Below are 111,249 nucleotides of genomic sequence, written 5' to 3' on the forward strand. Positions count from 1 at the left end.
CGGCGCCGGGGCGGCGGCGCGCTGGGCTTCGGCCTGCTGCACCGACGGCAGCAGCGGAATGCGCCCCTGCTCGTCGTAATAGAGGCCAATCCCCAGGTTCACCTTCTGCTCGCGGGTGTCTTTGTGGAAGGTCTCGACTAGCGTCAGGATGGGGTCGCCAGCATAGGCATCGACGTGTTCAAACATGGGGGATCCTTGAAATTGACTGTCCAGTAAAACCGGCGGTCAGCCGGGCTGGACATCATGGCGCAAAGCTGGCGGTGGCTCAAGCCCGACGCTGGTCGAGTCTGAAGGGATGGCGCCGCCATCCTGCTTACTTCAAATAGGATCGCAGGACGCTGACCACTTGATCCAGCTCCTCCAATCGCTCGGAAGGGGTGGCATCGGGGGCGCCGAGATGCTCGCGCATATGCCCCTCCAGCACCTCCAGCATCAAGCCGTTGACGGCTCCGCGAATGGCGGCGATCTGCTGCAAGATAGCGGTGCAGTCGCTCTCCTGCTCCAGTGCACTCTCCAGCGCACCGGCCTGTCCCTTGATGCGGCGCACCCGTGCCAGCAGCTTCTTTTTGTCGTGAATGGTGTGGGACATGACGGATCCTCTCGATCAATAAAACTATACTGGGGTATAGTATATTGCATCATCGCTCTCAGGAGAAATCCATGTCATCCCTCGCTCAATCCCACTGCCATCAACCCGTCATCCACGAGGGCAATCCGCTGGCCGAACAGAAGACCCGCTGGGCCGTATTGCTGACCGTCATCATGATGGTGGCGGAGATTGGCGGCGGCTGGTTCTACAATTCCATGGCGCTGCTGGCCGATGGCTGGCACATGAGCTCCCACGCACTGGCGCTCGGCCTCTCGGTGCTGGCTTACCGCGCCGCCCGCCATTTCGCCCGTGACCACAGATTCAGCTTCGGCACCTGGAAGATCGAGGTGCTGGGTGGCTTCACCAGCGCCCTGTTGCTGGTGGGAGTGGCCGGGTTGATGCTGTTCGAGTCGGTGTTCCGGCTGCTCGATCCCAGCCCGATCCACTATCAACAGGCGATCGCTATCGCGCTGGTGGGGCTGCTGGTGAACCTCGCCTGTGCCTGGCTGCTGAAGGATGATCACGGCCACCATCATGAGCATCACGACCATCATCATGACCATGACGATCACCACGGCCATCAGGATCTCAACCTGCGCGCCGCCTATATCCACGTGCTGGCGGATGCGGCCACTTCCGTGCTGGCGATTCTGGCGCTGGTGGGGGGCATGCTGTGGGGGGCCGACTGGCTGGATCCGCTGATGGGCATAGTGGGTGCCGTGCTGGTCGCGGTGTGGGCCTGGGGGCTGTTGCGCGACTCCGGTCGGGTGCTGCTGGATGCCGAGATGGATACCCCGCTGGTGGCGGAGATCCGCGAGGTCATCGCCGAACTGCCGGGGACTGCTCTTCGCGATCTGCATGTCTGGCGGGTAGGGCAGCAGCAGTATGCCTGCGTGCTCTCTTTGCTGATGGTCAATCCGCTACCGGCGCAGCAGATCCGTGAGCGGCTGGCGATCCATGAAGAGCTGGTACATGTGACCATCGAGATCGCCAGCGAACAGGATAAATAACGGGGGCCGTTGGCCCCCCTGGTTTCAGTGCCGTTGGTTCCCTGATGTCAGTGCGGCTGCCCTGTGATCTCATCCTGGGGCTTGTGTTGCCACACAGCGCCGAGCAGCAGCTTGAGCAGTAGCCCGGGCGGGTTGTCCAGCAGCTTGCCGGACTCCAGCAGCAGCTGACCATCGGCGCGAAACCCGAGGCTGGCATCTATGGTGCCATCCTCCGAGACCACCTGGATCAGGCCATTGAGGGCGGAGCGTTCACCGGGCTGACAGCGCAGCCGCAGTTCGCGGGGTTCCCCCAGCAGGGTGAAGGCGCGGCTCAGCGGGGGCGAGTCTTCATAATCGGGCCAGTTGAAGAAGTGATACTGCTCGGCCAGGGTGCCAGCCTGCTGGCAAAACTGGTCGAACAGCTGCCCGATCGCCTGATACTCCTGATCGAGTCGTCTTGCCTGCTCTTCAATCCGTTTCATTGTTTACTCCTTGTCTATCCACTTGATCAGACATTGCTTTTCTGACCCCGTGACTGCCGTTTTCCAGATATGAGGCCAAATGGCCGCGAGGTCTGTGAGCCGGATCGAAGTTTCAGTCTGAAAACGTTATCTTGTTGAAACTGGATGGTTTTTTTGCCCTTCCGCTCACATTTGAATCGATTGCCGCTGATTAATATGGCACCGCCTGGCAATGACCGGGTGCTCGACTATCGAGACTAACTACAGCGGGAATTATAAAAATATGGATATGAAAAAGACCAAAGTGGCGCTGGTAACAGCCTCACTGCTCGCGCTTTTGTCTGGCTGTAATGACAACAGCACATCTACTTCTACACCTGAACCTTCTGATGGACCTGTCGCTCGCTTGCCCAAGATGGATCCCCCCAAGGAGCTGCTGCAAGCAGGCCCCAACGAGGTAGTCATTGCGCTGGTTGATACCCAGTCGGCAGCCAAAGGGGCCAAGGCACCGTTTGACAGCCACAGCCTGCACCTTTGGAACAACGACGCCTGCCAGGCAACGGCTGATAGTGGCCTGAACAGCGGGTGGGATGACAAGAGCAAGACACCTGCCACTGCCGACAGCTTTGGTCCGGCCTGGGTTGTTCCGCTCAAAAATGTGGAAGGGTGCATCAATTTTATCGCTCGCAACGGTGATCTGGCCAACCTGACCGGCAGCGATATGAAGGTGAGCTTCAGTGAGCACCCGGATCGCACCGTGGCCATCGTTGCGGGCAAGAAAGATCTGTTTGGCAGCCGTGCCGAAGCCTTTACCGCCGCCTTTGGCGTGGCGGGGGCCAGCGCTCATCTAATCGATGGCAATACCCTGATTTGGCAAGGGGGCAAAGACAAGCCCCACGTTCGCCTCTATTACACCGACTCGGGCACCATCAAGGCCAATGCCGATGGGGTGTTCGATTTCCCCTATATCAGCCTGATCGCGACCAGCCTCACTGCCGAGCAGCAGGCCAAATATCCGCATCTCAAGGATGCCGCCGCCTTTGCCCTGCCTGCCGGTAAAGATCTCAAGCCCCTGCTCAAGGGGGAACTGGTGGCTATCGGCACCGATGCCGACGGTATCCTGCAGGGGGCAACCCTGGTGCAGAGCGCCGGTGCTCTCGATGCCCTCTATGCGACAGAGGCGACCAAGCTGAGCTATGGCGCCGTGGTGGAGGGTAACCGGGTGACCTTCCGCCTCTGGGCGCCGACCGCCAAGTCGGTCAAGCTGGCCCTCTACAACGCCAGCCACCAGAAGAGTGGTGAAGTGGCCATGACCTTCGACAGCGCCAGCGGCAGCTGGAGCTACGAGGGGGGCAGCGAGCTGATCGGCCAGTTCTACCGCTACGACATGGAGGTCTACCATCCGCTGAGCCGCAAGGTCGAGCACTACGAGGTGACCGATCCCTACTCCTTGAGCCTCGCGATGAACTCCGAGTTCAGTCAGGTAGTGGATCTCGACGATCCGGCCCTGAAACCGGAAGGATGGGACAGCCTCAAGGCGCCCCACAGCCAGCAGAACCCCGCCGACATCACCATCTATGAGGCCCATATTCGCGACCTGACCGGTAACGATGCCTCCACCGATGAAGAGAAGCGCGGCAAATTTGTCGGCCTGACCCAGCCTGACTCTGTACCTGTCAACCATCTGAAAGCGCTGGCAAAAAGCGGCGTCAGCCACCTGCACCTGCTGCCGGTGTTCGATATCGCCACCGTCAACGAGGATCCGGCCAAGGTGGCCAATCTCGGCGATGACTTCAGCAAGCTCTGTCAGGTCAATCCGGATGTGAAAAACTCGAAGTTTGGCGGCTATTGCGGTGGCGGTCAGACCGTGGGAGATGTGCTGGCCGACCTGCAAGGGGGCGACAGCAAGGATAATCCGCAGGTGCAGGAGCTCTCCGGCTATCTGCGCGGCGTCGACTCCTTCAACTGGGGTTATGATCCCTACCACTACACCACGCCGGAAGGCTCCTACGCCACCAACGCCGAGGGGACCAAACGTATTCTGGAGTTCCGCGAGATGGTCAAGGCCATCAAGCAGAACATCGGCATGAACGTGGTGATGGACGTGGTCTACAACCACACCAACGAATCCGGGCTCGGCCCCAAGTCGGTGCTCGACAAGATAGTGCCCTGGTACTATCAGCGCCTCAATCCGGAGACCGGCTCGGTGGAGAACTCCACCTGCTGCTCCAACACGGCGCCGGAACACGTCATGTTCGCCAAGCTGATGGATGACTCTCTGGTCACCTGGGCGCGCGACTACAAGATCGACGCCTTCCGCTTCGACCTGATGGGCCACCATCCGAAAGATCAGATGGTGCAAGCGCTGGCCGCGGTGAAGAAGGTCAATCCCGAGATGTACTTCTACGGCGAGGGGTGGAACTTCGGCGAAGTGCAGGATGACAAGCGCTTCGTGCAGGCTACCCAGAAGCATCTGGGGGGTACCGGTATCGGCTCCTTCTCGGACCGCTTGCGCGATGCGGTGCGCGGCGGCAGTCCGTTCGACGGCGGCGATACCATTCGCAAGACCCAGGGCTTTGGCAACGGTGCTTTCGTCGATCCTAACGAAATGAGCAAGGTGGATCTGGCTACGGCCTTGCACCAGTCCGATCTGGTGCGGCTCGGCATGGCGGGCAACCTCAAGGAGTTCGTGCTGACCGACAAGGATGGCATGCCGAAGAAAGGCGCCGAGATCGACTACAACGGCCAGCCTGCCGGTTATGCCCAGGATCCGGTGGAGGTGCAGAACTATGTCGACAAGCACGACAACCAGACCCTGTTCGATAACCTGATCTACAAGGCCCCTGCCGGAGCCGATCTGGTGCGGATGCAGGGGGTCTCGCTGGCGACTGCCATGCTGGGTCAGGGCATTCCCTTCACCCACGCCGGTGTCGAGCTGCTGCGTTCCAAATCCATGGAGCGGGACAGTTATGACTCGGGCGACTGGTACAACAAGGTCGACTACACCCTGGGCGACAACAACTTCGACAAGGGGTTGCCGCGCAAGGACAAGGATGGCGACAACTATCCGCTGATCGAGCAGGTGCTCGGCAAGCATGCCAAGCCGGGCTCGGCCGAGATGGCGCAGATGGTGAGCTTCTATCAGGAGCTGGCGGAGCTGCGCAACTCCTCCCGCCTGCTGCGTCTGGGCAGTGGCGCCGAGGTGATCAAGCGGGTCGACTTCCGCAATACCGGCCCGGATCAGGTGCCCGGCCTTATCGTCATGACGGTGGATGATGGCGTCAGTGCCGGGGGTGATCTGGATCCGGCCATCGACGGTCTGGTGGTGATGATCAACGCCAGCAACCAGAGCCAGAGCATCGGCGACTTCCGTGACGGCAACGATCAGCCCATCGATCTGAGCGGTATGGTGCTTAGCAGCAAGCATCGCGCAGTCGACAGCATCGCCAGCGGCGCCGCCTATGATAATGGCCAGCTGACGCTGGGGGCCTGGTCTGCCGCCGTGTTCGTCAAGCCGCAGAATGGCGCCCAGGGAGCGGGTCTGCCGGTCAGCAAGAAGACCGACCTGAGCACGCTGCCACCGTTTGGCAACACCGATGTTTATCTGAAGGGGTTCCTCGATGAGTGGGGCAACACCAACCAGATGACCTTCAGCGGCAACTTTATGTACGAGTTCACTACCGAAGTGAGCACCGACAAGCTGGGTACCACCAACGTCAAGATCGCTGACGCCAGTTGGGGGCCGGTCAACTACGGCAGCTGCAACACCGGTGACAAGTTGGTGGTCGGCACTCCGCTGACCCTTTGCAAGGGGGGAGAAACCGGCAATATCGGTGTCGATCTGGCCAAGGCAGGCAGCTACAAGTTTGTCTTCACCGCCATGAACAAGGACAAACCGACCCTGAGCGTCAGCTTCACCGAGCCGGTGCAGAGCTGCAAGGTGCTGGAGACGGTGGCGGGCAATCCGCTCGGCTACAACCTGTTCGTCAAGGGTGAGCTTTCAGGCTGGAATGCCCAACCCCAGTACCAGCTGAGCTACAAGGGGATGGACGGCGATCTCGCCATCTATCAGGCGGCGTTCAACTATGCCGGTAGCACCGAGTTCAAGGTCGCCAACGAGGACTGGAGCAAGGAGTACCTGCTCAACGGTGGTGGCGCGGTGAACGCTGAAACCGGCTATTCGTTCGCCTTCTCCAAGGGGGGCAGTGCCAATAACAGCATCACCCTGCCGCAGGGGCTGTGGAGTGTGCTGGTGAAGGTTGACCCGGCTGGCGTCAAGGCGGGCACAGCCGTCATTCAGGAGTGCAGCGTCAAGTAAGCAAGCCATTGAGTCCGGGGGATGGCTCGGCGCCCCCGGGTTGAATTCCACCTCGCCAAGGGTGGGATAACTCCGAGAGAGTAAGCAAAGCGCGACTGCCGACCGGCAGGCGCGCTTTTTCTTTTACGGGGTGCCGTGAGAGGAATGGGAGGAAAAAGAAAAGCCGTCCCGGTTGGGGGACGGCTTTTGGCTGGGATGCCATTGGCTGGCTTAACGCTTGCGCAGCAGCCGCAAGGCGTTGGCGGTCACCAGCGCGGTGGCGCCGGTATCGGCCAGCACCGCAATCCACAGGCCGGTGATGCCGAGCAGGCTGGTGACCAGAAAGATGGCCTTCAGCCCCAGCGCCAGCGCAATATTCTGGTGAATATTGGCCAGTGCCGCCCGCGACAACCGGATCATCGCGGCGATGCCGCCGAGCTGGTTGTGGGTCAGCGCCGCATCGGCGGTCTCCAGCGCCACATCGGTGCCGCCCCCCATGGCGATGCCGATACTGGCCCGCTTCATGGCGGGGGCATCGTTGATGCCATCGCCGATCATGGCAACCTTCCGGGTGCTGGCCAGCTTGGCGATCTCTTCTACCTTGTTCTCCGGCAGCAGACCGGCGCGCCAGCCCATGCCCAGCTCGGTGGCGATCGCCTCGGCGGCACGGGGGTTATCGCCGGTCAACATGATGCTGTTGAGCCCGAGCCGGTTGAGCTCTTGCAGCGCAGCCGCCGCCTCCGGCCGGATCTGATCCCGCAGCGCCAGCAGGGCAACCGGCGACGCCTGAGCATCGCTGCTCTGGCAGAGCACGACCACCGTCTTGCCCTGCCGCTCCAGCGAAGCAATCCGGGTTTGCTGTTCCATATTCAGGGCCGCCACCCGGCTCGGTGCCAGCAGTTGCCACAGTTCACCGTTGATGCGTCCCTCAACCCCCATGCCTGGCAGTGCGCGCAGGTCGCGGGCCTCCGCCAGCGTCAGCCCCTGTTCGGTCGCGTTGGCGACCACGGCGCGGGCCAGCGGGTGGTGGGAGCCCTGCTCGATGGCAGCCGCCAGTGCCAGCAACTCGGTCTCCGGTTGGCCATTGAGGCTCACCAGCTCGGTCAGTTGCGGCTTGCCCAGCGTCAGGGTGCCAGTCTTGTCAAAGGCGACGGTGTCGATATGGGCCAGTCGCTCCAGCGCAGCACCACCCTTGATCAGAGCCCCCTGACGGGTGGCCGCGGCCAGTGCCGAGGTAACCGCTGCCGGGGTGGAGATGACCAGCGCGCAGGGGCAGCCGATCAGCAGCAGCGCCAGTCCGCGATAGATCCACTCATCCCAGCTCTGGCCGAAGGCGAGCGGTGGAATAATGACGACCAGCATGGCGATCAGCATCATGGCCGGGGTGTACCAGCGGCTGAAGCGGTCGATAAAGCGCTCGATGGGCGCGCGCTGGCTTTCGGCCTCCTCGATGAGGTGCAGAATGCGGTCGATGGCGTTGTTGCCGGGCTCGGAGACGACTTCAAGGCGCAGCACTCGATCGGCAGCCAGACTGCCGGCCGGCACCTTGTCACCCTGACGACGCTCCACCGGAATGGATTCACCGGTCAGGGCGCTCTCGTCAAACGCGCCGAGGGCGTCGAGCAGACGAGCATCGGCCGGCAAGCGGGCACCCGGGGCGATTTCGATAATATCGCCGGGACGCAGCTCATCGGCGCCGACCTCTTCGCGCACCTCGCCCTCAGCAGTGGTACGGATCCGCAGCGCCTTGTCAGGCACCAGCGCCATCAGGGCTGTGACCCCGGCACGGGCGCGTCCGGCGGCGTAGGCCTCCAGATGTTCACCCAGCATAAAGAGCAGCAGCACCATGGCCGCTTCCGCGGTTTCGCCGAGGAACAGGGCCCCCACGGCGGCGACCGTCATCAGGGTCTCGATGGCGAAGGGGGAGCCGCTTTTGGTCAGCGCCCACGCCTTGCGGGAGATGGGCCACAGACCCCAGAGGGTCGCCAGGGTAAAGAGTGGCTGACCGAACTCTTTCGGCAGCAGGGCGGCGACCAACATCAGGCCGGCCAGTGACAGGGGCTGCCAATATTTGCCCAGGGTGGTCAGCAGCGGGCTTTGGCGTGTTGCTTCCTTTGTGATTGTGTGGGCTGTATTGGCCTGAGCACCCTTTAGCTGGAAACCGGCGGCCAGCACGGCGGCGGTGACGGGATCGGGGGAGAGACCGGGGGCCAGATCCACTACCAGCTTCTCGGTGGCAAACAGCACGCGGGCCTGCTGCACGCCGCTCACCCGGCTGACGGCGGTCTCGATCTTGCGGGCGCAGCTAGGGCAATCCATCCCCAACATCTGCCAGCTGTGGCGGCTGTTGCCTTGTTCCGGTGCAACCAGCGGGTCGGCAGGGGGCATATCGTGCTCGTGATCATGCTTATGATCGTGAGCCGGCGATAAGGGTGCACTGCAGCACGCTTTATCGTGGTAACTTCCTCGGGGAGGCTCTTCATCCCCGGGGGATTCATTGCCGTCACGGGATGCGTGTTCATGAGGCGTCGGGGTTGAACAGCAACTGACGGGCGTGGTGTTGTCGCAGCAGTGGCTATCGTGGTGATGCTCACTCTGGCCGGGGGCCGCCTTGCTGACGGCTTTGATGGGGGCGGCGTGCTGATGATTGCAGCAGGATTTGCTCATGATGAGTCCCTCTTGATGGATCCCGCCCCTGCGAGATCCCTGATTACCGAGAAGGAGTCTAAACCTTGGTGTTAAGTCCAAGGTCAACCCCTTTATATCCCTTGTCTTCGCGGGTGTTTGTCTGGTCTCGCCGCCCCTATACTGATCACTCGGATTTTTACTACACCAATAAAGGACATAACACATGAGCAACTCAGTCACTCTGCAAGGCAACCCGGTCTCCGTCGCTGGTCACTTCCCGGTCGCCGGTGAGCAAGCCAAGCCATTCTCCCTGGTGGCCAAGGATCTCTCCGACGTGACCCTGGCAAGCTTTGCCGGTCAGCGTAAAATCCTGAACATCTTCCCGAGCGTCGATACCCCGACCTGCGCGACCTCTGTGCGTAAGTTCAACGAGCAGGCCAGCGCGCTGGAGAATACTGTCGTGCTGTGCATCTCCGCCGATCTGCCGTTCGCCCAGTCCCGCTTCTGTGGCGCCGAAGGTCTGGACAAGGTAGTGACCCTCTCCACCCTGCGCGGTGCGGCCTTCATGGAAGATTACGGCGTTGCCTTCTCTTCCGGCCCGCTGGTCGGTCTGACCGCTCGCGCCATCGTGGTGCTGGATGGTGACAACAAGGTGCTGCACAGCGAGCTGGTCGCCGAAGTGGCCGACGAGCCGAACTACGCTGCGGCGTTGGCCGTGCTGTAAGGCTGCAAGCCATAAAAAATCCCGCTTCGGCGGGATTTTTTATGCGGGAATTGTCTGTTCAGGGGGTAGTAGGCGGGGTGGTTGCTGGTTCAACCTTGGCGGCTGGGGAGGGTTGCCACTCCACATAGGGGCGGTGGATCTTCTCGTAGATCTCGGCCAGTTTGCCGGTGGCGGCCAGCTGATCGATGGCTTGCCGGAGAAATTCGTCCATCTCATCACCAGCAGCCCCTTTCTGGATGATGAAGACATCCTCGAAATCCCCGAAAAATTCTCGCCTGATATTGGTCAGCCCCAGCTGCTTGAGCATCAGGTCGGCCTCCTCTTGTGCCCAGACAAAGGCGTCGATACGGCCGCGTGAGAGCTTGCGCAGTGACTGCTCGATACTCATCGAGCGCTGCACCGGGAAGGGCATATAGTCGGGTACGGCCTCGATCAGCAGATCCCGTTTGGTGGGCACTATGCCATAGGCCATATCCGTGGTGACTGGATAACTGGTATTGCTGTAAATCACATGGGCAACCTTGCCAAAACTGCGGGTGCTGAAGCGATAAGCCAGCATATCGATATCCTTGAGGTTGCGGATGGCGGGCAGCCCCAGATCAGCCTTGCCGGAGATCACCCCAGCCATGGCACGGGCGATGGGGTAGATGGTGATCTTGATGGTTACATCGGGGTAGAGGTCATCGATGGCGTGCACCAGGTCGACAAAGGGGCCTGTCTTGTCGGCATTGATCAGCCCCGGCAGCTCGCCAAGGTGGGCATTGAGGATGCGCGCCGGTTTCGGCGGCTCGGGGGCGGCGTCGTTCTCCGGAGTCTGCGACAGGCCGAGAGTCGCGCTGCCGAGCAGGGTGACCACGAGCAGCAGAAGGGGGATGTGTCTGGTCATGGCGGGTCTCTCTTGGTGATGGGTCAGCTAAAGTGTAGTCATCCGGTCGCCAGCCCCCCTCGGCCAGGCCATCATGGATAGGGTTTTACTTCTCGGCCCCCGCTCACTAGACTTCGCCTCCCACTTCTTTGTTGACGTAGCGCCATGACCTTTAGCGAACTTGCCCTTCATCCCGACTTGCTTGCCTCTTTGCCCGTCACCTTGCAGACGCCGACCCGCATCCAGCAGCTGGCCATTCCGGCGGCGCTGGCGGGGCAGGATCTGCTGGCGCTGGCCCAGACCGGCAGCGGCAAGACCCTGGCGTTTGGCTTGCCGCTGTTGCAACGGCTGGATCCCGCCTCCAGTCAGGTACAGGGTCTGGTGCTTGTGCCAACTCGCGAGCTGGCGATTCAGGTCACTGCCGCGCTAAAAGAGGGTGCCGAGGCGCTGGGGCTGCGTATCGTGACGCTGTGTGGGGGCGTTGCGCAGGAGCGGCAACAGGCCGAGCTGGCGCTGGGGCCACAGCTGCTGGTCGCCACGCCGGGGCGGCTGCGGGATCTGCTGACCCAGCAACTGTTGGGGCTGGATGGTTTGCAACTCTTGGTGCTGGATGAAGCGGATCGCCTGCTGGAGATGGGCTTTGCTCCCGACATCAAGGCACTGCTCGGCTTTATTCCGGCGGATCGCCAGACCCTGCTCTTCTCCGCCACCTTGCCTGCCGAGCTGGAGGCGCTGGCCAACGGCCTGCTGCGCGAGCCTACCCGTATCGAGGCCAACCCCCTTAACAGCGTGGTGAACGAGATCGAAGAGCGGCTCTATCTGGTCAACAAGAGCAGCAAGGTACCGGCGCTCATCAGCTTGCTCAAGGAGCAGGCGTGGCCGCAGGTGCTGGTCTTTATCAGTGCGCGGGATGATGCCGACGGGGTTGCCAGAAAGCTGGCCAAGGCGGGCATTGCGGTGGCAGCCCTCCATGGCGAGAAGGAGCAGGCGGTGCGCGAGCAGGCGCTCGGCGATTTCAAAGAGGGCAAAATTCGGGTGCTGGTGGCCACCGACCTGATGGCGCGCGGCATCCATGTGGAGGCGCTGCCGGTGGTGATCAATCTGGACTTGCCCGCCAGCGCACCTGTCTATGTACACCGCATCGGTCGTACCGCCCGGGCTGGCCGCGAGGGGCTGGCCATCTCGCTGGTTTGTCATGGCGAGAGTGACATGCTGCAAGCTATCCGCACCCTGACAGGCCGCGAGCTGCCGTTGGGCGATCTGGCTGGATTCCCGGTTACCGACCAGCCTGCCAGCGGGGAGGGCAAGCGCCCCCCGCGTGACAAGCAGGCCAATCGCCGTACTCAGGCCAAACGCAGCGTCAAGCAGTTCAAGGGCAAGCGCTGACCTCAGGGTTTGCCTTGCTCCCGCGCGAAGAAGTCACGACGCCACTGGCTCAACACCTCCTCCTTGTGTTGTTGCCACAGCGCAGGATCCATCTGCTGTTGGCTGGCCGCCAGTTGCTGCTCCAGCTCGGCCAGCTCTCGCTGGTAGCGGCTGCGTTGAGCGAGCTGCTGCTGGCGCGCCCCGGCAAACACCAGCGTGGCTTCGGCCTGCTCTGAGGGCAGGAAGTGGCGGGCCAGGGTAGCCAGCTCCTCATCTCCCCACAGCTGACGAGCTTGCTGCAGGCGGGCATCCGGGTTGAACAGATCCACCGCCAGATCCGGATGATCCGCTGCCCACCGGTCCTGCAAGCGGCTGAGGGCGTCCAGCCGCTCGGCCAGCGGCAACTGCTCGCTCTCTTGCGCCAACTGATCCAGCGCCAGGGCATAGCGCCCCTGTAGCCGGATCAGGCTCTCACCCTCGCTCAGCCACCCGGCCTCTGTTGCTTCCAGATTGCTCACACGCTGCGCCAGCGGCAACTCGCTGTCGCTGATCTCGCTGGCAAGCTGGTTGATCAGTTCATCCGGCATCGCCTGCCAGCTGCTGGGCACTTCTTTGCTTTTGCCATCCATCCCCTCAGCGTTTGGCATTCGGGGAGGCGGGCTCCCCGGTTCTGTTGGCAACTGCATATCGGCCAGAGAGGGCGTCGTCGACCGTTCTGGCGATATCGGAGACGGCTCTTCCTGCCAGCCCAGATTCACCAGCAAAAGGGTCAGGATAGCCAGCGCCAGTATCCCGTAACGGCGAGTCATCGGCTGATCTCTCCCTTGACCGGGAAGTGGTCTGAGAGGTTGCTGGCGGGCCAGAGGCTGCCATCGCTGCTGCGCGGGATCCAGACCGTGTTGAGGTTGTGGCTGGCGCTGCCGTATTCCCGGCTCACTACCAGATAGTCCAGATACTCTACGTTGGCGCCACCGGAGAGCGGGCCACCGGCATAGGGGTTGATCCTGGGGTCGAAGGTGGCTTCGGTATAGCCGCCATAGGCGGGTTCATGGGCGTTCAGATTGGCCAGCATGTTGGCGTAGTCATCGGCAAACTTGCGTTTGTTGACGTTGAAGTCACCGCCGTAGATGACGGTGTCGCTGGCGGGGATCTTGAGGCTGGCAGCCAGAGAGCGGATCTGACCGAACTGGATCTGCCGCAGCTTGCGCGCCTCGTCGGTGTCGAAGCTGGCGGTGTGGGTGGCGAACAGGTGCCACGCCTTGCCCCCCTTGATCACCTCGGCGTACATCACCCCCTTGTCGGCGAAGCAGTCGGTGCCGGTGCATTGGGGATAGACCAGCTGGGCCTCCCGCACTATGGGATAGCGGCTGACGCTCACCACGCCGCCGTCATGAATGTTGACCCCGGGCTTGTCGAGTACCTTGGTCTGGTAGGGGTACTCTTTCGCCAGCGCCTGTAAAAAGCCCTCGCGGCGGCCATCGAATACCTCTTGCAGCAGCAGGGCGTCGTAACCCTTGAGATAATCAGGCAGCAAGGTCAACCGCATCGCCGATGCTGGAGGCGATCACAGGCAGCGCCCAGACGTTGTAGCTGGCCACCTTGAGCCTATTTTCTGCCGGTTCCGGTTGCTCCCGTTTTTGGGGGGGCGTGATCATATAGTGCAGATCGTCGTAGCGGCCGGTGAACTTGGCGGCAAATGCCAGCTCTTGTGGCCCCGCAACGCGGTGGATCGCTCGATCGTTTTGCCAACCGGATGCGCCGGTCGGCGTTTCGCCACCGTGCTGCAAGGTGGTGTTCCACCAGGTTCCCTCCATCAGCTGGTTGAGCCGATAGACGTCGCCACCCGCTGTGGTCACACGGGTTTCGAACAGATAGCTCTTGCCCGCCTTGACCCCCTCATAGCGATTGAAGCTGAGTACCATGGCGCTCTCCCATGGGCCCAGCTCTGTGCGGTGCTGAAGCCACTGACTGCCGGGTTGCAGCTGGCCGCTGCCGCTTTGGCGGATGTCGATCTGAAGCGGTTCAGGACTGTTGTTGGTGAGATAGACATCGGTATCGGCCAGTGCCAGTTGCGGGAACTGGCTGACCAGCAGCAGGGCGGCATAACTGAGGGTTTTCTGCATCACAGGATCCTTTTGGTTGCAGGGCAATGGAAAGTGACTGTTATGGCGAATGCAGAGGTCAGTTTGTTTACATTTTGGTTACAAGTAAATGAATTGGTTTTGTTTGGAGCTTTGTGGAGGTGTAAAGCGAGCGAGGCAGCACGCTTAAAGAGAGGCAGCACGCTTAAAGAGAGAGGGAAGAGCGAGGGAAGGCGCCCGTGTCAGGCGCCTTCAGGAGTTAGCGGTGGGCCAGCGGGTAGGTGAAGAGCGCCAGATGGGCGAAGTTGAAGGCGAAGTGGATCAGGATGGCCACGGAGAGTCGCCCGCTGAGCTGGAATGCCAGGCCATAGCAGCAGCCTGCCAGGGTCGCAAACAGCGCCAGCAGTGGGCCACCGGGCAAGTGGATGGCTCCGAACAGTAGCGCGGCCACGACGATGCCAATCCAGGGGCGGTAACGTTCGGTCAGCCCCTGCTGGATCGCGCCGCGAAACAGCGCCTCTTCCGCCACGCAGGTGAACAGCAGATTGTTGAGTGCAAACAGCCACCACCAGTGGGGCAGACCCACTTCCGGTTTCAGTGCTCCCAATTGCCAGGCGATGACCAGCAGGGTACCCAGCGGCAGCAGTAACAGGGCCAGCGGGCGCCAGCGGATTGCGCCCCCCTTGCCCAGCAGCATCGGGCAGGCCAGCAGCAAGCCAAAGAGCAGCAGCGGTTTGTCGAGGTTCAGATACATGTTGAACGGCACGCTGGCGGGGCCTGCCAGCGCCTGATCCAGCACCTTGAGATTGTTGAAGCCGGGGATCAGGTGCAGGGTCAGCGCAATCGCCCAGAGGATCAGCACCACTCTGGCCGCTATCGCCCGGCGGGCGGGGAGGGCTGGCGTACGCCACGCCAGCAGTAATCCTGCGACCGAGATCAGCAGGGCGGGTAGCGTCATTCGGTCAAGCCACAGTGCCAGCAGCAGGGAGAGTCCCAGCAAGGCAAAGGCGGGAAGACGCTGGCGGAAGAGGGCAAGCAGCACGGCCAGTGCCAGCGCGCCCCAGATAAATGAGTCGGGAAGGGGTAACATTGGATCTCCTTGATCGAGGCAGGCGGCAACCTTAACAAGTGGACGTCAGCAGGACAACCGCGCAGGAGGTGGTCGGATCCCTTCTCTATACTCATCAACAGGGTAAAGGGAGAGCAGCTGATGAAGCACTGTCTGTGGTTGTTGTGTTGTTGGTGTGTCTGGCTGCAGGCGGCACCCTTGCTGCTGGTGACTGGTGAGTTCACCCCGTATACCGGCAAGGCACTGCCTGAAGGCGGCGAGAGCACCCGGCTGGTGACGACCCTGCTGCAAGAGGCAGGTTATCGGGAGATCCAGGTCGACTACCTGCCCTGGCCCCGCGGCTATCAGTTGACCCGCAATGGGTTGGTTGCGGCCACCTTCCCCTACGCCTGGACTGCCGAGCGGGCCAAGCTCTTCCACTACAGCGCTCCCATTCATATAGATCGCCTCTCCTGGTTCACCTATCGGGGGAGCGAGGCCATTCAGGCTGGCCGCTGGCAAGGGTTGCGTGTCTGTATTCCGCTGGGGTGGAGCACCAGCCATGCCGACGGGGTGATCAAGCGTTTCGGGCTGGATCTGCAGCGCCCCAAGACCCTGGCACAGTGTCTGCAACTGCTGGATCGCAAACGGATCGATCTGCTGCCGATGAACGAGACGGTGACCCGGGATGCCAGCCGCCAACTGTTTGGCGACCCCTGCCATCTGCAGGCATTGCCCCACTTTCGCCAGAGCGACACTTTTTATCTGATCATTTCACGGCAGTACCCGGAGGCCGCCAGCCTGCTTGAGCGCTTCAATCATGCCCTGGCTGCCGCCCGTGCCGATGGCCGCTATGACCAACTGATCTCCCGAGCCGGAAAGGGGATCGATTGCCGTTGAGAGTGCCTAGGCGGAAAACAAAAAGCCGGAGCAGTGGCTCCGGCTTTCTTTATGCCTTCAGGGACGCTTAGCGGCCTGATTCTGCGATCACGCGGGCGATGATATCGGCGCGCTTGCCGGCTTCCAGTTCGCCCAAGGCGATCAGGCCAGCCTTGAAGATGACGTTCTTCGGCAAGCTGACGTCGTCCAGCGTGGCGATCGCTTCAACGTGCATGCCGTTCAGACGGCTGGCATCGCGCGGGCTCAGGTTGACCTGAGTGTTCATCACCTGCTTGCCTTTCTTCTTGGGTTGGGCGGGTTTCTTCGGTTGATCCTGCTCGTCTTCCGGCAGCTCGTCATCAAAATCGTAAATAGACATAGTCAATCCTGTTGAGTTAGGCAAAAGGGCACATTTGCCCGACATTGGGTCAATCAGCCCATATCCTCGTTACGGATAAAGGCGCGCCAGGAGGTGAGCACCTGGGCAAAATCTTCCAGCCCACACATGGCCAGCTGTTCATCATCGTAGTAGGCGAGATCGTCAAGATCCTCACCCAGCTCGATATTGAGGGCGTTGGCTTTCACCTCCGCCTCTTCATGGGTCAGCAGCAGGGAGTAGTCACCGCCGTTGAGCCGGTATTCGACTCGGGTGCGGTTGGAGAGCTGATCAATGATGGAGAAGAGCTCGTCGAGCTTCTCCTCATCCTTGCCAACCTCGTCGATCAGCCACTGACCGATGGCTTCATGGCCCATGGAGAACCGGGCGCGATAGCCACCAAACGGGTCTCGGCGAAATTCATAATCCATAGCACAGTCCAGATCGGAGGGATGGGCCATCACGGGCAGGCGGGTGCAAGCACGCAATTCCTGCTCCATGGCGGGGCACACATCGGGTAAAGTGGCCTATTCTAGCGATCCCCCTCTCGCTTGTCTTGATGATGTGGCATCTTTGCGCCCATGTGCCCTGAATCGCCCCGTGGTGGTGCCGCCAGATCAGTTCCTTGTCCGGAGATGTTATGCAGCTAAACGATAATCTTGCCCGCCAGATCGTCGCACGGGCGATGAAGATCCTGTCGTTCTCGGTCAACGTGATGGACGAACATGGCCTCATCATTGCGTCCGGCAATCCGGAGCGGATTCATCAGCGCCACGAAGGGGCCGTGCTGGCGCTGACCGAAAACAGGGTGGTGGAGATCAGCGAAGCGACAGCCTTGCAGCTCAAAGGGGTGCGACCCGGCATCAATTTACCCATCTCCTATCAGGGGGAGCTGATCGGGGTGATCGGCATCTCCGGCGATCCGGAGGAAGTGCGTGCTTACGCCGAGCTGGTGCGAATGACCGCCGAGCTAATCCTGGAGCAGGCGGCGCTTACCGAGCAGTTGCAGTGGGACAAGCGCCACAAGGAGGAGCTGGTGTTGCAGCTCATTCGTGGTGAGGGGCGAGTCGATCAATTGCAGCAGGCGGCCCGCTTTCTCGGGCTGGAGTTGGCCCAGCCTCGGGTGGTAGCCGTGCTGGCGCTGGAGGAGGCGGATCCGGCGCGTCTGCGGGAGCTGGTCCATCAGCTGGAAAATCCGGAGCGGGACAATCTGGTCGCCATCAACGGGCTCGACGAGATAGTGGTGCTCAAACCGGCACAATTGAGTGATGGCGTCTGGCAATCGGCGCAGGAGCGCAGCCGGATCAAGCAGTTGCTGGCGCGCATTCCCCACTTCAAGGTGCATATCGCGGTGGGCGATTACTTCGCCGGGATCGACGGGCTGGCGCGCTCTTACCAGACGGCGCGAGATACCCTGCGCCGTGGCATGCGGCAGGCGCCGCGCAAGCAGGTCTACTTCTTTGAGGATTACCGTTTGCCAGTGCTGCTGGGCAGTCTGGCGGACTCCTGGCAGGCGGATCAGCTGCGCACACCGCTGCAGAAACTGGCCCGGGAAGATGGCAAGGGGGCGCTGCAGAAGACCCTGCGCCACTATTTCTTGCAGGATTGTGATCTGCATCGCTGTGCCGAAGCCCTGTTCATTCACCCCAATACCCTGCGCTATCGGCTGGGGCGGATAGAGCAGATAACCGGGTTGAATTTCAACAAGTTAGACGAAAAATTTTTGCTCTATCTCGGCCTTAATCTCGACTTGTGATTGTGAAGTTGGATAAAAAAACACGTTTTCATGACGCAATTTTTGGTTTGTAAGCCAAAGCATTCTGATTGCAGATCTCCATAATGGCGGCCATTCACTCCCATTGAAGGTGTCCGTCATGATCCCGGTTACAGCCCTTGGCGCCATCGCAGCGCTCTCCATCGCCATCATCCTCATTTTGAAGAAGGTGCCGCCCGCTTACGGCATGATCGTGGGGGCTTTGGCCGGTGGCCTGATTGGCGGTGCCGATCTGACCCAGACCGTCGCCCTGATGATCGGCGGTGCCCAGGGGATCACCACAGCTGTGATGCGGATCCTGGCGGCCGGTGTACTGGCGGGCGTGCTGATCGAATCGGGCGCCGCCACCACTATCGCCGAGACCATCGTCAAGAAGCTGGGTGAAACCCGCGCCCTGCTGGCGCTGGCGCTGGCAACCCTGATCCTGACTGCGGTCGGCGTGTTCGTGGATGTGGCCGTCATCACGGTGGCTCCCATTGCGCTGGCCATCGCCCGCCGTGCCGATCTCTCCAAGGCGGCCATCCTGCTGGCGATGATCGGCGGCGGCAAGGCGGGCAACGTGATGTCCCCCAACCCCAACGCCATTGCCGCGGCTGATGCCTTCCATCTGCCCCTCACCTCTGTGATGGCGGCGGGCATCATTCCGGGCCTGTTCGGTCTGGTGATGGCCTACTGGTTGGCCAAGCGTCTTAACAACAAGGGCAGCAAGGTTGCCGCCGACGAGGTGGTGAGCTTTGCCGGTGCCAAGTTGCCGGGCTTTGCCGCCGCCATCAGTGCACCGCTGGTCGCCATCCTGCTGCTGGCCCTGCGGCCGGTCGCCGGTATCGTGGTGGATCCGCTGATTGCGCTGCCGCTCGGTGGTCTGGTCGGTGCCCTGATGATGGGTAAATTTAGCAAGGTGAACCAGTTTGCGGTCTCCGGCCTCGCCCGCATGGCGCCGGTTGCCATCATGCTGCTGGGTACCGGTACCCTGGCGGGCATCATTGCCAACTCCGGCCTGAAAGATGTGCTGATCAGCGGCCTGACAGCCTCCGGTCTGCCTTCTTACCTGCTGGCGCCCATCTCCGGTGCCCTGATGTCACTGGCGACTGCCTCGACCACCGCCGGTACCGTGGTGGCCTCCAACGTATTCAGCTCCACCCTGATTGAACTGGGGATCAGCAGTCTGGCCGGGGCGGCGATGATCCATGCCGGTGCCACTGTGTTTGACCACATGCCCCACGGCTCTTTTTTCCATGCCACCGGTGGCAGCGTCCACATGGGGGTAGGTGAGCGCCTGAAACTTATCCCTTACGAAACTGCAGTCGGTCTGACCATTGCCACTGTCTCCACCCTGATGTTTGGCGTGTTTGGCCTCGCCTAAGGAATTGATATGAAAATTGTTATTGCCCCCGATTCATTCAAGGAGAGTCTGAGCGCCATGGTGGTGGCTGATGCCATCGAGGCTGGTTTCAAACAGGTGTTGCCAAACGCTACCTACGTCAAATTGCCGATGGCCGATGGCGGTGAAGGCACGGTGCAATCGCTGGTCGATGCCACCGGTGGCCGGATCCTGCCGGTCGAAGTGACCGCGCCCCTTGGCAACAAGGTGCAGGGCTTCGTCGGCCTGCTGGGTGATGGCGAGCGCGCCGTCATCGAGATGGCCGCCGCCTCCGGCATCCATCTGGTGGCGCCCGAGCAGCGCAATCCGCTGCTCACCTCCAGCTTCGGCACCGGCGAGCTGATCCTGGCCGCGCTGGAGATGGGGGTTAAGCACCTTATTCTCGGTATCGGCGGCAGCGCCACCAATGACGGCGGTGCCGGCATGATCCAGGCGCTCGGCGGCAAGCTGCTCAAAGCGGATGGTGCGCCTATTGCTCTGGGTGGCGCAGGTCTCAGTGAGCTCGCGACCATCGATCTGAGCAGTCTGGATCCGCGTCTGAGCGATCTGGTTATCGAGGTAGCGTGCGATGTGAACAACCCGCTCTGCGGCCCGAAAGGCGCCTCTGCGGTGTTTGGCCCGCAAAAGGGGGCGACCCCCGAGATGGTGGCGCAGCTCGATGCCAACCTCTCCCGTTATGCCGACTGCATTGAGCAGGCCCTTGGCAAGCAGGTGAAGGATATTCCGGGGGCGGGCGCTGCCGGTGGCATGGGGGCCGCGCTGGTCGGTCTGCTTGGTGCCGAACTCAAGCCTGGCATTCAGATCGTGATTGAAGCCCTGAAGCTGGCCGAGGAAGTGGCCGATGCGGACCTGGTTATCACCGGCGAAGGGCGCATCGACAGCCAGACCATCCATGGCAAGACGCCAATCGGTGTCGCACGTTGCGCCAAGCAGTTCGGCAAGCCGGTGATCGGCATCTCCGGTTGCCTGACCGACGATTGCGGCGTGGTGCACGAGCACGGGCTGGATGCAGTTTTCGCCGTGGTCAACCGTGCCATGTCTCTGCCGGAAGCGCTGGAGAGCGCCAGCACCAACATTCAACTCACTGCGCGCAACGTAGCAGCGCTCTATCAGCTCAAGGGCTGATCCGGTTCGGCCGATGCGCCCCATCGGCCACTCAATATCCCCGTTTGGGGCATCTCCCATCCCGCGAGATGTCTGACTGCCCTGGCACTTATTTGCCGATCCATAGTGATCGGCTCTTTTCTTTCTGCTCCTTTGTCTTGCCACACTTTTGACTCCATGGGTAAGCGCGGTTTTGATAGGCGCAAATCTCCCTTTACGGCATAGTGGTCGTACCAAGTACAAGGAGAGACTCATGTTCCTGCTGACCCTGGGGGTTGCGCTGTTTACCCTGATCCATCTCTACCCCTGTTTTGCAGTTGCCAATCGGGCGCGACTGCGCGAGCGGCTGGGTGAGAATCGCTACAAGGGGCTCTTCTCCCTGCTGGTGTTTGTCGCCATCGCCTGCATCATTGCCGGTTGGCGGTCGGCCAGCTCGCTGCCGCTCTACTTCCTGCCGGAGTGGGGGCCGATGACCATGACGGTGATGATGCCCTTTGTGCTGATCCTGTTCTTCTCCGGCCAGGGGTCCAACCATCTGCGCCGTTGGCTGGTGCATCCCCAACTGCTCGGTACCCTGCTCTGGGCGGTGGCCCATCTGCTGGTCAACAGCGAGGCGCGATCTTTGGTGCTGTTTGGCGGTATCGGGCTGTGGGCGCTGGTGAGCATGGTCTGGATTTCGGTGCGGGATTGGCAGCGATATCCCCGTCCTGCGGCCAACTGGACGGGCACCGGCATCAGCGTCGGGGCGGGCCTGGTTGCCACCGCGCTGCTGGTGTTCTGGGGCCACGGCTGGCTGACCGGCATTCCATTGCATTGAGAGTGAACTGCGGCTCTGGTAACCGCGTATGATGGACAAAACAAAAGGAGTCTTGGCGATGAAATGGTTCACTCTGTTGCTGTTATTGGGGGCCGGCGCGGCCTCTGCGGCGTGCCCCGATTATTTCAATGTGGAGATGCGGGAGCTCAACAATGCCCAGCGCCACAACCTCTGTCAGCTGACCGAGGGCAAGGTGGTACTGGTGGTCAATACCGCCTCCTACTGCGGCTACAGCGGTCAGTTTCGCGATCTGGAGAAGCTCTACCAGAGCTACAAGGATAAAGGGCTGATTATTCTGGGTTTCCCCTCCAACGATTTCTGGCAGGAGGCGGGCAACGAGACCAAGACCGCCGAGGTGTGTCGCCGCGACTATGGCGTCACCTTCCCGATGTTCAATCGGGTAGCGGTGCGGGGCTCCGATGCTGTGCCACTGTTCAAGGGGCTGGCGGCGGCCGCTGATGGGGATGAGCCGAACTGGAACTTCCACAAGTATCTGGTGGGGCGCGATGGCAGGCTGATCGCCAGCTACGGTGCCAACCAGAATCCGGCTGACGACCCCCTCAAACTGCAGATCACCCGGGCGCTGGGGCTCTGACCCTACCCCTTGGCGGGCGGCTCTGGAATAATGGGCTCCCGCCACTCAATCCGGTTATCTTGTGCTGCAACGTCTTCCTCAAATGGTGATCTTCGATGCGCTGGTGCGCGAGCAGGGGATCTCTGCCGCCGCCCGTCGTCTCGGGGTCTCCAAATCTCATATCAGCAAGCAGCTGGCGCTGCTGGAGACCACCCTTGGTGCCCAGCTGGTACAGCGTACCACCCGCCGCTTCGTCCTGACCGAGCTGGGTCAGGAGTATGCCCGTCACTGCCATGCGCTGGTGGCAGTGGCGCAGGAGGCGGACTCCATGATCGCCGAGCGGCGCGGCAAGGTGAGCGGTGTGCTCCATCTCGGGGTGGGACAATCCTTCGGCCGTCTGCACGTCATTCCCCATCTCAAGGCGTTTCAGGATCGCTATCCCGAGCTGGAGCTGGAAGTCTCGCTGTTCGACCACAGAACCAATCTGGTGGATGAAGGGCTGGATCTCTGGCTCACCACCTATGAGGACAAGCCGGAAGGGCTGGTGGGGCAGCGGCTGGCCGACATTGGCTTCGTGGTGGCGGCTTCGCCGGATTACCTGCTGAGCCACGGCACGCCGCTCCATCCCAAGGATCTGTCCCAGCACAACTGCATCACTTACCAGAGTCGGGAGCGGCGCTATCACCAGTGGTCGTTTCGCCAGGGCAAGGAGCGCCAGACGGTGCAGGTTGCGGGCAACTATCGGGTGGATATGGCGGAGGCGGTGCGGGATGCGGCACTGGCCGGGCTCGGTATCGCCTATATTGCCAACTACTTGCTGGACAAGGAGTTGCAGAGCGGCAAGCTGATCCCTGTGTTGCCAGGGTGGCGACCGAACCAGCAGATGGCGGTACACGCCGTTTATGCCCGTCGCGAACATCTGGATCCCAAGATCCGTCTCTTCATCGATTTCCTCAAGGCCCGCTTTGGCCCCGAACCCTATTGGGAGCAGCGACTGGCCCCCTGGCTCGGGGGTAAATTGTCCGGCGGTGAGGAATAATTGTTTCCATATAAGAACTCTCGATTTCTCCTGATACTAAAATCGAACCAAATCAGCCAGTTGGCGCAACCGATATCGTGCAAACGTTTTTTCTAACAGGGTTGTAACCAAGCGGACTTGCAGTGACGGGGGGAGAGGCGCAGAATCCGCGCCCATCTTTTGCCCCACCTGATGGAGTCCCTATGATTGCCCTGCTCGGCATCCTGAGTATCCTGGCGCTTGCCGTCATCTGCTCTGATAATCGTCGTCGTATCCCGTTGCGAACAGTTGGCCTTGCCCTCTGCCTGCAAATCATGTTTGCCGGTCTGGTGCTCTGGTTGCCTGCTGGTCAGCACGTGCTGAACGGGGTCAGCGAGAGCGTAAGTAGCGTGATCGGTTATGGTCAGGAGGGGATCGCCTTCCTGTTCGGTGATCTGGCCAAGTTCAAGCTGGGCTTCATCTTTGCCTTCAACGTGTTGCCGGTCATCATCTTCTTCTCCGCGGTGATCGCCATCCTCTACCACATCGGCATCATGCCTCGGGTGATCGCCCTGCTGGGTGGTGGCTTGCAGAAATTGCTGGGCACCGGCCGTGCCGAGAGTCTTTCCGCGACCGCCAACATCTTCGTTGGCATGGTAGAAGCACCGCTGGTGGTCAAACCCTACCTCTCCAAGATGTCCGATTCCCAGTTCTTCGCTGTGATGAGCTGTGGTCTCGCCTCCGTCGCCGGTGGCACCCTGGTGGGCTATGCCAGCCTCGGGGTTGAGCTGAAATACCTGATCGCGGCAGCCTTCATGTCGGCCCCTGCCGGTCTGGCGATGGCCAAAATCCTGGTGCCGCCGGGAGCTGAAGAGGTCGATCACCATCAGGATGTAGAGATCCCCCGCGCCACCAACGTGATTGAAGCGGCGGCCGATGGTGCCATGTCTGGCCTCAATATTGCGGTGGCGGTCGGTGCCACCCTGCTGGCCTTCGTTGGTGTGATCGCCATGCTCAATGGCCTGCTCGGCTGGGCTGGCGGTCTGGTAGGGCTGGATCTGAGCTTCCAGATCATTCTGGGCTGGCTGTTTGCCCCCGTCTCCTGGCTGATCGGGGTACCTTGGGATCAGGCGCAAGCTGCTGGCGCTCTGATCGGTACCAAGATCGTGGTCAACGAGTTCGTCGCCTTTATCGGTCTGGTGCAGGATCAGACCCTGAGCGAGTCGAGCAAGGCCATCGTGACCTTCGCCCTGTGCGGCTTTGCCAACATCTCCTCCATGGCGATCCTGATCGGCGGTCTGGGCTCCATGGTGCCGGAGCGCAAATCCTTCATCGCCCGTTACGGTATGCGCGCCATTCTCTCCGGCGTGCTGGCGAACCTGATGAGCGCCTGTCTGGCCGGTCTGTTCCTCGCCCTGTAACCGCTGCGGTACGGAATAGATGTAACAAGGGCGCCCTGATGGCGCCCTTGTCATATGGATAAAATGAAGCCCTGGCTTTGGTCGGGGCTTCTTGTTGGTGCTCAGTCGACGTAGAAGGTCTGCTGGAAGCTGAGGTTCTGTTGCTGCCCACCGCCCATGATCTTCAGGGTGAACTGATAGGTATCTTCGTTGCGGTAGGGGAGGGTCGCCAGATAGTAGATGGCGTCGCCCTCTTTTACCTCCTGAAAGTTCAGGGTGCGGATGGTGCCGGTCAGGTTCTTGGCCTCACCGGTGATCCCCACGGCTTGCGCCACTTTCTGCTTGTCCTGTACCGCGATATTGATGATGGCGTTGTAGCGGCTGCGCTCAAGTCCATACGCCTTGGCGACCTCCGGTGTGAGGAAGCTGGAGTTGAAGGCGTTGTAGTGCACCAACCAGGGCCCCAGCTCCTTCATCTGTTCTGCCTTGAGCGGCAGGGTCATCAGCAGTGCCAGCAGGCCACTCATCCAGGCTGTTTTCATCTGTCATCCCTCTCATATCTACGGTTGGCGCAGGCAGATTCATTCAGCCTTGCGTGTCATTCAGCAGCGCACACACTTCTTGCGGCAACAGTTTGGGGCTGTCGATGGCGACGGTTTTGTGCCGCCCCAGTTCGCCCCGTACTATGGTTACCTGGCCCTTGGCCACCTTGAACTGCTTGGCCAGAAACTTGATCAGATGGCTGTTGGCCTGGCCATCGACGGGCGGCGCCGTGATGGCCACTTTCAGCTCTTCACCATGCAATCCGATGATCTGATCCCGACTCGCCTTGGGCTGGATCACCAGATGCAGTACCAGTTCATCCCCTTGTTGCAGGACGGCTGGCATCAAATCATCCACCACAGCTGGCCGAACAGGTCACCCAGCAGGTAGTTGATGGCTTGCAGGCCGATAAAGGCGACCAGCACCGAGAGATCCAGTCCGCCCAGTGCCGGCAGTACGCGACGGATAGGGGCGAGGAACGGCTCGGTCAGCTGATGCATCACGTATTCGATGGGGTTGCGGCCCTGGCTGACCCAGCTCAGGATGGCGCGGATCAGCAGTACCCAGAAGATCATCGAGCCCGCTTTCTTCAGCACGGTCAGCGCGGCAAACAGGCTGATGCTGAGCCAGTCCGCCAGCAGTACGTTCATGCTCTTGAGTAGGGCCAGCTTGGCGAAGGCGATGGCCAGAGCCAGCACCACGGAGGCGAGATCGATGCCGCCCAAGCCCGGGATCACCCGGCGCAGCGGGATCACCAGCGGATTGGTCAGCTTGACCACCATCTGGCTCATCGGGTTGTAGAAGTCGGCGCGGGCCCACTGCAGCCAGACGCGCAGCAGGATCACCATCAGGTAGAGATCGAAAACGGTGTTAATCAGAAAGTAAGCAGTGTTCATCTGGGCTCCTGTTAGAAGAGGGTTTCCATTTCGGTGGCGCGAGCAACGGCCGCCTGCATGGCTTGCGCAGTCAGCGGCATCAGCCCCTGCTGCTGGAATGTCTTGATGGCTTCGGCTGTGGTGCCGCCCTTGCTGGTCACCTGCTCACGCAGGGTCTGCAGCGCCAGCTCCGGGTTTTGCTCCACCATGGCGGCTGCGCCCAGCGCGGTCTGCTGCACCAGCAGGCGTGCCTGATCGGGCGAGAAACCCATCGCCTCCGCCTCTTCGGCGATCGCCTGCATAAAGAGGAAGAAGTAGGCCGGAGCACTGCCCGCTGAGGCGATGACGCCGTTGATGCCAGACTCCTGCTCCACCCAGAGGGTCTTGCCGACCGCCTGCATCATCTGCTCGGCAAAGTCGCGATCCGCGGCGGCAATATGCACGGGCGCGTAGAGACCGGTCATGCCCAGACCCAGCAGGGCCGGGGTATTGGGCATGGTGCGGATGATGCGGTCGTGGCCACCGGCCATCTCGCCAAGGCGCGCAACCTTGATACCGGCCGCGATGGAGATGAGCAGCTTGCCTTCAAGGGAGCCCAGCTCTTCAACCAGTGCTGCCAGCATGCCGGCCATCAACTGCGGCTTGACCGCCAGCACGATCACTTCGGCGTCACGGGCCGCCTCGGCATTACTCTGGGTGATGCGAATGCCATGTTCGCTCGCCAGCGCCTCCAGCTTGGGCAGACTGGGGTTGGCAGCAGTGATCTGCCCGGCGGGATAACCCGCCTTGACCAGTCCGGCGATGATGCTGCGGCTCATGTTGCCCGCGCCGATAAAGGCCAGCGTTCTATGCTGCATCAGATGCTCCTGTAGCACATGGGGTCGCGGTGGGGTGGGTGCTGCCTGCACCACCTGACGCCAGAATTTGGTGTTCCATCAAACGCTCCTGTTGATGAAGTCGCGGCAAGAGGCGGACGTATGGGTTATCCGCTGGCCTTGCCTATGAGTACTCACGGGCGCCGAAGATGGCGGTGCCGACCCGCACCATGGTGCTACCGTGGGCTATCGCCAGTTCAAGATCCTCGGTCATCCCCATCGAGAGGGTATCCACCGTGGGGTATTGTCGCGCAAGCTCGGTGAACAGAGTCTGCATACGGGCCATTTGGGCGGCCAATATGGTCTCGTCACTGGTGTGTTCGGGAATGGCCATCAGCCCGCGCAGCACCAGCCGCTCACTGTGAGAAACCAGTTCGGCAAGGCGGAAAATCTCTTGTTCCGACGTTCCGGATTTGCTGCTCTCTCCGCTAATATTGATTTGCAGACAAACATTTAGCGGTGCCATGCTGGCGGGACGCTGGTTGTTGAGGCGGTCGATCAGCTTGTCCCGATCCACGCTCTGCACCCAGTCAAACCGTTCGGCGACCAGTTTGGATTTGTTCGATTGCAAAGGGCCGATAAAGTGCCACTCTATGTCGCTATATTCCGGCTGCTGGCGCAATGTATCGATCTTGGCCGCTGCTTCCTGAGCGTAGGATTCGCCAAAGCAGCGCTGACCTGCAGCATGGGCAGCCATGATGGCCTCGACCGGCTTGGTCTTGCTCACGGCCAGCAGGCGGATCTGCTGCAGGTTGCGGCTAGCCCGTTCGGCGGCCTGGGCAATACGTTCCTTTACCTGAAACAGGTGCTGGGCAATCTGGTTCATATTTCGTTAGTGATCTTGTGATGGGAGAATGACAAGTCTATGGATATCACAGAGTTATTGGCTTTCAGTGTAAAGCATAAAGCCTCGGATCTACACCTCTCGGCCGGGGTTCCCCCGATGATCAGGGTTGATGGTGAGGTTCGCAAGATCAATTTGCCCGCCCTGGAACACCGGGAAGTGCATGCCCTCATTTACGACATCATGAACGACCATCAGCGCAAGGAGCTGGAGGAGAACTTCGAGGTCGACTTCTCGTTCGAGGTGCCCAATCTGGCCCGTTTCCGGGTCAACGCCTTCCAGCAGGCGCGCGGTTCGGGCGCGGTATTTCGTACCATCCCCAGCACGGTGCTGAGCCTCGAGGATCTCGATGCGCCGGAGATCTTCCGCAAGATCGCCGAGTTCCCGCGGGGTCTGGTACTGGTGACCGGCCCGACCGGTTCCGGTAAGTCGACCACCCTGGCGGCCATGGTCAACTACATCAACGATAACTTCCATCACCACATTCTCACCATCGAAGACCCCATTGAATTCGTCCACGAGAACAAGCGCTGTCTGGTGAACCAGCGGGAAGTTCACCGGGATACCAAGAGCTTCAGCAACGCCCTGCGCTCGGCCCTGCGGGAAGACCCGGACATCATTCTGGTGGGCGAGATGCGCGACCTTGAGACCATTCGTCTGGCCATGACCGCCGCCGAAACCGGCCATCTGGTGTTTGGCACCTTGCACACCTCGTCGGCGGCCAAGACCATCGACCGTATCATCGACGTCTTCCCAGGTGCGGAGAAGGACATGGTGCGTTCCATGCTCTCCGAATCCCTGCGGGCGGTCATCTCCCAGACCCTGCTCAAGCGCATTGGCGGCGGCCGGGTGGCGGCCCACGAGATCATGATGGGCATTCCGGCGGTGCGTAACCTCATCCGGGAGGACAAGATCGCCCAGCTCTACTCGGTGATCCAGACCGGGATGACCCACGGCATGCAGACCATGGATCAGAGCCTCAAGCAGCTGGTGAGCCGCGGCGTGGTGGCATCCCTCGATGCCAAGGCCAAGGCCGTTGATCCCAACAGCATTTAAGCGACTCGCACCCAGGGAGGGATAGATGATGAATCTGGATGATCTGCTGAGCGAGCTGGTCGAGCGAAAGGGATCGGATCTGTTTGTGACGGTGGGCTCGCCGCCCACCCTCAAGGTGAATGGCCATCTGGTGTCGCTGGGGGGGGAGGCGCTCGACAAGAAGGGGGCGCTGACGCTGGTCAGGGATACCCTCAGCAGCGATCACTTCGAGCGCTATATCCGCACCAAGGAGGCCAACTACGCGATCTATCGCGAGGCGCTTGGCCGTTTTCGGGTCAGCGCCTTCTGGCAGCAGGAGCTGCCTGGCATGGTGGTGCGACGTATCGAGACCCGCATTCCCACCTTTGAAGAGCTGCAGCTACCCAAGATCCTGCAAGAGGTGGCGATGGCCAAGCGGGGACTGGTGCTGTTTGTCGGCGCCACCGGGGCGGGCAAATCGACCACCCAGGCGGCGATGATCGGCTATCGCAACCAGCATGCCGATGGTCACATTCTGACGGTGGAAGATCCGGTGGAGTTCGTCCATCAGCATGGTCGCAGTCTGGTGACCCAGCGAGAGGTGGGGATCGACACCGAGTCGTTCGATGTGGCGCTGAAAAGTTCGCTGCGTCAGGCGCCGGACGTGATCCTGATCGGCGAGATCCGAAGTCAGGAGACCATGGAGTTTGCCCTGCAGTTCGCCGAGACGGGACATCTTTGTCTCGCCACTTTGCATGCCAACAATGCCAACCAGGCGCTTGATCGCATCCTCCATCTGGTGTCGCAAGACAAACACCGCCAGTTCCTGTTCGATCTCTCTTTCAACCTCAAGGCCATCGTCGCCCAGCAGCTGGTGCCGAGTATGGATGGCAAGCGGCGCTGCGCCGCGTTCGAGATCCTGCTCAATACCCCGCTCATCACCGACATTATCCGCAAGGGAGAGATGCATCGCCTCAAGGAGGTGATGACCAAATCCACCGAGCTGGGTATGCAGACCTTCGATCAAGCGCTCTTCAGCCTGTTCTGCGCCGGCCAGATTGGCTACAGTGAGGCACTCGCCCACGCCGACTCGGCCAACGACCTGCGACTGCTGATCAAACTCTCCGGTCGCGAACGGCTCGGCACAGGCACGCTGGACAATGTGACGCTGGATGAATGAATCATGGGGCCGCTCTGCCGTTCGGCCCCTCGCCATAAAGGAACGTTATGCTGATTGTGGTTTCCCCGGCCAAGACGCTGGATTACGAGTCACCGCTGGTGACACCCCGTTTCACCCAACCCGAGCTGCTGGATCACTCCGCCGAACTCATTGGCCGGGCCCGCCAACTGAGCCCTGACCAGATCGCCACTCTGATGAAGATCAGCGACAAGCTGGCCGGTCTCAATGCCGCCCGGTTTGCCGAGTGGCAGCCAGATTTCACCCCCGCCAATGCCCGTCAGGCGCTGCTGGCCTTCAAGGGGGATGTCTACACCGGTTTGGCGGTAGAGGATTTCAGCGAGGCCGATTTTGACTTCGCTCAGGCACACCTGCGGATGCTCTCCGGCCTCTACGGCGTGCTTCGCCCCCTCGACCTGATGATGCCCTATCGGCTGGAGATGGGGACCAGGCTCGACAATAGTCGCGGCAAGGATCTTTACCAGTTCTGGGGGGAGGTGATCACTCACCATCTCAACGACGCGCTGGCAGCGCAGGGGGATGAAGTGCTGATCAATCTGGCCTCCGACGAGTACTTCAAGTCGGTACGGCCCAAGAGCCTGAAAGGGCGGATTGTCACACCGGTGTTCAAGGATGAGAAGAACGGCCAGTTCAAGATCATCAGTTTCTACGCCAAGAAGGCGCGCGGCATGATGGCTCGCCACATCATCAAGCACCGTCTGACCGAGGTTGAGCAGCTGACCGGTTTCAACGCCGAGGGCTACTACTTCGTACCGGAAGAGTCGGACGCCAATACCCTGATGTTTAAACGCGCCGAAAATTAATTACAAAAAGAGGGAACCAATCTTTCGACCCGCGGGTCTGAATATGTGAATCCTCTGTTGTAAGCACTTTTTATTCGCCGACGTTTGATACGTCGGCTTTTTTATTGCCGTTTTTATTGTCCATCGATTGCCTTCGCCGGGACTATGTGGTTCAGATAGACTCAAGACAGGGAGAGAGTCGTCGCGAGGTGAATATGGAACAGAAAAATGCCATTCGGCAGGTTGCCGTCCCTTGGGCTCCGTCCCGCCAGCTACCGCCCGGTCTGGTTGTGGCCGAGCTGCATCAGGATCTCTGGAGCGACTCCCTGACCATCATGCTGGGGCGGGCGCGCAGCATCGATCTGCCCCCGCAAATCCTCTGCCGGGTCTATTTTCGCCATATCTACGCCCTGCGGGTTATCGAAGATTGCGATCTGGCCGAGGGGAAGGATAGTCACGCCATCGAAGAGCAGATCCAGCTCATCACCCCATCCCGTTTTGCCAGCTGGTTCCATCAGGAGTCGGACGGTCTGCATCTGGATGAAGATCTGCAGCACTATCGCATCTCGACCTGGGATTATTGCGCCGATGTGCTGACCTCCTCGGCGCCGGAGCTGCAATTCCTGCCCCAGAGCGAGTAGCCAGCTGTTACGTCAGAGGCGAAGGATGATCCTTCGCCTCTTGGTTTTTGGGCGGGCGCAGATTTTGTGGCGTTCAGGCCACTCAAGCCGGGTGGTGGCCTGTTGTGTCGGCACAAAAAAAGCGCCTCAGAGGAGGCGCGGGGAAAAAGACAGATTGGAAGCGTCACATGGGTGCTACTTGAATCAGCGAATGAGCCGTGCCATTCAAGTATGGAGCCATCATGCCAAGCTCAATCTGAAGTAGTTCTGAGGCGATTCTTCATTTTCTGTTCATCTTGTCAGCAAAGCGTGGCCACTGGCTGAAAGCCTTTTCATTTTGGCCACGATATTGTCCCGTCCTTCTCCGGGGCGGTCATCGTCTCATGGGGCCAGTTCGAATGCTGTGCCTGTCTGTTCCAGTGCCAGCAACCAGCGCTTGATGGGAATGCCGCCAGCATAGCCGGTCAGCTCGCCGCTGCGTCCGATCACCCGATGGCAGGGCACTATGATGCTCAGCGGATTGCGCCCATTGGCAGCGCCCACAGCCCGCACCGCCTTGGGATTGCCTATCGCCTGGGCAATCTCGAGATAGCTCACGGTCTCGCCATAGGGGATATCGCACAAAGCGTTCCATACTGTTTGCTGAAACGGAGTGCCCTTCGCTGCCATGGGCAGATCGAACTGCTGCAACTTTCCGGCGAAATAGGCGGTGAACTGGGCAAGATAGGGGGCCAGCGCTTTGTCATCCCTTTGCCAGTTAGTTTGCGGCATGACGGGCCGCTCTCCGTGCATGAACTCCACGTGGCGCAGGCCATCCTGATCGATGGCGACCAGCAGCGGGCCGCGGGCGCTGTCGCAAAAACTGTATCTCATCGGCTGACATCCTTTGGGAGTTGGGGGTTGGCTCAGTCCAGAACCGGCTTGCCGCGGGCGGATTTGATATCCCCCTTGCGCTTTTTGGCATCGACCCGTTTGCGTTGGGAGCTGCGGGTCGGCTTGGTGGCATGGCGAGCCTTGGGGCGCCAGGCTGCTTTTTTCAGCAACTCCACCAGACGGCTCATCGCCTCCTTGCGGTTCATGTCCTGGCTGCGATGGCTCTCGACCCGGATCAGGACAAAGCCATCGTGTACCCGGCTGTCGCTCAGCTTGTCGAGACCCTCCTTGTAGAGGGGCGTCAGGCTGGGAGAGTTGCGGTAATCGAAGCGCAACCAGACGGCGGAGTCGGTCTTGTTGACGTGCTGTCCACCGTTGCCCTGTGCCCGCATGGTCTGAAATTGCAGCTCATGCCAGGGAATCGTGACGCTGTTGGAGATAACTAACATGCTGTTTTGCTCTTGTTTGGTGCATACCAGCTGACCGCTGCAGCATGGTGCCTCATTATGGGGCGTGCTGGCCGGTTATGGGGATGTGCCTGGCGAATGGCGCAGGCATTAAACTCTATCTATATGAAATAAAACAATAAAAATACTTGGCATAAGAATTGAAACCCGATTCATGACACACCATGGATTGGGAGCAACCAGATGAAGCTGATTAGTGCGATTATCAAACCGTTCAAGTTGGACGATGTCCGCGAGGCTATTGCCAACCTGGGGGTGGAAGGGCTGACCGTGTCCGAGGTCAAGGGATTTGGTCGCCAGAAGGGACACACCGAATTATACCGGGGAGCCGAGTATCAGGTCGACTTCCTGCCCAAGGTGAAGCTGGAGATTGCTACCGCCGATGATAACGTGGAAGGGGTGATCGAGGCGATCTGCAAGGCGGCCTATACCGGCAAGATCGGCGACGGCAAGATTTTTGTCTACGACTTGCTGCAAGCGGTGCGCATCCGCACCGGCGAGAGTGACGACGAGGCGCTGTGATGAACCGCATCAGTGACGTACAGATCTGTTGACCTCCCGATCTCGGGGAATCCCGATGGAGTGAGCGCTTATTGAAGCCTGATCAACATAACGTTTTGCTCAGAAGAGGCCGAATGGGATTCCATCCGGCCCTTTTCATTTATGGGCGATTAAATATGTGATGTGGCGACGGCGAGCTTTCTTGATCCGCTTATAAGATGTATGCAGAATGCAAACGGAAATCGTTATCACTCTGTATAGCTAATCAAGGAATGGATGATGAAAATGAAGATGTTGGCACTGGCTTTCTCTGCGTTGGCAGCTCAGTCGGCATTGGCGGCCGGGGAAGTGAATGTCTACTCCAACCGGCAGGATGAGCTGATCAAGCCCATCATCCAGCAGTTCGAGAAGGAATCTGGCATCAAGGTGAACGTGGTGTTCGCCAAAGAGGGATTGAACGAGCGTCTGGAGCGGGAAGGCAAGCTCTCTCCGGCCGATCTGATGCTGACCGTCGACATCAGCCGTCTGACCGATCTGGTGGACAAGGGGCTGGTGCAGCCGGTGGATAGCAAGATCCTGCAGGAGAATATCCCCGCCATCTATCGTGATCCGGAGAATCGCTGGTTCGCGCTGACTACCCGGGTTCGCGCCATCTACTCCAGCAAGGATCGCCTCGGCAAGCTCGATACCATCAGCTATGAAGATCTGGCCAAACCGGAATTCAAAGGGAAAATCTGCACCCGCAGCGGCAAGCATGAGTACAATGTGGCGCTGGTCTCCTCCATGATTGCCCATCACGGCATGGCCGAGACCAAAACCTGGCTGGAAGGGGTCAAGGCCAACTTGGCGCGCAAGCCGCAGGGCAACGACCGGGATCAGGTCAAGGCGATCAAGGATGGTATCTGTGACGTGTCACTCGGCAACAGCTACTATCTGGGCGCCATGTTGAAAGATCCTGCGCAGAAGTCTTGGGCGGATGCGGTCTATATCAACTTCCCGAACCAGGCTGACCGCGGTGCCCACGTCAACGTGAGCGGCGTGGCCATGACCAAATATGCCAAGAACAAGGCCGAGGCCCAGAAGCTGATGGAGTTTCTGGCTGGCGACACCGCCCAGCACATGTATGCGGACGTGAACGCCGAATATCCGGTCAAGGCCGGAGTCGAGCCTTCCGCCATGGTCAAGTCCTGGGGCAGTTTCAAGTCTGACGCACTACCGGTCAGCGATTACGCCAAGCACCGCAAGGACGCCTTGCAGTTGCTGGATGAAGTGAAGTTCGATTTGTAATCAGATGGGGCCAACGGCCCCATCAACATCTGTGGTCTCATGAAAAATTTTGGATGGATGACCGGCAGCTGGGCCATCGCCCTGCTGCTGGGTTTACCGGTTATAGCCCTGCTTTTCTCTGCCTTCTCGGCTGAGGGGGAGCTGTTTCGCCACCTCGCCGATACCGTGTTGCTCGATTATCTCGGTAATACCCTGGGGCTGGTGGTCGGCGTGGTGCTGCTCAGTCTGCTGTTTGGCGTGCCCACCGCCTGGCTGGTGGCCATGTGTCAGGTGCCGGGGCGGCGCGCTCTGCAATGGGCGCTGATGCTGCCGATGGCGATGCCCTCTTATATCGTCGCCTACGTCTATACCGATCTGCTCGACTACTCGGGCCCGCTACAGGCCGGGTTGCGCGCACTCTTTGGCTGGAACAGTCCGGCCGATTACTGGTTTCCGGCCATTCGCTCCCTTGGCGGCGCCGCCTGGGTGCTGGCGCTGGTGCTGTTCCCCTATGTCTATCTGCTGACCCGCGCCTCTTTTCTGGAGCAGTCGGTCAGCCTGATCCACTCCAGCCGCCTGCTCGGCTGTACGCCGTGGCAGAGCTTTCGTCGCCTCAGTTTGCCGTTGGCGCGCCCCGCTATCATGGTGGCGGTATCGCTGGTAGCCATGGAGACGCTGGCCGATTTCGCCACCGTCCACTTCTTTGCCATCAACACCCTGACCACCGCGGTCTACGACACCTGGCTCGGTTACGGCAGTCTGGCCACCGCGGCCAAACTCTCCTGCCTGATGTTGCTGGCTGTGGTGCTGCTGATCGCGCTGGAGCGCCGCTCGCGCAGTCGGCAGCAGGTGTTCCAGAAGTCCATGGGCCATGAGCAGCCGCTGCGCTATCCGCTCAAGGGGATTGGCCGTTGGTTGGCCGGTCTCTGGTGCTGGGGGCTGGTGCTGGCCGGTTTCGGCCTGCCATTCGTCATCCTGCTCGATTACGGGGTGCGCTACTTCGCGTTGTCGTGGACGCCGGAGTTTGTCCGCTTTGCGGGCAACAGTCTGCTCATCTCGGCGCTGACCGCCCTGCTGGCGATGGGGATTGCCCTGCTGCTCGGCTTCTTCCGCCGTCTCGATGGTGGGATCAAGAGCCTGCTGCCCCTGCGCATCGCCGCCATGGGCTACGCCATGCCGGGGACCGTGCTGGCTATCGGGGTGCTGGTGCCGCTCACCGCCCTCGATTTTGCCATCAATGATCTGGCCGAGTGGCTCGGGCGGCAGGGCCCGGGCTTGCTGCTGACCGGTACCATCACCGCCATCGTGTTCGGTTATCTGGTGCGCTTCGTGGCCATCGCCATCGGCTCGGTGGAGAGCAGCATGGGCAAGATCTCCCCCAGTCTCGACATGGCGGCCCGCTCCCTAGGGCAGGGGGATGGCGGCATGCTGCGCCGGGTCCATCTGCCGCTGGTGCGCCGTGGTCTGTTTGCCGGTGCCATGCTGGTATTCATCGAATCCATGAAGGAGCTGCCCGCCGCCCTGCTGCTGCGGCCGTTCAACTTCGATACCCTGGCGACCCACGTCTACCAGTTCGTCTCGGACGAGATGCTGGAGCGCGGTGCGCTGGGGGCTATCGTCATCGTGCTGGTGGGGCTGTTGCCGCTGATCTGGGTCAACCGCAGTCTGGATAGTCCGGGCCACTGAGTCGCCGCGTCGGTCAATGAAATTGCATGCGGTGTGCTGAACCGAAAGGCAGTGCGCCGCCAGAAACGAGAGGAAGTCAGCCTTGTCCTGTTTGCAGGTTGAAAATGTCAGCTGCCGTTACAACGGCCGCAATGTGCTGGAGCAGCTGTCCCTGACGGTGGCAGACAACGAGATCGTCTGCCTGCTGGGAGCCAGTGGCTGCGGCAAAACCACGCTGCTCAAGGCCATCGCAGGGCTGCTGCCGTTGGCAGAGGGCACGATTCGCCTCGGCGATACCCTGCTCGACGGGCCGGGTGCCAGCGTGCCGCCCGAGGCGCGCAATATCGGGATGATCTTTCAGGATTACGCCCTCTTTCCCCACCTGACGGTGGCCGACAACGTCGGTTTCGGGCTGACCAAACTCGACCGCGGTGCCCGCCAGCAGCAGGTGGACGAGGCGCTGGCGCTGGTCAATCTGCAGGGGCTGGGGGAGCGCTATCCGCACCAGCTCTCCGGCGGCCAGCAACAACGGGTGGCCATCGCCCGGGCGCTGGTGTGCAAGCCGCGGCTGATGCTGCTGGATGAGCCCTTCTCCAACATCGATACCCAGGTGCGGATGAAGCTGATCCTCGAGATCCGCACCCTGCTCAAGCAGCAGGGGATTGGCGCCATCTTCGTCAGCCATAGCAAGGAGGAGGCGTTCGCCTTCGCCGATCGGCTGGCGCTGTTTCGCGCCGGTCACATCGAGCAGGTGGGCCAGCCTGAGCAGCTCTATCGCCGCCCGCAAAACCGCTTCGTGGCGGAGTTTCTCGGCGGGGTCAACTATCTGGCTGCCGAGGTGGTGGACAGCCACTGCGTGCAGACGGCGCTCGGGGTCATTTGTGGCAGCGAGCCTCATGGCCGCGCGGTGGGCGAGCAGTTGCAGCTGATGCTCAGACCCCAGCAACTGCTGCTGGAGAACGCCGCAGATGGCGAGCTCAAGGTGGTGGAGCAGCAGTTCCTCGGCCACCACTGCCGGGTGCTGTTCGAGTGTGGCGATCTGCAGCTGGAGGCGAGCATTGGCGAGCCCCTTGATGGGATGCGGGCACGGATCAAGGTCGCCCCCCATGGGCTGGTGTTGTTTGACCCTTTGCCCTGAACGCGTGATATCGTCGTGAAATCAAAGAACTGGATCCACTCTGGTTTATAATCGCGCAACGCAAATAGCCCGTAACGCTAACGCCTACTCAGGGGAGAGATATATGAAAGCCCAAGCCGGGATCTGCGCAGAGCCGAATCTGCACGCCCTCTATCTGATGTTCAATCGCACAGGCGATGCCGCCGAGCTGGTCGGCCGTCTGGCCAAACTGCCCGCCTTGTGGCAGGCGGTCGCCGCCGATTTCCCTGATGCCGGTTTCAGCGGTCTGGTTGCTGTTGGCGCCGACGCCTGGGATGGTCTCTACCCTGCCGCCCGTCCGCCCCAGTTCCGCAGCTCTATGGCGCAATCCGCCAACGGTCAGGAAGCCCCCAACACCCCGTTTGATCTCTTTATTCAGCTGCGCGCCGATCGGGTGGATGTGCTGCATCACGCCGGTCACCGAGTGATGGCACTGCTGGCCGGACTGGTCGAGCTGGCCGAAGAGGTGCGCGGCTTCCGCAATCTGGATTGCCGCGACCTGACCGGTTTCGTCGATGGCACCGAGAACCCGCAGGATGAACACCGTGCCGAAGTGGCGTTGCTGGCCGATGGCGAGTTTGCCGGTGGCTCCTACATTCACGTCCAGCGCTGGGTACACGCCATGAGTGACTGGGAGAAGCTGGCGCAAAAAGAGCAGGAAGACATTATCGGTCGCACCAAGCCCGACAACATCGAGTATGAATCTGCCGCCAAGCCGCTGACCGCCCACATCAAGCGGGTCAACCTCAAGACCCCGAAAGGGGAGTCCATGGAGATCCTGCGCCAGAGCATGCCCTGGGGCACTATGACCGAGCAGGGACTCTACTTCATCTCCTGCTGCCGCACTCCGCAGCACTTCAACGCCATGCTGGCCAGCATGTACAAGGGGGAGAGCAGCCACTTCGATCACCTGTTGCGCTTTACCAAGGCAGTGACCGGCGCGGCTTTCTTCGCACCATCGGAAGGTTTTCTGATGGCGCAGGGTAAATAAGCCCGCCTGACGAAGCTGCAGAAAACAAAAATCCCGGCCTTGGCCGGGATTTTTCGTTCTGGCGTGACCGCTATGATGCGGTGACGGCCATTACGGCGTCTGTTCGAACAGCTCGAGTGCGGAGAGGTAGAGCTCTTCGATATCGGTGTCGCTGGTCGGGGTGATGAAGATAGTGTCATCACCGGCGATGGTGCCGAGGATCCCCTCTGCCTTGCCGAGGGAGTCGAGCAGGCGGGCGATCAGCTGGGCTGCACCCGGGCTGGTGTGGATCACCACCAGTGCGCCGTTGTGATCGACGTCCAGTACCAGATTCTTGAGCGGGCTGGAGGTGGTGGGCACGCCCAGTTCCACCGGCAGGCAGTAGACCATCTCCATCTTGGCATTGCGAGTGCGAACGGCGCCGAAGCGGCTCAGCATGCGCGATACCTTGGACTGGTTGATGTTCTCGAAGCCCAGCTCTTGCAGGGCGGTGACGATTTCTGCCTGGGAGCCAAAGCGCTCTTCTTTCAGCAAGGCTTTAAAGGCCTTGGCCAGTTTTTCTTGCTTGTCGTTGTGTTTCATCTTGGTCTCACGAATGAGGAGGTGTGGCGGCCTGTGCGATACAGGCGGCAGATACGAACAGCGGGGCCATTTTGCATTCATATGCCGTTTTTTGCAAGGAAGCGGCGCTTGTTCTGCATATTGATTCAAAAATGGCTTGCATCAACCTTTATTAGGGATAGAATCGGGATGAAATTTTGAAAACTTATTCAATTGGGCTGTATGGGTATTGAATTAATAGGTATCGAGAAGTCCTGGCACAAGGTGCCGGTTCTGCAACAGGTCAGCTTTCGGACATCCCCCGGTGAAACCTTGGTGTTGCTGGGCCCGAGCGGTGCTGGCAAGAGTTCCCTGCTACGGATGATGAACCTGCTGGATACCCCGGATGCGGGTGTTCTGCGGATTGGCGAAAGTGAATTTTCTTTCCCGAACTCTCTCTCTGCTGCCGAATTCAACCGCCAGTCCCAACTGCTGCGTCGCAAGGTGGGGATGGTGTTCCAGCAGTACAATCTCTGGCCACATCTCACTGTGATGGAGAATCTGATTGAAGCGCCGGTCAAGGTGCTCGGCATGAGCAAGGAGGCTGCCATCGAGAAGGGGGCCTACCTGCTGGCCCAGCTGCAACTGGCCGACAAACGCGATGCCTGGCCGGCACGTCTCTCCGGCGGTCAGCAGCAGCGGGTGGCCATTGCCCGTACCCTGATGATGGACCCGGAAGTGCTGCTGTTTGACGAGCCGACTGCTGCCCTCGATCCCGAGATCACCAAGGAGGTGGCCGAGATCATCCGCAACCTGAGCCAGACCGGCATTACCCAGGTGGTGGTGACCCACGAGGTCGACTTTGCCCGCAAGGTGGCCAGTCAGGTGATTTATCTGGAGAAGGGGCGGATCATCGAATCCGGCACCGCTGCCATTTTCCAATCCCCGCAAACCAGCCGGTTTGCCGAATTCTTGATGCATTGATATTGAATCGATAAGGAAGCTGTCATGAAAAAGAGTCTGTTGTTGGTTGCTGCCATGGGCCTGTTGAGTACCTCCGTCATGGCCAAAGAGATCAAGTTCGCCACCGAGGCCACCTACGCGCCGTTCGAATACCTGGATGACAAGAACGAGTTTCAGGGTTTTGACATCGATCTGGCGCGCGCCATCTGCGAGCAGGCCAAGCTGGAGTGCAGCTTCCACAACCAGGCCTTTGACAGCCTGATCCCCAGCCTCAAATTCCGTCGCTATGATGCCGCCATTGCCGCCATGGACGTGACCCCGGAGCGCTCCGCTCAGGTCGATTTCTCCGACATCTATTACGAGAACTCGGCAGTATTCGTCGCCAAGAAAGGGGCCTTCAAGGGGCCGGAAGAGATGGTCGACAAGACAGTCGGTGTGCAGAACGGTACCTCTCACCAGTCCTATCTGGTGGATAACTGGGTGAGCAAGGGTCTGCTGACCGTGCCGTACGCCAGCTACCAGAGCGCCTTCCTCGACATGATGAATGGCCGTACCGACGGTGTGTTTGCTGATACCGCTGTCGCAGCCGACTGGCTGAAGCAGCACAAGGAGTATGCGGTGGTGGGTGCACCGGTGACGGATGCCAAGTACTTCGGTACCGGCTTTGGCATCGCGGTCGCCAAGGGCAATCAGGAGCTGCTGACCCAGCTGAACAAGGGGCTGGCCGAGATCAAGGCCAACGGCACCTATCAGAAAATCTTCGACAAATACTTCGCGCAGTAAGCCATGTTGAGCCTGTTGTTGGATGCAGCCTGGATGACCCTCGGGCTGGCCCTGGCATCACTGGTCGGGGGCATGGTATTGGCACTGGCGTTCAGTGCCGCCGAGCTCAGCAAGCAGCGTGCGCTGGTGTGGCCGGTGGCCACCCTGACCACGCTGATCCGTGGCCTGCCCGAGTTGCTGGTGGTGCTGTTCATCTACTTCGGCTCGACCCAGGTGTTGTTCCTCATCACTGGCGAGTATGTGGAGTTCAGCCCGTTTGCCTGTGGCGTGCTGGCGCTCTCCCTGCTGTTCGCCAGCTATGCGACCCAGACCCTGCGGGCGGCGCTCAATGCGGTGCCTTCAGGTCAACGGCTGGCGGCTCTGGCGCTGGGGCTTGGCAAGAGCCACATCTTCTTTCGCATCGTGTTGCCGCAGGCGTGGCGCCACGCCTTGCCGGGCCTCGGCAACCAGTGGCTGGTGCTGCTGAAAGATACCGCGCTGGTGTCGCTTATCGGGGTGAACGAGATGATGCGTCAGGCGCAGATGGCCTCGGCCAGTACCTATGAGCCTTTCACCTGGTATGCCGCCGCCGCCCTCATCTATCTGGCCATCAGTCTGGTGAGTGAATATGGCCTCGGGCTGGCTGCCCGCTACACCCGCCGCTACGGAGGCTAACTGATGCAAGAGTATCTCGTTACGTTGCTGGGCGGTCTGGTCACCACGCTGGAGCTGACCCTGTTCAGCCTGCTGCTGGGGATTGTGTTGGCAGCCCTGATGACCTGGGTGTTGGAGCTGCGCCTGCCGGTGGCGACCCAGCTGGTGCAGCTGTGGGTGCTGCTCTTTACCGGCACGCCGCTGCTCATTCAGATCTTCCTGATTTACTACGGGCCGGGCCAGTTCGAGTGGCTGAAAGCCAGCCCGCTCTGGCCGCTGCTCAAGCAGCCCTGGTTCTGCGCCGTGCTGGCGCTGGGTCTCAACACGGCGGCCTACTCCACCCGGTTGTTCAAGGGGGCGCTCGATGCCATCCCGGCCGGTGAGGTGGAGGCGTGTCGTGCGCTTGGCTTTAACGGCCGCCAGACCTTGTGGATGAAGGTGCGCCATGCCGCCCGTCATCTGGTGCCTGCCTACTCCAACGAGGTGATCCTGGTGCTCAAGGGGAGCTCCCTCGCCAGTACCATCACCATCATGGACATCATGGGGCTGGCGCAGGGGTTGAATGCCCAGACCTACGATACCCTGGCGGTGTTCGGGGTGGCTGGCGGGCTTTATCTGGCGATGAACGGATTGTTAACAATTGGTTTTCGCTGGTGTGAAAAACGGGCGCTGGCATTTCAATCCTGAGACCTTCAGATCTACCTCTTTATGGTAAGGAGAAGTGCAGAAAAACTGTGCTTCTCCTCCAACTTTTTGTATTTCCCTCCAATTTTTGCTCCCGCATGTTTCGTGGCTCACAGAACCCGTGACTGCAACTGTTATCAGATTGTTTTTTATGGGGGGATCCATTAAGGTTGGGCGCACAACAACAAACAACCTTAAACCTACGCTTAAACATGGAGTTGATCATGAAAGTTGCCGTTCTGGGTGCCGCTGGTGGCATCGGTCAAGCCCTCGCTCTGCTGTTGAAAAACCGTCTGCCGGCTGGCTCCGAGCTGAGCCTGTATGACATCGCCCCGGTTACTCCGGGTGTGGCCGTTGACCTCAGTCATATTCCTACCGACGTCGCCATCAAGGGCTTCTGCGGTGAAGATCCGACTCCTGCGCTGGTTGGGGCCGATGTGGTGCTGATCTCCGCCGGTGTGGCACGCAAGCCGGGGATGGATCGCTCCGACCTGTTCAATATCAACGCCGGTATCGTCAAGAATCTGGTCGAGAAGTGCGCGGCCACTTGCCCGAAAGCACTGATCGGCATCATCACCAACCCGGTCAACACCACTGTGGCCATCGCCGCCGAAGTGCTGAAGAAAGCCGGTGTCTATGACAAGCGTCGCCTGTTCGGTGTCACCACTCTGGACGTGATCCGCGCCGAGACCTTCGTGGCCGCCGCCAAAGGGTTGAACATCGACAAGGTTCGCGTCAATGTGATCGGTGGTCACAGTGGCGTTACCATTCTGCCGCTGCTCTCCCAGATTGAAGGCGCCTCCTTCACTGCTGAAGAAGTGGCTGCCATGACCAAGCGCATCCAGAATGCCGGTACCGAAGTGGTAGAAGCCAAGGCCGGTGGCGGTTCCGCCACCCTCTCCATGGGTCAGGCGGCTTGCCGTTTCGGTCTCTCCCTCATCAAGGGTCTGCAGGGCGAAGCCAACGTTGTCGAGTGCGCCTACGTGGAAGGCAACGGCGAGCACGCCACCTTCTTCGCGCAACCGGTACTGCTGGGCAAGAATGGCGTCGAAACCGTACTGGATTACGGCAAGCTGAGCGCCTTCGAGCAGGAAGCGATGGAAGGCATGCTGGCTACCCTGAAAGCCGATATCCAGCTGGGTGTCGATTTCGTCAAGTAAGCGGGTCAACCGTGCCAACAAGGGAGCTTCGGCTCCCTTTTGTATTGATGAGATCCGCCCGGCAGGCTAAGGGGATGGGGCTTGATGCCGATAACAGAGTGCAGCAGGAGATCCTTATGATGAAACCCCTTACCCTTCTCGTTCTTGTCGGTGCATTCACCGCGCCACTCTATGGTGCCGATGCGGTATCGGCTGCCGTATCAAGCAATGCGCCTGCAGCAAGTGCATCGGCACCGACCGCAAGCAGCGCTGCGGTGGCAACGGCCCCTGTCTCTGCTACGCCTGCGCCCTCTGAGGCCGTCCCCGTCTTGCTTCCGGCTGAGCCAGTCACGCCCGTTGCCAGCAGTGGCGAGGGGGCCGCGCCGCTGCCAAAACCGGCTGAACCTGCCGCTGTGGTTGCGCCTCCCGCACCTCTGGCCGCTGGCGAGTTGCAGGCGGTGCCGCTCTATCGTCAGGACGAGCTGCTCAACTGGATTGAGCAGGGGCGCCACCTCACTCAGGTGAAGCAGGATCGCTGTCAGCTGACTCAGGATATCGAAGCGCGCGCCTCGGTGATGAAGATCCCGGCCTATCAGTTCCTCTGGGGGGATATGCTGGCGTGGGGGGTTTGTACCAAACCCAATGCCGAGCTCGGGGTGCAATATATGTGGGAGGCGGCCAATCAGGGGTTGGCGCCGGCGCTGGAGCAGCTGGGTCGCTACTACTGGAAAGGAACTTTGGTGCAGAAGGATTTGGTGCGAGCCGAGACCCTGATGCGCGAGGCAGCCAGCCTCGGTTTTCTGCGGGCTCGCATCGAGTGGGTCGAGATGCTGTTGCAGGGGATGGGCAGTCCGCTCGATTATGAGGACGCCTATCGCTGGCTCCATGGTTCCGTCATCGGTGACAAGGCGCTACACCAGAAGGCGGCGAGTTTGCTCAACCGTCTTGGCAACAGGATGCCGGCCAACGTGGTGGCCCGCGCCAAGGCAATGCACTGATCCAAAAAAATGACCCACAGGTCTGCACCTGTGGGTCCGGTTCCAGCCGCCGTGCCATGACAGGCCGGAACCTCCCTCTGTTATATGGCTGCCCGCGCCTTAGAGATCTTGGTGGGGGCCAAAAACTTCGTAATGGAGCTGCCCCGCTGGTACCCCGGCAGCCAGCAGCTGCCGCTTGATCTCCTGCATGAAGCCGACAGGGCCACAGAAGTAGTAGTGGGCCTCTGGCGTGATGCGTTCCTTCATGGCAGTCAGATCCATGGTGCCGGCCAGGTCGTAATCTTCACCCTGTACATCGCTGGCCTCCGGCTCCCGATACCAGATCCGGCTCAGCAAGTTGGGATGCTGGCGGGATTTTTGCTGAATATCCTCCCGGAAGGCGTGTACAGCGCCCTGTTCGCAGGCGTGCAGCCAGGTGACATCAGCCTGATGGCCGTTCGCCAGCAGCTGGTTGAGCATGCTCATCATCGGCGTCACGCCGACACCGGCTGAGAGCAGTACCACCGGGGTCTGGCTGTCGGCTTTCAGGTAGAAATCGCCGGTAGGGGGCATCACCTCGATCTTGTCACCCGCCTGCAGGTGATCGTGCAGCAGGTTGGAGACCTGACCCTGCGGCTCACGCTTGACGCTGATGCGGTAATCCTGCCCGTTGGGGGCATCGGAGAGGGAGTATTGGCGGATCTCCTGATATTCCAGCTCGGGGTGAACCAGCTTGATGCTGAGGTATTGGCCTGGTTTGAAGGCCAACACTGGCTTACCATCTTCCGGTGCCAGCAGGAAGGAGGTGATGAGGGCGCTCTCGGCTCGCTTCTCCTTGATGATGAAGGTGCGGGTACCTTGCCAGCCGCCATCCTGGCTTGCCTTCTCCTGATAGATCTCCTGCTCGCGGCCGATGAAGATGTCGGCCAGCACGCCATACGCCTTGCCCCATGCCTCCAGCACTTCGTCGGTGACCGCACTTCCGCCCAATTCTTTGAGCGTGGCCAAGAGATGACTACCTACAATGTGATATTGTTCCGGCTGGATCAGGAATCCGGTATGTTTGTGCGCAATCCGCTCGACTGCACCGGCGAGTGCCCCCAGATTGTCAATATTCTTGGCATACGCGGCGACTGCATTGAACAGGGCCAGCGGCTGGCCGCCACTGCGTTGATGGGCCAGGTTGAAGATATCTTTCAGCTCCGGGTTATGGCTGAACATCCGTTGGTAGAAGTGCTGGGTGAGGGCAGGGCCTGCCGATTCGAGCAGCGGAATAGTGCTTTTGATGACGGCAACGGTGGTTTGATCTAGCATAGGGGCCTCGTTCTAATTGAACATATAAAATGTCATTTAATAAGTGGCATCCTAGATGTTTATTTGATTTGAATCAATACTCCACTTTTCGCATCGCGCTAATCAGGTTTTATGAGACTAACCAGTTATACAGATTTTGGATTGAGAGCCCTGCTCTATCTTGCCACCCTGCCGGAAGGGGAGTTGTCGAGCGTTGCCAAGGTATCGGCCCTGTATGGCGTTTCCCGCAACCACATGGTGAAGGTGGTCAATCAGCTGGTGAAGCTGGGCTATCTGCAATCCCAGCGTGGCAAGAATGGCGGTATTCGCATGGCTTGCGATCCCGCTACCATCAATATCGGGCAGGTGATCAGGGCGCTGGAAGGCAATCTGGACGGTATTGACTGCGGCTCGCCCGCTTGTCACATCGTCTCTGTCTGTCTGCTCAAGAGTGCGCTGAAAGAGGCGATGGATGCGTTTCTGGCGGTGATGGACAGCTATACGCTGCAAGACCTGCTGGCCAACCGCGACGAGTTGCAACGGGTGTTTGGCGAGTTGATCCCGACGCTGGTGCTGGAGCCGGATGATGAGGATGAGCAATGACGATGAGCAATAGAAAAGGGCTGCCACTGGCAGCCCTTTTTCAATCTTGCGAATCCGACTCCGCCCGGTACGATGCCGGCATAATCCGCGCCATCTTCACCATGTTGTTCTCCACATCGAGGATCTCGATAGGATAACCGGCCAGCCGGATCCCGATGTTGGGCTGGGGTATCTCCTCCAGATATTCGAGGATCAGACCGTTGAGGGTGCGCGGGCCGTCGATGGGCAGGTGCCAGTTCATCTCCTTGTTCAGCTCACGAATATTGGCTGAGCCTTCGACCAGATAAGAACCATCTGACTGGGGGTGGATCTCGTCGCTCGGCGCTGGCGTCATGGAGGTGGTGAAGTCGCCCACGATCTCTTCCAGAATATCGTCCAGGGTGATCAACCCCTGAATATCGCCGTATTCGTCGACGATCAGGCCAATTCGCTCCTTGTTGCGCTGGAATTTGGCCAGCTGCACGTTGAGCGGCGTTCCTTCCGGAATGAAGTAGATCTCGTCCACTTCCCGCAACAGACTCGATTTGTTGAACTGGTCCCTGGCTACCAGCCGCAGGGCATCGCGCGCGTGTAAAAATCCGACAACGTCGTCGATATTGTCGCGATAGAGCAGGATCTTGGTGTGAGCGCAGTGTGCTAGCTGGCGCTGGATGCTCTTCCAGTCATCGTTGATGTCGATGGCGTAGATATCGCTGCGCGGCACCATGATGTCCTCGACCAGCATCTTGTCGAGATCCAGAATGCTCAGCAGCATCTCCTGATGACGCTGGGGGATCAGGTTACCCGCCTCATTGACGATGGTGCGCAGCTCCTCGGTGTTGAGGGAGTCATCCTTGTTGGGATTGATCTTCAGCATCTTGAGCAGGCCGCTGGTGATGCCGTTGATCAGCCAGACCAGCGGTGAGAGCGGCACCATCAGCCCCTTGAGGATCCAGGAGGCGGGATAGGCGATCTTCTCCGGAAACATGGCGGCCAGGGTCTTGGGGGTCACTTCACCGAATACCAGTACCACCAGCGTCAGCCCGAAGGTGGCGATGGCGACCCCGAGATCACCAAACAGCCGGATACAGACGATGGTGGCGATGGCGGAGGCGAGGATATTGACCAGATTGTTACCGATCAGGATCAGTCCCAGCAGGCGATCGGGGCGGGCGAGCAGTTGCTCGACGCGACGTGCGGCTTTGTGTTTGGTCTGTGCCAGATGCCGCAGTTTGTAGCGGTTGATGGACATCAGGCCGGTTTCGGCACTGGAGAAGAAGGCGGAAAGAAGGATCAAGATAACGAGAACAATCAGTAATGTACTCGTTGAGATGCTGTCCAAAAAGGGCTCCTGTTGGATGGTATGGCTAAAAGAGTATAGGTGTCAGCTCAACAGCACTTCTTTGACGAAGCGGCTGCCAAAGTAGGCAAGAGTCAGGATGAAGCTGCCGATCAGACTGAGCGTGATGACTTTGCGGCCGCGCCAGCCATAGGTGTGATGACCCCACAGCAGCAACACGTAAACACACCATGCCAGGATGGAGAGCACTGCCTTGTGAGACTTGCCCTGGGCGAACATATCTTCGAGGAAGAAGAGGCCGGAGGCGATGGAGAGTGTCAGTAGCAGCACCCCTGCAGAGATCAACTGAAACAGCCGTTTTTCCACTGTCATCAGTGGCGGCATGGCTGGCAGGTTGCTGATTTTTCTCGATTTAAGCTGTTTGTCCAGACAGGCGAGCTGCAGCGCAAACAGACAGGCGATCATCAATACCGAGTAGGCCATCAGGGCGAGGCCGATGTGCAGCAACAGCTGGGGATGGGCCTCCAGATGGGTTATGTAGCGACCCGGGATCAAGGCGCTGGCAGCCAGCAACAGGGCCGAGAAGCTGTAGACCACTGGCAGCAGGATCCAGCCGTTGAAGCGGCGGGTTACGCAGGTCATGAAGCAACTGATGATGAGGCTGACCAGCGAGGCAACGTTTAGCATGCTCAGGTTCTGGCCGTAACTCTGCAATACCTCTGAACCGAGGGCGCTGGCATGGGCGATCAGGGCCAATCCGATACAGGCAAACAGGGAGCGCTGTCCCACCGGCTTGGCGCTCAGTAACAGATGCAGGGAGGCGATGATGGCCAGCAGATAAAACGCCAGGGCCAGAACAGAGATTACGATCATAACCAGGTCGTTGTTGCACAAGCTTTTGAGGGTAAGAGGGGCAGTATACCTTGCACGAGAAGTGCTCGCCAGTTGTGCAACGGCCGATCTGCCCATATATAGGGAGAAGGTCCCTGCTGCTGCGGTGCGGTGAATAATCGTCCTCGCGCCCGCTCTGGGTTATAATGCCCCCAATTTATTACGCCAAGAACCGGAATCCGTCATGTTTGAGAATTTGACTGAACGACTCTCGCGCACCTTGCGCAATGTCAGTGGCCGTGGTCGCCTGACCGAAGACAATATCAAGGAAACCCTGCGCGAAGTCCGCATGGCGCTGCTCGAGGCGGATGTCGCCCTGCCGGTCGTGCGGGATTTCGTCGCGCGTGTCAAAGAGCGCGCAGTCGGGCAGGAAGTGGCCAAATCCCTGAGCCCGGGCCAGGCATTCATCAAGATTGTGCACGGTGAACTGGTCACCGTAATGGGAGAGGCCAACGAACAGCTCAACCTGGCTGCCCAGCCGCCTGCGATCATCCTGATGGCCGGTCTGCAGGGGGCCGGTAAGACCACCACAGTTGGCAAACTGGCCAAGCTGCTCAAAGAGCGCAGCAAGAAGAAGGTGCTGGTAGTCAGTGCCGACGTCTATCGTCCGGCGGCGATCAAACAGCTGGAAACCCTGGCCAATGACATCGGTGTCGACTTCTTCCCGAGCGATGCCAGCCAGAAGCCGGTCGATATCGCCACCGCCGCCATCGATCAGGCGCGCAAGAAATTCTATGACGTGGTGATCGTCGATACTGCCGGTCGTCTGCACGTTGATAGCGAGATGATGGCCGAGATCCAGGATCTGCATGCCACCATCAAGCCGGTCGAGACCCTGTTCGTGGTGGATGCCATGACCGGTCAGGATGCCGCCAACACCGCCAAGGCGTTCAACGAAGCGCTGCCGCTTACCGGTGTGATCCTCACCAAGGCGGACGGTGACGCCCGTGGTGGTGCTGCTCTGTCGGTGCGTCACATCACCGGCAAGCCGGTCAAGTTTATCGGTATGGGTGAAAAGACCGATGCGCTGGAGCCGTTCCACCCGGATCGTCTCGCCTCCCGTATCCTCGGTATGGGCGATGTGCTCTCTCTGATCGAGGAAGTCGAGCGCAACGTCGATAAAGAGAAAGCGGCCAAGCTGGCCAGCAAGGTCAAGAGCGGCAAAGGCTTCGATCTGGAAGATTTCCGCGAGCAGTTGGCCCAGATGCGCAACATGGGCGGCATGATGGGGATGCTCGACAAGCTGCCCGGCATGTCCGGTCTGCCGGATAACGTGAAAGATCAGATGGATGACAAGCTCACCGTACGGATGGAGGCCATCATCAGCTCCATGACGCCGAAGGAGCGCGCCCACCCCGATCTCATCAAGGGTTCCCGCAAACGCCGTATCGCCGCAGGTTCCGGCATGCAGGTGCAGGATGTGAACAAGCTGCTCAAGCAGTTCACCGAGATGCAGCGTATGATGAAGAAAATGTCCGGCAAGGGCGGCATGCGCAAGATGATGAGCCAGATGAAGAACATGATGCCCCCCGGGTTCGGTGGCGGTCGCGGCCCGTTCTGATCCGGCCTGCGTGTTGATGGGGGTCTGCAGCGGCAGGCCCCTTTTCATTGCCGCTCTGCGCAAAAAATGGCTGGCTTGGTTGCAATTATTACGAATCCAAGTAGAATTACGCGGCTTATTTTAAGCTAGGGTCCGCGTGTTTGCGGGCCTTGTTCATTAGATGTTAATGAGGACGATATGGTAACCATTCGTTTACAACGTGGTGGCGCGAAAAAGCGTCCGTTCTACCAGGTAGTAGTTTCTGACAGCCGTTGCGCCCGTGACGGTCGCTTCATCGAGCGCGTTGGTTTCTTCAACCCGGTTGCTGCTGGTCAAGCTGAAAAGCTGAACCTGGACCTGGCTCGTATCGAGCATTGGGTTGCTACTGGTGCCGCTGTTTCTGACCGCGTTGCCAAGCTGATCAAAGACGCTAAAAAAGCTGCTTAATCAGCCCAACGGTAAGGAGTTAAGGTGGAAAAACCTGTAGTTCTGGGCACCCTGGGTACCGTTTATGGCATCAAGGGCTGGCTTAAAGTGAACTCCTTCACCGATGTTGCCGAAGCGATTTTCGATTACAACCCCTGGCTGATTAATCAGAACGGGGCGTGGCGTGAAATTCGGGTTTCATCCTGGAAACGTCACAACAAGGGTCTGATCTGCAAACTCGATGGTATCGATGTGCGCGAAGATGCCCTGGCATTGACCAATGTCGAGATTGGCGTACCCGCCGATCTGTTGCCTGCGTTGCCTGAAGGTGAGTTCTACTGGCGTGACCTGATTGGTTGCTCCGTGGTGACCACCAAGGGATACGACCTGGGCAAGGTGACCGAATTGATGGAAACCGGCTCCAACGATGTGTTGGTGGTTGAGGCCAATGTAAAAGATGCCTTTGGTGCAAAGGAGCGGTTGATTCCGTTCTTGGAAGAGCAGGTGATCAAGAATATTGATCTGACTGCTCGAACAATCGAAGTTGATTGGGATCCTGGTTTCTAGTTTCCCGCGCTAACACGGGTGCCGGAGGTTTCTTATGTGGATTGGGGTTATTAGCCTCTTCCCTGAAATGTTCCGAGCCATTACCGAGCACGGGGTAACGGGTCGGGCCGTCAAGAGTGGCCTGCTGCAGATTGAGTGCTGGAACCCCCGGGAGTTTACCCACGATAAACACCGTACGGTCGATGATCGTCCTTATGGTGGTGGGCCCGGCATGTTAATGATGGTTCAGCCGCTGCGTGACGCGATTCATGCAGCCAAGCAAGCGGCGGGAGACGGGGCGAAAGTCATCTATCTCTCTCCTCAGGGACGCAAGCTGACTCAAGCGGGCGTAACCGAGTTGGCGACGAATCAGAAACTGATTCTGGTAGCCGGTCGATACGAAGGTATCGATGAACGCGTGATACAAACCGAAGTCGACGAAGAGTGGTCTATCGGGGATTACGTGTTAAGTGGTGGCGAGTTGCCTGCCATGACCCTGATCGATGCGGTTTCGCGTCTGGTCCCCGGGGTTTTGGGCGATCAGGCCAGTGCCGAGCAAGACTCCTTTACGGATGGCTTGCTGGATCATCCCCACTACACTCGGCCGGAGGTGTTGGATGGATTGGCGGTGCCCGAGGCGCTGACAAGCGGCAATCACGAAGTGATTCGACGCTGGCGTCTCAAGCAGTCGCTCGGACGAACCTGGCAAAGAAGGCCGGAACTTATTAACAACCTAGCTCTGACTGACGAGCAAGAATCACTTCTTGCCGAGTATGTCCGCGAAGTGCGTGACAGCGTTAAGTAGAGTTTTCAGTTTATCCTAGGTAAGGAAAGACAATGAGCAAGATTATTCAGCAGCTTGAACAAGAGCAACTGCGTACCGACATCCCGGCTTTTGCCCAGGGCGACACTGTACGTGTTCAAGTTCGTGTTAAAGAAGGTGGTAAAGAGCGTCTGCAGGCTTTCGAAGGCATCGTTATTGCCAAGCGTAACCGCGGTCTGCACTCTGCTTTCACCGTTCGCAAGATCTCCAACGGCGAAGGTGTTGAGCGTGTATTCCAGACTCACTCTCCGCTGATCCACAGTGTAGAACTGAAGCGTCGTGGTGATGTTCGCCGCGCCAAACTGTACTACCTGCGCAACCTGTCCGGCAAAGCTGCTCGTATCAAAGAGAAGCTCAACTAATTCGATTCGAATTGGTGTCGGTATGTCGGCAAATAGCTCGACAGGTAGTGAAAAGGCTCGCCAATGGCGAGCCTTTTTTGTATCCGTCAATTGGTTATCTTGTTGCCATTACTGGATCACTCGCACCACCGAGTTGTCACGCCCGAAGGGGCCTGGCACATAGTCGTCTGCTGCCCAGTCATTCTCGTAGAGGGTTTCCCCTGCCGGGGTGATGAGCTGGTAGCAATATTCGAAGTAACCCGGGCCGTCGGTCGGCAGATTGAGGGTGGCTTTGAATTCGCCGCTCTTCATGCGTTTCAGCTCGACCGGTTGCCACTGGGTGAATTCGCCGATCAGCATCACCTGTTCCGCTCCTGCAGCCGCCTCTTTCTCTACGGCAAAGGTCACCTTGACCTCGGGCTTGGACTTCAAAAACTGTTTGATCAGTGGCATGACGCCTCCTTGTCTGTGAGTTAAAAATGGCTCCTGTCTATTTTTATACCACCATATGACAAAGATGTTGATAAGGCAGATCAAGTCGGCAAGGCAAAATAGCGTTGCAGCAAACTGTTGGTAAAGTCGATCTTGAGATAGAAGCCGCGGGGCAGGGTCATGATGGGTTGACCATCGCGGCCGATGGCGCGAGTCAGCGCCTTGTTGTTGGCCGCCTTGGGCCGCAGTTGCATCACCTGGCCGTGGCGGGCGCTGATCTGCTCCACTTCTCCCAGCACTATCATGTCCATCAGCTCCTCCCAGTCCTGACGCAGTAGCCGATCTTCCTCTTCACTCGGGCTCCACATCAGCGGCATGCCGACCCGCCGCTCGCCAACCGGGATCTCCCGACTGCCTTCCACCGGGATCCAGAGCACCCGGGATAGCTTGTTGCGCACGTTGGACTCCTCCCAGCGCTGGCCGCTGACGCCGATCAGCGGGGCGACGCAGACGAAGGTGGTCTCCAGCGGTTTGCCTTGAGGATCCACGGGGATCGTCTTGAGTTCGATCCCCAGCTCCGGGAAGTCCTGCTCCGGCTTGCTCCCTGCGCTGGCACCCAGTTGCAGCTCGATCAACTGACCGACCCACCCCTTGTCACGGCGCAGGTCTTTGGGCACTGCGACACCAGCCTCGGCGGCCAGCTGCGCCAGCGTGAAGCCGGCCATGGCATAGGCGCGGATCAATAACTCCTGCTCGGATTGGGGATTGCTTGGCATAGTTGGCTCCATCTTGCTCACCATATTCTAACAGGGGAGGATCCCGAGAAGGATCGCTGTTTTTATAACCGATCCTGAGTGGGTAAGATCAAATGCAGAGAATTTGGGTGCTGTCAGTTCATCATTATGATTTTAAAGGATTTTGTCTGTTTTATCGAGCAGTAAGCCAGGTCTGGTTTGACCTCTAAATAGTTGTCCAAGGGTTTGTGCATGATGTTACACACAGTTATCCACAGAAATCTTGGATAAGTGGATGAAAGTGGGTGGAGTCGCTGATATGTTACAAAAAATTGTGAATGCCACCCCATTTTTACAGGGTGAACGGGGTAGATATTGTGCCACTCCTGTGGATAATTTCGCCATGGTGGATCTTTGAGCAGTTGAACTTGTTCACAATCCGGATCATGGATCTGGCTCTTGGGGGGACATGGATCTAGATCCAGTTGTTTTACCTCAAGCTTATAAAAAATAATGGTTTTTTATATTTTATGTCGCGTGGTAATACGGAGAGGCACTTTTCGCGTACAGTTAAAAAGTACTGTATATACCCGTTTGCTAACAGCTTTATGCACAGCCTGGGTGGGCAACTTGGGGGAGCGGATCCTTGGATTTGTTTATAAGTATGTTTGAAATTGAAAGTTATTCATGAAACAGGGGATTCACTCCTTGTTTGCTGCCACGGAGTGAATGTGGAACAATCTCCTTATAGATTCAGCCTTTATAAGGTGATCACGTGATTGATGGCGACGGATTTCGTCCCAATGTCGGTATCGTGATCTGTAACCGTGAAGGACAAGTGTTGTGGGCTAAACGCTATGGGCAGCACTCCTGGCAGTTTCCGCAGGGGGGGGTTGATGATGGTGAAACGCCAGAGCAGGCCATGTATCGAGAGCTGTATGAGGAGATTGGCCTCAAGCCCGAAGATGTGACCATCATGGCCACCAGTCGTAACTGGCTAAAGTACCGTTTACCCAAACGTCTTGTCCGCTGGGACAGTTCACCGGTCTGTATTGGCCAAAAACAAAAATGGTTCCTGTTACAGCTGAATTCGGGCAAGGAGTCGCGGATCCAGTTCGGCTGTCATGGCCATCCCGAATTTGACGACTGGCGTTGGGTCAGCTTCTGGTACCCGGTGCGTCAGGTCGTTTCGTTCAAGCGGGAGGTTTACCGCCGGGTCATGAAAGAGTTTGCCCCGCTGGCGATGCCAGTGCCGGCAGTGCAGGTCAACAAGAAGGATGGGCGACGCAATCGCGCCCGTTAAGGAGCACAGATTAGTTGTTAACGGAACTGAGACGTATCGTCGAGAGCATGGCCGAGGCCAATACCCTCGAGCAGGCCTTGCAGGCATTGGTGAGCCAGACCCGGCACGCCATGGCAGTGGACTGCTGCTCCGTCTATGTCTCGGAACCCGAGGTGCGCCGCTATCGCCTGGCAGCTACCGACGGCTTGGCTCCGTCCGCGGTCGGCAAGGTGACCCTGCCCTACGAGCAGGGCATCGTTGGTCTGGTGGGTCAGCGGGAAGAGCTGATCAACCTGGCCGATGCCCCCGCGCACCCCAGTTTCAAATTCCTGCCCGATGTGGCCGAAGAGGCGTTCCGCTCCTTCCTCGGCGCCCCCATCATGCACCAGCGTCAGGTGGTCGGCATTCTGGTGGTGCAGCAGAAGGAGAGCCGCCGCTTCGATGAGGGGGAAGAGTCCTTCATGGTCACCCTGGCGGCCCAGCTGGCGGCGCGGATTGCCCAGGCGCAGGCCAAGGGGTGGTTGCAGAAGACCGACTGGAGCAAGCCGCTGCGCGGTATTGCCGGTGCCAGCGGCATCGCCATGGCCAAGGCTTGGGTGTGGCGGCCTCGCAAGGCACTCTCGTCCATTACCCCGCGCAAGGATGAAGACCATGCCAGCCAGCTGGCGCGGCTGGAGATGGCGGTTGAGGAGGTGCGGCACGACTTGGAGAGTCTGGCGCTGCGTTTTCGCGAGAGCTACAGCCAGGATTCGGTGGCGATCTTCGATATCTACCTCCATCTGCTGAACGATCCCGGTTATATCAAGCCGATCCGCAACAAGGTGAGCAAGGAGCACTGGACTGCGGTCTCTGCGGTCAAGCTCATCAGTGATCGCTTGATCGAGCAGTTCAAGGGGATGAAGGATCCCTACTTGCAGGAGCGCTCCACCGACGTGAAGGATATTGCCCAGCGGCTGATCAGCCGACTGGTGCAGAATGAACCGGAACATATCTCCATCGGCGAGCCGGTGGTGCTGGTTGCCGATGAAGTGACCGCCACCATTCTGGCAGAAGTGCCCCGCGAGTATCTGACCGGGGTGGTCTCACTCAAGGGGGGGACCAACTCCCACGCCGCCATTCTGGCCCGCGCCATGGGGGTCGCCGCCATCATGGGGGTCGATCTGCCCCTCGGCGACATCGGCGGTCGCATGCTGGTTGTCGATGGTTACAGCGGCGATCTCTTCATCGAACCCAATCAGGTGATTCTGACTGAGTATCGTCAGCTGCTGAGCGAAGAGCGGGCGCTCGATACCTTGGTGCGCAGTGTCGACAACCTGCCATCCGAGACCGCCGACGGCACCAAGGTCTCTCTGCTGCTCAACGCCGGTCTCAGCGCAGATACCGAGATCTCCCTCAACCAGCTGGCGGACGGGGTGGGCCTCTATCGCACAGAGATCCCCTTTATGCTGCAGGAGAGCTTCCCCTCCGAGTGGGAACAGACTGCCCGTTATCGCGGCATTCTGGAGACCTACCGCAACCGGCCGGTCTGCATGCGGACGCTGGATGTGGGCGGCGACAAGCCGTTACCCTATTTCCCCATCGTCGAGGAAAACCCCTTCCTTGGCTGGCGGGGGATCCGGATCACCCTGGATCACCCCGAACTGTTTCTGGTGCAGCTCAAGGCGATGTTGCGTGCCAGCGAAGGGCTGGACAATCTGGCCATCATGCTGCCGATGATCAGCAGCGTCAGCGAAATCAAAGCCTCCCGTCGTCTGCTGGATCAGGCGTGGCGGGAGGTGTCGGAAGAGGCGGCGAGCCGCGATGCGGTGATCCGCTACCCCAGCCTCGGGGTGATGATCGAGGTGCCCTCAGCCCTCTTTATCTTGCCGGAGATGGCGCCGCTCATCGATTTCTGGTCGGTGGGCAGTAACGACCTGACCCAGTACCTGCTGGCGGTAGATCGCAACAATTCCCGGGTTGCCAACATCTACGATGCCTTCCATCCTGCGGTGATCCGCGCCCTGCAACAGCTGGTTGATGCCTCCCATCGCTACCAGAAGCCGGTGTCGGTGTGTGGCGAGCTGGCCGGTGATCCGGTCGGTGTACTGCTGCTGCTTGCCATGGGCTATCGCCGCTTCAGTATGAACACCCACAACATCGCCCGGATCAAGTACGTGCTGCGTCAATCCACCCTGAGCGAGTTGACCGAACTGATGGCCGATGGCCTCAAACATGACAACCCCCACGTACTGCGCGGCCTGTTTGCCCGCTATCTGGAGGAGCATGGTTTGGGCGGTTTGCTGCGAGCCGGTCATAAATCGAAACAGAGTGATTGATAATCATGCCTTGTCCCTGCTGACGAATGATCGGAAAATGCGGCTTTTATTTTGACTGGGGCCGCATATGCAGCACGATGGATATTGGGTTTTCTCGCAGATTGATCCCGTAGCATTCAGTTTGGGACCACTATCGGTACGCTGGTATGGTCTCATGTACCTGTTCGGTTTCGCGTTTGCCATGTGGCTTGCCGGCCGTCGCGCCGATGCACCGAACAGCGGCTGGACCCGCAACGAAGTGTCGGATCTGCTGTTCTACGGTTTCCTCGGGGTGATCCTCGGTGGTCGTGTCGGTTACGTGCTGTTCTACAACTTCGATCTCTTCCTCGCGGATCCCACCTATCTGTTCAAGATCTGGACCGGTGGCATGTCGTTCCACGGTGGCCTGATCGGGGTTATCACCGCGATGATCTGGTTTGCTCACAAGACCAAGCGCCACTTCTTCACCGTGGCCGACTTTGTGGCACCGCTCATTCCGTTCGGTCTCGGCGTTGGCCGGATCGGCAACTTCCTCAACGGCGAGCTGTGGGGCCGGGTCACCGATGTGCCCTGGGCCATCATCTTCCCGGAGGCCGGCCCCGAGCCGCGTCATCCCTCCCAGCTCTACCAGTTCGCACTGGAAGGGGTGGTGCTGTTCATCATCCTCAACCTGTTCTGGCGCAAGAATCCGCCGCGCGGCGCCATCTCCGGCATGTTCCTGCTGTTCTACGGCCTGTTCCGCTTCCTTGTGGAGTTTGTGCGCCAGCCGGACAGCCAGCTCGGTCTCTACTTCCAGGAGATCAGCATGGGCCAGATCCTCTCCACCCCGATGATTATCGCCGGTGCCCTGATGATCTGGGCCGCCTACAAGCGTCCGCAGTTGTTCGGTAATGCCGTGAAGGAGGCGAAATAATGCGAGCTTATCTCGACCTGATGCAGAAAATCCTCGATGAGGGGACCGTCAAGTCTGACCGTACCGGCACCGGTACTGTCTCCCTGTTCGGCCATCAGATGCGCTTCAATCTGGCGGAAGGTTTCCCGCTGGTCACCACCAAGAAATGCCACCTGCGCTCCATCATTCACGAGCTGCTCTGGTTCCTCAATGGCGATACCAATACCGCCTATCTGAAGGAAAACGGCGTCAGCATCTGGGATGAGTGGGCCGACGAGAATGGCGATCTGGGGCCGGTTTACGGTGCTCAGTGGCGCTCCTGGCCTGCCGCTGACGGGTCTGTCATCGACCAGATCCAGAAGGCGGTGGATGACATCAAGCACAACCCGGATTCGCGCCGTATCATCGTATCCGCCTGGAACGTGGGCGAACTGGACAAGATGGCGCTGGCTCCCTGCCACGCCTTCTTCCAGTTCTATGTGGCGGACGGCAAGCTCTCCTGCCAGCTCTACCAGCGCAGTTGTGATGTGTTCCTCGGCCTGCCGTTCAACATCGCCAGCTACGCCCTGCTGACCCACATGATGGCCCAGCAGTGCAATCTGGAAGTGGGTGACTTCGTCTGGACTGGCGGTGATGTACATCTCTACTCCAACCACATGGAGCAGACAGCTCTGCAGCTCTCCCGCGAGCCGCGCCCGCTGCCGACCCTGGTGATCAAGCGCAAACCTGACTCCATCTTCGATTACAAGTTCGAGGATTTCGAGATCGAGGGTTATGACCCCCACCCAGGCATCAAGGCGCCCGTCGCCATCTGATAGCAAGGCGCCTCAGGGCGCCTTTTTTATGCAGTTAAATAATTGAAAATTCATTTTATTGATTAATAAGACGGTAGCCAGAGACGAGGAAAAACCTGCTTATAGCAGGTATGTTCTATTTTGCCTTCGGTTTTTTCGTTGTATTGAGCAGCAAGAAACGATTTTCCATTGGTTGTTGCAAGGGATAGACTCAAACCAAAGCAATACGGTGGAAAATTTAACCATGAGTGACGTAATCAAAAAGTTCCTGAAGCTGGAGGCCGCCTCCGGAATTATTCTGATCATGGCTGCCATGCTGGCAATGATTTTAGCCAATACCGCGCTGGCTGGCGGGTATCAGGCGTTTCTCGACACGCCGGTGCAGGTGCGCATTGCGGCACTCGACATCAACAAGCCGCTGCTGCTCTGGATCAACGATGGCTTCATGGCGATCTTCTTCCTGCTGGTTGGCCTGGAAGTGAAACGAGAGATGCTGGAAGGGGCGCTCTCGACCCGGGTTCAGGCGACCTTCCCGGCCATCGCGGCGGTGGGCGGCATGCTGGCTCCGGCCTTGATCTACGCCTTTTTCAACTATTCGGATGAAGTGGCGCGCGCTGGCTGGGCGATCCCGGCTGCGACCGACATTGCCTTTGCCCTCGGGGTGATGGCGCTGCTTGGCAAGCGGGTGCCGGTGAGCCTCAAGGTATTCCTGTTGGCGCTGGCTATCATGGATGACCTCGGCGTCATCATCATCATCGCACTCTTCTATACCCAACAGTTGTCGCTGGAGGCGCTGGCCATCGGTATTCTGGCAACCCTCACCCTGTTTTGGATGAATCGCCGTGGTGAGGACAGGATCAGCCTCTACATGCTGGTCGGTCTGGTGCTCTGGGTTGCGGTGCTCAAGTCTGGTGTCCATGCGACCTTGGCGGGTGTGGTGGTGGGCTTTATGGTTCCGCTTAACGGCAAGCGTTACGCCTCGCCGCTCAAGTATCTGGAGCATCAGCTGCACCCCTGGAGTGCCTATCTGATCCTGCCGCTGTTTGCTTTTGCCAACGCAGGGGTATCGCTGGAGGGGATTGGTCTCTCCTCCCTGCTGAGTCCGGTACCTATGGGGATCATGCTGGGGCTGTTTATCGGCAAGCCGCTCGGGGTGTTCACCATCAGCTGGCTGTCGGTCAAGCTGGGCATCGCCCAGTTGCCGCCCGGGGTCAACTTCAAGCAGATTTTTGCGGTCAGCATCCTCTGTGGCATCGGGTTCACCATGTCGATGTTTATCGCGTCGCTCGCCTTCGAGCACGGTGGGCTGGATTACGGCAGCTACTCTCGCCTCGGGATCCTGGTGGGCTCCACCATGGCGGCGGTAGTCGGCTATCTGGCCTTGCGCATGGCCCTTCCCAAGGGTGAAGGCGAACAGAGTACGGAGGGACTATGAAGTTGCATACAGGGTTGTTGATGCTGTTGTTGAGCCCCGAGGTCTGGGCCGGCGGGCTGGAGGATTGCAAGCAGGACGCCGCTTCGGCGAACTGCTCTGCCTATCTGAACGGAGTGGTAGACAGTGCCCTGCTGCTGGGGGACAAGCAGGCCAAGGCGCGTTTTGGCGAGACCTTCTCCGAGCGGGCGCTAAGCAGCCGGGCTGGCGAGATGGTCAAGCGCTCCAACAAGCGTTATTGCGCTGACCGGATGCCGGACAAGGCACGCCTCAAGGCCAGTCTGATGGAGCAGTTTGGCGCGAACAAGGTTGACTCGGTTAGCGACATGTATGACATTCTGGCGGTTGAACTCAGCTGCTACCGGAGTCCGCGTCAAGCGGGAACCCCATCGGATGTCACACCTTAACTACAACCATCTCTACTATTTCTGGATGACTCAGAAGAAGGGCTCCGTTACCCAGGCAGCGGAAGCCCTTTTTTTGACCCCGCAAACCGTCACCGGTCAGATCAAGCTGCTGGAGCAGCGCCTCGGGGGCAAGCTGCTCAAACGCAAGGGGCGCTCTCTTGAGGCAACCGAGCTGGGCCAGCTGGTGTTTCGCTATGCCGACAAGATGTTCAGCCTCTCCTACGAGATGCTCGATATCGTCAACTACCGCAAGGAGAGCCAGATCCTGTTCGACGTCGGCATCGCCGATGCCCTCTCCAAGCGTCTTGCCAGCCGCGTGCTGCTCTCTGTCATCCCCAATGATGGTTCCATCCATCTGCGCTGTTTTGAATCGACCCACGAACTGCTGCTGGAGCAGCTGAGCGAGCACAAGCTCGATATGATCCTCTCCGACTGTCCGGTGGACTCCAGCCAGCATGCGGGACTGCTCTCCAAGCGGTTGGGCGGCTGTGGCGTCAGCTTCTTCTGCAAGGCGCCGCTGCCTGAAAAGCCCTTTCCAGCCTGTCTGGAAGAGCGCAAGCTGCTGATCCCCGGTCGCCGTACCGCCATGGGGCGTCAGCTAACCCAGTGGTTCGAACAGCAGGGTGTCTCCCCCAGCATTCTTGGCGAGTTTGATGATGCCGCCTTGATGAAGGCGTTTGGCTTCTTCAATCAGGGCATCTTCATGGCCCCGACTATCTATCGGGAGGAGATCCTCGAGGGTGAGGGGGTGATGCTGATCGGGGAAACCCAGGATCTGATGGAGGAGTATTACGTCATCTTCGCCGAGCGGATGATCCAGCATCCGGCGGTGAAGCGGGTCTGTGAGAGCGATTTTACCTTTCTCTTTTCCGGGCAGGAGAATTTCTCCGCCATCCAGCCGGCCACCCTGTCGTTTTAAAACGACCCGTCACCACGTATCATCGGCGATCAGTGGTAGAGGAGAGATGTGATGCAACTTGAAGAGATGGAAGCCAATGCGAGTAAAGCGGTGGCCTTGCTCAAGGCGCTGGCCAACGAACGGCGACTGTTTATTCTGTGCCAGTTGCTGGAGCGCGAACTGTCGGTGGGGGAGCTCAACGAGCGATTGGGATTGAGTCAGTCGGCCTTGTCACAGCATCTTGCGCTGTTGCGGCGGGATGAGCTGGTGACGACGCGCAAAGAGGCCCAGACGGTCTACTATTCGCTGCGCAGCCATGAGGTGCGTGAAATGATCAGTTTGCTGCATCGACTTTATTGCAGCGCAGATAAATAAAAAACCGGCACTAAGGCCGGTTTTTTCAGCTTTGATCAGCAGAAGCTGATTAAGCCATAGCTTTGATCTGGGCAGACAGGCGGCTCTTGTGACGAGCTGCTTTGTTCTTGTGGATCAGGCCTTTGGTCGCCATACGATCCATGATCGGCTGAGCAACAGCGAAAGCGGCAGTCGCAGCAGCTTTGTCGCCAGAGGCGATAGCAGCAATGACTTTCTTCAGGTAGGTACGGGTCATGGAACGACGGCTGGCGTTGTGCTGACGGCGTTTTTCTGACTGAAGAGCGCGCTTCTTAGCAGATTTGATGTTAGCCAAGGTAAAACTCCTAAAACTGTCTTAGCGAGTGTATTGAAAAGGCCCGGAAATATGCCCTTCCAACCACATATTGTCAAATGATTTGTGCAAATAAACACCGCCTCCCGGTGGTGTGTCAGTAGGGAGACGGTTAAACTGTCGGCCGATTCTAGCAGCATTCTTTTCATTCTGACAGTTCCAGAGGCCTCGTCTTGAGTAAGAAATTGATCAAATCCGGCATGATAGTGTCCGGAATGACGTTGGCATCCCGCGTAATGGGCTTGGTTCGCGATGTAGTCATCGCCAATCTGCTCGGTGCCGGGGTGGCCGCCGACGTCTTCTTTTTTGCCAATCGCATTCCCAACTTTCTGCGTCGTCTGTTCGCCGAAGGTGCCTTCAACCAGGCCTTTGTTCCCGTGATGACGGAGTACAAGAAAAATGGCGACGAGGGGGAAGTGCGTGAATTGCTGGCGGCGGTGGCGGGCACACTGGGGGGGATAGTGACTGTGGTCACCCTGCTCGGTGTGCTGGGGTCGGGTGTGCTGACCGCGCTGTTTGGCTGGGGCTGGTTCTGGGACTGGCTGCATGGCGGCCCTGCGGCCGAGAAGTTCGAGCTCGCCAGTCTGATGCTCAAAATCACCTTCCCCTACCTCTGGTTTATCACTTTTACCGCCATGGCGGGGGCCATCCTCAACACCTTCGGCCGCTTTGCGGTCTCGTCGTTTACGCCGGTGTTTCTCAACATCACCATGATTGCGGCGGCCTGGTGGATTGCGCCACTGATGGACAAACCTGAGATCTCGCTGGCGATTGGTGTCTTTTTGGGTGGTTTGGTGCAGTTTTTGTTCCAGTACCCCTTTTTGCGCCAAATCAACATGCTGGTATGGCCCAAGTGGGGATGGAATCACCCTGGGGTGGTGAAGATCCGCACCCTGATGATCCCTGCCCTGTTCGGGGTATCGGTCAGCCAGATCAACCTGCTGGTCAACACTATGCTCGCCTCCTTCCTGGCGACCGGTGCCATCAGCTATCTCTACTACTCGGATCGTCTGCTGGAGTTCCCCCTCGGCCTCTTTGCGGTGGCCATCAGTACCGTGATCCTGCCTGCGCTGGCCAAGAAGCATGTGGATGCCGATCCGGCCGACTTCTCCCGCACCATGGATTGGGGGGTGCGGATGGTGATGCTGCTCGGCCTGCCCGCCATGATAGGCATTGCGGTGATGCGCGAGCCCATTTTGCGAGTGCTGTTCATGCGCGGCGAATTTGGCCTGCATGAAGTGGCCATGTCGAGCGCCAGCCTGCTGGCCTCCACTACCGGTCTGCTCTCCCTGATGCTGATCAAGGTGCTGGCGCCCGGTTACTACGCCCGTCAGGACACAAAGACGCCGGTGCGGATCGGGGTGATGTCGATGATTGCCAACATGGTCTGCAACCTCATCTTCATCTACCCGCTCGGTTACGTGGGGTTGGCGCTCTCGACCGCCTGCTCGGGCACTCTGAATGCGGCTTTGCTGTTCAAGGGGTTGTACCAGCAGAGCGTCTATCGTCCCTCCCGCCATACCGGCGTGTTCTGCCTCAAGCTGCTGGTCGCCAGCGTGCTGATGGGGAGCGTGCTCGCCTATCTGTCGCCAGACTTGGCCCAGTGGGGGGCATGGAACATGGGTAAGGCCAGTTTGCAGCTGACCATGCTGCTGTCGCTGGGGGCTGCGGTCTATGCCGTGGTGTTGCTACTGCTGGGCATTCGGCCGCGTCACCTTAAATCGGGGCAGCAGTAGTCGTGATCCTGCGGTGCCATGGGGATAGTGCCTCATGGCGCCGCAGATGGGCGGGCTTGGGCCCGGATAGTTGAAATCAGGCTATGAGGGCTGACCCTGCCTGCTGCCTGATATATAATCCGCCGATTTCCATGGCAGCAACGCACAAGGCACTGATGGAGCTTATTCGCGGCATTCACAATCTCAAGCCCCGTCACCGGGGATGTGTATTAACCATTGGCAACTTTGATGGGGTTCATCAGGGTCACCATGCGGTATTGGCACGTCTCAAGGAGAAAGCGGCCCAGCTGGGATTGCCCGCCTGCGTCATGCTGTTCGAACCGCAGCCGCTGGAACTGTTTGCCGGCACGGCAGCGCCCGCTCGGCTGAGCCGGTTGCGGGAGAAGTATGAAGCGCTGCAGGGGCTGCATATCGACCGCATGCTATGTGTGCGCTTCAGCCACCGCTTTGCCGAGCAGGCGGCTTCGACATTCATCGAGCAGTTGCTGGTGGAGAAACTCGGAGTGCGCTATCTGGTGGTCGGCGATGATTTTCGCTTCGGCAAGGGGCGGGAGGGTGACTTCCACCTGCTGGAGGCGGCGGGCCATCGCTTCGGCTTCGAGGTGATCAGTACCCAGAGCTTCCAGCTTGAACGGCAGCGGGTCAGCAGCACCCTGGTGCGTGAAGCCCTCAAGGCGGGCCGGATGGCGGAAGTGGAGCTGATGCTTGGCCGTCCCTATACCATCAGCGGCCGGGTGGCCCACGGCGACAAGTTGGGGCGCACCATAGGTTTTCCCACCGCCAATCTGGCCCTCAAGCGTCAGGTGATCCCGGTCGGTGGCGTGTTTGCGGTGGAAGTGATATGTTCCGGCAAGACCTTCCCCGGTGTAGCCAATGTGGGTGTACGGCCGACCTTGAGCGGTACACAAGCCAGATTGGAAGTACATCTATTTGATTTTTCTGGTGATCTATATGGTCAGCAGGTCAAGGTGCTGCTTCGCCACAAGCTGCGCGAAGAGCAGAAGTTTGCCTCTTTCACTGCCTTGAAAGAGCAGATCGAACGAGATGCCCTGGCGGCCCGAGCCTGGTTCGGGCTGCCACAATTCAATTTACCCAGCACTCTTTTAGAAAAGAAGGGAACCCAGGACTGATGAGCGACTATAAACACACCCTGAATCTTCCGGAAACCGAGTTTCCGATGCGTGGCGATCTGGCCAAGCGCGAACCCAACATGCTGAAGCGTTGGTATGATCAGGATCTCTACGGCGCTATTCGCCGCGCCAAAGCGGGCAAGCCTTCTTTCATTCTGCATGATGGCCCCCCCTATGCGAACGGCAACATTCACATCGGTCACTCGGTCAACAAGATCCTCAAAGACATCATCATCAAGTCCAAGGGCCTCTCCGGTTTCGATTCCCCCTATGTGCCGGGTTGGGATTGCCACGGTCTGCCTATCGAACTGAAAGTGGAAGGCATGGTCGGCAAGCCGGGCGAGAAGGTTTCCGCTGCCGAATTCCGCGCCGAGTGCCGCAAATACGCCAAGACCCAGATCGAAGCGCAGAAGACCGACTTCATCCGTCTGGGTGTGCTGGGTGACTGGGAACACCCCTACCTGACCATGGATTTTGGCACCGAAGCCAACATCATCCGCTCCATGGCCAAGATCGTTGAAAACGGCCACCTGCACAAAGGCTCCAAGCCGGTGCACTGGTGTACCGATTGCGGCTCCGCCCTGGCTGAAGCCGAGGTTGAGTACTACGACAAAAACTCCCCCTCCATCGATGTGCGCTTCAAGGCCGTCGATGAGGCATCTGTTGCCGCCAAGTTTGACTGCGCCGAAGGCCACACCGGCAAGGGCCCGATCTCTGCGGTGATCTGGACCACCACTCCGTGGACCCTGCCAGCCAACCGCGCCATCGCCATGCACGCCGATCTGGATTACACACTGGTGCAGGTTGAAGGTGAGCACCCCGAGCGTCTGATCCTGGCCGCCGAGCTGGTCAAGGACGTCATGGATCGCGCCGGTATCGAGAAGTTCCACAATCTGGGTTACGCCAAGGGCGCCGCGCTTGAGCTGCTGCGCTTCAACCACCCCTTCTACAGCTTCGACGTGCCTGTGGTACTGGGTGACCACGTCACCCTGGATGCCGGTACCGGCGCTGTACACACCGCCCCTGGCCACGGTCAGGAAGACTTCGTGGTCGGTCAGAAATACGGTCTGGAAGTGGCCAACCCGGTTGGCAGCAACGGTGTTTACCTGCCGGATACCGAACTGTTTGCCGGCCAGCATGTGTTCAAGGCCAATGCCTCCGTGATCGAAGTGCTGACCGAGCGCGGCGCCTTGCTGCATCACAAGGTGTTCAACCACTCCTATCCGCACTGCTGGCGTCACAAGACCCCGATCATCTTCCGTGCTACTCCGCAGTGGTTTATCAGCATGGAGCAGAAAGGTTTGCGCAAGCGCGCGCTGGAAGAGATCGAGCGCATCGAGAAAGACGGCATTGCCCAGCAAGGCCAGAGCGGCTGGGTACCGGCCTGGGGTAAAAACCGCATTCAGGCGATGGTCGAGAACCGTCCTGACTGGTGTATCTCTCGTCAGCGTACCTGGGGTGTACCTATCTCCCTGTTCGTCCACAAAGAGACCCAGGAACTGCATCCGGAATCCGTGCGCCTGATGCATGAAGTAGCCAAGCGGGTCGAGCAGTCCGGCATTCAGGCATGGTGGGATCTGGACAAGGCTGAGCTGCTGGGTAGCGACGCCGACATGTATGACAAGGTGCCTGACACCCTCGACGTCTGGTTTGACTCCGGTTCTACCCACGCCTCCGTGGTTGATGCCCGTCCCGAGTTCAACGGCAAGCCGGCCGACATGTATCTGGAAGGTTCTGACCAGCACCGTGGCTGGTTCATGTCCTCCCTGATGATCGGTGTGGCCATGAAAGACAAGGCTCCCTACAACCAGGTGCTGACTCACGGCTTCACCGTGGATGGTCAGGGTCGCAAGATGTCCAAGTCCATCGGCAACGTGGTGAGCCCGCAGGACGTAATGAACAAGCTGGGTGCAGACATCCTGCGTCTGTGGGTAGCGAGCACTGACTACACCGGCGAGATGACTGTCTCCGACGAGATCCTCAAGCGCTCTGCCGATGCTTATCGTCGTATTCGCAATACAGCCCGCTTCCTGCTGGCCAACCTGAACGGCTTCAATCCGGCGACCGACATGGTGGCGCCTGCCGACATGGTGGTGGTGGATCGCTGGGCTGTGGGTCGTGCCAAAGCGGTACAGGCCGAGATCATGGCGGCATTCGACGAGTACAACTTCCACGGCGTAACTCAGAAGCTGATGCAGTTCTGCTCCATCGAGATGGGCTCCTTCTATCTGGACGTCATCAAGGATCGCCAGTACACCGCCAAGGCTGACAGCCTGGCCCGTCGCTCCTGCCAGACCGCCCTCTATCACATTGCCGAGGCCATGGTGCGCTGGATGGCACCGATCATGAGCTTCACCGCTGATGAAATCTGGGCCCTGCTGCCGGGTGAGCGCGGCGAGTTCGTCTTCACCGAAGAGTGGTACGACGGCCTGTTCGGGCTGGAAGCGGGTGAAACCCTCAACGACGATTTCTGGGCCGAGATCCTCACCGTGCGTGGTGAAGTGAACAAGGCGCTGGAAGTGGCCCGTGGCGAGAAGCGCATCGGCGGTTCTCTGCAGGCCGAACTGACCCTGTTCGCCAAGCCGGAGCTGGCTGCACGCCTGAACGCCCTGGCTGATGAGCTGCGCTTCGTGCTGCTCACCTCCAAGGCCAAGGTGGTCGTGGCTGACTCTGCGCCGGAAGGCTCTGTGGCGACCGAGCGTGATGACCTGTGGCTGAGCGTGGCCCAGTCTGCCGCCGCCAAGTGCGACCGCTGCTGGCACCATGTAGAAGATGTGGGCACTATCGCGGGTCACGAAGAGATCTGTGGTCGCTGTGTGACCAACGTTGAGGGTGACGGCGAAACGCGTCAATTTGCCTGATGAACATGACTCAACATAAAAGCGGCCTGCGTTGGCTGTGGCTGGCAGTGCTGGCCTTTGTACTGGACCAGGCGAGCAAGCTCGCCGTGGTCAAGTTGCTGCCATTTGGTTACCCGGGGGTGGAGATCACCCCCTTCTTCAACCTGGTTCATGTCTACAACAAGGGCGCCGCATTCAGCTTTCTGGCTGATCAGGGGGGCTGGCAGCGCTGGTTCTTCGCGGTGCTAGCTTTTGCCATCTGTGGATTGCTGATCCACTGGCTGCGCAAGCAGTCGGTGACCCAGCGTTGGAGCGGTATCGCCTATTCACTCATCATCGGCGGCGCCCTCGGCAACGTCTTTGATCGACTGGTGCTGGGCCATGTGGTCGATTTCCTCGACTTCTACTGGCAGCGTGCGCACTGGCCGGCATTCAATCTGGCCGACAGCTTTATCTTTATCGGGGCCGCCATGATTGTGCTGGACGGTTTCCGTGGTGAGAAAAAGGAGCAGGCATGAGCCAGCAGATCACCGCTAACAGCAGCGTGCTGTTCCACTTCTCCATCAAGCTGGAAGATGGCTCGGTTGCCGACAGCACGGCGCTGCACGGCAAACCTGCCCGCCTGCGGATGGGCGATGGCAGCCTGACCCCCACCTTTGAGCAGTGCCTGCTGGGCCTGTGCGAAGGGGAGCGCAAGAGTTTTACGCTGGCGCCAGAGGAGGCATTTGGTCTCTCCAATCCCGACAACATCTACCATCTCGACCGTGCCAAATTTGGCGCCGATGTGGAGCCAAAAGTCGGCACCATCATCCTGTTCGATCAGCCCAATGGCAGCGAGCTGCCGGGCATCATCCGGGCGGTAGCCGGGATGTCGGTAACGGTCGATTTCAACCACCCGCTGGCCGGTCATACCGTCACCTTCGAGGTGGAGATCCTGGGCGTTGATGATGAGGAGAAGGTGCATTAATGGATATTCTGCTCGCTAACCCTCGCGGTTTTTGCGCTGGTGTTGATCGCGCCATCAGCATTGTCGAGAGCGCGCTGGAGAAGTTCGGTGCCCCCATCTATGTCCGCCACGAAGTGGTGCATAACCGGTATGTAGTGAACAAGTTGAAAGATGCGGGCGCTGTCTTCGTCGAGGAGCTGGACGAGGTGCCGGACGACAGCATCGTCATCTTCTCTGCTCACGGCGTGGCCAAGACAGTGCGCGAGATGGCAAAGTCCCGCGCCCTCAAGGTATTCGATGCCACCTGTCCGCTGGTGACCAAGGTTCATATGGAGGTGCATCGAGCCAGCCGCAAGGGCTCCGAGGCGGTGCTCATCGGCCACGCCGGTCACCCCGAGGTGATCGGGACCATGGGGCAGTACGAGAATCGCGAAGGCGGCATGTATCTGGTGGAGACGCCGGAAGATGTCGCCAAGCTCAAGGTGAAGAATCCGGATGACCTCTGCTTTGTCACCCAGACCACCCTGAGCGTGGATGAGACCTCTGACGTCATCGATGCGTTGCGCAAGTACTTCCCCAAGATCCAGGGGCCGCGCAAGGACGATATCTGCTACGCCACCCAGAACCGTCAGGATGCGGTGCGGGAGATGGCAGGGCTGGTGGACGCCATGTTGGTGGTGGGGTCTCGCAACTCCTCCAACTCCAACCGTCTGCGCGAGCTGGCCGAGAAGGTGGGCGCCAGAGCCTATCTTATCGACGATGCGTCGATGATTGAGGCGAGCTGGCTGGAAGGCGTGAAGGCGATTGGCGTCACCGCTGGCGCATCCGCCCCCGAGGTGCTGGTGCAAAACGTGATCGCCCGCCTGCGGGAGCTGGGAGGCAAGGTGGTCGCCGAGCATCCTGGCCGTGAAGAGAACGTAGTCTTTGAGGTTCCTCCCGAACTTAGAATAATTTGAGTGCAGCCAGGAAGGCTTAAGAATAAAGTGTGTTGATAATGACGCCGGGTTTGTTCATGAGACAGGCTCGGCGTTAAACTTATGAAGCAGTCTGTCACCAAGGATGGGATATGATTGGATACTTTCGTGGCTTTTCTCTTATTGAGTTGATGATTGTCATCGCCATCGTGGCGATTCTTGGCACCATCGCTTATCCCGCCTATCAGCAATATGTGCTGACCAGTCATCGTGTCGAAGCCAAGAGCATGCTGTTGAATGCGGCCAATCGGCAAGAAACCTATTTTATGGATTTCAATCAGTATGCATCCTCTGCTGCTGCTCTTGGTATCAGTAGTGCATCTGAGAATGGCCTGTATCAATTATCCATTGCCGTATCAGGTAACACCTACACCTTGTCAGCCAGTGCCGGCGCGGCGACGGCCCAAGCTAAAGATACCGATTGCACGGTGTTTTCCATTAATCAGTTGGGTGTCAAAAGTGCTTCCGGTGCAGCTAGCAATAGCTGTTGGGAATAGCCATGGCCATTCATGTTTCATCACATGAGAGAGGATTCAGCCTGCTGGAGGTGATGATAGCTGCAGTAGTGTTGTCATTTGGCTTGCTGGGACTGGTTGCTATGCAGGCTCAGTCGAAGTTTTCCGGATATGAAGCCCGACAGCGCACAATAGCCAGTTGGTTGGCTAACGATATGGTTGAGAGGCTCAGAGTCAACCGTGGAGTCTGGGAGTCACAAGCTAACAATACCTGGATTGTCAGCGCTGGCACTTCATCATTGCCATCCTGCGCTAATGAAAATGGCACTATGAGCAGCTGTAGCGATGCTCAGTTACGGGATCTCGATCTCTATTATTGGCGACAGTCATTAATGGGAAGTGCTGCTTCGGGGGCCGGCGCAACATTACAAAATCCCACCGGCTGCATTATCAAGGGAGCCAGTAATGCATTGACGGTCTCAATTTTTTGGGCTGGACGTGAATCATCTCATGATGGGGCAAATGGCGTTGCGTCAACGATTACGACGGCATGTGGAATTGCAGGTGTTGATTTAACGAGGCGTCAGTTTGTTCTGATGACGACGCTATGAAACATCATGGGTTTACGCTGGTTGAATGGCTCATCGCAATGGTGATTGGTGTTTTTCTGCTCGGTGGGGTGATGAGTATTTTTGTGGCCTCACGCGCTACCACCAATGAGTCCTTCGATCAGAGTGAGCTGCTCGAAAATGGTCGAATTGCCATGCGTCTCATCACTCAGGATTTACGCTGGGCCGGGTTTTGGGGGGATTTCACGGGGGGGGCTCTGATTGCGGGTGATGAGCTCACTTTGTCTGCTGATGCTGCCGTGACAAATGACTGTCTGGATGAGAGAAATGAAGGGAGTCTACCCTCCAACCTTTTTCCAGTACGCCCGCTGTGGGTTACTCATATCAGTGCTGCAGGCACCATGAGTGGTTTTGCCTGTATCTCATCCTCTACTCGCGTTGCCGGCTCGGATGTTATCAGTATCAAGCGCCTGATTGGCAATCCGGTGACAGGAGGACTGGATGCCAATCGTTTCTATATGGCCACCAATACTCAACAGGCTCATTTATTCAGAGGTAATGAGGCTGCGCCTTCCGAGGCTGCCATGCCGATGCGTCAGATTTGGGAGTACCAGCATCATGTCTATTACCTCTCGCCTAATGGTCGTGGGGGTTTTGAACTGCGCAAGCGTATCCTCACTGCTGATGGCGGTTCTTGGTTGATATCTGGGGCTTTGGTTGATGGTATTGAACGCATGGTGCTGTTGTTTGGGGTCGATACAAGCAATGTGCCAGATGGGCGTGTAGACAAGTTCTCCTCCATAGATGCAGTCACCTCGCAAGAGTGGGGCGAGGGGCGGGTCATCGCAGTCCGTGTTTTTTTGCTTGTGCGCTCGCTGCAGGCATCCAGTCGCTATACCAACAACAATGTCTATCAACTGGGAGATATCAGCGTGGCTGGCAATGGGGATGGGTTTCGACGCTTGTTGCTGGAAAGTACTGTGGTACTGCGTAATCCCATGGTGATGGCGGGAGGTGGGTAGTGAAGCATTCACGTGGCGTGGCATTGATCGTGGCGCTGGTGATTCTGGCCCCTTTGACTTTGATTGCCGTGGTGTTGATGCAATCTGGGGGCATGGATTTACGTGCTAGTGGAGCGGCGGCAGCGTTACAGCAAGTCGAACACAGAGTAGAGGGCATCATAGGTGGCGCCATGCAGCAAGCAGGGCTTGCTACCCAGATTGCTCAGATGCCTTCTGTTTCGACGGCAACGTCAACAGTGAGTGGCTCTATGGGTAATGCCACCATGCAATATAGAAGTGAAACAGTGTGCAAGCGCCGATTTGACGCGACCAGCAAGAACGTCATACCAGCCTGCCGTTATGTAGAGCTAGAGGCAAGCCAAACGTACGGAAAACAGGGGCGTCCTATGACGTGGACGGTTGGAGTCGAACAGCCATTGTTAAAGACGGCTGAATAGGAGCGACAGCGATGTTACATCATGGAAAACTGTGGCTGATGGCCCTGTGTGCACTTAGTGTGCCAGCTGTCGCCAGCGATGCTTACTCGGATGATACCGAACTGTTCATCTATGACTTCTCGAAAGCGGGAGATTATCGGCCCAAGGTGCTGATTATCTTCGACAACTCTGGCAGTATGGCCGAAACCATGGCGCTGGAGCGGGAAAAGTATAATCCTGCCACTGTCTACCCAGCGCTGAACCGAGATCCTGATACCAGTAACTCGCTTAATTATATCTATTATTCGACCGATGGTTCTGTGCCCGCCATCAATAGTTCTCGGCGTTTTCGCGACAGCATCAATGCTTGCGCCTCATCAAAGACCCCCCTAAGCACGGTCGGTTATTTTCAGTCCCAAGTCTGGACGTATGTCTATTCAAGTTATCGCAATGGATTACCTCGTCAGGGGGATTGGGAGACCATCTCTGGCGAGTACGAAGATGACATCACCATTGTCGACTGCAAGCAGGATATTCAGAACCGCAATCCTGCCAATCCTTTCAACGGAACGCTGGAGGTGGGGGCTGTCGGCGATGGTTATCCGGTCGACAAAACCAGCAACACTCGCGGCGAGTGGTATTACACCGCTAATGCCAATAATGCCACATCGGGTAGCAATACCAGTGTAACTCTCTACACGGCCAACTATATTCGCTGGTATTACGGGCCGACGGGTTATGCCGTTGAATCACGCTTGCGTATCGCCAAGGATGCGGTCAAGTCGGTGATCTCCTCCACTCCTGGGGTTGATTTCGGCTTGGCCATCTTCAATACCAACAATAGTACCAGCACCAATGGTGGTAGAGTGGTACGCCGCATTCTCAGTAACGACGATATTGTCGGCACCATTACTGCCGAACAGGACTTGCTCAATACTGTGGAAGACCTGTCGGCTACGACCAATACGCCATTATGTGAAACCCTCTATGAGGCTTATCGTTTCTACGGAGGGCAATCTGTACTGTATGGCAAGCAAGGTGGTACGCGGGACAAGCTTGCTGAAGATCCGGAAGGTACTTACACCTCGCCTTATGACAAATGTTCAAATAATGGCTATGTCATCTATGTCACTGATGGAGCGCCTACCAGCGATACGGCTGCTGATAGTGCAGTAAAAGCGTTGACGGATTCGCTAAGCCCAGATGAACGGGCTGCCTACGGCTCAACTGTGGGATATGGTTCCGGCACTTCCAAGAGCTATCTGGCAGCGATGGCTGGCTACATGAAGAACAAGGATGTAAACACTTCATCGCCCGGCAAGCAGACTGTTACCACGTTTACCGTGGGATTTGGTGATGACGCGATCTCTGGGGCGGGCAATCTGCTGGCAGAAACGGCGAGACGTGGAGGCGGTCAATATTACCCTGCGGTCAGTGCTGAAGCGCTCACTCAGGCGTTGCGGTCTTCCCTGTTAGCCATTTTGCGGATAAACACCTCTCTGGTGTCGCCAGCTATCACCACTAACAACTTTGACCGGACTCGCAGCCTCAATAATATCTATTACGCCATGTTCGAGCCTGATACCGGGCCGCGCTGGAAGGGTAACCTGAAGAAGCTGGTTTTGTCTGGTGATGGGTATGTGGCAGATGTTAACGGTTTGCCCGCCATCAAGGTAGATGGTTCCATTCTGGATCAGGCTCAGACCTATTGGTCATCGGAACGGGATGGCAATCTGGTTGCCAAGGGCGGCGTGCAGGCCATGTTGGCAGAGAAGACCAATCGTAATCTTTATGTGATCAATACGGTTGCATCGCCCAAGCGATTGGACGCTTTTAACAAAGCCAATTTGGTGTCGATCGCAGGCTCTGCCGACAATTTGGCCAGCTACATGCGGTTGGCCAGTGCCACCGAGCTTGACGGACAGATCGACTGGACAAAAGGTGTCGATGTGGACGATGAAGATTATGATGCCAGTACCACTATTCGGCCGTACATAGTGGGAGACCCCCTGCACTCTCGTCCTTTGGTGGTCAATTATGGTTGCTCCATTGCTTCAGGCCAGAGCACCTGTACTCCTGACTTGCGGATCCTGATGGGAACCAATGCTGGTTTCCTGCATATGTTCAAAGATCTCGGTAGTACGGTTGATGAAAGCTGGGCCATGATCCCCTATGAACTGTTGCCCAGGCAAGAAGCTCTACGTCTCAATGCCGAGTCTGGCGATCATATCTACGGTGTTGATGCTTCACCGGTTGCGTTGATCAAGGATGCCAATAGGAATGGTGTTATCAAGGCATCAGAGGGAGACTTTGTCTGGCTGCTTTTCGGTTTGCGAGGGGGGGGGGGTAGCTACTATGCACTCGATATTACCAATCCAGATGCCCCCAGTTTGAAATGGACGATCAATAGTCAGACTGTGGGCTTCTCATTACTGGGGGAAACCTGGTCAGTACCGGAGGTGGCTTATATTCCTTGGGATGCTCCTCCGAGCAACAAGCGATTGGTGATGGTTTTTTCCGGTGGTTACGATGTCAATAAGAGTAAAGTCGGGATAGGTAGCTCTGACAGCAAGGGTATGGGCGTCTACATGGTCGATGCCAATAGTGGTGCTCTTGTGTTCAGCGCAACACCTGGAGCTGGCTCCAGTACCAACAAGCAGGTGACTGCGATGGTTGATAGCATGCCGGGGTCAGTTTCCACTCTAGACAGTGATGGTGATGGGAAAACTGACCGAATTTATGCTGGTGATACAGGCGGCAATATCTGGCGCCTGGATATGCCTTCAACCAGTACTAGCTCCTGGAGTATTTTCAAGTTTGCCAGTCTTGGGTCTGATGATGTACAGGCTAATGACCGCCGCTTTTTCACTCAGCCTGTATTGGTACGTACTATAAACAAGCAAGTGACCAAGACGGTAATTAGTGGCGAAGATTATTTCTCGTTCAAAGATAGGCCATTCGATGCAGTGCTGATTGGTTCTGGTGATCGAAACCGCCCATCGTCCGAGTCTACCGTGCAAAACGCCTATTTTATGTTGCGTGACTACGGGGTAGTTACCAAGAGTTATAACACTGCTGCTCCAGCCCCTATCACGATGACGGACTTGTATGACGTATCGGTTGATCCTCTGGCTGGTGTCACGGACACCAATGACCAGCTTAGTTTGAGAGCTGCCATTACCAGTAAATTGGGTTGGAAATATTGGCTAGCCGAGTCAGGAGAGAAGTCGATGGGGTCTGGGGTTGTGCTGCAAGGCAAGCTCTATTTCACCTCTTTTTTGCCGCAGGTTCAGTCATTCGAGGAGTGTACGATCCAGTCGATAGGCGCCATGCGGCAGTATATGGTCGACATGCATTACGGTACCTCTTTCAAATATGTGCTGGATCAGGATGGTAATGAAATCCCGGAACGCTATGTGGAAGTCAATAACAAGGTGGCCGATGATCTAGTGATCCATGCTGGTGATGATTCAAAGATCCGGATTATTGGTGGTGCCCCGGGTGAAGAGGTGATTCTCAAAGACGAAGGAGAAGGGGTTCCTGAGCGCTGTACCGGCGAGGGGGAGTGTTCGGAAGGGGCGGAGGAGGCTGAAATGGATATGACGCCCAAGAAAATATACCTGTATGAGGATGAGTCACAATGAAAATGATCCTCTGGCTGATGGCGTTGTTAAATGCAGTCAATGTCTATGCTGTCGTGGATAGAAAATGCTATGTCGAGTTGGCAAATGATACCTATGTCGTTATTCAGGGAACGATAAAGGATAGCCAGAGTGTTGAAATCGTCTTTCAAAAGAAAGGTTTTGAACTGAATGGGCAACTCCTGATGGTGAAGAGAGTTATCGAGTGTCAGCCAACCGAGCAGCCATTCAATCTTGAGGCTGCGCAACGGCAAGAGAAACTGCAGCCAAGATAGTGGTCAAGGGCAAATGCTGGTGGTTTCGGATTTACTGCTGCGACCTGATGCTGCGATTACAACATCAACTCTGGGTTCTTCGCTGATGCAGACCCTTACGGTCATATTGGTACCTAGGCTGGTTCCATCAGCAGCAAACAAGACTCGGGGTCTGGTTGAACTGATGGTGGCATCTGGAGTAAAAGCTGGTGTGCGTGCGAGTTCTACTTCCCCTTCGTCCAGCTCGGCATTACCGTCATCATCGATGAAAACCAATAATTGAACCGGATCCTGTTCAACACACTCGTTATTGTTGTTTATTAGGCATGCGGTGACGGTTTGTTGGTCACTGATAGCGTGGGTGCGCGCAAAGCGCAGGAGCTTAATCAACCGCTCGCTTTCATAGTTAGCCGTGCTGTCTTTGAGCAGAGAGCCCAAAGAAGGAATACCAATCCCCAACAGAATGACGCCCAGCGCAATGGCTATCATCAACTCCATCAGGGTAAATCCGGCGTTTTTCATATCTGCGAAGGCCTGTCGTTCCGTGACTATGTACAGCTTATCCTTCCCGCTGGTTGCTGTCACACGGTTACGCCTGTCTTGAACTGGCAGATTGCCCCCCTTTTCTTTATCATTCCCCATCATTTTCGAATACAAGATGCATCGCCATGGCAAAAGCCCTCTCTCTGATGCTTGCCCAGTTGAATCTGACGGTAGGCGCCATCGAAGATAACACTGACAAAGTGCTCGCTGCGGCAGCTCAGGCCGAGCAGCAAGGTGCCGATCTGCTGGTCTGCTCCGAGCTGGCCCTGACCGGCTATCCACCGGAAGATCTGCTGCTGCGCGCCGATCTGATGATCCGGGTCGAAGCCGCGTTGGCTCGTGTTGCCGAATGGCAGGGCAACTGTGCCATTTTGGTGGGTCACCCTTGGCGTGAAGGAGAGGCGCTCTACAACGCGGCTTCCCTCTATGAGCAGGGCCAGCTGATTGCCCGTTACTTCAAGCAGGATTTGCCCAACTACGGCGTGTTTGATGAGAAGCGCTACTTTACCGCTGCAAGCGAGACCTGCGTGGTGCCGTTCCGGGGTCACCAGCTGGGGCTGCTCATCTGTGAAGATCTGTGGCAGCCTGGCCCGGCGCTGGCCGCCAAGGCGGCAGGGGCCGAACTGCTGCTCACCATCAACGCCTCGCCCTATGATCAGGAAAAACCCTGGATCCGCCGCGAGCTGATGGCCGAGCGCTGCGATCAGACCGGTCTGCCGCTGGTCTACCTCAATCAGGTCTGCGGTCAGGATGAGCTGATTTTCGATGGCTGCTCCAAGGTGTTCAACAGCCAGGGTGAGTTGACTCACAAGCTGGCCCCGTTTGCCGAAGAGCTGGCGCTGGTACGCTTTGCTGATGGTCAGCCGGTGAAAGAGCGGGAACCGGCGGTGCCGCTTGAGCCATTGGCCGAGACCTATCAGGCGCTGGTGCTGGCAGTGCGCGACTATGTCACCAAGAACGGTTTCCATGGGGCTGTACTGGGTCTCTCCGGCGGTATCGACTCGGCGCTGACGCTGGCCATCGCGGCCGATGCCATCGGGGCCGACAAGGTGCAGGCGGTGATGATGCCGTTCCGCTATACCGCCCAGATGAGCGTGGAGGATGCCAAGGAGCAGGCCGAGCGGATGGGGGTTGAGTTCAACATCATCTCCATCGAGCCTATGTTCGAAGGGTTTATGGCCCAGCTGGCGCCGCTGTTTGAAGGTACCGCCCGCGATACCACCGAAGAGAACCTGCAGGCCCGCTGCCGCGGCGTGCTGCTGATGGCGCTCTCCAACAAGCGTCGTCGTATCGTGCTGACCACCGGTAACAAGAGCGAGATGGCGGTCGGCTATGCCACGCTGTACGGTGACATGGCCGGTGGCTTCGACGTGCTGAAAGATGTGCCCAAAACGCTGGTCTTCAAGCTGTGCGAATATCGCAACTCAGTTGACTATGTGATCCCGCAGCGGGTTATCGACCGTCCTCCTTCAGCGGAGCTGGCGCCGGATCAGGTGGATCAGGACAGCCTGCCGCCATACGAAATCCTCGATGCCATCCTCAAGCGTTATGTGGAAGAGGATGCGTCCGTGGCCGACATGGTGGCAGAAGGGTTCGAGGAAGCGGTAGTGCGCAAGGTGATCCGGCTGGTGGATCTCAATGAATACAAGCGCCGTCAGGCGGCGGTCGGGCCCCGCATTACGGCTCGCAACTTTGGTAAGGATCGCCGTTACCCCATTACATCCGGGTTCGGCAAACAGAACTGGTAAGGAGTCACCATGAAGAAGATTGAAGCCATCATCAAACCGTTCAAGCTGGACGATGTGCGCGAGGCCCTGGCCGAGATCGGCATCAACGGCATGACCGTATCCGAAGTCAAAGGCTTCGGCCGCCAGAAGGGCCATACCGAGCTCTATCGCGGCGCCGAATATATGGTCGACTTCCTGCCGAAAGTGAAGGTGGAGCTGGTGGTGCAGGACGAGGATCTCGATGCTTGCCTGGAAGCGATCCAGAACACCGCCCGTACCGGCAAGATTGGTGATGGCAAGATCTTCGTCTGCGAGGTGGAGCGTGTCATTCGTATCCGTACCGGCGAAGAGAACGAAGACGCGATCTGACCTTGGCTATCTCTTTACCTGACCAGAGGCGTGAAGTGCGGCCTCATTTGATGGGGTGGATGCGCTTGGCGGTGGTCGCCAGCCTGTTGGCTGGCCTGACTGCTTGCAGTACCCGTCCACCGGCCCAGCCGGAGAATCTGTGCCAGATCTTTCGCGAGAAGCCTGACTGGCACAAGGCCGCGCTCAAGATGAATGAGAAGTGGGGGACGCCGATCCATGTGGTGATGGCCATGATGTATCAGGAGTCCTCGTACGTACATGATGCTCAGCCGCCGATGCAGTATTTCCTCTTCATCCCGACCGGGCGGGCCAGTTCGGCTTATGGTTATGCTCAGGTCAAAGATGAAACCTGGGCGGATTACCAGCGGGAAACCGGCAACAGCTGGAGTGACCGCGATGATTTTGCCGACGCCATCGATTTTATGGGTTGGTACACTAACAAAGCCCAGCGGCTAAATGGCACCTCCAAGTGGGATGCCTATGGCCAGTACCTCAACTATCACGAAGGGTGGGGTGGCTACCGGCGTGGCAGCTATCGCAGCAAGGGGTGGTTGATGAAGACCTCTCGCAAGGTGGAAGCTCGCGCCCAGCGCTACGGCGCCCAGTACCGTCAATGCAAGGATCAGCTCTCCCGTGGGGGCTGGTTCTGGTAACCAAATCAGGAGTCAGAAATGCCGTTATTGGACAGTTTTACCGTTGACCACACCCGTATGGAAGCGCCAGCAGTGCGTGTGGCCAAGACCATGCAGACCCCGAACAAGGACACCATTACCGTGTTCGACCTGCGTTTCTGCGTACCGAATCAGGAGATCCTCTCCGAGCGCGGTATCCATACGCTGGAGCACCTGTTCGCCGGTTTTATGCGTGATCACCTGAACGGCAACGGCGTGGAGATCATCGACATCTCCCCCATGGGTTGCCGTACCGGTTTCTACATGAGCCTGATCGGCGCACCGGACGAAGCCCGTGTTGGCGCAGCCTGGCAGGCGGCCATGAGCGACGTGCTGACCGTGCAGGAGCAGGCCAAGATCCCCGAGCTGAACGAGTATCAGTGCGGCACCTACAGCATGCACTCGCTGGAAGAGGCGCACGCCATCGCCCGTCATGTGCTGGAGCGCGGTATCGGCGTCAACCACAACGACGAGCTGGCCCTGCCGGAAGAGAAGCTGAAGAGCCTGTGAGGCTGATGAGCTGTCGCTCATCGGATAACCTCTTCAGGGAATGTTAAAGGAGCCGGTCAGCCATGCTGACCGGCTCTTTCTATCTCGACCGACCGCAAAAATGGGGATGACTTGCTCCCCTTGCCAACTCTGATTAGGATGGTTTTTGACCTGAACCTGTTGGCGGAGGTGTGACGATGAAAGGGATATTGCTGCGTTGGCTGGCCCGTTACGATGCATGGTGCGAGGAGTGGGGGCTCACTCAGGAGAACCGGCGCTGTTGCACGCCGGTTCGTTATGATGATGATTCAAGCAAAGAGCGAGCTTGCGCAGAAGGGGCTGAGCTCAATCAAAATTGCGGGTCACGGCGCCGGTAACGCTGTTGTACTCGAAGCCAAGGCCGTTTCGATAATCCGAGTTGGTCTGGAAGCGGTTGATTGAGTCGCGCAGGATATAGCGGCAGTTATTGTGTTCTTCGTTCGGTTCATCTTCATCTTTATGCTTTGTTTTAATATCGCTGGACAGGTAATCAACCCCTTCTGGAATAACTCCGCTGTTGAGCTCTACACTGGCAACAGTTTGGCTGCCATCTAGCAGGTTATTAAATAGCAGCTCGCAATCCTCAGAATTATTGACCGAGATATGGTTGCCGGAGCCAGTCTGATAGGGGGTGTCTACCGGTTTGTAGTAATCCTCTTTTGTCCCCGCCGGCCAGCCATAGCGGTTGATGTCTATCGTGCTGTTGCCAAAACTGCTCAGGTTATATAGCGCAATCGCTTGCCCCTGCACTTTCACCGCCCATCCAGCATTAGCCAGCTGAACTGCACTGGCAAAGCTGCCTGCGGTCGCCGAGACAGTGCTTTTCAGGGCATCATCCTTGATATTGATAAAGCGGGGCAGGGCGGTGACGGCCAGGATCCCCAGCACTATGATCACCAGCACCAGTTCAATCAGGGTAAAGCCGTTGTTTCTGTTGTTCATCATGTTCAATGACCCATTAAATACCGCAAACAGGTGTGAGTGATATGCAGCTGATAGATACCCATTGCCATCTCGACTTTCCGGTATTCGACCAGGACAGGGAGGCGCTGCTGGCCCGTTGTCGGGCATTAGGGGTGACGGAGTATATCATTCCTGCCATCGCAGAGGATAACTGGACTCGTGTGATGGCACTGGCAGATCAGCATGACGGCCTCTTTTATGGTCTGGGCATTCATCCCTGGTATGCCGGTGAACAGCGGGAGGGGGTGATGGAGCGGCTGCGAACGCTGGTAATGAGCCAGCCTGGCGGGCTGGTGGCCATAGGCGAGTGTGGGCTGGACCTCCGTTCTCACGTGCCGCAGGAGGGGCAGCTTGCGCTGTTTGAGGCTCAGATCCGGCTGGCTGCCGATGTCGGGCTTCCCATGATGATCCACTCGGTGCGTGCCAATGACACTGTGGCCAAGCTGTTGCGCCGCTTCAAGCCGCCTCGTGGCGGGGTGATCCATGCTTTCAGCGGTTCGTTGCAGCAGGCGGAGGCCTTCTGGCAACTGGGCTTTCGACTCGGGGTGGGCGGGGTAATCAGTTTTGAACGGGCGAACAAGACGCGAGAGGTATTTCGGGCCATGCCGCTCGAGGCCCTGGTGCTGGAAACCGATTCGCCCGATATGCCGTTGCAAGGCGCACAAGGCACCCGGAATACCCCGGAAGCGCTGCCGAAAATAGCGGAAATATTGATGACCTTGCGGGAGGAATCATCGGCAGATGTTGCCAAGGTGTTACTTGAAACTGCCAGGCATATTTTCCATCACGACCAATAGCTACGAAACAAATTCGCAACACCTGATTTAGTTGTCAGGAAAAAAAATGAGCGTAAAAATCGTTTGCTGTCTAATTTTGTGACACTTGGACATTTTGATAACGATAAAATGTGACCAGCATTCTATTTTATCGGACTTTAATTAGTATAATGCGCTCCCCTTGATTAGTTGGGTTTAATAACAACTCGCTAACAAGTCAGGTGCTACTAGAGGAAGATAATAATGAATTTGTTCATGGGTCTGGTAGGGATGGCGACGCTCGTCCTTATCGCGGTGCTGTTCTCCAGCAATCGCAAGGCAATCAACGTCCGTACCGTTGTCGGTGCGTTCGCAATTCAAGCCGGTCTGGGGGCGTTTGTTCTCTATGTTCCGGTTGGTCGCGATATCCTGGTCGGCGTGTCCGACGCGGTATCCAGCGTGATCAGCTACGGCCAGAACGGGATCGACTTCCTGTTTGGCGGTCTGGTCAGCAACAAGATGTTTGAAGTGTTCGGTGGCGGCGGCTTTGTCTTTGCCTTCCGTGTTCTGCCGGTCATCATCTTCTTCTCTTCCCTGATTGCAGTGCTCTACTACCTGGGCATCATGCAGATGGTCATCAAGTTGCTGGGCGGCGGTCTGCAGAAAGTACTGGGTACTTCCCGCACCGAATCCCTGTCTGCAACTGCCAACATCTTCGTCGGTCAGACCGAAGCGCCGCTGGTGGTTCGTCCCTACATCTCCAAGATGACTGACTCCGAGCTGTTCGCCGTCATGTGTGGTGGTCTGGCCTCCGTTGCCGGTTCCGTACTGGCCGGTTACGCCTCCATGGGCGTGAAGATGGAGTACCTGATTGCTGCCTCCTTCATGGCTGCTCCGGGTGGTCTGCTGTTCGCCAAGCTGCTGGTTCCCGAAACCGAGACCCCGAACTACGACGAAAGCTCTGCCGATGCCGAGCTGGATGACAAGCCTGCCAACGTCATTGACGCTGCTGCTGCTGGCGCCTCTGCCGGTATGCAACTGGCCCTGAACGTCGGCGCCATGCTGCTGGCTTTCATCGGTCTGATCGCCATGATCAACGGCATCTTCTCCGGTGTGGGTGGCTGGTTCGGTTATCCGCAACTCTCTCTGGAACTGCTGCTGGGCTGGATCTTCTCCCCGCTGGCCTTCCTGATCGGTGTGCCCTGGAATGAAGCAGTGGTTGCCGGTTCCTTCATCGGTCAGAAGCTGGTAGTGAACGAGTTCGTGGCTTATCTGAACTTCGCTCCGTACCTGAAAGACGAAGTGCTGATCAACGGTGTGGCCATGTCCGATCACACCAAGGCGATCATCTCCTTCGCGCTGTGTGGTTTTGCCAACCTCTCCTCTGTTGCCATCCTGCTGGGTGGTCTGGGGTCCATGGCGCCGAACCGCCGCGGTACCATTGCACGCTTTGGTCTGAAAGCCGTACTGGCTGGCTCTCTGTCCAACCTGATGTCTGCCACTATCGCAGGCTTCTTCCTGGCACTGTCCGGCATGTAATCGCCGCCTGACTGACAGGGTATAAACACGAACGCCACGGCATCTGCCGTGGCGTTCGCGTATGGAGCGGTGACAACCGTTTTCCTATCTAAACTAATAATAAAATGAGTCAAATCGGAGGTTATATGAATGAAGTGCTACTGGCGATGGTGGCCGGCTTTATAGTTGGTTTGTTGTTTTCTTTCCTCAAATTGCCGATCCCGGCGCCTCCTGTTTTATCCGGGGTAATGGGGATCGTCGGGGTCTATCTGGGGGGATTGGCCTACTCCTGGATCCTGACTCGTTTCTTTTCGTAAGGCTTTTTTAGACCTGGATTTGCCAGATGTGAGGTACCTCTGAAATTGGCAAATCCGGCTTGCAAACAGGGGGTATCTCGGCTGAAATAGGCGTTGCCAGCAGGGTGCTGGCAATGACTAATACTCGATGAAATCGGGTGTTGGCGGTCAAATGGAATTGATTGGGAAGTCGGGTCAGATGTTGTCGGCCTTTCTCAAGTCTTCATGGAACCAAGTCCGCACTTTTGTAAGAAAGTGACAGGGCTCTTGCCTTATTTACAGTCGCAGTGCCTGCAGGGTGTTTTGAATAGCATCCCGATAGTGCCGGTGCCTTCGCACTGTAATTCCATTCCCGTATAGCTGGGGATTACTGCCTGTGCATCCATCGCTGGATGGTATGGTGGTGCCCGGTTATCTGGATTAAATCGAGACTTTGGAGAACAGAATGACTGATCTGAAAGTGGCCGCTCAGCGCGCCCTGAACTTGATGGACCTGACCACCCTGAACGATGACGACACCGATCAGAAGGTGATCGACCTGTGCCATAAGGCCAAGTCACCGGCTGGCCTGACCGCCGCCGTCTGCATCTACCCCCGTTTTATCCCTATCGCTCGCAAGACCCTGCGTGAGATCGGCGCAGCCGACGTACGCATTGCGACCGTGACCAACTTCCCGCACGGCAACGACGACATCGAGATCGCCGTGGCCGAGACCCGTGCCGCAGTCGCCTACGGTGCCGACGAAGTGGACGTGGTGTTCCCGTATCGCGCCTTCATGGCTGGCAATGAACAGATCGGTTTTGATCTGGTCAAAGCCTGTAAAGAGGCCTGTGGTGCCAAGGTGTTGCTGAAAGTGATCATCGAGACCGGCGAGCTGAAAGAAGAGGCGCTGATCCGTCGCGCTTCCGAAATTTGTATCGATGCCGGTGCCGACTTCATCAAGACCTCCACCGGCAAGGTGCCGGTCAATGCAACCCCGGAAGCGGCGCGGATCATGATGGAAGTGATCAAGGCCAAGAATCCGAAAGTCGGCTTCAAGCCAGCTGGTGGCGTGAAAGACGCAGCCGTTGCCGGTCAGTACCTGGCCATGGCCGAAGAGATCCTCGGCAACGACTGGGTATCCGCCCGTACCTTCCGCTTTGGTGCATCCAGCCTGCTGGCCAGTCTGCTGGCCACTCTGGGGCATGGCGACAAGCCGGCCAACACCAGCGGTTACTAATAGGTTGATGAGAGGGCGGACGGCTGTCCGCCCTGTTAGCCCCCACCATGCGGTGTGCGGGCAAGGATTCAGGCTTGTGTAACGCCAGCAATGGCGGAGGGAATGAAAGATGTTTTTGCCTCAAGAAATTATTCGCAAGAAGCGCAACGGTGAAGCGCTCAGTACCCAAGAAATTCAATTCTTCGTTCAGGGCATTACCAACAACACCATCGGCGAGGGGCAGATCGCCGCGCTGGCGATGGCGGTCTACTTCAAAGACATGACCATGGATGAGCGGGTTGCCCTGACCTGCGCCATGCGCGATTCCGGCATGGTACTGACCTGGGATCACCTCAATCTGGGTGGCCCGATTGTCGACAAGCACTCCACCGGCGGTGTGGGTGATGTGGTTTCCCTGATGCTTGGCCCGATGGTCGCTGCGTGCGGCGGTTTCGTGCCGATGATCTCCGGCCGTGGCCTGGGCCACACCGGCGGCACCCTCGACAAACTGGACGCCATTCCCGGCTACCAGACCTCGGTCGACAACGACCGTTTCCTGAAAGTGGTGAAAGAGGCGGGTGTCGCCATCATCGGCCAGACCGGCGATCTCGCCCCGGCCGACAAGCGTATCTATGCGGTACGGGACATCACCGCCACCGTTGAATCCATCGCCATGATCACCGGCTCCATCCTCTCCAAGAAGCTCGCCTCCGGGCTCGAAGCGCTGGTGATGGATGTGAAAGTGGGCTCCGGCGCCTTTATGCCGACCTTCGAAGCCTCCGAAGAGCTGGCCAAGAGCATTGTGGCCGTGGCCAACGGTGCCGGTTGCCGCACCTCTGCGCTCTTGACCGATATGAACCAGGTGCTGGCCTCCAGCGCCGGTAACGCGGTGGAAGTGCGTGAAGCGGTGCGCTACCTGACCGGTGAATACCGCAACCCGCGCATCCACGCCGTGACCATGGCACTGTGTGCCGAGATGCTGATCTCCGCCGGCCTGGCCAGCGATGACGGCGAGGCCCGCCGCAAGCTGCAGGCGGTGCTGGACAACGGCAAGGCGGCCGAGATCTTCGGTCGCATGGTGACTGGCCTCGGCGGCCCGGCCGATTTTATGGAGCGTTACGACGCTTACCTGCCCAAAGCCGCCATCGTGCGCCCGGTCTTCGCGGCCAACAGCGGTTTCGTGACCGCCATGGATACCCGCGAGCTGGGTCTGGCCGTGGTCGCCATGGGCGGTGGTCGCCGCGCTGCCGGTGACAAACTTGATTATGCGGTCGGTCTGACCGACTTTATCCGCCTGGGTCAAAGCGTTGATGCTGACAAGCCGATCGCGATGATCCACGCTCAGACTGAAGAGCAATATGCTCAGGCTGCCAGCATGGTGCAGGCGGCTGTCCGGATTGGTGGCGAGCGGCCGGAGGCACTGCCTGAAGTGTACCGCCGTATCACCCTGGCCGATTTGTAACAAGGGGAAGACCCATGAAACGTACCTTTATTCTGATGATGGACTCTTTCGGTATTGGCGCTGCTGCCGACGCCGACAAGTTCGGAGATGTGGGCGCCAACACCCTTGGCCATATCGCCAAGGCGTGTGCGGCAGGTGAAATTGCAGGCCGTGGCGCCCTCAATCTGCCGAACCTCAACAAGCTGGGTCTGGGCCACGCCTGCGAGCAGGCCTCCGGCTACTTCCCGGAAGGGCTGAAGAAAGATATCGAGGTGGTCGGTGCCTACGGCTTTGCTCAGGAGCTCTCCTCCGGCAAGGATACCCCGTCCGGTCACTGGGAGATCGCCGGTGTGCCCGTGCTGTTCGAGTGGGGCTACTTCAAGGATCACCACAACAGCTTCCCGCAGGAGCTGCTGGACGCCATCGTCGAGAAGGCCGGTCTGCCGGGTTATCTGGGCAACTGCCACGCCTCCGGTACCCAGGTGCTGGACGATCTGGGCGAAGAGCACATGAAGACCGGCAAGCCGATCCTCTACACCTCTGCCGACTCCGTGTTCCAGATTGCCTGCCACGAAGAGACCTACGGCCTCGAGAAGCTCTATGAGCTGTGCCACATCGTGCGCGAGCTGCTGGAGCCCTACAACATCGGCCGCGTGATTGCGCGTCCGTTCGTAGGTACTGGCAAGGGCAACTTCAAGCGCACCGGCAACCGTCACGACTACTCAGTGCTGCCGCCGGCGCCGACCGTGCTGGATTACATGAAAGATGCGGGCGGTCAGGTAGTCTCCATCGGCAAGATTGCCGACATCTATGCCCAGCAGGGCATCACCAAGCAGGTGAAAGGGACCGGCCTGACCGAGCTGTGGGATCGCACGCTGGAAGAGGTGAAAGCGGCCGGTGACAACACCATCGTCTTCACCAACTTTGTGGACTTCGACTCCTCCTACGGCCACCGCCGTGATGTTGCCGGTTATGCCGGTGCGCTGGAGTATTTCGATTCCCGCCTGCCGGAGCTGTTTGATCTGCTGCAAGATGGCGACGTGGTGGTGCTGACTGCCGACCACGGCTGTGACCCGACCTGGGGTGGCACCGACCACACCCGCGAATACATTCCGGTGCTGTTCTTCGGCAAGCCGGTCAAGGCCGGCTCCGTCGGTCGTCGCGAGACCTTTGCCGATATCGGCCAGAGCATCGCGGCTTACCACGGTCTGCCGAAACTGGCATACGGTACCAGCTTCCTGTAATTTACCCGCCCGCCACTTCGGCGGCGGGCAATTTATAAAACAATAAAACTCAACCTGTGTGAAGGAATCAAGAGAATGGCAACTCCTCATATCAATGCGAAAGATGGCGCCTTTGCTGATACCGTGCTGATGCCGGGCGACCCCCTGCGCGCCAAGTACATCGCTGAAACTTTCCTGGAGAACGTCGAGCAGATCTGCGACGTGCGCAACATGTTCGGGTTCACCGGTACCTACAAGGGCCGTCGTATCTCCGTCATGGGTCACGGCATGGGTATCCCGTCCTGCTCCATCTACGCAAAAGAGCTGATCACCGATTACGGTGTGAAGACCCTGATCCGCGTGGGCTCCTGCGGTGCCGTACGTGAAGACGTGAAACTGCGTGACGTGGTGATCGGTATGGGTGCCTGCACCGACTCCAAAGTAAACCGTCTGCGCTTCAAGGATCACGACTTCGCTGCCATCGCCGACTTCGACCTGGTTGCCAATGCCGTGCAGGCCGCCAAGAACAAGGGCGTTGCCGTGCGCGTCGGTAACATCTTCTCCGCCGACCTGTTCTACACTCCGGACCCCTCCATGTTCGACGTCATGGAAAAATACGGCATCCTGGGTGTCGAGATGGAAGCCGCCGGTATCTACGGCGTGGCCGCAGAGTACGGTGCCAAGGCGCTGACCATCTGCACCGTCTCCGACCATATCCGTACCGGTGAGCAGACCACCTCTGAAGAGCGTCAGCTGACCTTCAACGACATGATCGAAATCGCACTGGATTCCGTCCTGTTGGGCGACAAGTAATTCCCTCGCGAATAAGAAACGGCGGCCTTCTGGCCGCCGTTTTTGTATCTGCTCTCTGGTTGCGCCATCAGTTTTCCGGAGGCGACGCGGGGGGCGTACTCTTTTTCTTGTGCTTGCGCACCCGCATGTAGTTGCGGCGCACGCCATAGGAGATGAGCACCCCGGCCAGCAGGGCGACCAGCAGCATCAGTCGCTGTTTCTCCTGCACCACCTTGAGCCGGGTGTCCTTGTCTGCCAGCATCTGCTGCTCTTCCAGAGTGATACGCAGGAAGCCGATGGTCTGCTCGCCATCCCGGATCTCCTGCACGAACTGGATCCGCCCCTTGCCCTGCTCCGGCAGTGACTTGTTATCGCTGCCGATGGGCAGCAGGCTCTCCAGCGGCACCGCCTGCTCAGATTGGGCGAGGGGAATGCCGCGTCCGTCGTAGAGGGTGGCATCGAGGATTTCCGGCTCCGCCGCAAGATCCCGCGCCAGCCGCTCCAGCTCGCTGCTGTTGTCCTCCTTGATCCAGCGTTTCATGTCGCGGGCGGCATAGGCGACCAGCGCCTGTGCCCGGTTGCGCGCTTCGCTGTGCAGCGAGGCCTGGCTTTCACCCTGCATATGAATGAGCACACCGAGCACCCAGCATCCGAGCAGGATACCGGCACCCAGGCTGAGAACACGTTTGATGGGAAGATGACGCTGCAAGCGCGAGACCTCATGGTAACAAGGAGTGGCGGGATCTTGGCGCTTGCCTGTACAAAAAGCAATACGCTACTCTGGGCCAGCATTGTTAACCCCCTGATCACCAAGGAAGGCGTATCCCTTATGTTGTTGTCCCGGCTCCCCCCTCTGTTATCCGATTGGCCCGCGTTGTTGTCAGGCTCACCCTGTTGGCAGCTCAACGCAGATGCGTTGCAACCGACAGAGACTCCGCAGACGGGCGGCTGGTTGGTGCTGTTTGGCAAGGGGCTGGGTGCCTCCCATCTGGCGCGCCTGTCGCCACTGTTGGCTGCGCAGGAGTTGGCGGCCACCCTCTATCCTCCCACCGAGGTGGCAGGCGTGCCGTTGCTGCTGCTTGGCTGCGATCGCTTCTCTGCCGAGTTGGTGGCCGAGCTCAAGAGCGGTGAGTGGGAGATCGATCTCTGCCATCTGCCCGCGCTACCGACCCTGAACGAGCCCGGCCTGCTGGTGATGGACATGGATTCCACCGCGATCCGCATCGAGTGTATAGACGAGATTGCCCGCCTTGCCGGGGTTGGCGAGCAGGTGGCGGCAGTAACGGCCGCAGCCATGCAGGGCAAGCTGGAGTTTTCCGACAGCCTGCGCAATCGGGTGGCCCTGCTGGCTGGGGCGCCGGTCGCCATCCTCGACGAGGTGGCGGCATGGATGCCCTGGATGCCGGGCTTGCAGCTGATGGTCGATACCCTCAAAGGGGCGGGTTGGAAGGTGGCCATCGCCTCCGGTGGTTTTACCCGTTTTGCTGGCCAGTTGCAGCGCGAGCTGGGGCTCGATGCCATCTTCGCCAACGAGCTGGCGGTGGAGGGGGGCCAGCTGACCGGCAAGGTGAGTGGGCGCATCGTCGATGCCAGCGTCAAGGCCGAGGTGTTGCAGCAGCTTGCTCAGGAGTACGGCATTGCTGCCGCCCAGACTGTGGCCATCGGCGATGGTGCCAACGATCTCAAGATGATGGGGGTCGCGGGTCTTGGCATCGCCATTCACGCCAAACCGCTGGTGCGGACGCAGGCAGCGGCCACCCTCAATCATCACGATCTGGAGGGGGTGATCTGCCTGCTGGCGGCGCGGGCCTGCAGCGAGCAGCGTTGGGACAAGCGCTGACAGTGTTTCAAGGAGGAAACCAATAAAAATGGAATTGTTGCAGCAGTCTCTGTTTATCCCCTGTAGTGGCCATCAATTGCATGTTCGCCACATCAAACCCCGGGTCGCCGTGCATGGCGAGCCGATCCTGATGGTGCACGGCGCCATCGAGAACGGGCGGATTTTCTATACCGAATCTGGCAAGGGGCTGGCCTGCTTTCTGGCCCGTCACGGCTATCAGGTCTATGTGGCTGATTTGCGGGGGCGGGGGCTCAGCACTCCTGCCATCGCCGAGCAGGCGGAGCACGGTCAGCATGAGCTGATCACCGAGGATCTGCCCGCCCTGCACCGCTGGATTGCCGAGCGCCATCATGGCTTCAAGGTGCACTGGGTGGCCCACTCCTGGGGCGGTGTCATCATGGCCTCGACCCTGGTGCGCTTCCCCGAGCTGGCGGAACAGGTGGCCAGCCTGCTGTTTTTTGGCACCAAGCGCGGTGTGTCGGTGCACAATCCCGAGCGCTGGCTGAAGGTGGATCTGATCTGGAATCGGCTGGCCCCCTGGCTGGCCCGCCGCCGTGGTTTTCTGGCGGCTCGTACTCTGAAGATCGGTGCTGACGACGAGCCGCTGCGCTATCTGCAGGAGACCATCCCCTGGGTCAAGTGCGGCCCCTGGCAGGATCCTCACGACGGTTTTGCCTATGACGAGGCGGCGGCACGGGTCAACTGGCCACCGCTCTGGATGATTTCGGCCAAAGCGGACAAGGTGCTGGGTCACCCGACCGATGTGCGCCGCTTCAGCGACGAGATGTGTTCGGCCACACGTCACACCCGATTGGGGCGGGACAACGGCAACCGCCTCGATTATGACCACATCAATATGCTGACCGCCCCGCAGGCCCAGGAGGATCACTTTCCCCAGATCCTCGACTGGTTGCTTAACCCGCAGGCGGTATGACAAAAAACAGGGCGCCTCGAGCGCCCTGTTTCATTTCTGTCTGTTTCCGGATCATCAGTTCAGCGGCGGCGTGATGCCAAAGCGGAACAGGGTGGCCTGGGTGGTATCGGTCAGTTCGCCCACCCCCACCACGCTCCATAGCTCCTCTTCCAGCTTGCGCGCCTTGTGGATGGCGAACTTGGCGATGTAGTCCAACTCGTTGGCGATGAAGTTGGTGTCGGGCCGTCCGGTACGGGAGATGCCGACCAGCACCGAGTAGAACTCCCCCTGTTGCTGCGCCAGCTCGATGAACTGACGCTTCTCTTTGACGTTGGCAAAGCTGCTGGCCAGTCGGCTGCTGAAGATGGGCAGGCCGGCCTTGGTCTGGATGCTGGCGATATAGACCTCATCTTCTCTCGGTTTGTCCTCCCGCTCGATGGCTCGCAGCGGGTTCATCAGCAGCTCCTTGAGCAGCTCCCCCTGAAACAGCGGGTAGAGGTTCTCCTGCTCCGGCAGCTCAGCACAGGCTTGCAGCAGCCGCTGCAGACTGCGCGGTTGCAGGGATTTGCCGATGGAGGCCGGTTTGGGCGCGCCTTTCAGCTTGTTGACGTAGACCGGTGAGTTGAACAGGTGGTGGGTATAGATGTTGCGCAGGGCCCGCGCCAGCCCGCGATAGCGGCGCTGCTCCTGCGCCGCCTTGAGCTTGTTCTGGTTGCTCTCGATCAGCAGGCTGAAGAATTGGCGGCCGGTATGGCGATCCGAATCCCCTTCGATGCAGAGGTGCAGCACGGTGCGGGTCATGTTGAGACTGACCAGCCGGTAGGAGAGACGCTGCAGATCCATGCTCTTGGAGAGCTCCTGCAAGCGGGGCAGGGCGATGGTCACCACATCGTTCTTCTCGCCGATAAAGGCATCTTCCAGCTCGATTTGCAGGCCGTGAGTCGAGATGTCGCGGGTCCAGCCGATCCAGGATTTGCCGTTGTGATGGATGGCGACCGCGGTCTTGTGGATGTAGCGCGACTCCTTACGAAGCTGAACATAGTGCAGGGTCTCGATCTCGAACGGGGCAACCCCCTGTTCGTGACCAAAGCGCTGCAGCTCGTTGGCGTTGTTGCTGACCCCTTCCTGATGGAACTCTTCCCGCTGGGACTCCAGGCCGATCTCCTGCAGTAGGCCGCAATAGCCGATCTGCTTGAGCCGCTCGAGCAGCAAGATATCTTGCAACTGCGGGTTGTCCTGCCCCTGCAGTTGCCCCACATCCGCCTCGACCAGATCGCACGCCTCCAGCGTGAACTTGTAGACACGCCAGCTGGGCCGGCGTGAGCCCACCTGGAAGAAGAGGGCGGTGAGGCCACTCTGGCGCAGCTCCTCTGCGGTGGCGGAGAAGAAGTAGATGTGGCTGCGCACCGTGTGGGTAAAGCAGTAGATGATGGTCTCGGTGGTGGTGCCGGGGGCCGGGCAGAGCCGTTTCATCCGCTCTGCGCTGAAAAGCCCCGCGAGGGCATCGCGATTTTTTTCATCGCGCCAATACTCCAGCAGGTGCTGGTTGTTTTCCGTACGCAGGGCTATCTCGAGATTGGGGCTGTCGCCGGTGCCGAAGAAGAGCGGCATGCCGGTCATCCGCGGCAGGTAGAACTGCTCATATCCCTTGATGATGGCGGCGGAGAGCAGATAGTCGACGCTGACCCGATAGCGGATCTTGTTGGCATCGATAAAGTCGCTGAGGAAGGCATCGAAGGCGGGCTGTTCGCCGGAGCGCACCAGTCGCAGCCAGTATTTCCCCTCTTTGCTCTCTTCGCCGAGGATCTGATAGCCGACCGGCTGATGCAGCACAGGATTGGGGGTGTCCCGCTCCAGTCCGGTAAAGAAGACCTCCACCTGGGCGCCGGTGTTATAGCTCGGCAGATAGGGTACCGAGACCCGCATGCCACCCAGCGAGAGATCGGAACTCTTGGCGAACAACTTCTCCCCGTCCTGAAACTTGATCAGCACCGGCGAGCTGAAGTGCATCCGCTCCTGACGGCGGCCGTAGTAGCTGGCAAAGGCGATGGTGTTGACATCATATTGCCGGAAGGGGCTGGCCGGGGGAGACAGCTGACCATCCACGCGGGCGTTGTGGTGCTGCTTTTGCCACTGTTGCAGTGCCTCGTAGACGCCGAGGGTATAGATATCGCGGTAGAGATAGCACTGGGACTGGAACAAGGCTATCGCATCGGCGGGCATGAAGTGAGTGATGCCGTCGAACTCATGCACCAGGCACTCATCCTCCAGCTCATCGCGCATGTCGATGACCCTGCGGCAGGGGGAGCACTTGCGCTTGAGCTCCATCTTGATCAGAAAACGGCTGTTGCTGTTTTCCTCCTGAGTCATGCGGTTGAAGATCTCCTCGAAATCTTTCTCCCGCAGCAAGGGGACGAGTTGTTCAATCAGATGTTGCTGGTGTTCTGAATCCATTTGTTCCTGCCACGGAAAGTCACTTTTCCGATTCTGGGTTTGATCTGTCGGTCGCAAACAAGTATATCAAGCAGGAATTCATCCTGTCCCCGAGTTATCAATGGCCAAAAATAAAACTGCTTATGTTTGTTCCGAATGTGGTGCCGACTTCACACGCTGGCAAGGTCAATGCAGCGAGTGCAAGGAGTGGAATACCATTACCGAGGTGCGCCTCGGTTCGGTGAGTCCCGTTGGCAAGAGTGCCCGTTACACCGGTTATGCCGGCGCGGTCGGCAGTCAGGTACAGACACTGGCAGAGATCGCCACCACCGAAATTCCCCGTTTTACCTCAGGTTTCAAGGAGCTGGATCGGGTGCTTGGTGGCGGTGTGGTGCCCGGCTCGGCCATTCTGATTGGCGGCAACCCGGGGGCGGGCAAGTCGACCCTGTTGCTGCAGACCATGTGTGGTCTCGCAGAGCGGATGAAAACCCTCTATGTCACCGGCGAGGAGTCGCTCCAGCAAGTCGCGATGCGGGCCAACCGCCTTGGGCTACCCACCGACAAGCTGCGGATGCTTTCCGAGACCAGCGTCGAGCAGATCTGCCTGATTGCCCAGCAGGAGCAGCCGCAGATCATGGTGATTGACTCCATTCAGGTGATGCATGTGGCGGATGTGCAATCGTCCCCCGGTTCTGTCTCACAGGTACGCGAAGCGGCAGCGCTGCTGACCCGCTATGCCAAACAGAACCATGTGGCCATCTTCATGGTGGGTCATGTGACCAAGGATGGCAGTCTGGCGGGTCCCAAGGTGCTGGAGCACTGCATCGACTGCTCTGTGCTGCTCGATGGCGGTCATGATTCCCGTTTTCGGACTCTGCGCTCCCACAAGAACCGCTTCGGTGCGGTCAACGAGCTGGGGGTCTTTGCCATGACCGAACAGGGGATGCGCGAGGTGAGCAACCCCTCCGCCATCTTCCTCAGCCGGGGGCAGGAGCAGGCGCCCGGTTCCATCGTCATGGTGATCTGGGAGGGCACCCGACCGCTGCTGGTGGAGTTGCAGGCGCTGGTGGATTACTCCCAGCTCTCCAACCCGCGCCGGGTGGCGGTGGGGATGGATCACAACCGGCTCGCTATGTTGCTGGCGGTGCTGCACCGTCACGGTGGGTTGCAGATGGCGGATCAGGATGTCTTCATCAACGTGGTCGGCGGGGTCAAGGTCGAGGAGACCAGTGCGGACTTGGCGCTGCTGCTGGCGATGGTCTCCAGCTTCCGGGACCAGGCGCTGCCCAAGGATCTGGTGGTGTTCGGCGAAGTGGGCCTTTCCGGTGAAATTCGCCCTGTGCCGTCCGGCCAGGAGCGGTTGCAGGAGGCGGCCAAACACGGTTTTCGTCGTGCCATCGTGCCACACGCCAATGCCCCCAAGCATCCCATCGAAGGGATGGAAGTGGTGCCGGTCAAGAAGCTGTCTGAGGCACTCGAGGCGCTGTAATCCCTCAGCATTGCAATCGATACAACAGCACAACGGAAAAAGAGCGCCTCGGCGCTCTTTTTTATGGGCTGGAACCTGCCATCAGGGCTGGCTATGTTCCAGATGTTCGCTCAGCAGTTGTTCCAGCTCGCGGTGGAGCAGCTCTTCGTCGCCGACGTTGAGCTCGATCATCCGCTTGAGGTGGGTGGCACTGTCGATATCGATGTGGTGGCAGTAGAAACCCAATTTCTTGCTGGCTTCGTGGGTCAGCTCGACCTGCATTTTGATCTCGATATCGCTACCGCTCAGGATAAAGCTGAGCTGGTACTCCTTGTTGTCACGGCTCTCCCAGTCGTCGGGGCGGATCAGCAGGGCTCCCTGCAAGGAGACGTCGACAAGCTGGGTCTGCCACTTCTGTTCCCCCTGGGTGAGTTCTGCCATGGTCAAGTAGAGGATCCGTGCAAAACGGCGGCGCTCAGACATGCTCATCTCCTGTATGCAATAAGTGTGGACGCTAGGGTCATTGCTCTGAGTGTAATCCACCTTGGTTGCCAGTATCTTGAACTTGCTCCGAAAATGGCATTCAGGCTTGCTGGGTACTCAAGGATTCCACCACATGAAGCGCCTTGACCAGGCGGTCCTCCTGTTTGAACCGCTCTTCCAGAACCGGGCCCAACTCGTTGAGATCATCATCCAGTAGCAGCAATTGGGCCTCGTCGGCATCACTGTATTTGTCGTTGAACTCGAGGGCGAATTCAGTGCTGTTACGAATATGGGGATAGATGCGCTTGGCCAGCTCCAGAGTTTCGCCGCTGGCTTGCTCGAAGGCGGTGACGACGTGGTGGTAGATCTCGAAATGGCCTGCACTGACATAGTCGACCAGGCGGTCGCAAAACTGATGCAGCTCTTCTGTTTTGGGCAGGCTGCGTTGCTTGGTCCGCGCCGGAGTGAGGCCTGCCAGCTGCATGTATCCAACCAGCAACGCTTGCCTTGCATCCAGCCAGTCGTCGATAGCCTTATGCTTGCCTGCCAGCGCCTGCTTGGTCTGTTCCAGTTTCGTCAACATAATCCCTATCCCTCCGTGGGGCAAAGGCTGGCCGATTGTTCGGTATTCCGAGCCGTTTGAGCAGTGACACAACCTATAACTAGGGAAAATCTGGGCAAGCGTCAATAGCCATGGGGGGATAATGTTAAGTGGCGAAGAAATAGTCAGCAGATCGTGTCTGCGTGCTAGCAGGTTTCAGGCCTGCTCACGGTTTTTCGCGTGTGGAATGTGACTATTTCCGCAGATCTTGATGAAAACCCCAGCGTTTGACGCGTTCGGCTCGATAAAGGCTTTGCCTGTGAGTTTTTTTTTGCATAGAGTGACCCAGCGCTAAATGCCCGATCATAAAGGAAATGTTATGAACAAAGCTCAACTTGTCGATGCGATTGCCGCCAAAGCAGATCTGAGCAAAGCTCAGGCCAAAGTGGCTCTGGAAGAGATCATCAATGGTATTACCCAGAGCTTGAAAGAAGGCGATGCTGTGCAACTGGTCGGTTTTGGCACCTTCAAGGTCACCCACCGCGCAGGCCGCACCGGTCGTAACCCGCAAACTGGTAAAGAGATCCAGATTGCTGCTGCCAACGTGCCTTCATTCGTGGCTGGCAAGGCTCTGAAAGACGCCGTCAAGTAAGTCCGAAAGTCTGTTTTGTCCAATGCCAGTCAGCTCGCTGACTGGCATTGTTTTTATGGAATTCTCCCATCCTTCCTATTAGTCCTTCCTGACTTTTCCTTCTGTCGGCCTCGTTGCGGCTGAGGCCTTATGCCGTCTGCGGGTTGGATGGCAGCGGCCAGATCCGCTCATAGGCCCAGGTAAAGACCATGATGTAGGCGAGGTAGAAGGCAACGAAGCCGAGATCCAGCATCAGGGCGTCCCACACTCCCAGATCGAGCCAGAACATGACGCAGGGGAGGGAGAGCATCATGAAGCTCGCCTCATAGCCAAATGCGTGCAGGAAGCGGTCCAGTGGTCGCTTGTTGGTACGCCCGCACAGTTTGAGCAACCCCTTGTCGAACAACAGATTCCAGCCGTAGGTCCAGGCAGTGGCGACGATGGAGAAGAAGATGGCCAGCGAACCGACCTCGGCGACGCCCTGACCGAACAGCTGGCTGATCAGCGGTGCGACCAGTGCCAGCCCGATGCCTTCGTAGAGAACCAGATAACGAAGTCGATCCGGGGTGGTGCGTAGTTGGGTACTGCTCATGGGTGATGTGCCTCCTGTGGGAGGCGCATTCTAATCAGGGAGTGGTTAAAAGAGAAGCATCGGCCCGTCATGACTGGCGTTGAGGGGCATGATGATGCCCCCTCTTTGCGATACTTCTCTATTGCCTACTTGGGCGTAAGCCCTGAGTGGTCAAGTCTGCGACTCAGGCGCCGGTTGGCGTGACCCGGGTCAGCATGGCAAAGCCCTCTTCCACTTGAGTGAGCTCTACCTTGACCTCTCCCAACTCGGCGAGCGAGGCAACATGGGTGCCACCACAGGGAATGGTCACCTCCTGGCCTTCCAGCATGCAGTGCCAGTAACGGGAATCGATGATCGCCTCGCCAGCGCGGCTGCGGCGGATCTCGCTCCCGGTTGCGATCCAGTCGGCCAGCTGCTGGTTGACCTTCTCTTCAATCAGCGCCAGATCTGCCAGCAGTGCCTCGCTGTTGACCCCCTTCTTGCGCAGGCTCTTGCCGATGCGGTACTGCTCCCGTGATCCGCAAGGCTCGACCCGCGAGCTTTGAATAGCAAGACGATCGAAGTCGGGCTGGCCCAGTGCATCGCGCTCGCTTACCTCCTTGCGCCAGTAGGGGATGAGTACCCGGTTGAGGGCCATCGCGGCCAGATGGCAGCCGCTATGGCCCAGACTCAGGGCGTGGCGGGCAGCGCTATCTACTTGCAATTCGACCTGGCTGCCAACGGCTAGCGCGTGGTCTCCGGTCAGCGGATGGACCACCACGAAACGCCACCCCTCTGCGCCCCGCTTGACCGGAATCGCAGTATCGACGAACAGCTCGCCATCCGGGCTGATAGCCCCCATCCGGCAAGGGCCAATGGTGGCTTCGCCCCCTTCCCAGCGAACATGGCCCACATCCCCCGGCTGATCGGGCCAGAGGTGGCTCTGGGGATGAAAGGGGGTGAGGTCGGTGACCAGCAGCGTGGTGTCACCGCGCTGGCAGCAGACCACGCTGGCCTGCTCCTGATGATGGCCCAGTACGAAGCTGGCTCGGGTATGTTCCATGGCAAGGCTCCCGCAACGATAAATGAGAAGAGAAAGCGGCAGCATACGCCAAAGTACGAAAGGGCTCATTAACCAGTGTTAATGAGCCCCTCTTCTCGGTTTTACGGTTCGCTAGATCATGGCAACCAGCAGATAGGCGTTGAGCCCGATCACCAGCGCAACGATAAGGCGGCCTACCGCCTGGGTGACGGGGTGGTTACGATGTTGCCCCATCAGTGCCCGATCGCCGGTCAGCATCAACAGCGGGATCAGGGCCAGCGCGATGCCAAAGCTCAGGATCACCTGACTCAGCACCAGAATGTCGGTGGTGTTGAGCCCCATGGCGATTACCACGAAGGCGGGAGCCATGGTGATGGCGCGACGCAGCCAGAGCGGGATGGTAAAGCGGACAAACCCCTGCATCACCACTTGCCCGGCCAACGTGCCTACCACTGTAGAGCTGATGCCGGAGGCGACCAGCGAGAGGCCAAACAGGGTGGCAGCTGCCTGACCCAGCAGCGGAGTGAGGGTCTGGTAGGCGGATTCCAGCTCCGCTACCTGCTGGTGGCCCGAGCTGTGGAACGCTGCAGCCGCCATCGCCATCATCGCCAGATTGACGAAGCCGGCGATGGTCATGGCAATCGCCACATCGACCCGGGTGGTGTGCAGCCGCTGGCTGACCGAGCCCTGATCCTGCGTGTGCTGGGTCAGTGCCGAGTGCAGATAGATAACGTGGGGCATCACGGTGGCACCGAGCACACCGGCGGCCAGATAGACGGCATCGCTATTGGGCAGACCGGGGAAGAGGGCGCCCTCCAGCAGGCTGGGCAGATGAGGGCGGGAGAAGATCAGCTCGACGATGTAGGCCGCCGCGACAAACAACAGCAGGCCGCCGACCACGAACTCCAGCGGTTTCTGGCCACGGGATTGCAACATCAGGATCCCCCAGGTCACCACGGCGGTGATGCAGGCCCCTTCAAGCAAGGTCACGCCAAGCAGCAGTTTGAAGCCGACTGCGGCGCCGATAAATTCGGCGAGATCGGTGGCCATGGCGATGATCTCTGCCTGCACCCAGTAGGCCCAGACCGCCGGTTTCGGCAGTCGGTCGCGGATGTGCTCCGCCAGATTCTTGCCGGTGACGATGCCAAGTTTGGCCGAGAGGGTCTGCACCAGCATTGCCATCAGGTTGGCCCATACCACCACCCAGAGCAACTGGTAGCCAAAGGTAGAGCCCGCCTGAATATTGGTGGCGAAGTTGCCCGGGTCGATATAGCCGATGGCGGCGATAAAGGCTGGCCCGAGCAGGGTCAGTTTGAATTTGCGGGCTGGAATCGTAGTCGTCAGTGCGGGTTGCATGGCATCACCCTCCATAAGGATATGGAGAGAGAATAGATCTAAGTGATAATCATTATCAATTGTTGTTTCTGATGATTTCCATCGGGAAAAACATTTAAGGCGGTCAGTTGCAGTGAGGGATGTGATTTCGTACAATACGCCGCCCTAGAAAAGCAGCGACTAAACACCTTTATGTTCCTTGCCTCCGAGGTCTGGCTGCACCTGGGCGGAGGCTGAATTAATCCGTAAGGAGCTAAAATGCGTCATTACGAAATCGTCTTCATGGTTCATCCGGACCAGAGCGAGCAAGTTCCCGGCATGATCGAGCGTTACACCGGCGCCATCACCACCTCCGGTGGTACCATTCATCGCCTGGAAGATTGGGGCCGTCGTCAGCTGGCTTACCCGATCGACAAACTGCACAAAGCCCACTACGTTCTGATGAACGTAGAAGCAGAGCAAGCCGTTATCGATGAGCTGGAAACCAACTTCCGCTTCAACGATGCCGTTATCCGCAACATGATCATGCGCACCAAGCACGCCGTGACTGAAGTTTCTCCGATGGCCAAGGCCAAAGAAGAGCGCTTCACCCGTCGTGACGACGAGCGCCGCGAAGAAGCTACTGAAGCTGCTTCCGAAGAGTAATTCTGGATCACTGACTAGAGGATAAAGGCCATGGCACGTTATTTCCGTCGTCGTAAGTTCTGCCGCTTCACCGCCGAGAACGTTACCGAGATCGACTACAAAGATATCGTTACTCTGAAAAACTACATCACTGAATCTGGCAAGATCGTACCGAGCCGTATCACCGGTACCCGCGCCAAGTATCAGCGTCAGCTGGCACGCGCCATCAAGCGTGCTCGTTACCTGGCTCTGCTGCCGTACACCGATCTGCACAACAAGTAAGAATCGGCCCGGCACTTAAGCCTAACTCAACGAAATTTATAGAGGAAAGGTAATGCAAGTTATCCTGCTCGACAAAATCGCCAAACTGGGCGGTCTGGGTGACCAAGTTTCCGTGAAATCTGGTTATGCCCGTAACTACCTGATCCCGCAAGGCAAAGCTGTTATGGCCACCAAGGCCAACATCGAAGCTTTCGGTGCTCGTCGCGCTGAGCTGGAAGCCAAACTGGCTGCCAACAAAGCTGCTGCTGAAGAGCGTGCTGCCAAGCTGGCCGAACTGGCTACCGTGGTTATCGCTTCCAAGTCTGGCGACGAAGGCAAGCTGTTCGGTTCCATCGGTACCCGTGACGTGGCTGAAGCCATCACTGCTGCCGGCGTAGCCGTTGCCAAGAGCGAAGTCCGCATGGGCAACGTTCTGCGTAACACCGGTGACTACGAAGTTGCTGTTCAGCTGCACGCTGACGTTAAAGCAACCGTACAGATCCAGGTTGTTGCCCTGTAATAGCGATTCGCTTTTGCAGAGAAAACCCGCGCTTTTGCGCGGGTTTTTTATTTTCCGGCCCGGGGGTAGAGTGAAGCTCTGTTCCACTGGAGGAGATCCCTATGGCTTGGGTAGAAGGTCGCGTCATCGAACGCATCGAATGGACACCCACTCTGTTCTCCCTGCGGGTAGCGGCCGATCTGGCCCCCTACAAGGCAGGTCAATTCACCAAACTGGCCCTTGAGCAGGACGAGCGGCGCATTCAGCGCGCCTACTCCTTCGTCAATCCCCCCTCTGCGCCATACCACGAGTTCTATCTGGTCGAGATCCCGAGCGGTGAGCTGACTCCGTCCCTCGGCTCGTTGCAAGCGGGCGATACCCTGCTGGTGCAATCCCAGGCCACCGGCTTTCTGACGCTGGATGAGGTGCCTGCCGGGCGCGATCTCTGGCTGCTCTCGACCGGCACTGCCATCGGCCCCTTCCTCTCCATGCTGGCCGATGGCGAGGCGTTCAACCGTTTCGAGAATCTGGTGCTGGTGCATGGGGTACGTAAAGGCGAGGAGCTGAGCTATCAGGATTTGATCGCCAGCTTTGCCGAGCAATATGGCGAGCGCTTTCGCTATGTCCCCTTTGTCAGCCGCGAGCCCTGGCCCGATGCAATGGCAGGGCGGATCCCGGCGGCGATTGCCAATGGTCAGTTGCAGGATCGAGTGGGGTTGGAGTTCTCACCCGAGCTGAGTCAGGTGCTGATCTGCGGTAATCCGGAGATGGTGAAAGAGACCCAGCAGACCTTGCTGGCGCTGGGGTTGGCCAAGAATCTGCGGCGGGCGCCGGGCAATATCAGTGCGGAGAATTATTGGTAAAACAATCAGCACAGGGGCACCAGGCCCCTGCTGCATCAGGAGAGGGCGTTCAGTTCTTCTTGTCGTTGCCCTTGTTTTTATCTTTCTGTTTGTCGTGACCTTGCCCGGGGTTATTGCCGCTGTGGATGCTGCGGTTGTAGTGATCCCGGTACTTGCCATCCATCTTGTCGCAGTTGAGTTTGATCCGGCTGTCGCCAATGCCAAGATCCAGACAGTTGTCCTGCCACCAGTCGTACTCTTTGTCATCCCAGTCGAGATTGATCTTGATGTCATCACCGGAGATCTTGATGCCATCGCTATTTTTGCTTGGCGGCGCCGCAACCGCGATGCAATGCGCCATCAGCAGGGAGAGCAGCAGGGCGCCACGCTGGATAACGGGGTTGTGTTTGGCTTGGGTCATCGCAAGGGTACTCCTGTCGTTATTGGCCACTCTGCGAGTTGGCAGGGAGCTGGTTGGTTTGCGGTGGCTGGTTGCGGTTCTCTTCATCTTCCAGATTGAATTTGACCGCCCTGCAGTCGGCCGGGGCGGTTTCGCCGACCCCCAAGTCGAGACAGTCGTTCTGGGTCCAGCCGAACTGCTTGTCATCCCAGTCCAGGTTGAATTTAAGCTCATCGACGGAGAATTCGGAGCCACTGCTCTCTTGATATTGCTGTGTCGCTGCGGCGCTGCCGGTAACCAGAAGAAGGGAGAGTAGCAAGGTGGTCTTACTGTTCATGATGGCCTCGGATAATTGCAACGGTGGATGAGTGTACAGACCGGAGCTGAACCCGGGCGGAACTGTTCCCCATCTCACCACATGATCAAGTCAGGGAGGGATTGTATCGCTTTTCTGCTGCCGATTTGTCCGTTTTGGTCGCACTCTGGGCAGCTGGTTGCCAATCTGAAGGAATTCAGTCATTTGCCCTTCTCTGGGCGAGTCTGGCGACTATAATCGGCAGCCAACTTTTCCTGCACAGCACACCCCTTCATCATGACCACACAGGACTCCTCTACATTGCGCTACCCCAAGGGGTGGTTTGCTCTGACGACGGTATACAGTTTCACCGGGTTGGCTATTCTGGCCTCCATTATCTTCTCCCTGCTGCTGTTCCTCTCCATCGATGACAACCCGCTGATGAAGTGGCTGTTCGGCGGCTTGGCCATCATCTTCGAGCTGGGCAAGTTTTACGTCTGGTACGAGTACGGCGAGCGCAAGGCGCGGCGGGATTTGAGTGGCGCTTTTTGGTCGCTGTTGTTCTACAGCGTGTTGGCGGCCATCTCCATCGGCGGCAGTATTGGTGGCATCAACAGCGCCACCAACACGGTACTGAGCCAGCAGGCGCGCCACGAGCGGGAGCTGGCCCGTTTCGACGAGCAGATCGCCAGCATCGAGCGGCAGATCCAGCTCAACGAGGAGGCGGCCCGCAAATACATCGAGCTGGAGCGTATCTCTAGCGGCGTCTCCTCGTTGCAGCACGCCAATACCAAGCTGCGCTTGCAGCAGGATGAGCTGCGTCAGCAGCGCGATGCCAAGCCGGTCAACGAACAATCCTCCATGTTGGGGCTGATGAGCAGTCTGGCGGACGGGGTGGGGATGAGCATCAGTCAGGTGCAGTTCCTGCTGGTCTGCTTCCTCTCGGTGCTGCTCGACGTGTTCGGTGCCTTCTTCGTCAGTCTGATCGGCGAGGAGAACCGCTTTCGCCGGATGTGGCGCTGGCAGCAGGAGCAAGCTCGCAGAGAGGCGCAGGCAGCGTTGGCGATGGCGGCGCAGCCCGAGCCCATCATGCCCCCCGAGCCCGCCCCCGAAGTGCTGGCCCAGGTGCGCGGTGCGCTGGTGAGCGGTGAGCTCAAGTGCAGCAAGCGCTCGGTGGCACAGGCGCTGTCACTCTCGCTGGAGGAGGTGGATCGGGTGTTCCACCATCTGCTGTCGCAAGGGGTGCTGGGGCAGGGGAGCAATCGCCACTACTACCTCAATCCGGCGCTGGAGCAGCAACCCGGATAGTGAGAAGGCCACCGAAACTCGGTGGCCTTTTTCGTTATCGAGTGGCTTGGCACTCAGTGAGTCAGCACCATCATCAGGCTGAGGAAGGCGGCCAGTCCGCCACCGATGCCGATGATCCAGTAAAACCCCTTGGCCCCCTGTTTGAGCGGGATGCGGAAGTAGAGCAGAAACGCCCACCACCCCAGTGCCAGCAACAGAGGAATAAGAAACATTCGAGCCATGGTGTCCTCGCTGTTATTCTGTTGACCCTTGATCAATCAACAGGATGGATTGTGCAATGACGCAACTACAGATTACCGCATTCGGTGACCCCTCGGTACTCAAGCTCAACCCTTCCCTCGATAAGGTGCCTGCCGATGGCGAAGTACGGGTGCGCATCTGCTTTGCGGGGGTGAACCCCATCGATGCCAAAACCCGCGCCGGTCTTGGCTGGGCGGCGGCCCAGAACAAGGACAAGCTGCCCTGGACGCCGGGTTATGATATCTCCGGCGTGGTGGAGAAGGTGGGCCCCGGCGTGACCTCGCTGGTCGAGGGGGATCGGGTGTGCGGTATGGTTGGTTTTCCTCTTACCGCAGGTGGCTACGGGGAGTCTGTGGTGGCAAGCGAGAGCGAGCTGGTCAAGCTCGACGGGGTGAGCCTGCAGCAGGGGGCGGCGCTGCCGCTGGCCGGTCTCACCGCCTGGCAGGGGCTGCTTGAGCACGGCGGCCTCCAGAGCGGTCAGCGGGTCTTGATCCTCGCCGGGGCCGGTGGCGTCGGCCATCTGGCGGTGCAGTTTGCCAGCGCCTATGGCGCCGAGGTGGTGGCTACCGCCAGCCCGGACAACCATGGCTTCCTGCACGCTCTGGGGGCGCGCTGGATGGTGGATTACCATGATGCGAACTGGCCGGCACGGGTGGTGGCAGAGGCCGGTCAGGTCGATCTGGTGCTGGATCTGGTAGGCGGCGAGAGCGGCAAGGCGGCGCTCGCCTGCGTCAAGCCGGGTGGCCGCCTGGTGACTGTGCCTACCATTACCGCCCAGCAGATCAAGGATGCTGGGGCTGCGGCGGGTATCGAGGTGGTCGGCATGCTGGTTCACCCCGACCAGAAGCAGCTGGGTCAGATGTTGATGCTGCTGCGGCAGGGGGAGGTGAAGGTCACCCTCGCCGGTGAATTCCCCCTAGCCGAGGGGGCGCTGGCCCATCAGGCTATCGAAGGGGGCCATGTGCGCGGCAAGCTGCTGCTGCGGATGCCTGCGGCCGATGGCCTGCCCGGATGAGCGAGATGATGGAGATGGCACATGGTGTGGCTGTTATTGAGCGCCTCGTGTCCTTGCCTGGGTCGTGGGGACGCGCATCATGAATGAGTTAATGGAGATGGGGCTGGGGTGGCTCTTTTTAAGCGCCTTTACCTCTGCCACCCTGCTGCCCGGTAGCTCCGAAGTGCTGCTGGGGGCCATGGCGGCCAAGGGGGAGTGGAGCATGGCGAGCCTGCTACTGTGGGCAACGCTGGGCAATACCCTCGGATCCATGACCACCTGGTGGCTCGGCTGGCTCGCCACCTTCAAGAAGAAACCGGAAGATTTTCAAGGCCGTGGGGAACAAAAAGCCTTAGGCTGGCTCAAACAACATGGTCACTGGTGTCTGCTGCTTGCCTGGACGCCGGTGGTCGGTGATGGTCTCTGTCTGTTGGCCGGTTGGCTGCGCCTCTCCTTCTGGCGCTCTCTCATTTTGATCGGGCTCGGCAAATTGTTCCGTTATGCCCTGGTTTTTCTGCTGGCCAGTCACATTTTCTAGCCTGTTTTTGTCACTCACGAGGTTACCGTGAACAAAGTCATACCTTTAACGATTCTGCTGGGCTTCACCCTGCCGGTGCTGGCGGCACCGACCCTAATCGCCGAACAGGGCAAGGAGGAGGGCAAGCTCGCCATCCCCTACCAGATGTACAAGCTGGACAACGGCCTGACCGTGATCCTGGCCCCCGACCGCTCCGATCCGCTGGTGCACCTCGATGTGACCTATCACGTCGGCTCATCCCGCGAGACGGTCGGCAAGTCCGGTTTCGCCCACTTCTTCGAGCACATGATGTTCCAGGGCTCGAAACACGTCGGTGATCAGGAGCATATGCGGATCATCAACGAAGCCGGTGGCGACATGAATGGCACCACCAACAAGGACCGCACCAACTACTACGAGACAGTGCCTGCCAACCAGCTGGAAAAAGTGCTCTGGCTGGAGGCGGATCGGATGGGCTTCCTGCTCGATGCGGTGAGCCAGAAGAAGTTCGAGATCCAGCGCGCCACCGTCAAGAACGAGCGGGCCCAGCGGGTCGATAACCAGCCGTACGGGCTGGTGAGCGAGAAGGTTGGGGAGGCGCTCTATCCGCGTACTCACCCTTACTCCTGGCAGCCTATCGGTTACGTGGAAGATCTCGACCGGGTCGATGTGAACGACCTCAAGCAGTTCTTCCTGCGTTGGTATGGTCCCAACAACGCCACCCTGACTCTGGGCGGCGACTTTGACAGCAAGCAGGCTCTCGAGTGGATCGAGAAGTACTTCGGCTCCATCCCGCGCGGCCCGGACGTGGCCGAGCCGACGCCAAAGCCGGTGACCCTGCCCGAGACCCGCTACGTGACGCTGCAGGACAAGGTACACCTGCCGCTGCTCTATATCAGCTACCCCACCGTCTCTCTTGGCGATCCGCAGGAGCCGGCACTCGACATGTTTGCCGACGTACTCGGCGGTTCCGCCAGCTCCATGCTCTACCAGTCGCTGGTGAAAACCGGCAAGGCGATCGATGTGGGGGCGTCCCACTATTGCGAAGAGCTGGCCTGTACCCTGACCGTCTACGCCTACCCCAATCCGTCACAGGATGGCAGCCTCAAGACCCTCAAGGGGGAGGTGGACAAGGTGATCGGCGAGTTCGCCCAGCGCGGCCTCAAGCCGGAAGATCTGGAGAAGGCGATCGCCAAGTACCGCGCCTCTGCCATCTGGGGGCTGGATAGCGTCTCCGGCAAGGTGAGCCAGCTCGCCATGGGTCAGGTGTTTGCCCAGGATCCCAACTATGTGTTCAAGACTCTCGATGCCATCGGCAAGGTGACACCGGAGCAGGTGAAGGCCGCCTACGACAAGTTCATCGCGGGCAAGCCGGCGGTGGTGCTGAGCGTGGTGCCCAAGGGCAAGACCGAGTGGCAGGTTGCCACCCCGAACTTTACCCCCGCCAAGCGCGAGCTGCCGGATTACAGCAAGCATGACGAAGCGCTGGCCGAACGACCGGTAAAAGACAATTTCGATCGCAGCGTGCAGCCCAAGGCGAGCGAGGCGGTGAGCGTCAAGGTGCCCGCCATCTGGCACGGCAAGCTCGACAAGAACATCGAGATCATCGGCACCAAGAGTGACGAGATCCCCGCGGTCTCCATCATGATCGCCCTGCCGGGCGGCATTCGTGCCGAAGATAAGGGGCAGCTTGGACTGGCCAATCTGACCGCCGCCATGATGGGGCAGGGTACGGTGCGCCTGACCGAGGCTCAGCTGAGCGATGAGCTGCAAAAGCTGGGCTCAAGCATTGATGTCTCCAGCGCCCAGTACAACAACCTCATCACCGTCAGCTCGCTGGCGGACAAGTTGCCCCAGACCCTGGCGCTGGTGCGCGAGGTACTGGAGCGCCCGGGCATGCGGGAGGCGGACTTCGAGCGGGTCAAGGCGCAGCTGCTGCAAGGGATGCAACAGGCCCAGCAACAGCCCGAGTGGCTGGCCGGGCAGGCGTTCCGCGAGCTGGTCTACGGCAAGCAGAACCGCCTCGGTCAACCTACCGACGGGGTAGCGGCCGATGTGGCCAAGCTGACCCTGGCGGACGTGAAGCACTTCTATCAGGCCTACTACAACCCCACCAACGCCAAAGTGGTGGTGGTCGGTGATGTGGGCCAGAAGCAGATCGAGGAGCAACTTGGCTTCCTGACCGAGTGGAAGGGGGCCACGCCGACTCTGGGAGATCTCAAGCTCAAGGGTGAGCAGGCCAAGCCGGGCATCTATCTGGTCGACAAGCCGGGAGCGCCCCAGTCGGTGATCCGCATCGGCCGTCGCGCCATGCCGTTCGATACCACGGGGGATTACTTCACCGCCGGGCTGATGAACTTCAACCTGGGTGGCAACTTCAACAGCCGTATCAACCTCAACCTGCGGGAAGACAAGGGCTACACCTACGGCGCCAGCTCGGGTTTCTCCGCCAACCGCGAGGTGGGCACCTTCGCTACCGGCGCCAATGTGCGGGCCGATGCGACTGTGGATGCCATCCGCCAGTTCCTCAAGGAGATGGACAACTACCGCAAGAGCGGCCCGACCCCGGTCGAGCTGGCCTATATGCGCAGCGCCGTCTCCCAGCAGGATGCCCTCTCTTACGAGACCTTGGGCCAGAAGGCGGGCTTCCTGCTGCAGATGGTGATGTATGACCTGAAGCCGGACTATGTGCAGGCCCAGAACAACCTGATCAAAACGGTGTCGCCCGAGGCGCTGAAGGCGAGTGCGGCCCGTTGGCTCAATCCGGCCGACATGGTGATCGTGGTGGTGGGAGACAAGCAAAAGCTTGAAAAACCCCTGAAGGAGCTTCATCTTCCCATCTATCCGCTGCAGTTGCCGTAACTGACGCTTTATAAAAATCAAGAGCCGCCCCGGATGGGGCGGCCTCACATGAGCCGTGAATATGACTACAACAAGCTTGTCGCTCACCGAGTTGCTGAATGCGTTGGGATCACCGGAGCGCCTCACCGCGCTCAAGGGGATCCGGCGCGGGATCGAACGTGAATGCCTGCGCATCACGCCGGATGGCCGACTCGCCCAGAGTGACCATCCCCGGGCGCTGGGCTCGGCCCTGACCCATCCCAATATCACCACCGACTACTCGGAGAGCCTGCTGGAGTTCATCACCCCGGCCACCGACTCCATCGACAGCCTGATGGAGCAGCTCGGCGACATCCATCACCATGTGATTCAGCATCTGGGTGACGAGCGGATTTGGCCGCTCTCCATGCCCTGCTTCGTCGGCGGGGAAGAGAGCATCCGACTGGCTCAGTACGGCAGCTCCAACATCGGCAAGATGAAGACCCTCTACCGTCAGGGCTTGAAGAACCGCTACGGCAGCCTGATGCAGGTGATCGCCGGGGTGCACTTCAACTTCTCCATGCCCGACAGCTTCTGGAGCGAGTGGCAGGATCTGGTGTGCGAAGGGTGCTGCAGCCAGCGCTTTATCTCCGACAAGTACATGGGGCTTATTCGCAACGTCTACCGCTTCGGCTGGCTGGTGCCCTATCTGTTTGGCGCCTCCCCGGCCATCTGCGAATCCTTCCTCAAAGGGCGCAAGAGCAACCTGCCGTTCGAGAAGACCGGCAAGGGCACCCTCTATCTGCCTTACGCCACCGCGCTGCGTCTCTCCGATCTTGGCTATACCAACAGCGCCCAGGTGGGGCTCAAGATCAGCCACGACAATCTGCCTGCCTATGTCAGCAGCCTGCGCCGCGCCATCAACACCCACAATCCCGACTTTGCCAAGATCGGGGTCAAGGTGGATGGGGAGTATCGTCAGCTTAACGACAACGTGTTGCAGCTGGAGAACGAGCTATACGCCCCGATCCGCCCCAAGCGCACCCCGCGCAGCGGCGAGAAGCCCTCGGATGCGCTGGATCAGCGCGGCATCGAATACATCGAGCTGCGTACCGTGGACGTCAACCCCTTCACCCCGCTCGGCATCGACGCCGACCAGATCCGCTTCTTCGACCTGTTCCTGGTCTGGTGCCTGCTGCGCCCCTCTCCGGTGCTGAGTGACGAGGAGATTGCCCGCAACCGCCGCAACCAGAACAAGGTAGTGCTGGAAGGGCGTCGTCCCGGCCTGACGCTGGAAGATGAGCAGGGCAATGCCATTGGCCTGAAAGAGTACGGCCTCAAACTGTTCGACGAGCTGGCTCAGGTGGCCGACTTGCTGGATCGCTGCTGCGGCCGCAACCGCTATCGCGAGACGCTGGCGATGCACCGCGAGAAGCTGCTCAACCCCGAGCTCACCTACTCCGCCCGCATGCTCAAGGAGCTGCTGGAGAGCGGCAAGGACAACGGCTGCTACGGTGACAAGCTGGCGACCCGTTATCGCGAGGAGCTGCTGGCAGGGGAGCTGCAGTACTGGGATGAGGCCTACTTTGCCGGTGAGGCGAAGGATTCGCTGGCCAAGCAGCGCGAACGCGAGCGCAGCGACAGCCTGTCGTTCGATGACTTCCTGGCCGACTACTTCGGAACCAGTACCACCACGGCCTGAAGACGGGTTCGTACCAACCAAAGTGCCAACAAAAAGCCGCTCGAGTGAGCGGCTTTTTTATTTCTCTGAACCTGAGCGATATCAGACGTGGTTGTACTCAGACATGGTTATACATGGCCTCGATTTCGCTCTGATACTTGGCTTCGATGATCTTGCGGCGCAGCTTCATGGTGGGGGTCAGTTCACCCAACTCCATGGAGAAGGCGCTCGGCAGCAGGGTGAACTTCTTCACCTGCTCGAACTTGGCCAGCTCTTTTTGCAAGTCGGCGATGCGGGCTTCGAAGAACTCCATTACCCGGGAGTGGCGCAGCAGCTCGGTCTTGCACTGGTACTGCAGGTTGATGGAGCGGGCGTACTCCTCCAGCGACTCGAAGCAGGGCACGATCAGCGCAGAGACGAAGTGGCGGGCATCGGCGACGATGGCGATCTGCTCGATAAAGCGATCCTTGCCGATGGTCCCTTCCACCAGTTGCGGAGCCACGTATTTGCCGTTGGAGGTCTTCATCAGCTCCTTGAGGCGCTCGGTGAAGTAGATATTGCCCTGGCTATCGAGCTCACCGGCATCGCCGGTACGCAGGAAGCCATCTTCGGTCATCACCTCGGCGGTGGCTTCCGGTTTGTTGTAGTAGCCGCGCATCACTGTGGGGGAGCGCACCAGCAGTTCGTTGTTCTCACCCAGCTTCACCTCGATGCCGTTCAGTGCCGTGCCAATGGAGCCGAGCTTGAACTGGCTCTCTTCGTAGCAGCAGACGGTGGCGGTGGTTTCGGTCATGCCGTAGCCGTACTTGAGGTTGAGCCCCATCGCCTGGAAGAAGAGGTTCACATCGTCGGCAAGACGGGCGCCTGCCACCGGCAGGAAGCGGGTGCGGCCGCCAAAACGGGCGCGCAGCTTGCGAAACACCAGTCGCTCGGCGAGCCAGAGCTGGCCGTAGAGCAGCGGGGAAGCGGACTTGCCCGCCTGACGGGTGGCAACCATCTGCTTGCCGACCTTGGTCGCCCAGCCAAACAGGGCGCGCCGCAGAGCCGGAGCCTGAGCGACTTTGGCCTGGATCATGGCGTAGGCCTTCTCGTAGAGGCGCGGCACGGCACACATCACGGTCGGCTGCACCTCGCCAATCACATCCATCACCTTCTGCGGATCGCGGATATAGACGTTCTCGGCACCACAGTAGAGCACGTAGTAGCTCCAGGCCCGCTCGAACACGTGGCTGAGCGGCAGCATGCAGAGCGACACATCCTGCTGATTGAGGTCGAGGCGGCTGTTGTGCATCTCGAAACAGGCGGCGATGTTGCTGAAGTCGAGCATGACCCCCTTGGGCTCGCCTGTGGTGCCGGAGGTGTAGATCAGGGTCAGCAGATCATCCATCCGGTACTGGCTCTCCCGTGCCCGCAGCTCCTGCTCGCTGGGCTGATGGTTGCCGGAGACCAGAAACTCCTGAAAGTGGCTCGCTTGCGCACAGCCGCGCAGGTTGACGCTGCCGTCGAGGGCGACGATCTGGCGGATCTCGCCGCTTTCAATCAGTTGCAGTGCCTGATCGAACTGGGGCTGCTCGCCGACAAACAGCAGGCCGATGTTGGCATCGCGCACGATATAGCGCAGCTGATCCAGGGTGCTGGTGGGGTAGATGGGGACGCTGACGCCGCGCGCGGCGAGGATGCCGAGATCGGCCTGGGTCCACTCCGGCATGTTGCGGGCATAGATGCCGACCATTTCGGTTGGCTGGTGGCCGGCACGGATCAGCGCCTGTGCGCAGTAGTCCATGGCCTGGCCCAGAGTACGCCAGCCGATGGCGCGCCACTGGCCATCCTGCTGAACCCGCAGGGCAGCCTTGTTGCCAAGCTGGGCAATACGTTCACGCATCAGTCGAACCAGATGAAGCTTCGGCATCAGTTAAACATCCTTTAATTACAGTTGTACGCCCGCGAGGGCACTAAAAATCGGGCTAGAGTTTAAACTCCAACATTACGGCTTACAAGTGTTCGCTGTTTGTCTTGGATCACAAAGAGCGCAAATAGCTCTCCCTTTGTGCAGACTGGCCGATACTGCTAGGAGGCAGAGAGAGGGTTAACGATATGAATCTGTGGGTGAAAGGGGCGTTGGCCGCGGTCGGGCTGATGGTGGTGGGGGGCGCTGCGTTTTGGTTCTTTGCCGGAACGTCATCACAGGGGCCCGC

At 58.9% G+C, this 111,249-nt stretch carries 114 protein-coding genes and 1 pseudogene (2 of these 115 cut by a window edge); 78 read left to right on the forward strand and 37 right to left on the reverse strand.

Annotation, left to right across the window (positions count from 1 at the left end; all coding sequences use genetic code 11):
• Both AB5Y73_RS19005 and AB5Y73_RS19010 read right to left on the reverse strand, forming a co-directional pair.
• Window positions 1–186: the 5' end (the start) of an amino acid aminotransferase gene (locus AB5Y73_RS19005; protein ID WP_181497608.1), read on the reverse strand. The gene continues 1,011 nt to the left of window position 1, outside the view; 186 of the gene's 1,197 nt are visible here — the first part of the coding sequence; its start codon is at window positions 184–186; its stop codon lies beyond the left edge, outside the window.
• Window positions 187–313: 127 nt separating this feature from the next.
• Window positions 314–589, reverse strand: coding sequence for a metal/formaldehyde-sensitive transcriptional repressor (locus AB5Y73_RS19010; protein ID WP_181497607.1), 276 nt, complete (start codon window positions 587–589; stop codon window positions 314–316).
• Between the two features lie 71 nt (window positions 590–660).
• Here AB5Y73_RS19010 and dmeF point away from each other — a divergent pair, with 71 nt between their 5' ends.
• A complete protein-coding gene (dmeF, locus tag AB5Y73_RS19015) occupies window positions 661–1,599 on the forward strand; it encodes a CDF family Co(II)/Ni(II) efflux transporter DmeF (protein ID WP_181497606.1) in 939 nt (312 codons plus the stop codon).
• Window positions 1,600–1,646: 47 nt separating this feature from the next.
• On the opposite strand, the gene AB5Y73_RS19020 is transcribed toward dmeF, so the two are convergent.
• Window positions 1,647–2,060, reverse strand: a complete 414-nt coding sequence (locus AB5Y73_RS19020; RefSeq protein WP_005348835.1) for a hypothetical protein — start codon at window positions 2,058–2,060, stop codon at window positions 1,647–1,649.
• A gap of 262 nt (window positions 2,061–2,322) precedes the next feature.
• On the opposite strand from AB5Y73_RS19020, the gene pulA reads away from it, so the two are divergent.
• On the forward strand, window positions 2,323–6,357 hold the full coding sequence (pulA, locus tag AB5Y73_RS19025) for a pullulanase-type alpha-1,6-glucosidase (RefSeq protein WP_181497605.1): 4,035 nt from the start codon (window positions 2,323–2,325) through the stop codon (window positions 6,355–6,357).
• A 210-nt stretch (window positions 6,358–6,567) separates the two neighbouring features.
• On the opposite strand, the gene AB5Y73_RS19030 is transcribed toward pulA, so the two are convergent.
• Window positions 6,568–9,003, reverse strand: a complete 2,436-nt coding sequence (locus AB5Y73_RS19030) for a zinc/cadmium/mercury/lead-transporting ATPase (protein ID WP_181497604.1) — start codon at window positions 9,001–9,003, stop codon at window positions 6,568–6,570.
• A gap of 184 nt (window positions 9,004–9,187) precedes the next feature.
• On the opposite strand from AB5Y73_RS19030, the gene tpx reads away from it, so the two are divergent.
• Entirely contained in the window at window positions 9,188–9,688 is a 501-nt protein-coding gene (gene tpx / locus AB5Y73_RS19035; protein ID WP_005341463.1) for a thiol peroxidase, read from the forward strand.
• 58 nt (window positions 9,689–9,746) lie between these two features.
• Here the strand turns inward: tpx and AB5Y73_RS19040 are convergent, their stop codons facing one another.
• The gene (locus tag AB5Y73_RS19040; RefSeq protein ID WP_181497603.1) at window positions 9,747–10,574 is read right to left on the reverse strand and encodes a transporter substrate-binding domain-containing protein; all 828 of its coding nucleotides are present in this window, start codon (window positions 10,572–10,574) and stop codon (window positions 9,747–9,749) included.
• A 144-nt stretch (window positions 10,575–10,718) separates the two neighbouring features.
• Between AB5Y73_RS19040 and AB5Y73_RS19045 the strand changes: the two genes are divergently transcribed.
• The gene (locus tag AB5Y73_RS19045) at window positions 10,719–11,939 is read left to right on the forward strand and encodes a DEAD/DEAH box helicase (RefSeq protein WP_181497602.1); all 1,221 of its coding nucleotides are present in this window, start codon (window positions 10,719–10,721) and stop codon (window positions 11,937–11,939) included.
• Window positions 11,940–11,941: 2 nt separating this feature from the next.
• Here the strand turns inward: AB5Y73_RS19045 and AB5Y73_RS19050 are convergent, their stop codons facing one another.
• The 3 genes and pseudogenes from AB5Y73_RS19050 to AB5Y73_RS19060 form a co-directional block, all read right to left on the reverse strand.
• Complete coding sequence (locus AB5Y73_RS19050; protein ID WP_107683817.1) at window positions 11,942–12,727, reverse strand: hypothetical protein; 786 nt, start codon at window positions 12,725–12,727, stop codon at window positions 11,942–11,944.
• Window positions 12,724–14,041, reverse strand: a pseudogene (locus AB5Y73_RS19055) (sphingomyelin phosphodiesterase). Before AB5Y73_RS19055 ends, AB5Y73_RS19050 begins: the two are co-directional and overlap by 4 nt.
• A gap of 217 nt (window positions 14,042–14,258) precedes the next feature.
• Window positions 14,259–15,089 carry a CPBP family intramembrane glutamic endopeptidase gene (locus AB5Y73_RS19060; RefSeq protein ID WP_107683815.1) on the reverse strand — a complete coding sequence of 277 codons (831 nt, stop codon included), beginning with the start codon at window positions 15,087–15,089 and terminating at the stop codon, window positions 14,259–14,261.
• 120 nt (window positions 15,090–15,209) lie between these two features.
• Here AB5Y73_RS19060 and AB5Y73_RS19065 point away from each other — a divergent pair, with 120 nt between their 5' ends.
• Window positions 15,210–15,947 (forward strand): ABC transporter substrate-binding protein, encoded by a 738-nt coding sequence (locus AB5Y73_RS19065; protein ID WP_107683814.1) that lies wholly within the window; start codon window positions 15,210–15,212, stop codon window positions 15,945–15,947.
• A 67-nt stretch (window positions 15,948–16,014) separates the two neighbouring features.
• Here the strand turns inward: AB5Y73_RS19065 and AB5Y73_RS19070 are convergent, their stop codons facing one another.
• Together AB5Y73_RS19070 and AB5Y73_RS19075 are read right to left on the reverse strand one after the other, a co-directional pair.
• Entirely contained in the window at window positions 16,015–16,305 is a 291-nt protein-coding gene (locus tag AB5Y73_RS19070; protein WP_107683813.1) for a hypothetical protein, read from the reverse strand.
• Between the two features lie 53 nt (window positions 16,306–16,358).
• On the reverse strand, window positions 16,359–16,733 hold the full coding sequence (locus AB5Y73_RS19075) for a YacL family protein (protein ID WP_026034971.1): 375 nt from the start codon (window positions 16,731–16,733) through the stop codon (window positions 16,359–16,361).
• Between the two features lie 209 nt (window positions 16,734–16,942).
• On the opposite strand from AB5Y73_RS19075, the gene AB5Y73_RS19080 reads away from it, so the two are divergent.
• The 7 genes from AB5Y73_RS19080 to AB5Y73_RS19110 all read left to right on the forward strand — a co-directional run bounded on the left by AB5Y73_RS19080 (window position 16,943) and on the right by AB5Y73_RS19110 (window position 24,370).
• Window positions 16,943–18,058, forward strand: coding sequence for a sugar diacid recognition domain-containing protein (locus AB5Y73_RS19080; RefSeq protein ID WP_107683812.1), 1,116 nt, complete (start codon window positions 16,943–16,945; stop codon window positions 18,056–18,058).
• Window positions 18,059–18,176: 118 nt separating this feature from the next.
• Window positions 18,177–19,439, forward strand: a complete 1,263-nt coding sequence (locus AB5Y73_RS19085) for a GntP family permease (RefSeq protein WP_005340326.1) — start codon at window positions 18,177–18,179, stop codon at window positions 19,437–19,439.
• Between the two features lie 9 nt (window positions 19,440–19,448).
• Window positions 19,449–20,582 (forward strand): glycerate kinase, encoded by a 1,134-nt coding sequence (locus AB5Y73_RS19090; protein WP_107683811.1) that lies wholly within the window; start codon window positions 19,449–19,451, stop codon window positions 20,580–20,582.
• Between the two features lie 232 nt (window positions 20,583–20,814).
• Entirely contained in the window at window positions 20,815–21,378 is a 564-nt protein-coding gene (locus tag AB5Y73_RS19095) for an NnrU family protein (RefSeq protein WP_279499324.1), read from the forward strand.
• Between the two features lie 58 nt (window positions 21,379–21,436).
• Window positions 21,437–21,973 (forward strand): glutathione peroxidase, encoded by a 537-nt coding sequence (locus AB5Y73_RS19100; RefSeq protein ID WP_279499323.1) that lies wholly within the window; start codon window positions 21,437–21,439, stop codon window positions 21,971–21,973.
• A gap of 82 nt (window positions 21,974–22,055) precedes the next feature.
• Window positions 22,056–22,991: a LysR family transcriptional regulator gene (locus tag AB5Y73_RS19105; RefSeq protein WP_162895473.1), complete on the forward strand. Its 936-nt coding sequence runs from the start codon at window positions 22,056–22,058 to the stop codon at window positions 22,989–22,991.
• 182 nt (window positions 22,992–23,173) lie between these two features.
• On the forward strand, window positions 23,174–24,370 hold the full coding sequence (locus AB5Y73_RS19110; protein WP_005348874.1) for a NupC/NupG family nucleoside CNT transporter: 1,197 nt from the start codon (window positions 23,174–23,176) through the stop codon (window positions 24,368–24,370).
• Window positions 24,371–24,471: 101 nt separating this feature from the next.
• Here AB5Y73_RS19110 and AB5Y73_RS19115 read toward each other — a convergent pair whose 3' ends face one another.
• The 5 genes from AB5Y73_RS19115 to AB5Y73_RS19135 form a co-directional block, all read right to left on the reverse strand.
• A complete protein-coding gene (locus tag AB5Y73_RS19115) occupies window positions 24,472–24,891 on the reverse strand; it encodes a DUF4426 domain-containing protein (RefSeq protein ID WP_005340339.1) in 420 nt (139 codons plus the stop codon).
• A gap of 43 nt (window positions 24,892–24,934) precedes the next feature.
• Window positions 24,935–25,237 carry a DUF167 family protein YggU gene (gene yggU / locus AB5Y73_RS19120; protein ID WP_107683808.1) on the reverse strand — a complete coding sequence of 101 codons (303 nt, stop codon included), beginning with the start codon at window positions 25,235–25,237 and terminating at the stop codon, window positions 24,935–24,937.
• On the reverse strand, window positions 25,237–25,788 hold the full coding sequence (locus AB5Y73_RS19125) for a YggT family protein (protein ID WP_047436998.1): 552 nt from the start codon (window positions 25,786–25,788) through the stop codon (window positions 25,237–25,239). Before AB5Y73_RS19125 ends, yggU begins: the two co-directional genes overlap by 1 nt.
• Before the next feature lie 11 nt (window positions 25,789–25,799).
• On the reverse strand, window positions 25,800–26,624 hold the full coding sequence (gene proC / locus AB5Y73_RS19130; RefSeq protein ID WP_107683807.1) for a pyrroline-5-carboxylate reductase: 825 nt from the start codon (window positions 26,622–26,624) through the stop codon (window positions 25,800–25,802).
• Window positions 26,625–26,766: 142 nt separating this feature from the next.
• The gene (locus tag AB5Y73_RS19135; protein ID WP_118854299.1) at window positions 26,767–27,468 is read right to left on the reverse strand and encodes a YggS family pyridoxal phosphate-dependent enzyme; all 702 of its coding nucleotides are present in this window, start codon (window positions 27,466–27,468) and stop codon (window positions 26,767–26,769) included.
• 39 nt (window positions 27,469–27,507) lie between these two features.
• Between AB5Y73_RS19135 and tapT the strand changes: the two genes are divergently transcribed.
• The 4 genes from tapT to AB5Y73_RS19155 all read left to right on the forward strand — a co-directional run bounded on the left by tapT (window position 27,508) and on the right by AB5Y73_RS19155 (window position 31,121).
• Entirely contained in the window at window positions 27,508–28,542 is a 1,035-nt protein-coding gene (gene tapT / locus AB5Y73_RS19140) for a type IVa pilus ATPase TapT (protein ID WP_107683805.1), read from the forward strand.
• A 28-nt stretch (window positions 28,543–28,570) separates the two neighbouring features.
• Window positions 28,571–29,680: a type IVa pilus ATPase TapU gene (tapU, locus tag AB5Y73_RS19145; protein WP_107683852.1), complete on the forward strand. Its 1,110-nt coding sequence runs from the start codon at window positions 28,571–28,573 to the stop codon at window positions 29,678–29,680.
• Window positions 29,681–29,727: 47 nt separating this feature from the next.
• Window positions 29,728–30,501 carry a peroxide stress protein YaaA gene (gene yaaA / locus AB5Y73_RS19150; protein ID WP_107683804.1) on the forward strand — a complete coding sequence of 258 codons (774 nt, stop codon included), beginning with the start codon at window positions 29,728–29,730 and terminating at the stop codon, window positions 30,499–30,501.
• A 194-nt stretch (window positions 30,502–30,695) separates the two neighbouring features.
• Window positions 30,696–31,121, forward strand: coding sequence for a hypothetical protein (locus AB5Y73_RS19155; protein WP_005340360.1), 426 nt, complete (start codon window positions 30,696–30,698; stop codon window positions 31,119–31,121).
• 360 nt (window positions 31,122–31,481) lie between these two features.
• Here the strand turns inward: AB5Y73_RS19155 and AB5Y73_RS19160 are convergent, their stop codons facing one another.
• On the reverse strand, window positions 31,482–31,973 hold the full coding sequence (locus tag AB5Y73_RS19160) for a methylated-DNA--[protein]-cysteine S-methyltransferase (RefSeq protein ID WP_107683803.1): 492 nt from the start codon (window positions 31,971–31,973) through the stop codon (window positions 31,482–31,484).
• A gap of 32 nt (window positions 31,974–32,005) precedes the next feature.
• Entirely contained in the window at window positions 32,006–32,422 is a 417-nt protein-coding gene (gene arfB, locus AB5Y73_RS19165) for an alternative ribosome rescue aminoacyl-tRNA hydrolase ArfB (RefSeq protein ID WP_019445599.1), read from the reverse strand.
• A gap of 201 nt (window positions 32,423–32,623) precedes the next feature.
• On the opposite strand from arfB, the gene glnK reads away from it, so the two are divergent.
• The 5 genes from glnK (at window position 32,624) to AB5Y73_RS19190 (ending at window position 38,019) form a co-directional block, all read left to right on the forward strand.
• Window positions 32,624–32,962: a P-II family nitrogen regulator gene (gene glnK / locus AB5Y73_RS19170; protein ID WP_005341406.1), complete on the forward strand. Its 339-nt coding sequence runs from the start codon at window positions 32,624–32,626 to the stop codon at window positions 32,960–32,962.
• A 258-nt stretch (window positions 32,963–33,220) separates the two neighbouring features.
• The gene (locus AB5Y73_RS19175; RefSeq protein ID WP_005340374.1) at window positions 33,221–34,228 is read left to right on the forward strand and encodes a Fe(3+) ABC transporter substrate-binding protein; all 1,008 of its coding nucleotides are present in this window, start codon (window positions 33,221–33,223) and stop codon (window positions 34,226–34,228) included.
• 39 nt (window positions 34,229–34,267) lie between these two features.
• On the forward strand, window positions 34,268–35,893 hold the full coding sequence (locus tag AB5Y73_RS19180) for an iron ABC transporter permease (RefSeq protein WP_107683802.1): 1,626 nt from the start codon (window positions 34,268–34,270) through the stop codon (window positions 35,891–35,893).
• Between the two features lie 82 nt (window positions 35,894–35,975).
• Window positions 35,976–37,010, forward strand: coding sequence for an ABC transporter ATP-binding protein (locus tag AB5Y73_RS19185; protein WP_107683801.1), 1,035 nt, complete (start codon window positions 35,976–35,978; stop codon window positions 37,008–37,010).
• Between the two features lie 103 nt (window positions 37,011–37,113).
• Window positions 37,114–38,019, forward strand: a complete 906-nt coding sequence (locus AB5Y73_RS19190; protein WP_107683800.1) for a Dyp-type peroxidase — start codon at window positions 37,114–37,116, stop codon at window positions 38,017–38,019.
• A gap of 90 nt (window positions 38,020–38,109) precedes the next feature.
• On the opposite strand, the gene argR is transcribed toward AB5Y73_RS19190, so the two are convergent.
• Window positions 38,110–38,580, reverse strand: coding sequence for a transcriptional regulator ArgR (gene argR / locus AB5Y73_RS19195; protein WP_005340378.1), 471 nt, complete (start codon window positions 38,578–38,580; stop codon window positions 38,110–38,112).
• Between the two features lie 201 nt (window positions 38,581–38,781).
• Here argR and AB5Y73_RS19200 point away from each other — a divergent pair, with 201 nt between their 5' ends.
• The 6 genes from AB5Y73_RS19200 to AB5Y73_RS19225 all read left to right on the forward strand — a co-directional run bounded on the left by AB5Y73_RS19200 (window position 38,782) and on the right by AB5Y73_RS19225 (window position 43,738).
• Window positions 38,782–39,522 (forward strand): ATP-binding cassette domain-containing protein, encoded by a 741-nt coding sequence (locus tag AB5Y73_RS19200; protein WP_005357971.1) that lies wholly within the window; start codon window positions 38,782–38,784, stop codon window positions 39,520–39,522.
• A gap of 24 nt (window positions 39,523–39,546) precedes the next feature.
• Entirely contained in the window at window positions 39,547–40,284 is a 738-nt protein-coding gene (locus tag AB5Y73_RS19205; protein ID WP_019445594.1) for a transporter substrate-binding domain-containing protein, read from the forward strand.
• A 3-nt stretch (window positions 40,285–40,287) separates the two neighbouring features.
• Window positions 40,288–40,938 (forward strand): arginine ABC transporter permease ArtQ, encoded by a 651-nt coding sequence (gene artQ / locus AB5Y73_RS19210; RefSeq protein WP_033114055.1) that lies wholly within the window; start codon window positions 40,288–40,290, stop codon window positions 40,936–40,938.
• Between the two features lie 3 nt (window positions 40,939–40,941).
• Window positions 40,942–41,604, forward strand: a complete 663-nt coding sequence (gene artM / locus AB5Y73_RS19215) for an arginine ABC transporter permease ArtM (protein WP_005348902.1) — start codon at window positions 40,942–40,944, stop codon at window positions 41,602–41,604.
• Window positions 41,605–41,825: 221 nt separating this feature from the next.
• Window positions 41,826–42,761, forward strand: coding sequence for a malate dehydrogenase (gene mdh, locus AB5Y73_RS19220; protein ID WP_005340384.1), 936 nt, complete (start codon window positions 41,826–41,828; stop codon window positions 42,759–42,761).
• Between the two features lie 392 nt (window positions 42,762–43,153).
• The gene (locus AB5Y73_RS19225) at window positions 43,154–43,738 is read left to right on the forward strand and encodes a tetratricopeptide repeat protein (protein WP_041202422.1); all 585 of its coding nucleotides are present in this window, start codon (window positions 43,154–43,156) and stop codon (window positions 43,736–43,738) included.
• Between the two features lie 99 nt (window positions 43,739–43,837).
• On the opposite strand, the gene hmpA is transcribed toward AB5Y73_RS19225, so the two are convergent.
• The gene (hmpA, locus tag AB5Y73_RS19230; protein ID WP_107683799.1) at window positions 43,838–45,031 is read right to left on the reverse strand and encodes an NO-inducible flavohemoprotein; all 1,194 of its coding nucleotides are present in this window, start codon (window positions 45,029–45,031) and stop codon (window positions 43,838–43,840) included.
• 111 nt (window positions 45,032–45,142) lie between these two features.
• On the opposite strand from hmpA, the gene AB5Y73_RS19235 reads away from it, so the two are divergent.
• Window positions 45,143–45,613, forward strand: a complete 471-nt coding sequence (locus AB5Y73_RS19235) for an Rrf2 family transcriptional regulator (protein WP_005340388.1) — start codon at window positions 45,143–45,145, stop codon at window positions 45,611–45,613.
• Between the two features lie 40 nt (window positions 45,614–45,653).
• On the opposite strand, the gene AB5Y73_RS19240 is transcribed toward AB5Y73_RS19235, so the two are convergent.
• A complete protein-coding gene (locus tag AB5Y73_RS19240; protein ID WP_005348906.1) occupies window positions 45,654–46,934 on the reverse strand; it encodes an HlyC/CorC family transporter in 1,281 nt (426 codons plus the stop codon).
• A 42-nt stretch (window positions 46,935–46,976) separates the two neighbouring features.
• Window positions 46,977–47,765, reverse strand: coding sequence for an inner membrane protein YpjD (ccsA, locus tag AB5Y73_RS19245; RefSeq protein WP_005340390.1), 789 nt, complete (start codon window positions 47,763–47,765; stop codon window positions 46,977–46,979).
• 202 nt (window positions 47,766–47,967) lie between these two features.
• Between ccsA and ffh the strand changes: the two genes are divergently transcribed.
• The 5 genes from ffh (at window position 47,968) to rplS (ending at window position 51,480) form a co-directional block, all read left to right on the forward strand.
• Complete coding sequence (gene ffh, locus AB5Y73_RS19250; protein WP_005357987.1) at window positions 47,968–49,344, forward strand: signal recognition particle protein; 1,377 nt, start codon at window positions 47,968–47,970, stop codon at window positions 49,342–49,344.
• Between the two features lie 177 nt (window positions 49,345–49,521).
• Window positions 49,522–49,770: a 30S ribosomal protein S16 gene (rpsP, locus tag AB5Y73_RS19255; protein ID WP_005340392.1), complete on the forward strand. Its 249-nt coding sequence runs from the start codon at window positions 49,522–49,524 to the stop codon at window positions 49,768–49,770.
• A gap of 24 nt (window positions 49,771–49,794) precedes the next feature.
• On the forward strand, window positions 49,795–50,316 hold the full coding sequence (rimM, locus tag AB5Y73_RS19260) for a ribosome maturation factor RimM (protein ID WP_005340394.1): 522 nt from the start codon (window positions 49,795–49,797) through the stop codon (window positions 50,314–50,316).
• Between the two features lie 34 nt (window positions 50,317–50,350).
• A complete protein-coding gene (gene trmD / locus AB5Y73_RS19265) occupies window positions 50,351–51,100 on the forward strand; it encodes a tRNA (guanosine(37)-N1)-methyltransferase TrmD (protein WP_005340400.1) in 750 nt (249 codons plus the stop codon).
• A 32-nt stretch (window positions 51,101–51,132) separates the two neighbouring features.
• Complete coding sequence (rplS, locus tag AB5Y73_RS19270; RefSeq protein ID WP_005313505.1) at window positions 51,133–51,480, forward strand: 50S ribosomal protein L19; 348 nt, start codon at window positions 51,133–51,135, stop codon at window positions 51,478–51,480.
• 108 nt (window positions 51,481–51,588) lie between these two features.
• On the opposite strand, the gene AB5Y73_RS19275 is transcribed toward rplS, so the two are convergent.
• Together AB5Y73_RS19275 and mutH are read right to left on the reverse strand one after the other, a co-directional pair.
• Window positions 51,589–51,912 carry an isoamylase early set domain-containing protein gene (locus tag AB5Y73_RS19275; RefSeq protein WP_005348910.1) on the reverse strand — a complete coding sequence of 108 codons (324 nt, stop codon included), beginning with the start codon at window positions 51,910–51,912 and terminating at the stop codon, window positions 51,589–51,591.
• Between the two features lie 80 nt (window positions 51,913–51,992).
• Entirely contained in the window at window positions 51,993–52,667 is a 675-nt protein-coding gene (gene mutH, locus AB5Y73_RS19280) for a DNA mismatch repair endonuclease MutH (protein WP_107683798.1), read from the reverse strand.
• 733 nt (window positions 52,668–53,400) lie between these two features.
• Here mutH and rppH point away from each other — a divergent pair.
• From rppH to AB5Y73_RS19320, 8 genes are all read left to right on the forward strand, one after another.
• Window positions 53,401–53,928: an RNA pyrophosphohydrolase gene (rppH, locus tag AB5Y73_RS19285; RefSeq protein WP_005340421.1), complete on the forward strand. Its 528-nt coding sequence runs from the start codon at window positions 53,401–53,403 to the stop codon at window positions 53,926–53,928.
• Between the two features lie 14 nt (window positions 53,929–53,942).
• Window positions 53,943–56,222 carry a phosphoenolpyruvate--protein phosphotransferase gene (gene ptsP / locus AB5Y73_RS19290; protein ID WP_107683797.1) on the forward strand — a complete coding sequence of 760 codons (2,280 nt, stop codon included), beginning with the start codon at window positions 53,943–53,945 and terminating at the stop codon, window positions 56,220–56,222.
• A gap of 67 nt (window positions 56,223–56,289) precedes the next feature.
• Complete coding sequence (gene lgt / locus AB5Y73_RS19295; protein WP_031227775.1) at window positions 56,290–57,114, forward strand: prolipoprotein diacylglyceryl transferase; 825 nt, start codon at window positions 56,290–56,292, stop codon at window positions 57,112–57,114.
• Window positions 57,114–57,908, forward strand: a complete 795-nt coding sequence (thyA, locus tag AB5Y73_RS19300; RefSeq protein ID WP_005340427.1) for a thymidylate synthase — start codon at window positions 57,114–57,116, stop codon at window positions 57,906–57,908. The genes lgt and thyA overlap by 1 nt, the downstream gene beginning before the upstream one ends.
• Before the next feature lie 223 nt (window positions 57,909–58,131).
• Window positions 58,132–59,322: a Na+/H+ antiporter NhaA gene (nhaA, locus tag AB5Y73_RS19305; RefSeq protein WP_005340429.1), complete on the forward strand. Its 1,191-nt coding sequence runs from the start codon at window positions 58,132–58,134 to the stop codon at window positions 59,320–59,322.
• Window positions 59,319–59,726: a hypothetical protein gene (locus tag AB5Y73_RS19310; protein ID WP_181497595.1), complete on the forward strand. Its 408-nt coding sequence runs from the start codon at window positions 59,319–59,321 to the stop codon at window positions 59,724–59,726. The genes nhaA and AB5Y73_RS19310 overlap by 4 nt, the downstream gene beginning before the upstream one ends.
• A complete protein-coding gene (nhaR, locus tag AB5Y73_RS19315; RefSeq protein WP_005340434.1) occupies window positions 59,713–60,645 on the forward strand; it encodes a transcriptional activator NhaR in 933 nt (310 codons plus the stop codon). The genes AB5Y73_RS19310 and nhaR overlap by 14 nt, the downstream gene beginning before the upstream one ends.
• A 51-nt stretch (window positions 60,646–60,696) precedes the next feature.
• A complete protein-coding gene (locus AB5Y73_RS19320; protein WP_013724128.1) occupies window positions 60,697–60,999 on the forward strand; it encodes a metalloregulator ArsR/SmtB family transcription factor in 303 nt (100 codons plus the stop codon).
• A 49-nt stretch (window positions 61,000–61,048) separates the two neighbouring features.
• Here the strand turns inward: AB5Y73_RS19320 and rpsT are convergent, their stop codons facing one another.
• Entirely contained in the window at window positions 61,049–61,312 is a 264-nt protein-coding gene (gene rpsT, locus AB5Y73_RS19325) for a 30S ribosomal protein S20 (protein ID WP_005308808.1), read from the reverse strand.
• Between the two features lie 191 nt (window positions 61,313–61,503).
• Here rpsT and murJ point away from each other — a divergent pair, with 191 nt between their 5' ends.
• The 12 genes from murJ to tapY2 all read left to right on the forward strand — a co-directional run bounded on the left by murJ (window position 61,504) and on the right by tapY2 (window position 75,334).
• Window positions 61,504–63,066, forward strand: coding sequence for a murein biosynthesis integral membrane protein MurJ (gene murJ / locus AB5Y73_RS19330; protein ID WP_107683795.1), 1,563 nt, complete (start codon window positions 61,504–61,506; stop codon window positions 63,064–63,066).
• A gap of 155 nt (window positions 63,067–63,221) precedes the next feature.
• Window positions 63,222–64,196: a bifunctional riboflavin kinase/FAD synthetase gene (ribF, locus tag AB5Y73_RS19335; protein WP_107683794.1), complete on the forward strand. Its 975-nt coding sequence runs from the start codon at window positions 63,222–63,224 to the stop codon at window positions 64,194–64,196.
• Complete coding sequence (gene ileS / locus AB5Y73_RS19340; protein WP_107683793.1) at window positions 64,196–67,057, forward strand: isoleucine--tRNA ligase; 2,862 nt, start codon at window positions 64,196–64,198, stop codon at window positions 67,055–67,057. Before ribF ends, ileS begins: the two co-directional genes overlap by 1 nt.
• The gene (gene lspA, locus AB5Y73_RS19345) at window positions 67,057–67,554 is read left to right on the forward strand and encodes a signal peptidase II (RefSeq protein ID WP_005340447.1); all 498 of its coding nucleotides are present in this window, start codon (window positions 67,057–67,059) and stop codon (window positions 67,552–67,554) included. Before ileS ends, lspA begins: the two co-directional genes overlap by 1 nt.
• Window positions 67,551–68,003, forward strand: coding sequence for an FKBP-type peptidyl-prolyl cis-trans isomerase (gene fkpB / locus AB5Y73_RS19350; RefSeq protein ID WP_107683792.1), 453 nt, complete (start codon window positions 67,551–67,553; stop codon window positions 68,001–68,003). Before lspA ends, fkpB begins: the two co-directional genes overlap by 4 nt.
• On the forward strand, window positions 68,003–68,938 hold the full coding sequence (gene ispH / locus AB5Y73_RS19355; protein WP_101530172.1) for a 4-hydroxy-3-methylbut-2-enyl diphosphate reductase: 936 nt from the start codon (window positions 68,003–68,005) through the stop codon (window positions 68,936–68,938). Before fkpB ends, ispH begins: the two co-directional genes overlap by 1 nt.
• Before the next feature lie 110 nt (window positions 68,939–69,048).
• Complete coding sequence (locus tag AB5Y73_RS19360; protein ID WP_005358030.1) at window positions 69,049–69,453, forward strand: type IV pilin protein; 405 nt, start codon at window positions 69,049–69,051, stop codon at window positions 69,451–69,453.
• Window positions 69,454–69,455: 2 nt separating this feature from the next.
• Window positions 69,456–70,022: a type IV pilus modification protein PilV gene (gene pilV / locus AB5Y73_RS19365; RefSeq protein WP_107683791.1), complete on the forward strand. Its 567-nt coding sequence runs from the start codon at window positions 69,456–69,458 to the stop codon at window positions 70,020–70,022.
• Window positions 70,019–71,002, forward strand: coding sequence for a type IVa pilus pseudopilin TppC (gene tppC / locus AB5Y73_RS19370; protein WP_107683790.1), 984 nt, complete (start codon window positions 70,019–70,021; stop codon window positions 71,000–71,002). The genes pilV and tppC overlap by 4 nt, the downstream gene beginning before the upstream one ends.
• Window positions 71,002–71,439, forward strand: coding sequence for a type IVa pilus pseudopilin TppD (gene tppD / locus AB5Y73_RS19375; RefSeq protein ID WP_041202403.1), 438 nt, complete (start codon window positions 71,002–71,004; stop codon window positions 71,437–71,439). The genes tppC and tppD overlap by 1 nt, the downstream gene beginning before the upstream one ends.
• An 11-nt stretch (window positions 71,440–71,450) precedes the next feature.
• Complete coding sequence (locus AB5Y73_RS19380; RefSeq protein WP_107683789.1) at window positions 71,451–75,062, forward strand: pilus assembly protein; 3,612 nt, start codon at window positions 71,451–71,453, stop codon at window positions 75,060–75,062.
• Window positions 75,059–75,334 (forward strand): type IVa secretion system protein TapY2, encoded by a 276-nt coding sequence (tapY2, locus tag AB5Y73_RS19385; protein ID WP_107683788.1) that lies wholly within the window; start codon window positions 75,059–75,061, stop codon window positions 75,332–75,334. Before AB5Y73_RS19380 ends, tapY2 begins: the two co-directional genes overlap by 4 nt.
• Window positions 75,335–75,337: 3 nt before the next feature.
• On the opposite strand, the gene AB5Y73_RS19390 is transcribed toward tapY2, so the two are convergent.
• A complete protein-coding gene (locus AB5Y73_RS19390; protein WP_272939187.1) occupies window positions 75,338–75,970 on the reverse strand; it encodes a GspH/FimT family pseudopilin in 633 nt (210 codons plus the stop codon).
• A gap of 11 nt (window positions 75,971–75,981) precedes the next feature.
• On the opposite strand from AB5Y73_RS19390, the gene AB5Y73_RS19395 reads away from it, so the two are divergent.
• Genes AB5Y73_RS19395 through luxS form a run of 4 tightly spaced genes read left to right on the forward strand, consistent with a single transcriptional unit; the run spans window position 75,982 to window position 79,133 of the window.
• Window positions 75,982–77,604 carry an NAD+ synthase gene (locus AB5Y73_RS19395; RefSeq protein ID WP_107683787.1) on the forward strand — a complete coding sequence of 541 codons (1,623 nt, stop codon included), beginning with the start codon at window positions 75,982–75,984 and terminating at the stop codon, window positions 77,602–77,604.
• A gap of 9 nt (window positions 77,605–77,613) precedes the next feature.
• Window positions 77,614–77,952: a nitrogen regulatory protein P-II gene (gene glnB, locus AB5Y73_RS19400; RefSeq protein WP_005308848.1), complete on the forward strand. Its 339-nt coding sequence runs from the start codon at window positions 77,614–77,616 to the stop codon at window positions 77,950–77,952.
• Window positions 77,953–78,011: 59 nt separating this feature from the next.
• Complete coding sequence (locus tag AB5Y73_RS19405; protein WP_272939188.1) at window positions 78,012–78,605, forward strand: hypothetical protein; 594 nt, start codon at window positions 78,012–78,014, stop codon at window positions 78,603–78,605.
• Window positions 78,606–78,623: 18 nt separating this feature from the next.
• The gene (gene luxS, locus AB5Y73_RS19410) at window positions 78,624–79,133 is read left to right on the forward strand and encodes an S-ribosylhomocysteine lyase (protein WP_101531102.1); all 510 of its coding nucleotides are present in this window, start codon (window positions 78,624–78,626) and stop codon (window positions 79,131–79,133) included.
• A gap of 324 nt (window positions 79,134–79,457) precedes the next feature.
• Here the strand turns inward: luxS and AB5Y73_RS19415 are convergent, their stop codons facing one another.
• Window positions 79,458–80,096 (reverse strand): type II secretion system protein, encoded by a 639-nt coding sequence (locus tag AB5Y73_RS19415; protein WP_107683783.1) that lies wholly within the window; start codon window positions 80,094–80,096, stop codon window positions 79,458–79,460.
• A 41-nt stretch (window positions 80,097–80,137) separates the two neighbouring features.
• Between AB5Y73_RS19415 and AB5Y73_RS19420 the strand changes: the two genes are divergently transcribed.
• From AB5Y73_RS19420 to deoD, 7 genes are all read left to right on the forward strand, one after another.
• Complete coding sequence (locus AB5Y73_RS19420; protein ID WP_107683782.1) at window positions 80,138–80,911, forward strand: TatD family hydrolase; 774 nt, start codon at window positions 80,138–80,140, stop codon at window positions 80,909–80,911.
• A gap of 222 nt (window positions 80,912–81,133) precedes the next feature.
• A complete protein-coding gene (locus AB5Y73_RS19425) occupies window positions 81,134–82,408 on the forward strand; it encodes a NupC/NupG family nucleoside CNT transporter (RefSeq protein WP_019445565.1) in 1,275 nt (424 codons plus the stop codon).
• Window positions 82,409–82,533: 125 nt separating this feature from the next.
• Window positions 82,534–82,704 (forward strand): XapX domain-containing protein, encoded by a 171-nt coding sequence (locus AB5Y73_RS19430; protein ID WP_005340467.1) that lies wholly within the window; start codon window positions 82,534–82,536, stop codon window positions 82,702–82,704.
• Window positions 82,705–83,128: 424 nt separating this feature from the next.
• A complete protein-coding gene (deoC, locus tag AB5Y73_RS19435; protein WP_005341328.1) occupies window positions 83,129–83,902 on the forward strand; it encodes a deoxyribose-phosphate aldolase in 774 nt (257 codons plus the stop codon).
• 109 nt (window positions 83,903–84,011) lie between these two features.
• Entirely contained in the window at window positions 84,012–85,343 is a 1,332-nt protein-coding gene (gene deoA / locus AB5Y73_RS19440; protein ID WP_107683781.1) for a thymidine phosphorylase, read from the forward strand.
• 14 nt (window positions 85,344–85,357) lie between these two features.
• Window positions 85,358–86,566: a phosphopentomutase gene (locus AB5Y73_RS19445; protein WP_107683780.1), complete on the forward strand. Its 1,209-nt coding sequence runs from the start codon at window positions 85,358–85,360 to the stop codon at window positions 86,564–86,566.
• A 75-nt stretch (window positions 86,567–86,641) separates the two neighbouring features.
• Window positions 86,642–87,358, forward strand: coding sequence for a purine-nucleoside phosphorylase (deoD, locus tag AB5Y73_RS19450; protein WP_005340471.1), 717 nt, complete (start codon window positions 86,642–86,644; stop codon window positions 87,356–87,358).
• A gap of 67 nt (window positions 87,359–87,425) precedes the next feature.
• Here the strand turns inward: deoD and AB5Y73_RS19455 are convergent, their stop codons facing one another.
• A complete protein-coding gene (locus AB5Y73_RS19455; protein WP_181497592.1) occupies window positions 87,426–88,046 on the reverse strand; it encodes a YtjB family periplasmic protein in 621 nt (206 codons plus the stop codon).
• Between the two features lie 120 nt (window positions 88,047–88,166).
• Here AB5Y73_RS19455 and serB point away from each other — a divergent pair, with 120 nt between their 5' ends.
• Together serB and AB5Y73_RS19465 are read left to right on the forward strand one after the other, a co-directional pair.
• Window positions 88,167–89,177: a phosphoserine phosphatase SerB gene (gene serB / locus AB5Y73_RS19460; protein WP_279499321.1), complete on the forward strand. Its 1,011-nt coding sequence runs from the start codon at window positions 88,167–88,169 to the stop codon at window positions 89,175–89,177.
• Window positions 89,178–89,205: 28 nt separating this feature from the next.
• The gene (locus AB5Y73_RS19465; protein WP_368148373.1) at window positions 89,206–90,111 is read left to right on the forward strand and encodes an alpha/beta fold hydrolase; all 906 of its coding nucleotides are present in this window, start codon (window positions 89,206–89,208) and stop codon (window positions 90,109–90,111) included.
• A 54-nt stretch (window positions 90,112–90,165) separates the two neighbouring features.
• Here AB5Y73_RS19465 and AB5Y73_RS19470 read toward each other — a convergent pair whose 3' ends face one another.
• The gene (locus AB5Y73_RS19470) at window positions 90,166–92,544 is read right to left on the reverse strand and encodes a PilZ domain-containing protein (RefSeq protein WP_181497589.1); all 2,379 of its coding nucleotides are present in this window, start codon (window positions 92,542–92,544) and stop codon (window positions 90,166–90,168) included.
• A 100-nt stretch (window positions 92,545–92,644) separates the two neighbouring features.
• Between AB5Y73_RS19470 and radA the strand changes: the two genes are divergently transcribed.
• On the forward strand, window positions 92,645–94,012 hold the full coding sequence (gene radA / locus AB5Y73_RS19475) for a DNA repair protein RadA (protein ID WP_107683776.1): 1,368 nt from the start codon (window positions 92,645–92,647) through the stop codon (window positions 94,010–94,012).
• A gap of 81 nt (window positions 94,013–94,093) precedes the next feature.
• Here the strand turns inward: radA and AB5Y73_RS19480 are convergent, their stop codons facing one another.
• Window positions 94,094–94,474 (reverse strand): PilZ domain-containing protein, encoded by a 381-nt coding sequence (locus AB5Y73_RS19480; protein WP_005340482.1) that lies wholly within the window; start codon window positions 94,472–94,474, stop codon window positions 94,094–94,096.
• A 100-nt stretch (window positions 94,475–94,574) separates the two neighbouring features.
• Complete coding sequence (locus AB5Y73_RS19485) at window positions 94,575–95,057, reverse strand: Rsd/AlgQ family anti-sigma factor (protein WP_005348975.1); 483 nt, start codon at window positions 95,055–95,057, stop codon at window positions 94,575–94,577.
• Window positions 95,058–95,394: 337 nt separating this feature from the next.
• Here AB5Y73_RS19485 and hupA point away from each other — a divergent pair, with 337 nt between their 5' ends.
• On the forward strand, window positions 95,395–95,667 hold the full coding sequence (gene hupA / locus AB5Y73_RS19490) for a nucleoid-associated protein HU-alpha (protein ID WP_005340484.1): 273 nt from the start codon (window positions 95,395–95,397) through the stop codon (window positions 95,665–95,667).
• 127 nt (window positions 95,668–95,794) lie between these two features.
• Here the strand turns inward: hupA and AB5Y73_RS19495 are convergent, their stop codons facing one another.
• The 3 genes from AB5Y73_RS19495 to AB5Y73_RS19505 form a co-directional block, all read right to left on the reverse strand.
• Entirely contained in the window at window positions 95,795–96,238 is a 444-nt protein-coding gene (locus tag AB5Y73_RS19495; protein WP_107683775.1) for a PACE efflux transporter, read from the reverse strand.
• 163 nt (window positions 96,239–96,401) lie between these two features.
• A complete protein-coding gene (locus AB5Y73_RS19500) occupies window positions 96,402–97,259 on the reverse strand; it encodes a hypothetical protein (protein WP_107683774.1) in 858 nt (285 codons plus the stop codon).
• A gap of 111 nt (window positions 97,260–97,370) precedes the next feature.
• Window positions 97,371–98,594, reverse strand: a complete 1,224-nt coding sequence (locus tag AB5Y73_RS19505) for an Nramp family divalent metal transporter (RefSeq protein ID WP_162895405.1) — start codon at window positions 98,592–98,594, stop codon at window positions 97,371–97,373.
• Between the two features lie 237 nt (window positions 98,595–98,831).
• Here AB5Y73_RS19505 and rpsF point away from each other — a divergent pair, with 237 nt between their 5' ends.
• The 4 genes from rpsF to AB5Y73_RS19525 all read left to right on the forward strand — a co-directional run bounded on the left by rpsF (window position 98,832) and on the right by AB5Y73_RS19525 (window position 100,820).
• Entirely contained in the window at window positions 98,832–99,218 is a 387-nt protein-coding gene (gene rpsF / locus AB5Y73_RS19510) for a 30S ribosomal protein S6 (RefSeq protein ID WP_005308887.1), read from the forward strand.
• A 30-nt stretch (window positions 99,219–99,248) separates the two neighbouring features.
• The gene (rpsR, locus tag AB5Y73_RS19515; RefSeq protein WP_005308890.1) at window positions 99,249–99,479 is read left to right on the forward strand and encodes a 30S ribosomal protein S18; all 231 of its coding nucleotides are present in this window, start codon (window positions 99,249–99,251) and stop codon (window positions 99,477–99,479) included.
• A gap of 52 nt (window positions 99,480–99,531) precedes the next feature.
• Window positions 99,532–99,978, forward strand: coding sequence for a 50S ribosomal protein L9 (rplI, locus tag AB5Y73_RS19520; RefSeq protein ID WP_005340490.1), 447 nt, complete (start codon window positions 99,532–99,534; stop codon window positions 99,976–99,978).
• A gap of 101 nt (window positions 99,979–100,079) precedes the next feature.
• Window positions 100,080–100,820: a ferredoxin--NADP reductase gene (locus AB5Y73_RS19525; RefSeq protein WP_107683772.1), complete on the forward strand. Its 741-nt coding sequence runs from the start codon at window positions 100,080–100,082 to the stop codon at window positions 100,818–100,820.
• A 49-nt stretch (window positions 100,821–100,869) separates the two neighbouring features.
• On the opposite strand, the gene AB5Y73_RS19530 is transcribed toward AB5Y73_RS19525, so the two are convergent.
• Window positions 100,870–101,220, reverse strand: a complete 351-nt coding sequence (locus tag AB5Y73_RS19530) for a hypothetical protein (RefSeq protein ID WP_162895404.1) — start codon at window positions 101,218–101,220, stop codon at window positions 100,870–100,872.
• A gap of 19 nt (window positions 101,221–101,239) precedes the next feature.
• A complete protein-coding gene (locus AB5Y73_RS19535) occupies window positions 101,240–101,536 on the reverse strand; it encodes a hypothetical protein (RefSeq protein WP_005348982.1) in 297 nt (98 codons plus the stop codon).
• 255 nt (window positions 101,537–101,791) lie between these two features.
• Between AB5Y73_RS19535 and AB5Y73_RS19540 the strand changes: the two genes are divergently transcribed.
• Window positions 101,792–102,802 carry a hypothetical protein gene (locus AB5Y73_RS19540; protein ID WP_042053368.1) on the forward strand — a complete coding sequence of 337 codons (1,011 nt, stop codon included), beginning with the start codon at window positions 101,792–101,794 and terminating at the stop codon, window positions 102,800–102,802.
• Window positions 102,803–102,855: 53 nt separating this feature from the next.
• Here the strand turns inward: AB5Y73_RS19540 and AB5Y73_RS19545 are convergent, their stop codons facing one another.
• A complete protein-coding gene (locus tag AB5Y73_RS19545; protein WP_005308905.1) occupies window positions 102,856–103,023 on the reverse strand; it encodes a hypothetical protein in 168 nt (55 codons plus the stop codon).
• Between the two features lie 56 nt (window positions 103,024–103,079).
• Between AB5Y73_RS19545 and AB5Y73_RS19550 the strand changes: the two genes are divergently transcribed.
• From AB5Y73_RS19550 to gshA, 4 genes are all read left to right on the forward strand, one after another.
• On the forward strand, window positions 103,080–104,057 hold the full coding sequence (locus tag AB5Y73_RS19550; RefSeq protein ID WP_181294897.1) for an NADP-dependent oxidoreductase: 978 nt from the start codon (window positions 103,080–103,082) through the stop codon (window positions 104,055–104,057).
• Between the two features lie 79 nt (window positions 104,058–104,136).
• Entirely contained in the window at window positions 104,137–104,574 is a 438-nt protein-coding gene (locus AB5Y73_RS19555) for a YqaA family protein (protein ID WP_101531118.1), read from the forward strand.
• Window positions 104,575–104,601: 27 nt separating this feature from the next.
• Window positions 104,602–107,415 (forward strand): pitrilysin family protein, encoded by a 2,814-nt coding sequence (locus tag AB5Y73_RS19560; protein WP_107683770.1) that lies wholly within the window; start codon window positions 104,602–104,604, stop codon window positions 107,413–107,415.
• A 61-nt stretch (window positions 107,416–107,476) separates the two neighbouring features.
• Entirely contained in the window at window positions 107,477–109,075 is a 1,599-nt protein-coding gene (gene gshA / locus AB5Y73_RS19565; RefSeq protein WP_279499319.1) for a glutamate--cysteine ligase, read from the forward strand.
• Window positions 109,076–109,172: 97 nt separating this feature from the next.
• Here gshA and AB5Y73_RS19570 read toward each other — a convergent pair whose 3' ends face one another.
• Entirely contained in the window at window positions 109,173–110,963 is a 1,791-nt protein-coding gene (locus AB5Y73_RS19570) for a long-chain fatty acid--CoA ligase (protein WP_107683769.1), read from the reverse strand.
• Between the two features lie 185 nt (window positions 110,964–111,148).
• Between AB5Y73_RS19570 and AB5Y73_RS19575 the strand changes: the two genes are divergently transcribed.
• Window positions 111,149–111,249, forward strand: the start of a protein-coding gene (locus tag AB5Y73_RS19575) for a hypothetical protein (protein WP_005340504.1). The gene runs 445 nt beyond the window's last position; 101 of the gene's 546 nt are visible here — the first part of the coding sequence; its start codon is at window positions 111,149–111,151; the stop codon falls past the right edge of the window.

The organism is Aeromonas sp. s7(2024), from assembly GCF_040907825.1.
In the GTDB taxonomy this organism is placed as follows: domain Bacteria; phylum Pseudomonadota; class Gammaproteobacteria; order Enterobacterales; family Aeromonadaceae; genus Aeromonas; species Aeromonas veronii.

Bases quoted from the DNA above. Each gene is read 5' to 3' on its own strand.
- thyA (WP_005340427.1), top strand. From the start codon at position 57,114: ATGCGAGCTTATCTCGACCTGATGCAGAAAATCCTCGATGAGGGGACC.
- AB5Y73_RS19125 (WP_047436998.1), bottom strand. From the start codon at position 25,788: ATGAACACTGCTTACTTTCTGATTAACACCGTTTTCGATCTCTACCTG.
- AB5Y73_RS19555 (WP_101531118.1), top strand. From the start codon at position 104,137: ATGAATGAGTTAATGGAGATGGGGCTGGGGTGGCTCTTTTTAAGCGCC.
- AB5Y73_RS19045 (WP_181497602.1), top strand. From the start codon at position 10,719: ATGACCTTTAGCGAACTTGCCCTTCATCCCGACTTGCTTGCCTCTTTG.
- AB5Y73_RS19175 (WP_005340374.1), top strand. From the start codon at position 33,221: ATGAAAATGAAGATGTTGGCACTGGCTTTCTCTGCGTTGGCAGCTCAG.
- fkpB (WP_107683792.1), top strand. From the start codon at position 67,551: ATGAGCCAGCAGATCACCGCTAACAGCAGCGTGCTGTTCCACTTCTCC.
- AB5Y73_RS19425 (WP_019445565.1), top strand. From the start codon at position 81,134: ATGAATTTGTTCATGGGTCTGGTAGGGATGGCGACGCTCGTCCTTATC.
- AB5Y73_RS19525 (WP_107683772.1), top strand. From the start codon at position 100,080: ATGGCTTGGGTAGAAGGTCGCGTCATCGAACGCATCGAATGGACACCC.
- AB5Y73_RS19060 (WP_107683815.1), bottom strand. From the start codon at position 15,089: ATGTTACCCCTTCCCGACTCATTTATCTGGGGCGCGCTGGCACTGGCC.
- rpsR (WP_005308890.1), top strand. From the start codon at position 99,249: ATGGCACGTTATTTCCGTCGTCGTAAGTTCTGCCGCTTCACCGCCGAG.
- AB5Y73_RS19530 (WP_162895404.1), bottom strand. From the start codon at position 101,220: ATGACCCAAGCCAAACACAACCCCGTTATCCAGCGTGGCGCCCTGCTG.
- AB5Y73_RS19380 (WP_107683789.1), top strand. From the start codon at position 71,451: ATGTTACATCATGGAAAACTGTGGCTGATGGCCCTGTGTGCACTTAGT.
- AB5Y73_RS19540 (WP_042053368.1), top strand. From the start codon at position 101,792: ATGACCACACAGGACTCCTCTACATTGCGCTACCCCAAGGGGTGGTTT.
- arfB (WP_019445599.1), bottom strand. From the start codon at position 32,422: ATGTTAGTTATCTCCAACAGCGTCACGATTCCCTGGCATGAGCTGCAA.
- glnK (WP_005341406.1), top strand. From the start codon at position 32,624: ATGAAGCTGATTAGTGCGATTATCAAACCGTTCAAGTTGGACGATGTC.
- AB5Y73_RS19155 (WP_005340360.1), top strand. From the start codon at position 30,696: ATGGAACAGAAAAATGCCATTCGGCAGGTTGCCGTCCCTTGGGCTCCG.
- AB5Y73_RS19500 (WP_107683774.1), bottom strand. From the start codon at position 97,259: ATGGAACATACCCGAGCCAGCTTCGTACTGGGCCATCATCAGGAGCAG.
- AB5Y73_RS19040 (WP_181497603.1), bottom strand. From the start codon at position 10,574: ATGACCAGACACATCCCCCTTCTGCTGCTCGTGGTCACCCTGCTCGGC.
- ccsA (WP_005340390.1), bottom strand. From the start codon at position 47,765: ATGATCGTAATCTCTGTTCTGGCCCTGGCGTTTTATCTGCTGGCCATC.
- AB5Y73_RS19160 (WP_107683803.1), bottom strand. From the start codon at position 31,973: ATGAGATACAGTTTTTGCGACAGCGCCCGCGGCCCGCTGCTGGTCGCC.
- hupA (WP_005340484.1), top strand. From the start codon at position 95,395: ATGAACAAAGCTCAACTTGTCGATGCGATTGCCGCCAAAGCAGATCTG.
- nhaR (WP_005340434.1), top strand. From the start codon at position 59,713: ATGTCACACCTTAACTACAACCATCTCTACTATTTCTGGATGACTCAG.
- tapY2 (WP_107683788.1), top strand. From the start codon at position 75,059: ATGAAAATGATCCTCTGGCTGATGGCGTTGTTAAATGCAGTCAATGTC.
- AB5Y73_RS19480 (WP_005340482.1), bottom strand. From the start codon at position 94,474: ATGTCTGAGCGCCGCCGTTTTGCACGGATCCTCTACTTGACCATGGCA.
- nhaA (WP_005340429.1), top strand. From the start codon at position 58,132: ATGAGTGACGTAATCAAAAAGTTCCTGAAGCTGGAGGCCGCCTCCGGA.
- ribF (WP_107683794.1), top strand. From the start codon at position 63,222: ATGGAGCTTATTCGCGGCATTCACAATCTCAAGCCCCGTCACCGGGGA.
- AB5Y73_RS19545 (WP_005308905.1), bottom strand. From the start codon at position 103,023: ATGGCTCGAATGTTTCTTATTCCTCTGTTGCTGGCACTGGGGTGGTGG.
- AB5Y73_RS19320 (WP_013724128.1), top strand. From the start codon at position 60,697: ATGCAACTTGAAGAGATGGAAGCCAATGCGAGTAAAGCGGTGGCCTTG.
- lgt (WP_031227775.1), top strand. From the start codon at position 56,290: ATGCAGCACGATGGATATTGGGTTTTCTCGCAGATTGATCCCGTAGCA.
- AB5Y73_RS19395 (WP_107683787.1), top strand. From the start codon at position 75,982: ATGGCAAAAGCCCTCTCTCTGATGCTTGCCCAGTTGAATCTGACGGTA.
- AB5Y73_RS19505 (WP_162895405.1), bottom strand. From the start codon at position 98,594: ATGCAACCCGCACTGACGACTACGATTCCAGCCCGCAAATTCAAACTG.
- deoA (WP_107683781.1), top strand. From the start codon at position 84,012: ATGTTTTTGCCTCAAGAAATTATTCGCAAGAAGCGCAACGGTGAAGCG.
- pilV (WP_107683791.1), top strand. From the start codon at position 69,456: ATGGCCATTCATGTTTCATCACATGAGAGAGGATTCAGCCTGCTGGAG.
- AB5Y73_RS19235 (WP_005340388.1), top strand. From the start codon at position 45,143: ATGAGACTAACCAGTTATACAGATTTTGGATTGAGAGCCCTGCTCTAT.
- deoD (WP_005340471.1), top strand. From the start codon at position 86,642: ATGGCAACTCCTCATATCAATGCGAAAGATGGCGCCTTTGCTGATACC.
- radA (WP_107683776.1), top strand. From the start codon at position 92,645: ATGGCCAAAAATAAAACTGCTTATGTTTGTTCCGAATGTGGTGCCGAC.
- tapT (WP_107683805.1), top strand. From the start codon at position 27,508: ATGGATATCACAGAGTTATTGGCTTTCAGTGTAAAGCATAAAGCCTCG.
- AB5Y73_RS19110 (WP_005348874.1), top strand. From the start codon at position 23,174: ATGATTGCCCTGCTCGGCATCCTGAGTATCCTGGCGCTTGCCGTCATC.
- pulA (WP_181497605.1), top strand. From the start codon at position 2,323: ATGGATATGAAAAAGACCAAAGTGGCGCTGGTAACAGCCTCACTGCTC.
- luxS (WP_101531102.1), top strand. From the start codon at position 78,624: ATGCCGTTATTGGACAGTTTTACCGTTGACCACACCCGTATGGAAGCG.
- AB5Y73_RS19275 (WP_005348910.1), bottom strand. From the start codon at position 51,912: ATGCCACTGATCAAACAGTTTTTGAAGTCCAAGCCCGAGGTCAAGGTG.
- lspA (WP_005340447.1), top strand. From the start codon at position 67,057: ATGAACATGACTCAACATAAAAGCGGCCTGCGTTGGCTGTGGCTGGCA.
- AB5Y73_RS19495 (WP_107683775.1), bottom strand. From the start codon at position 96,238: ATGAGCAGTACCCAACTACGCACCACCCCGGATCGACTTCGTTATCTG.
- hmpA (WP_107683799.1), bottom strand. From the start codon at position 45,031: ATGCTAGATCAAACCACCGTTGCCGTCATCAAAAGCACTATTCCGCTG.
- AB5Y73_RS19190 (WP_107683800.1), top strand. From the start codon at position 37,114: ATGAAAGCCCAAGCCGGGATCTGCGCAGAGCCGAATCTGCACGCCCTC.
- AB5Y73_RS19085 (WP_005340326.1), top strand. From the start codon at position 18,177: ATGATCCCGGTTACAGCCCTTGGCGCCATCGCAGCGCTCTCCATCGCC.
- ffh (WP_005357987.1), top strand. From the start codon at position 47,968: ATGTTTGAGAATTTGACTGAACGACTCTCGCGCACCTTGCGCAATGTC.
- AB5Y73_RS19430 (WP_005340467.1), top strand. From the start codon at position 82,534: ATGAATGAAGTGCTACTGGCGATGGTGGCCGGCTTTATAGTTGGTTTG.
- AB5Y73_RS19090 (WP_107683811.1), top strand. From the start codon at position 19,449: ATGAAAATTGTTATTGCCCCCGATTCATTCAAGGAGAGTCTGAGCGCC.
- artQ (WP_033114055.1), top strand. From the start codon at position 40,288: ATGTTGAGCCTGTTGTTGGATGCAGCCTGGATGACCCTCGGGCTGGCC.
- gshA (WP_279499319.1), top strand. From the start codon at position 107,477: ATGACTACAACAAGCTTGTCGCTCACCGAGTTGCTGAATGCGTTGGGA.
- tppC (WP_107683790.1), top strand. From the start codon at position 70,019: ATGAAACATCATGGGTTTACGCTGGTTGAATGGCTCATCGCAATGGTG.
- ileS (WP_107683793.1), top strand. From the start codon at position 64,196: ATGAGCGACTATAAACACACCCTGAATCTTCCGGAAACCGAGTTTCCG.
- AB5Y73_RS19415 (WP_107683783.1), bottom strand. From the start codon at position 80,096: ATGATGAACAACAGAAACAACGGCTTTACCCTGATTGAACTGGTGCTG.
- trmD (WP_005340400.1), top strand. From the start codon at position 50,351: ATGTGGATTGGGGTTATTAGCCTCTTCCCTGAAATGTTCCGAGCCATT.
- yaaA (WP_107683804.1), top strand. From the start codon at position 29,728: ATGCTGATTGTGGTTTCCCCGGCCAAGACGCTGGATTACGAGTCACCG.
- tpx (WP_005341463.1), top strand. From the start codon at position 9,188: ATGAGCAACTCAGTCACTCTGCAAGGCAACCCGGTCTCCGTCGCTGGT.
- AB5Y73_RS19205 (WP_019445594.1), top strand. From the start codon at position 39,547: ATGAAAAAGAGTCTGTTGTTGGTTGCTGCCATGGGCCTGTTGAGTACC.
- AB5Y73_RS19070 (WP_107683813.1), bottom strand. From the start codon at position 16,305: ATGTCTATTTACGATTTTGATGACGAGCTGCCGGAAGACGAGCAGGAT.
- AB5Y73_RS19420 (WP_107683782.1), top strand. From the start codon at position 80,138: ATGCAGCTGATAGATACCCATTGCCATCTCGACTTTCCGGTATTCGAC.
- rplI (WP_005340490.1), top strand. From the start codon at position 99,532: ATGCAAGTTATCCTGCTCGACAAAATCGCCAAACTGGGCGGTCTGGGT.
- AB5Y73_RS19360 (WP_005358030.1), top strand. From the start codon at position 69,049: ATGATTGGATACTTTCGTGGCTTTTCTCTTATTGAGTTGATGATTGTC.
- AB5Y73_RS19065 (WP_107683814.1), top strand. From the start codon at position 15,210: ATGAAGCACTGTCTGTGGTTGTTGTGTTGTTGGTGTGTCTGGCTGCAG.
- ispH (WP_101530172.1), top strand. From the start codon at position 68,003: ATGGATATTCTGCTCGCTAACCCTCGCGGTTTTTGCGCTGGTGTTGAT.
- AB5Y73_RS19465 (WP_368148373.1), top strand. From the start codon at position 89,206: ATGGAATTGTTGCAGCAGTCTCTGTTTATCCCCTGTAGTGGCCATCAA.
- rplS (WP_005313505.1), top strand. From the start codon at position 51,133: ATGAGCAAGATTATTCAGCAGCTTGAACAAGAGCAACTGCGTACCGAC.
- yggU (WP_107683808.1), bottom strand. From the start codon at position 25,237: ATGCCAGCCGTCCTGCAACAAGGGGATGAACTGGTACTGCATCTGGTG.
- AB5Y73_RS19535 (WP_005348982.1), bottom strand. From the start codon at position 101,536: ATGAACAGTAAGACCACCTTGCTACTCTCCCTTCTTCTGGTTACCGGC.
- AB5Y73_RS19010 (WP_181497607.1), bottom strand. From the start codon at position 589: ATGTCCCACACCATTCACGACAAAAAGAAGCTGCTGGCACGGGTGCGC.
- AB5Y73_RS19100 (WP_279499323.1), top strand. From the start codon at position 21,437: ATGAAATGGTTCACTCTGTTGCTGTTATTGGGGGCCGGCGCGGCCTCT.
- rpsP (WP_005340392.1), top strand. From the start codon at position 49,522: ATGGTAACCATTCGTTTACAACGTGGTGGCGCGAAAAAGCGTCCGTTC.
- AB5Y73_RS19030 (WP_181497604.1), bottom strand. From the start codon at position 9,003: ATGAGCAAATCCTGCTGCAATCATCAGCACGCCGCCCCCATCAAAGCC.
- AB5Y73_RS19470 (WP_181497589.1), bottom strand. From the start codon at position 92,544: ATGGATTCAGAACACCAGCAACATCTGATTGAACAACTCGTCCCCTTG.
- AB5Y73_RS19485 (WP_005348975.1), bottom strand. From the start codon at position 95,057: ATGTTGACGAAACTGGAACAGACCAAGCAGGCGCTGGCAGGCAAGCAT.
- AB5Y73_RS19180 (WP_107683802.1), top strand. From the start codon at position 34,268: ATGAAAAATTTTGGATGGATGACCGGCAGCTGGGCCATCGCCCTGCTG.
- mutH (WP_107683798.1), bottom strand. From the start codon at position 52,667: ATGCCAAGCAATCCCCAATCCGAGCAGGAGTTATTGATCCGCGCCTAT.
- AB5Y73_RS19550 (WP_181294897.1), top strand. From the start codon at position 103,080: ATGACGCAACTACAGATTACCGCATTCGGTGACCCCTCGGTACTCAAG.
- AB5Y73_RS19020 (WP_005348835.1), bottom strand. From the start codon at position 2,060: ATGAAACGGATTGAAGAGCAGGCAAGACGACTCGATCAGGAGTATCAG.
- deoC (WP_005341328.1), top strand. From the start codon at position 83,129: ATGACTGATCTGAAAGTGGCCGCTCAGCGCGCCCTGAACTTGATGGAC.
- glnB (WP_005308848.1), top strand. From the start codon at position 77,614: ATGAAGAAGATTGAAGCCATCATCAAACCGTTCAAGCTGGACGATGTG.
- AB5Y73_RS19570 (WP_107683769.1), bottom strand. From the start codon at position 110,963: ATGCCGAAGCTTCATCTGGTTCGACTGATGCGTGAACGTATTGCCCAG.
- argR (WP_005340378.1), bottom strand. From the start codon at position 38,580: ATGAAACACAACGACAAGCAAGAAAAACTGGCCAAGGCCTTTAAAGCC.
- AB5Y73_RS19445 (WP_107683780.1), top strand. From the start codon at position 85,358: ATGAAACGTACCTTTATTCTGATGATGGACTCTTTCGGTATTGGCGCT.
- AB5Y73_RS19050 (WP_107683817.1), bottom strand. From the start codon at position 12,727: ATGACTCGCCGTTACGGGATACTGGCGCTGGCTATCCTGACCCTTTTG.
- AB5Y73_RS19200 (WP_005357971.1), top strand. From the start codon at position 38,782: ATGGGTATTGAATTAATAGGTATCGAGAAGTCCTGGCACAAGGTGCCG.
- AB5Y73_RS19105 (WP_162895473.1), top strand. From the start codon at position 22,056: ATGGTGATCTTCGATGCGCTGGTGCGCGAGCAGGGGATCTCTGCCGCC.
- AB5Y73_RS19075 (WP_026034971.1), bottom strand. From the start codon at position 16,733: ATGGATTATGAATTTCGCCGAGACCCGTTTGGTGGCTATCGCGCCCGG.
- proC (WP_107683807.1), bottom strand. From the start codon at position 26,624: ATGCAGCATAGAACGCTGGCCTTTATCGGCGCGGGCAACATGAGCCGC.
- artM (WP_005348902.1), top strand. From the start codon at position 40,942: ATGCAAGAGTATCTCGTTACGTTGCTGGGCGGTCTGGTCACCACGCTG.
- AB5Y73_RS19405 (WP_272939188.1), top strand. From the start codon at position 78,012: ATGCGCTTGGCGGTGGTCGCCAGCCTGTTGGCTGGCCTGACTGCTTGC.
- serB (WP_279499321.1), top strand. From the start codon at position 88,167: ATGTTGTTGTCCCGGCTCCCCCCTCTGTTATCCGATTGGCCCGCGTTG.
- AB5Y73_RS19310 (WP_181497595.1), top strand. From the start codon at position 59,319: ATGAAGTTGCATACAGGGTTGTTGATGCTGTTGTTGAGCCCCGAGGTC.
- mdh (WP_005340384.1), top strand. From the start codon at position 41,826: ATGAAAGTTGCCGTTCTGGGTGCCGCTGGTGGCATCGGTCAAGCCCTC.
- tapU (WP_107683852.1), top strand. From the start codon at position 28,571: ATGAATCTGGATGATCTGCTGAGCGAGCTGGTCGAGCGAAAGGGATCG.
- rpsF (WP_005308887.1), top strand. From the start codon at position 98,832: ATGCGTCATTACGAAATCGTCTTCATGGTTCATCCGGACCAGAGCGAG.
- AB5Y73_RS19115 (WP_005340339.1), bottom strand. From the start codon at position 24,891: ATGAAAACAGCCTGGATGAGTGGCCTGCTGGCACTGCTGATGACCCTG.
- AB5Y73_RS19095 (WP_279499324.1), top strand. From the start codon at position 20,815: ATGTTCCTGCTGACCCTGGGGGTTGCGCTGTTTACCCTGATCCATCTC.
- dmeF (WP_181497606.1), top strand. From the start codon at position 661: ATGTCATCCCTCGCTCAATCCCACTGCCATCAACCCGTCATCCACGAG.
- AB5Y73_RS19135 (WP_118854299.1), bottom strand. From the start codon at position 27,468: ATGAACCAGATTGCCCAGCACCTGTTTCAGGTAAAGGAACGTATTGCC.
- AB5Y73_RS19080 (WP_107683812.1), top strand. From the start codon at position 16,943: ATGCAGCTAAACGATAATCTTGCCCGCCAGATCGTCGCACGGGCGATG.